Origin of the sequence: Streptomyces sp. NPDC002574 (assembly GCF_042889545.1) — a bacterium.
Taxonomy (GTDB): Bacteria; Actinomycetota; Actinomycetes; order Streptomycetales; family Streptomycetaceae; genus Actinacidiphila.
Map to the genome: position 1 here is coordinate 1 of NZ_JBIARB010000009.1, position 109,717 is coordinate 109,717.

The window sequence follows — 109,717 nt, forward strand, 5'->3', positions numbered from 1 at the left end:
TGGCGTTGACTTTTGGCACGCTGTTGAGTTCTCAAGGAACGGAAGCTTCCTTCGAGACCGTTTCACCGGCCCCTCCGGGCTTTCCCTTCGTTGTCCCCAGCTTAGCAGATCCGATTTCCTTCTCTGCCACCCTCTGGAGGGGGTTTCGCCTTGGCGTTTCCGCCCCGGCGCATTCACTACGTTAGCGGATTCCTTCGCGCTTTGCGAATTCAACCGATTCTCCGATTCGGGCGCACGAAAATGCATCCGAATCTTCGGAGAGGGATCGTCGTAGTGAGTGGCCGCCGATCGAAGGATCCGGACGAACCGGACGCACCGTCTCAAGCGGCTTGGGCTACGTTACGCAGGAGCGGCGGCAGAGTCAAGCTCCACCGCCGCTCAAACGTAGAAAATCAGCCGACGCCTTCGGCGTCAGCCGGCGACCACCTCGACCGCCGCGAGGCTCTTCTTGCCGCGACGCAGGACGAGCCAGCGTCCGTGCAGCAGATCGCCCGCCGCGGGGGCCGCGTCCTCGTCGGTCACCTTGGTGTTGTTCACGTAGGCGCCGCCCTCGCGGATGGTGCGGCGAGCTGCGGACTTGCTGGCGACGAGCTCGACCTCGGCGAAGAGGTCGGCGACCGACGCCAGCTCGGACACCGTGGCACGGGGCAGTTCGCCGAGTGCCGCGGCGAGCGTGCGCTCGTCGAGCTCGCCGAGTTCGCCTTGGCCGAAAAGAGCCTTGGAAGCGGCGACGACCGCGGCGCACTGCTCGGCGCCGTGGACGAGGGTGGTGAGCTCCTCGGCCAAGGCGCGCTGGGCGGCGCGGGCCTGCGGGCGTTCCTCGGTCTGCCGCTCCAGCTCCTCGATCTCCGACTGCGACCTGAAGCTGAAGATCCGCAGGAACTTGGACACGTCGCGGTCGTCCGCGTTGAGCCAGAACTGGTAGAAGGCGTACGGCGTCGTCATGTCGGGGTCGAGCCAGACCGTGCCCGACTCCGTCTTGCCGAACTTGGTGCCGTCGGCCTTGGTGATCAGCGGAGTGGCGAGGGCGTGCACGGAGGTGCCCTCGACGCGGCCGATCAGGTCGATGCCGGCGGTGAGGTTGCCCCACTGGTCGCTGCCGCCGGTCTGCAGGGTGCAGCCGTAGCGGCGGTGCAGCTCCAGGAAGTCCATGCCCTGCAGGATCTGGTAGCTGAACTCGGTGTAGCTGATGCCCGCCTCGGAGTTGAGCCGGCGGGCGACCGCCTCCTTGGCGATCATCTTGTTGACCCGGAAGTACTTGCCCATGTCACGCAGGAACTCGATGGCCGACAGGCCCGAGGTCCAGTCGAGGTTGTTGACCATCACGGCGGCGTTGGGGCCCTCGAAGGAGAGGAAGGGCTCGATCTGGGCGCGGATCCGCTCGACCCACCCGGCGACGACGTCCGCGTCGTTCAGCGTCCGCTCGGCGGTGGGCTTGGGGTCACCGATCAGGCCGGTGGCGCCGCCGACGAGGGCGAGCGGCCGGTTGCCGGCGAGCTGGAGCCGCCGGATGGTGAGGATCTGCACCAGGTTGCCGAGGTGGAGGCTGGGCGCCGTCGGGTCGAAGCCGCAATAGACCGTGACCGGGCCGTCCGTGAACGCCTTGCGCAATGCGTCCTCGTCGGTGGAAACGGCGATCAGCCCTCGCCACCGCAGCTCGTCGACGATGTCCGTCACGGTTCTCGTGTCTCCCTGGAGTCGGTCGGTGCCTCGTACCCGTTGCGTACGGAGTCTCACCGAGACTACGCGTTCGGCTCGACTCCTTTTGCGCCTCCCTGGGTGCGGCGGCGCGGTGTGTGGGCGCGGTAGGGGCTGACCGTGGGGTCCCCGTCGATGTAGTAGCGCCAGGGGTGGGCCGCTCCTTCGCCGCCGACGCCGGTGCGCGGGCCGTTGCGGACGGCCGCGCGGTCGACGGGGGTGCCGGCCAGGACGCGGAAGGGGGAGCCCGCGGGATCGTCCGGGCAGACGTCGGCTCCGTTGAGTGAGCGGTCGACGTCCAGGGCGGTGGCCAGACGGGCGGGCCCCTGGGCGAGGTCGTGGGGACGCCGGGAGCTGACCCGGCGGGTGCGGGCGAGTTCGGCCCCCTCGATGATCTCGCCGCCGCGCAGCAGGATCCCGCTGGGGTTGCCGCCGGGGCCGCAGACGATGTTCAGGCAGTGCCACATGCCGTAGGTGAAGTAGACGTAGGCGTGACCGGGCGGTCCGAACATCACGGCGTTGCGGTCGGTGCGTCCCCGGTAGGCGTGGGAACCGGGGTCTGCGGGGCCCGCGTAGGCCTCGACCTCGGTGAGCCGCAGGGCGATGGGGCCGTCGTCCGTCGTGCGTACCAGGATTCGCCCCAGGAGGTCGGGGGCGACCTCCAGCACCGGGCGGTCGAAGAAGGACCGGTGCAGGGGGATGCTTTCGGGAGCCGCGATCATGCGGTACGAGAGTAATGGAACCGTTCGGGGTGGGGCCGCGTTCGTAATGACCGAGGCAACCGCCAGTAAAGGGAGAGGGACATCGTGGGCTTCAAGAAGCTGCTTGCGAGCTTGGGTGCCGGGGGCGCGTCGGTCGAGACCGTGCTGGGCGAGCCGAATGTGGTGCCGGGCGGTGTGGTCCAGGGCGAGGTGCGCATCCAGGGCGGCTCGGTCCCGCAGCAGATCGAGGGTCTGTCGGTCGGCCTGCAGGCCCGGGTCGAGGTCGAGGGCCAGGACACCGAGTACAAGCAGGACATCGAGTTCCACCGGCAGCGGCTGGGCGGCGCGTTCGAGGTGCAGCCGGGTGCGGTGCACGTGGTGCCGTTCGGGCTGGAGATCCCGTGGGAGACGCCCATCACGACCTTCCTCGGCCGTCACCTGACGGGGATGAACGTCGGTGTGACGACGGAGCTGGCGATCGCCCGGGCGGTGGACTCCGGTGACCTCGACCCGATCAACGTGCACCCGATCCCCGCGCAGCAGGAGCTCCTCGACGCGTTCGGCCGGCTGGGCTTCTCCTTCAAGAACGCGGACCTGGAGCGGGGCCACATCCGCGGCACGCGGCAGCGGCTGCCCTTCTACCAGGAGATCGAGTTCTTCGCGCCGCAGCAGTACCGCGGGCTGAGCCAGGTGGAGCTGAGCTTCGTCGCCGACGGCCACGAGATGGACGTCATCCTGGAGATGGACAAGAAGCCGGGCCTGTTCAGCGAGGGCAGCGACGCGTACCGCTCGTTCACCATGGACCTCGACAACTTCCGCGCCACCGACTGGGCGGCGTACCTCAACCAGTGGCTGGCCGAGGTCGGCGGGAAGCGCAACTGGTTCTAGGATCGGCCGGGGACAGCGTTTTTCGCGATCAGGAGGTAACCGTGGTGACCGAGCAGAAGCGGCGACCGCTCCCCCATGACTTCCACCCGCCCGTGCCGTCGTTCACGGTCGTGAGCGACGACATCGAGCCCGGCGGCACCCTGAAGGACGACCAGGTCCACGCCGAGGGGAACGTCTCGCCGCACCTGCGGTGGGAGGGCTTCCCCGAGGCGACCCGCAGCTTCGCGGTGACCTGTTACGACCCCGACGCGCCCACCGGCAGCGGCTTTTGGCACTGGGTGCTCTTCGACATCCCGGCGTCCGTCACGGAGCTGCCCGCCGGGGCCGGCAGCGACGGCTTCAAGGGGCTGCCGGAGGGTGCGGTGCACGTCCGCAACGACTACGGCACCCGGGACTTCGGCGGGGCGGCCCCGCCGCCCGGGGACGGGTCGCACCGTTACGTGTTCACGGTCTACGCGGTGGACCAGGAGAAGCTGGGCCCGGACGGCGACGTGTCGCCGGCGGTCGTCGGCTTCAACCTGCGCTTCCACGCGCTGGCCCGCGCCCATGTGATCGGCGAGTACGAGAACCCGGGGGCGTAGCCTCCCGCGGCCGGTAATTCCGTTGCGCCCCGGCGCTCCCGCACGCACAGTGGTGTCTGCCTGGTGACCCAACCGTCACCGGGGGTCGGCACCGCAGTGGCGGGGGCGGCGGGGCGTTGCGCTGTGCGGTTCTCGCCGCGCGACAGGCCAGCTGTTCGCCGGAGTCCGGTCATGCGCCCGGGCGTCCGCGCCGACTGCCGCGCCCCGGGCGCCCGCGTTCCCCACGGGGGCGGGCGCCAGGGGTGGGGGCAGGTGTCCGTTGGGTTTCCCGTTTCCTCCTGTTCGCTTTGACGTGCGGAAATTGCGTTGTCCGCACGGGTATGGCCCGGTCACAGTGGAGCCACTTCGCCACACGGCGAGGACGGACCAGAGGGGTGGGCGAAATGCGGGAGACGCTGGTACTGAACGCGACCTTCGAGCCGCTGTCGACGGTGTCGCTGCGGCGTGCGGTGGTGCTCGTGATGCAGGACAAGGCCGTGGTCGAGCAGGCCCACCCCGGGCTGCGCATCCGTGCGGCGGCCGTGGAGGTGCCGGTGCCGCAGGTGATCCGGCTCTGCCGGTACGTGCGGGTGCCCTTCCGACAACGGGCCGCCTGGTCGCGGCGGGGGGTGCTGGTGCGGGACCGTCACCGGTGCGCCTACTGCGGCCGGCGGGCGACGACCGTGGACCACGTCCTGCCGCGTTCGCGCGGGGGCGGGGACACTTGGCTGAACACCGTGGCGTCCTGCGCGGAGGACAACCACCACAAGGCCGACCGTACGCCGGAGCAGGCGGGGATGCGGCTGCTGACGCAGCCGTTCGAGCCGACACCGGCCGACGCGCTGCTGCTGGCGCTGGGCCTGAAGGACCGTGAGAACGTGCCGGAGTGGCTCGCGCTGCCGGCGTGACCGAGCCGCGCGGCGGTCGTCCGGCTACTTGACGAGCAGCTGGACGATCGCCGCGATGCCGACGACGACTATCACGCCGCGCAGTGCGGTCGGCGGCAGCCGGCGCCCGATGCGGGCGCCGATGACACCGCCGACGGCGGCGCCCGCCGCGATGAGGCCGACCGCGGCCCAGTCGAAGTCGGCGACGAAGAGGAAGAAGACGGCGGCGACGCCGTTCACGATCAGCGCGAGGACGTTCTTGACCGCGTTGATGCGCTGCCAGCTCTCGTCGAGCAGGACGCCCATGAGGGACAGGTATATGACGCCCTGGGCGGCGCCGAAGTAGCCCCCGTAGACGCTGGCGACGAGCAGGCCGAGCGGGAGCAGCACACCGCCGTGCTCGGGTGCGTGGGTGCCGTTGCCGGCCCTGCGGGCCTGGAGGGCGCGGGAGAGCCGCGGCTGTACGACGACGAGCACCAGGGCCAGGCCGATGAGGATCGGGACGATGGTGTCGAAGGCCGATGAGGGCAGGGCCAGCAGCAGTACGGCCCCTGCAAGTCCGCCGCACAGGGCGGCGGCGCCGAACCGGAGCAGGCGGGCCCGCTGGCCGCGCAGCTCGCGCCGGTAGCCGATGGCGCCGCTGAGGGATCCGGGGACCAGGCCCAAGGTGTTGGACACGTTGGCGGTGACGGGCGGCAGGCCGACGGCGAGCAGGACGGGGAAGGTGATCAGCGTCCCCGATCCGACGACGGTGTTGATCGTTCCGGCCGCGACGCCTGCCGCGAGGACGGCAAGGGCTTCCCAGAGCGACATGTGCGGCCTCCATGGTCGGTGCGGCTCCTCCCCGCCGTCGAGGTCGAGGGGAGCGCACGGATCATGTCACAGGCGGGGCGGTGCGGCGGACGGCGCTTCAGTCCTTGTCGAGGCGGGGGGTCTCGCGGCGGGGGCCGCCCTCGCCGTTGGTCCCGCCGCCGGCGCCGGGGGCGCCGGGGAGGTTGACGATGCCGCCGAGGCCCTTGAGGGCGTCGTTGAGCTCGCTGGGGATGATCCAGAGCTTGTTGGACTCGCCCTCGGCGATCTTGGGGAGCATCTGCAGGTACTGGTAGGCCAGCAGCTTCTGGTCGGGGTCGCCCTCGTGGATGGACTCGAAGACCGTGCGGATGGCCTGGGCCTCGCCCTCGGCCCGCAGGGCCGCGGCCTTGGACTCGCCCTCCGCGCGCAGGATCGCGGACTGCTTCTCGCCCTCGGCGGTCAGGATCTGGGACTGCCGGATGCCCTCGGCGGTGAGGATCGCGGCGCGCTTGTCGCGGTCGGCGCGCATCTGCTTCTCCATCGAGTCCTGGATGGAGGTGGGCGGCTCGATCGCCTTCAGCTCGACACGGTTGACGCGGATGCCCCACTTGCCGGTGGCCTCGTCCAGGACGCCTCGCAGGGCCGCGTTGATCTCCTCGCGGGAGGTCAGGGTCCGCTCCAGGTCCATGCCGCCGATGATGTTGCGCAGCGTGGTGACGGTGAGCTGCTCGATGGCCTGGATGTAGCTGGCGACCTCGTAGGTGGCGGCCCGCGCGTCGGTCACCTGGTAGTAGATGACCGTGTCGATGTTGACGACCAGGTTGTCCTGGGTGATCACCGGCTGCGGCGGGAAGGGCACGACCTGTTCGCGCAGGTCGATGCGGTTGCGGATGGTGTCGATGAACGGCACCACGATGTTGAGGCCGGCGCTCAGCGTCCGGGTGTAGCGCCCGAAGCGCTCCACGATGGCGGCACTGGCCTGCGGAATGACCTGGACCGTCTTGATGAGCGCGATGAAGACGAGCACCACCAGGATGATCAGGACGATGATGATCGGCTGCACGTCCACTCCCACGCCGTTTGCTGCTGACTGTCAGTACGAAGACATGATCAAGTCTGGCAGACCCCCGCGGGAGGCGGGCCGGGTTCGGCGAATTCCCGTTCCGGATCCGGTGCGGGGCTCGGGCCGGTTCAGATCACGACGGCCGTCGCGCCCTCGATCTCGACGACGTCCACACTCTCGCCCGGATCGAAGTGGCGGCCGGAGTCGAGGGCCCGGGCGGACCAGACTTCGCCGTTGAGCTTGATCCGGCCGCCCTGTCCGTCGACTCTTTCGAGGACGACGGCCTGGCGGCCCTTGAGTGCGTCGATGCCACTGCGCAGTTCCGGTCGTTGCGCCCGGCTGCGGTTGGCCAGCGGACGCACCACGGCGATGCCGGCGACCGAGACGATCACGAAGATCAGCACCTGCGGTGTGATGCCCAGGCCGAGCCCTGCCCCGATGGCGGCGGCGACGGCCCCGACCGCGAACATCGCGAACTCGGGCATCGCGGTCACCACGAGCGGAATGCCCAGCCCCACGGCGGCGATGAGCCACCACAACCAGTCGTCCACAGGTCCATCGTAGGGGCCGGAGTGGATCTGTGACAGGGTGCGACGGCTCTCCCCCGAACCCGGTCCTACTTCAGGGGCAGGCCGTTGGCGCTCCAGCGGTCGCCGCGGCGCTCGACGACGAGCGGCAGGCCGAAGCAGAGGGACAGGTTGCGGGAGTTCAGCTCGGTCTCCATGGGGCCGGCCGCCACGACCCTGCCCTGACGGATCATCAGGACGTGGGTGAATCCGGGGGCGATCTCCTCGACGTGGTGGGTGACCATGATCATGGAGGGGGCGATCGGGTCGCGCGCGAGCCGGCCGAGGCGGCGCACCAGGTCCTCGCGGCCGCCCAGGTCGAGACCGGCGGCCGGCTCGTCGAGGAGCAGCAGCTCGGGGTCGGTCATCATGGCGCGGGCGATCAGGGTGCGCTTGCGCTCGCCCTCCGAAAGGGTGCCGAACTTGCGATCGAGGTACTCGCTCATGCCGAGGCGGTCGAGGAAGGCGCGGGCCCGGTCCTCGTCGACCTGCTCGTAGCTCTCCTGCCAGTGGGCGGTCATGCCGTAGGCGGCGGTGAGCACGGTCTCCAGGACGGTCTGCCGGCGGGGCAGCTTCTCGGCCAGGGCGACGCCCGCGATGCCGATGCGGGGCCGCAGTTCGAAGACGTCGACGCTGCCCATCTTCTCGCCGAGGATCTGGACGGTGCCCGAAGTGGGGAAGAGGTAGCTGGACGCGATGTTCAGCATGGTCGTCTTGCCGGCGCCGTTCGGGCCGAGGATCACCCAGCGCTCGCCCTCGGCGACCGACCAGGAGACCTGGTCCACCAGAGCCCGGCCGTCTCGGACCACGGATACGTCCACCAGCTCCAGAACATCGCTCATGAGCGCGTTGTCTCCCAATTCCCGATCGCGTGTCTGCCGTCGCGGGCGCCTGTAGGCACCGCCCCCAGGGAAATCTACGCCACGGCCGACCTGCCCCAGTCCTTAGGCTGGGGGGATGCTCGATGAACCTCGCTCAGGACGGTTGGCGGCTTGGGGGAATGCCCTGATTGCCGGACTTGCCGCGCCGGACGACGCCGCTCAGGAAGTGATCGCGGGCGATTCGGCCCACCGGATGGCCGGGCTGCCCGGGGAGTCCGCCCCGGTGGGGCTGACTCTCGGCCTCGGCAGGCTGCGCGCCCTGGGGGTGACCGGGCTGCGTGTCGCGCTGCCGGTACCGGGCCACCCGCTGGGGCTGAGCGGGCCCCCGGAGTTCAACGCCCGCGCCATGGCGGCCGGCGAGGCGGTCGTCGCGGTGGGCGGCCCCTCCATCGGTTTCGTGCCGGAGGTCACAGAGGTCGGCCCGCGCGGCGACGTGCACGTGGGGGTGGAGTGGCAGTGCCTGGAGGTGCGGGACGCGCCGCCCGCCGACGTGCCCTCCCTGGGGGAGGCCGAGAGGGAGCTCGCGGAGGCCCTGCGGGACGCCACGGCGGCGCTGGCCCGGCTGGACGTGGCCGGGGCCGGTCCGGCGGCCCAGGCGGCGCTGGAGGCCTACCGGGCGCGCGCCGAGCGGGGGCGTGAGGTGCTGGCACCGGGCTATCCGCCGCGGGCGGTACGGGTGCTGGAGCTGGCACAGCGGGTCGGCGCCCTGGTCGCCATCGCCACCGGCGCGCAGTTGGAGCACGGCGGGGCGGTGAGCGCCTCGGAGATCGCGGCACGGGCGGAGTTGCTCCGGCCGGTGGAACGCACGGCGCGGCGGGCGCAGGTGGCCGCCTACAACGCCTACGTGGAGGAGAGCGAGCGCCGCCGGGGCTGAGGGGCGCCGGGTCGCGGCACGGGCCGCGGACGGGCCGCGGACCCGCCGGGGAACGGAAAGGGCCCCGTGGACGAGGTCGTCCGCGGGGCCCTCGCGGCATCAGTCGTTGAAGCAGACGTTCCCGATCGCCGGGTTCAGGAGCCCGATGACGTCAATGGTGTTGCCGCAGATGTTGACCGGGATGTTCACCGGCACCTGGATCACGTTGCCGGACAGCACGCCGGGCGAGCCGACGGCCGCGCCGCCCGCGTGGGAGCCGGCGAACGCGGTACCGGCGGTGCCGGCGGCGGCCGTACCGGCGGCGGCGATGACGAGGGCGGCCTTCTTGGCGCTGTTCATGAGAGCTGTTCCTCCTGTGATGACGCGGTCCCAGGTCGCGGGGCCGCACTGTGGGAACGCCGTTACCGGGGCGGTGACACGGGCCTGTCGCCGGAAACCTCCGTACGGCGGAACTCATGGGCGGGAACAGTCAGGAACGGGCGTAAATGAACGGAAAATGGGACCGGCCCCGGAGGTCGTCCTCCAGGGCCGGCGGTCACTGCCGGACCGCGGCGGGGCCGCGGTCACATGGTCACTTGTTCAGGCAGAAGTTCCCGATGGCCGGGTTGAGCACGCCGATCACGCTGATGGTGTTGCCGCAGACGTTGACGGGGATGTGCACCGGCACCTGGATCGTGTTGCCCGAAACGACGCCGGGGGAGCCCTTCGCGACACCGTCGGCGTGCGCGCCACCGGTGTGGGCGGAGGCGGCACCGGCGCCGATCAGGGCGATGCTTCCGGCGACCATGGTGACGGCGGCGACCTTGTGCAGGTTCTTCACGTTCTTGACCCTCCTTGCATGTGGTGCCGCGGCAGTCGCCGCAGCACGCCATGAAGAACGGGGCAGACGCACCCAGGTTGCGCCATCCGGGCGACATACACCCGACGGTATGAATCTCAGTCCGGAGCGCGACGATCGGCTTGTCCTACCGATAAGGCGGCGGCCGGCTGCCCGATGGGGGCCGTGCCGCCACCGCGGCCACTCAGGTCCCGATGCCGTGCCGGACGGCCCACAGAGCGGCCTGGGTGCGGTCGGACAGGTCGAGCTTCATCAGGATGTTGGAGACGTGGGTCTTCACCGTCTTCTCCGACAGCACGAGGGCACGGGCGATCTCCCGGTTGGAACGGCCCTCGGCGATCAGCGACAGCACCTCGCGCTCCCGCTCGGTGAGCGTGCCGCCGCGGCCCTGCCCGGAGGCCGGCTCCTCCTGGGAGAGAAGCACGTCGGCGACCTCCGGCTGCAGCAGGACGTGCCCGGCGTGGACGGAGCGGATGGCGCCCGCCAGGGCGTCGGGGTCCACGTCCTTGTAGACGTAGCCGGCCGCGCCCGCGCGCAGGGCAGGGACGACCGTGCGCTGCTCGGTGAAGCTGGTGACCACCAGCACCCGTGCCCTGCTGCCGGCCTCGCGGAGGCGGCGCAGTGCCTCGATCCCGTCGGTGCCGGGCATCCTGATGTCCATCAGGACCACGTCGGGCGCGAGCTCCTCGGCGCGCCGTACGCCCTCGTCGCCGTCCGCCGCCTCGCCGACGACCTCGATGTCCGGCTGCACTTCCAGGAACGTTCGCAGGCCCCGCCTGACGACCTGGTGGTCGTCGACCACCAGGACGCGGATCGCCCGCCCCTCCGCCGCCTCCTGGCCCTCCCCGAGGACCTCCGGGCCGTCGCTCTCCGGGTCACCCACCGGGCACCTCCATCTCGACCACGGTGCCCTTGCCGGGCTCCGACTCCACCGTCAGGGCGCCGCCGACCCCGTCGGCCCGGTCGCGCATCGAGACCAGGCCCAGGTGGCGTCCGGCGCGCCGTACCGCCGAGGGGTCGAAGCCCCGGCCGTCGTCGGTGATCCGGAGCACCGCCCCCCTGCCACGGGCCTCCAGGCGCACGGTCACCGTGCTCGCGTCGGCATGGCGCAGCGCATTGTGCATGGCCTCCTGGGCGACGCGCAGCACCGCCTCCTCCTGGGCGGCGGGCAGGGCCCGCACCTTGCCGTGGCTGAAGGAGACGCGCGCCGTGTGCGCCCGGCCGAGGACCAGGGCCTGGGTGCGCAAGGTGGCCAGCAGCCCGTCCTCGTCCAGGGCGGCAGGGCGCAGCTCGACCACGACCGCGCGCAGTTCGTCGGCGGCCTCGGCGGCGAGCGCGGCGACCTGGCGCAACTCCTCGCGGGCCCGGGCCGGGTCGCGGTCCACCAGAGCGGCGGCGGCCTGGGCGGTGAGCCGCAGCGAGAAGAGCTTCTGCGAGACGGCGTCGTGCAATTCGTGCGCGATGCGGGCGCGTTCGCCGGCGAGGGTCAGCTCGCGGCTGCGCTCGTACAGGCGCGCGTTGGTGAGGGCGATGGCGGCGTGCGCGGCCAGGGTGCGCAGCAGGTCCTCGTCCTCCCCGGTGAAGGCGCACCCGCCACCAGCGGGTCGGGGGCCGCGCTTGTTGGCGAGGAAGAGGGCGCCGAGGACCTCGTCGCCGTCGACCACCGGCATGCCGAGGAAGTCGCTCATCTCGGGGTGGGCGGCGGGCCAGCCGCCGAAGCGCGCGTCAGTGCGCACATCGGCGAGCCGCTGCGGCCCGGCCTCGTGGAGCATCGCGGCGAGGATGCCGTGCTGGCGGGGCAGCGGGCCGATCGCCCGCCACTGCTCGTCGCTGACGCCGTCGACGACGAACTGCGCGAAGCCGCCGTGGTCGTCGGGCACGCCGAGCGCCGCGTACTCGGCGTCGAGCAGTTCACGGGCGGAGGCGACGATGGTCTGCAGGACCTCGCGTACCTCCAGGTGCCTGCTCATGGCGAGTACGGCCGCGCTCACCGCCTCGACACCGCGACGGGATGACCGGCTGTGCATGGCTTCACCGTACTGGGGGGCGTGGCATCCGGGATCGGCCGCGCGACCGGCGGGACCGGTCCCCAGGACCTAGGCCGAAATGCCCTTCCGGCCGCATGCGCGGCGCTCTCGCGCACCCCCGGGGACCGGGACGAGCGGAACGTCCGGGAAACACCGGGAGAACGGCGTACACGCGGTGCCCGACCCGTCGCACAGCGCCACATGCCTGTGAGGCACCGCATAGGACGTACATCACGTACGAAGGAAGATAGTAGATCGCGGGGTGGCGGACCGCCCGGAAGCGGGGGTCGTGCCGTGTCGGGTCGGCCGCCCGTCTACGACTTCGGGTAGTAATGCCGGACTTTGCCCGGGAATTTCCCGCGGGCTAAGAATGCTCAGGTCGCTCCGCGCCGCGTTCGACACGTGGCGCTTCTCTTTGCCTGGGCAGAGCGGAGCGCAGCCGAATGGAAGAGGTAACTCCCCCATGCAGCTCCCGACGATCCCGTCTCTCGACCGTCTGACCAAGGCCCACAAGTACTCCGCCGCCGGTATCGCCGCGGCCGGTGTGGGCGTCCTGGCGATCACCGGCGTGACCGGGAGTGCCGGTACGGCCCAGGCCGAGCAGGCCGCCGCCGGCAAGGCCGCCAGGGCTGCCAGGGCCGCGCACGCCTCCCACGTGGCCCACCTGAACGCCGTGACCCAGATGCACGCCGCCCACGTCGCCCACCAGGCCGTGATGCGCAAGGCGCACGCCCAGCACGTCGCCCAGGTCACTGCCAGGACCAAGGCGCACGCCCGGCACCTCGCCCATGCCGTCGCCCTGCGCAAGGCGCACGCCGAGCACGTCGCCGCGGAGGCCCAGCAGCGCCGCGCGGAGCAGCAGGCCGCCAACCGCAGCCACGAGCGCAGGGCGCTCATACCCCAGCAGAAGCAGGCCGCCCCGCGTGCCGCGCAGGAGAGCACCGCCGGCGCCGCGGCGGTGCCGAGCGGCAGCCCGCAGGAGATGGCGCGGCAGATGGTCGGCGACGCGCAGTTCCAGTGCTTCTCCAACATCGTGACCCGCGAGAGCGGCTGGAACCCGCAGGCGGTCAACCCCTCGTCCGGTGCGTACGGCCTGGTCCAGGCGCTGCCCGGCTCGAAGATGGCCTCCGCCGGTGCCGACTGGCGCACCAATGCGGCCACCCAGATCAAGTGGGGCGTGAACTACATGAACGAGCGCTACGGCAGCCCGTGCGGCGCGTGGTCGTTCTGGCAGGCGCACAACTGGTACTGATCCCGCGGGACAGGAACCGGACAGACAGCACAAGGGCGACGGATTCCCGGTCGGGGAATCCGCCGCCCTTGTGCATGCCGGCGAGGTCAGGAGGACTTCGTGCGCCTCACTTGCGCATGACCTCCGGCTCGTGGCGCCGCAGCAGCCGCAGGACGAGGAAGCCGCAGATCACGCCGATGCCGAACAGGATGCCCATGTCGGTGCCCCATTGCGCGACCGAGTGCTCCCACAGCGGGTCGATGTTGTCGGGCTTGGCCTGGTCCCACGGCGGCATGATGTGGCCCAGGTCGAGCGTGGCGCCCGCGGCGCCGACCGCCCAGCGGGACGGCATCAGCCAGGCGACCTGCTCCAGGCCCACGGTGCCGAAGATCTGGAAGAGCACCCCGGTGAAGACCACCTGGACGATGGCGAACATGACCAGCAGCGGCATGGTCTTCTCCGCGGTCTTCACCAGCGAGGAGATGACCAGGCCGAACATCATCGAGGTGAAGCCCAGTCCGATGATCACCAAGGTGATCTCTGCGGCCGGGAATCCCTTGACGATCAGGCCCTCGTCGGGGAGCTTGCGGACCGACAGGCCGATCGCGCAGATGATGACGCCCTGGAGCGCGCTGATCAGGCCGAGGACGAACACCTTGGAGAACAGGTACGCCGAGCGCGACAGGCCGGTGGCCCGTTCCCGCTCGTAGATGACCCGTTCCTTGATCAGTTCACGCACCGAGTTGGCGGCGCCGGAGAAGCAGGCGCCCACGGCGAGGATCAGCAGGATGGTGCCGGCGTCGGGGTTGAACTTGCCCGGCTGGTCGGCGGCCGTGAGGCCGAAGTCCGCCGGGATGACCACGCTCACCAGGCCGAGGACCGCCGGCAGGATCACCATCAGGCCCATGAAGCCCTTGTCGGAGGCGATCACCGACATGTAGCGCCGCACCAGGGTGACGAACTGCGACCCCCAGCTCTGCGGCTTGGGCGGCTTCGTCTGCTGCGGGGCCACGGGTACGGACTGCGGCGCGACGGCGTCCAGGTCCGCGGCGTACATCTGGTAGTGCTGGGAGCCGCGCCAGCGGCCGGACCAGTCGTAGTCGCGGTAGTTCTCGAAGGCGGAGAAGACGTCGGCCCAGGTGTCGTAGCCGAAGAAGTTCAGCGCCTCCTCGGGCGGCCCGAAGTACGCCACGGCGCCGCCCGGCGCCATCACCAGCAGCTTGTCGCACAGGGCCAGTTCGGCCACGGAGTGGGTGACCACGAGCACCGTGCGGCCGTCGTCGGCCAGGCCGCGCAGCAGCTTCATCACATCGCGGTCCATGCCCGGGTCGAGGCCGGAGGTGGGCTCGTCCAGGAAGATCAGCGAGGGCTTGGTGAGCAGCTCCAGGGCGACGGAGACGCGCTTGCGCTGGCCGCCGGACAGCGATGTGACGCGCTTGTCGGCGTGCACGTCGAGTTTGAGCTCGCGCAGCACCTCGTCGATGCGGGCTTCGCGCTCGGCGGCCTTGGTGTCGCCGGGGAAGCGGAGCTTGGCCGCGTAGCGCAGGGCTTTGCGGATCGTCAGCTCCTTGTGCAGGATGTCGTCCTGCGGGACCAGCCCGATGCGCTGCCGCAGCTCGGCGAACTGCTTGTAGAGGTTGCGGCTGTCGTACAGCACCTCCCCCTCGTCGGCCGGCCGGTAGCCGGTCAGCGCGCGCAGCAGCGTCGACTTGCCGGAGCCGGAGGGGCCGATGACGGCGACCAGCGACTTCTCGGGGACGCCGAAGGAGACGTCGTTGAGGATGTTCTTGGTGCCGTTGCCCTGAGGGACGGTCACGGTGAGCCGGCGCGCCGAGAAGGAGATCTCGCCGGTGTCGACGAACTCCTCCAGCTGGTCGCCGACGAGCCGGAAGGTGGAGTGGCCGACGCCCACGATGTCGTTGGGGCCCAGCAGGTGACGCTGGATCGGCTGGCCGTTGACGTAGGTGCCGTTGTGGCTGCCTAGGTCGACGATCTCGTAGCGGCCGTCCGGGTGGGCCCGGAACTCCGCGTGGAACCGGGAGACCTGGAGGTCGGAGACCACGAGGTCGTTCTCCAGCGCGCGGCCGATCTTCATCACGCGGCCGAGCACCAGGTGGTGGAAGGTGGTCGGGCTGCGGTCGCCGTAGACGGGCGGTGCGGAGCCCATGCCGCCCGAGGGCCCGTGCGGGGCCGGGATGCGCGGCTGCGGCGCCTGCCCGCCGTGACCGGGCTGCGGCACGTGCGGCTGCGAGCCGTTGCCGCCTGCGTTCCAGCCGTTCTGCGACGACGACCCGCCCCGCGCCGGTGCCTTCTGCACGCCGGGACCCGACGGACGGGCCTGCTGCGGCTGGGCGAGCGCGGTCTCGGCGCTGTAGATGTCGCCGCCCGCCGACGGGCTGCCGCTGAAGACCAGTTGCGGGCCGTCGTTGGCATTGCCGAGGTTGACGGTGGCACCGGCGGCGACGTCGTGGGCGTGCACGCGCTGCCCCTGCACATAGGTGCCGTTGGTGCTGCCGAGGTCCTCCAGGACCCAACCCCGGTCCCCGCGCCGGATGGTGGCGTGCCGCCAGGAGACCCTGGCGTCGTCCAGGACCACGTCCGACTGCGGGTCCCGGCCGAGGCTGTACGACCGGGACGGATCCAGCGTCCAGGTGCGACCGTTCAGTTCCAGTACGAGTTCAGGCACCCCAAGCCCCACAAAGTTGTCCCCCGGGTTGTCCCCCTTGGGGGGAGTCTAGGGATTGCGAACACCGGGAGGAACTATTCCAGGCACGACCGTCCGGCAGAACCCGACCGTTCGGCACGATGTGAACGGGCTGCCGGGAATCCGTTGACGGCGCCGAAACACCACCGGAGAGTGGTAACCGCCCGGGATCCGTGCGGATCATGACGGACCGGGGCATGAGCAGCGCAGGCATCACAGGCGGTCCGGACGCGACACCTCGGGGGCGGGCATGACGACGTACACCTCCACACCACCATCCGCCGCGCCCCCGCACCCACCGCGGGCGATCCCCTGGGGCAGCGTGCTGCTGTCCGCGATCGCGGCCGTCAGCTGGGCGTATCTGGCGATGGTGGGCGTGGCGGCGCTCGGGCTCCATCTGCTCGGGGCGGACACCGCGGGCTCCCTCGGGCCGATGACCGCCGCCGTGGTGGCCATGGCGGTGGGCGGCAAGGTGAGCCCGTCCGGGGACGTCGCGGTGTTCGGGCTCGACGGCGCGGGCGCGGCGGGCGCGCTCGACGTGATGCCGCTGGGAGTGGGACTGGTCGGGGCGCTGCTCCTGGCCTGGATCTTCCTGCGCTCGCTGCGCCGGGCGGGCATGACGGTCCCGGCCGGCGAACTGGTCGCGCGCGCCGGGACGGTGACGGTCCTTTTCGTGGCGCTGCTCGGCGTCCTGGGCTGGGCGGGCGAGGACACCATCGCCATCGACGGCGCCGCGCTGGGCGGCGGCAAAAGCGGCGGCGGGGGCGGCCTGATCGACCAGTTGCCGGGGATCGGCGACATCGGCGGCGGACTGGGCGACGGGCTGCAGGACCTGATCGACGCCAAGGCCTCGGTGAGCTTCCACGTGGACACCGGCCGTTCGCTGCTGGGCGGGCTGCTGTGGGTGCTGGCCGTGCTGCTGCTGACGCTGCTCGCCTCGCGGCGCACGCCGCTGCCGCGCGGTCTGGAGGCGGTGCACACGGCTGTCCGCCCGGCCGCCTCGGCGCTGCGCTGGGTGCTGCTGCTGGCCGTGGTCGCGGGGTACGCGGCGGCCGGCTACGCGGCCGCCACCGGGGACGAGCCGAAGCGGATCGCCGGCGCGGCGCTCCTGGGGGCGCCCAACGGTGTCTGGCTGGCGGTGCCACTGGGCCTGTTCGTCTCGTGGAAGGGCACGGCCACCGGCGAGCTCGCCAAGGTGCTGCCCGACCCCCTCGACCGGCTGCTGACGGGGAAGACCCACGAGCCGGTGACCATGGGGCGCCTGGCCGAACTCGACCACAGGGTCTGGCTGCTGACGGTGGCCGTCGCACTGATGATGCTGGCGGCCGGGGCGCTGGCCGCGGCCCGCACGCCGCTGCGCGGCGCCTCGCGGGCCGGGTACGCCGGGCGGTGCGCGCTGAGCCTGGGGGCGGTCACGGCGCTCGCCTTCCTCCTGCTGGTGCAGCTCACCGGTGTCTCCGTGGACGCGGGACTGTCGGTGTTCGGCTTCGACGCCGTGGGCGCCGGGATCGATCTGCACGGCAGCATGCCGCTCGCGCTGCTCCTGGGTGCCGCCTGGGGTGCCGCGGCGGGCGGCGCGGGTGCGCTGCTGGCCCTGGCGACGGGCACGGCCGGGCGCAGGGTGTCGCCGTACGTGCCGGCGGGCACGGGAACGGGCGCTGCCACGCCCCGTCCGCCGCACCCGGTGCGGGCGCCCGTGGCGCCTCCCGGTCCCGTGGGCCCGCAGGACTCCGGGCGCACCTACCCGGGCATCGCGTACGAGCCCGGCCCCTACCTCCCCAGCCCCGACTACCAGCCGCACGAGGAGGAGCCCAACCCGTACAAGCAGTCGCCGCCCTCCGACGCCCCGCACTCGGCGCGGACCGTCACCGGGATGCCGCTGCCGCCCCCGCCCGGACCGCCGCCGGGCCGGCCCCCGGGACCGCCCCCGCAGAATCCGCCGCCACCCGGCGCGCCGGGACGGCGCCGCTGACCACGGGCACTGTCCGGCAGGCGGAACGCGTCTCCGTCCGGGTCCGGGCGCCGGATACGGTGGTCTCACCATGAACGACGCATCGCAGGCGACCACCGCCCCCGCCGTCAACGTGCCGACCCTCCTGGTCAAGATCTTCGGCAAGGACCGGCCGGGCCTCACCGCAGGGCTCTTCGAGACGCTGGCCGGCTTCCAGGTGGACGTCGTCGACATCGAGCAGGTCGTCACCCGTGGCCGCATCGTGCTCTGCGCGCTGGTCACCGCGCCCACCGGTCCAGGCGTGGAGGGCTCGCTGCGGGCGACTGTGCACTCCTGGGCCGAGTCGGTGCGCCTGCAGGCCGAGATCATCTCCGGTATCGGCGACAACCGGCCGCGCGGCGAGGGCCGCTCCCATGTGACCGTGCTCGGGCACCCGCTCACCGCGGAGTCGACGGCGGCCATAGCGAACCGCATCACCGCCGTGGGCGGCAACATCGACCGCATCTTCCGACTCGCGAAGTACCCGGTGACGGCCGTGGAGTTCGCCGTGTCCGGGGTCGCGACGGACGCGCTGCGCCCGGTGCTCGCCCTGGAGGCGCACCAGCGCGGCGTGGACGTGGCCGTGGTGTCGTCGGGGCTGCACCGCAGGGCGCGGCGGCTGGTGGTCATGGACGTGGACTCCACCGTCATCCAGGACGAGGTGATCGAGCTCTTCGCGGCGCACGCCGGCTGTGAGGAGGAGGTCGCCGAGGTGACGGCCCGCGCGATGCGGGGCGAGCTGGACTTCGAGCAGTCGCTGCACGCGCGGGTGGCGCTGCTGGCGGGGCTGGACGCGTCCGTGGTGGACAAGGTGCGCCAGGAGGTCCGGCTGACGGCGGGCGCCCGCACCCTGATCCGCACCCTCAAGCGCCTGGGCTACCAGGTGGGTGTCGTCTCGGGCGGCTTCACGCAGGTCACCGACGACCTCAAGGAGCGGCTGGGGCTGGACTTCGCGGCCGCCAACACCCTGGAGATCGTCGACGGCCGGCTCACCGGCCGGGTGGTCGGGGAGATCGTGGACCGTGCGGGCAAGGCGCGGCTGCTGCGGCGCTTCGCCGCGGAGGCCGGGGTGCCGCTCGACCAGACCGTCGCGATCGGCGACGGGGCGAACGACCTGGACATGCTCAACGCCGCCGGGCTCGGGGTGGCGTTCAACGCCAAGCCGGTGGTGCGGGAGGCCGCCGACGCCGCGGTCAACGTGCCGTTCCTGGACACCGTGCTCTATCTGCTGGGCATCACCCGCGAAGAGGTCGAGGCGGCCGACGCGCTGGACGGCGCGGTCGAGGCGTAGCGGTCCCGAGAGGCCGGCGCCCCGCGGCGGGACCGGGAGCGCGTGCGCGCCGCCCCGGGCCCGTCGCCGGTGTCCGCGGCCAGGTCAGTCGTGCGGGGACCAGAACTCGACCAGGCGCCCCACGCCGTGCTCGACCGTCTTCCAGGGACCGGTGAAGGTGATCACGGCGATCGACGCGGTGGGGAAGCCCGTGCGCTCGATCCGCGCGAGGGCGTCCCCCTCGCTGCTGCCGGCGAGAGCGTCGGCGAGGGCGTGGATCCCCGGGTTGTGGCCCACCAGCAGCAGGTCGTCGACGTCCTCTGGGGTCTCGTTGAGCAGCGCGAGCAGATCTCCGAGGGTGGCGTCGTAGAGCCGCTCCTCGTAGACGGTCCGGGGGCGGTGGGGAAGTTCGTGGGCGACGAGCTTCCAGGTCTCGACGGTGCGGACGGCCGAGGAGCAGAGGGTCAGGTCGAACGGGATGTCCAGCTCCATGAGCCTGCGGCCGGCGACCGGCGCCTCCTTGCGTCCACGGTCGGCCAACGGCCGCTCGTGGTCGGGAACGGCGGGCCAATCGGCCTTGGCGTGCCGGAGCAGGACGATCCGGCGGGGCGATGCAGCTGCGCTCATGACCCTCAGCTTTCCAGAAAACCGCCCGGCAGGCGCGGGAGCGGCCCGGATCGCGGACGGCGTGCGGAGGTTACAGCAGGTGTTGCAGCAACGCCGGGAGCACCTCGGCGAGCCGGGTGAACAGGCGTGCGGCGGGCTCGGCGGCCGAGGCGTTCGCCGTGCCCGGGCCGGCGACGAACGCGAGCAGCGCGGCGAAGGCCAGGGCGGGCAGCGCCAGCGCCCACCACGGCAGGCGCGTCTGCGCGGCGCCGTCGGCCGCGGCACGAACGGTGCGGGGGCGCGGGGCGCGCGAGGGAACAGCCTGCGTGGACACGGGACCGCCTCCGAGGTGCGGGGTGCTGATTGACCTTGCACCACGACGCTACGGAACCGCGGACCGCCGGCCCATCGGGTGGCCCACCCACTTGACCCTGACCCTGACCCCCTAGGGGAGGTGGGGTTGTCCCTACCCCGGCTCGGGGCCGGGTCAGCCGAACTTGGCGCCGATGGTGGCGATCACCGCGACGAGGGCGGGGACGGCGAGCATGAGGCCGAAGATGATCAGGAGCTTCTTCTGCGGCTGCGGGGGGTTGGGCTCGAGCACGGGCATGGCCTCAGTCTGGCACCGGCCCGCGGCCGGCCCGCACCCGGGTCGCCCGGGACGCCGGGTCCGTCAGAGTTCGTCCTCCACCGACCGGTCGCGTCCGGCGACCATGCCCGCGGCGATCTGCGGCAGCAGCAGGGCGAGCATGAAGGCGACGGGCAGGTCCCAGCCGCCGCTGTGCTGGTAGAGGACGCCGACCAGGATCGGGCCCGGGATGGAGATCAGGTAGCCGGTGCACTGTGCGAAGGCCGACAGCCGGACCACTCCCGCGCCGGTGCGCGAGCGCATCCCGATCATGGTGAGGGCGAGCGGGAAGGAGCAGTTGGAGATCCCGAGCAGCACCGCCCACACCCAGGGCGCGGCGGCCGGCGCGAGCCACAGTCCCGCGTACCCGGCGAGCCCGAACAGGCCGAGGCCCACGGCCAGTCCGCCCTGGTGCCGCATCCGCCCGGCCAGCGCGGGCAGCACGAAGGACAGCGGCACGCCCATCACCATGGTGACGGCGAGCAGCACTCCGGCGGTGGAGGCGGAGATCCCCGCGTCACGGAAGATCTGCGGCAGCCAGCCCATGGTGATGTACGCGCCGGTGGCCTGGAGCCCGAAGTACACGGCCAGCGCCCAGGCGGTGCGGCTGCGGGTGATGCGGCCCGCCGCGACGGGGGCGGGCGCCGCGGGGACCGGGACGCTCGCGGTGCCGGCGCCGGCACCACTGCGGTCGCGCACGAGGGCGAGCCAGGGCACGACGGCCACGACCGCGACCACCGCCCAGACACCGAGTCCGGCGCGCCAGTCGCCGCCCAGGGCGCGCGTCACGGGGACGGTGGCCGCGGCGGCCACGGCGGTGCCCAGGGAGAGCGCCATGGAGTACAGGCCGGTCATGGTGCCCACGCGGTCGGGGAAGTAGCGCTTGACGACCACGGGCATCAGGACGTTGCCGACGGCTATGCCGGCCAGTGCCAGGGCGCTGGCGGCGAGGAAGACGACGGTGCCCCCGGCGAACGGGCGCAGGGCGAGTCCGATGGTGATGGCGGCCAGTCCCCCGCAGACCACGGCGCCGGGCCCGCGGCGGCGGGCCAGCCGGGGCGCGGCGACGCCGAAGAGGGCGAAGCACAGGGCCGGCACGGAGGTGAGCAGCCCGGCGACGGTCCCGCTCATGCCCAGCCCGTCGCGGACCTCTTCCAGGAGCGCGCCGAGGCTCGTGATGGCGGGCCGCAGGTTGAGCGCGGCAAGGACCAGCGCGACGGCGACGAAAACCCGGGTGCGGGCGCGGGTGTGCGTCATGCTCTGCGGAGCGGCAGACGTCTGTGCGGGCAAGGAGGGTCCTGCCGTGGCAGGGTCGATCGTTGTGGCTTCGTCGTCACGCATGCGCACCATCATAGAATGATGGGATGAATCCTGAGGAGGGTCCATGCCCTTGACCTCGCCCCGGCGGTCCGTGCTCGCCGACCAGGTGATCACGCAACTGCGCGCCCAGATCACCTCCGGTGAGTGGCCGGTGGGTTCGCGCATCCCCACCGAGGCGCAGCTGGTGGAGCAGCTCGGGGTGGCCCGCAACACCGTCCGTGAGGCCGTCCGCGCCCTGGCGCACAACGGTCTGCTCGACATCCGGCAGGGATCCGGCACCTATGTGCTGGCGACGAGCGAGATGGCCGGCGTCATGCACCGCCGCTTCGCCGACGCCGATCCCCGGCACGTCGCCGAGCTGCGCAGCGCCCTGGAGGCCTCCGCGGCGTCGCTGGCCGCCTCGCGGCGCACGGACCGCGACCTGAGGCAGCTGGACGCGGCTCTGGCGCGGCGTGAACGGGCCTGGCGCGCCGGTCGCGCGGACGTCTTCGTGGACGCGGACGCGGCGCTGCACCTGTCGGTCGTGGCCGCCTCGCACAACGAGGTCATCGCCGAGCTCTACGCCGACCTGGGCGAGGTGCTGCGCGAGTTCCTCCGCGCCGACATCGGCGAGGAGCTGAGCCCCGAGACGTACGTGGACCACTCCCGGCTGGTCGAGGCGATCCGCGAGGGTGACCCGATGGCGGCTTCGGAGGAAGCCGCGGGCCACGCCTTCAGCTGCCGCTTCCGTCCGGCAGACGGGTGACCCAGACGCTCGATATCTCCTCCCAGCAGCGGTCGCTCAGCGTCACCGTCTCCGCCGGGCCCACCGGGACCTGCGGGCCGTCCACGTCCGGGTCCCACCACTGGGCGCACTCGATGTGCAGCTGCACGTGGTCCAGGTCCGGATCCGGGTTGAAGCAGATGGCCACGCCCTCGCTGCCCTGCACAGAGGTGCGGCACTCGGTGTCCTCGACGGCGCCGGAGGCCGCCCTGGCGACCGCCGCGGCCGGGCCCGCGACCACCGAGGCCGCCGCCGCGGCCGCCACCGCGTAGAAGCGCACACGCACGATGCACACCCTCCCTCTGTTGCCCCGCCGGCGTCCCCCGGCTGTCCCACTCGTCCGCTCGCCCCGCACCCCATGGTGGCGGCGCGCACCGGCCCCCACCCGGAATGCTGGGCCGAACGGGGGAACCGGCCCCGAACGCGCGTACGGCCCCGGCCCGCCCGAAGGCGGCGCCGGGGCCGTACGCGGAGACGAACGACGACGGGGAACGGACGCGCAGGCGTCAGGCGCCGATCGCGTGCAGACCGCCGTCGACGTGCACGATCTCGCCCGTGGTCTTGGGGAACCAGTCGCTGAGCAGCGCCACGACACCGCGGCCGGCCGGCTCGGGGTCGGCCACGTCCCACTCCAGGGGGGAGCGGTGGTTCCAGACGTCGGCGAGCTCGCTGAAGCCCGGGATGGACTTCGCGGCCATGGAGCCGATCGGGCCCGCCGAGATCAGGTTGCAGCGGATGTTCTGCTTGCCGAGGTCGCGCGCGATGTAGCGCGACGTGGCCTCCAGGGCGGCCTTGGCCGGGCCCATCCAGTCGTACTGCGGCCAGGCGTACTGCGCGTCGAAGGTGAGGCCGACGACCGAGCCGCCCTCCTGCATCAGCGGCAGGCACGCCATGGTGAGCGCCTTCAGCGAGTACGCGGAGACGTGCATGGCCGTGGCGACGGACTCGAACGGCGTGTTCAGGAAGTTGCCACCGAGCGCGTCCTGCGGCGCGAAGCCGATGGAGTGGACGACGCCGTCCAGGCCGCCGAGCTCCTCGCGCACCACGTCGGCCAGGGAGGCCAGGTGCTCGCCGTTGGTGACGTCCAGCTCGATGACCTTGACGGGCCTGGGCAGCTTCTTGGCGATGCGCTCGGTCAGCGTGGGCCGCGGGAACGCCGTGAGGATGATCTCGGCGCCCTGCTCCTGGGCGAGCCTGGCGGTGTGGAAGGCGATGGAGGACTCCATCAGCACGCCTGTGATGAGGACGCGCTTGCCGGCGAGGATTCCGCTCATGCTCAGTGACCCATGCCCAATCCGCCGTCCACGGGAATGACGGCTCCAGTGATGTATGCGGCCTCGTCGGACGCGAGGAAGCGGACCGAGGCGGCGATCTCCTCGGGCTGCGCGTACCGGCCCAGCGGGACCTGGCCGACGATGCCCTTGCGCTGCTCGTCGGTGAGCACGCGGGTCATGTCGGTGTCGACGAAGCCGGGGGCGACGACGTTGACGGTGATGTTGCGCGAGCCGAGCTCGCGGGCGAGGGAGCGGGCGAAGCCCACCAGGCCGGCCTTGGACGCGGCGTAGTTCGCCTGTCCCGCCTGGCCGGTCAGGCCCACCACGGAGGAGATCAGCACGACGCGGCCCTTGCGGGCCCGCAGCATCTTCCTCGCCGCGGCCTTGACCACCCGGAAGGTGCCCGTGAGGTTGGTGTCGAGGACGGAGGTGAAGTCGTCGTCGGACATCCGGAGCAGCAGCTGGTCGCGGGTGACGCCGGCGTTCGCCACCAGCACCTCGACGGGACCCTGCTTCTCCTCGATCTCCTTGTAGGCCTGCTCGACCTGCTCGGGATCCGTGATGTCGCAGCGGACGGCGAGGAAGCCGGCCGGCGGCTCGCCCGAGCGGTAGGTGATGGCGACCTGGTCACCGGCGTCGGCGAAGGCCCGGGCGATGGCGAGGCCGATGCCCCGGTTTCCTCCGGTGACGAGAACCGAGCGGCTCAACGGATCACCCTTTCCATAGTGGTCTTGTACACCGAAAAACTATCTGCCTACGCGGCGGTACGGAGAATCGACCCCCGACAGGGGCATGTGCGCGTCGCTGTCGAGTCCCTACAGAAAAGGGCAGGCGGGGGCGGTGTCGGAGGGGCATGATTCACTGCGGAGCACATGACGCACACCGACGTTGACGCATCGGGCAGAAGGGGAGGCCGTCGTGCCCCATGAGGTCGATCAGTCATTTCTGGCGCTGCCGCTGAGGGCGCTGGCCGACGCCGCGCTGGCACGCGCCCGCGCACTGGGCGCCGAGCACGCCGACTTCCGCTTCGAGAAGGTGCGCGGGGCCGCCTGGCGGCTGCGCGACGGCAGACCGTCCGGTTCCTCGGACACGACGGACATGGGCTACGCGGTGCGCGTCGTGCACGGCGGGGCCTGGGGTTTCGCCTCCGGGGTGGACCTGACGATGGACGCGGCGGCGCGAGTGGCCGGCCAGGCGGTCGCCATGGCGAAGCTGTCCGCGAAGGTGATCGCCGCGGCGGGCTCGGACGAGCGCGTGCAGCTCGCGCCGGAGCCGGTGCACGCGGACAAGGTCTGGGTCTCGGCGTACGACGTCGACCCCTTCGATGTGCCCGATGCCGACAAGACCGCTCTGCTGGCCGAGTGGAGCGGCCGGCTGCTGGCCGCCCCGGGCGTGTCGCACGTGGACGCCTCGCTCATGACGGTCCACGAGAACAAGTTCTACGCCGACACCTGGGGCACGACCACGACCCAGCAGCGGGTGCGGGTGCACCCGCAGCTGACCGCCGTCGCGGTGGACCCGGCCTCCGGCGAGTTCGACTCCATGCGCACCCTGGCCCCGCCGGCGGGCCGCGGCTGGGAGTACCTGACCGGCACCGGCTGGGACTGGGACACCGAACTCGCGGAGATCCCGGAGCTGCTCGCCGAGAAGATGGCGGCCCCCTCGGTGGAGGCGGGCGCGTACGACGTGGTGGTCGACCCGTCCAATCTCTGGCTGACCATCCACGAGTCGATCGGCCACGCCACCGAGCTGGACCGCGCCCTGGGTTACGAGGCCGCCTACGCCGGCACCTCCTTCGCCACCTTCGACCAGCTGGGCAAGCTCCAGTACGGCTCCGGGCACATGAACGTCACCGGCGACCGCACCGCCGAGCACGGGCTGGCGACCGTCGGCTACGACGACGAGGGCGTCGCCGGCCAGTCCTGGGACCTGATCAAGGACGGCGTCCTGGTCGGCTACCAGCTGGACCGCCGCATCGCGCGGCTGACGGGCTTCGAGCGCTCCAACGGCTGCGCCTACGCCGACTCCCCCGGCCACGTGCCGGTGCAGCGGATGGCGAACGTGTCGCTGCAGCCCGCGCCGGACGGCCCGTCGACGCAGGAGCTGATCGGCGGCGTGGAGCGCGGCATCTACATCGTCGGCGACCGCTCGTGGTCCATCGACATGCAGCGCTACAACTTCCAGTTCACCGGGCAGCGCTTCTTCAGGATCGAGAACGGCCGACTGGCCGGCCAGCTGCGCGACGTCGCCTACCAGGCGACCACCACCGACTTCTGGGGCTCCATGGAGGCCGTCGGCGGCCCGCAGACCTACGTCCTCGGTGGCGCCTTCAACTGCGGCAAGGCCCAGCCCGGTCAGGTCGCCGCCGTCTCGCACGGCTGCCCGTCCGCGCTCTTCCGCGGCGTGAACATCCTCAACACCACGCAGGAGGCCGGTCGATGAGCACCCTCTCCAAGCCCCACGAGATTGTCGAGCGGGCCCTGGAGCTGTCCCGTGCGGACGGCTGCGTGGTCATCGCCGACGAGGACTCCTCGGCCAACCTGCGCTGGGCGGGCAACGCCCTGACCACCAACGGCGTCACCCGCGGCCGCACGCTCACGGTGATCGCGACCGTGAACGGCGCGCAGGGCACCGCCTCCGGCGTGGTGTCGCGGGCCGCGGTCACCGCGGACGACCTGGAGCCGCTGGTGCGGGCCGCCGAGGCGGCGGCACGTGACGCGGGACCCGCCGAGGACGCCCAGCCGCTGGTCGAGGGGGTGCCCGCGAGCGCCTCCTTCACCGAGCCGCCCGCCGAGACTGGCTCCGGCGTCTTCGCGGCCTTCGCGCCGGCGCTCGGCGAGTCCTTCGCCGTGGCCCGGGCCGGCGGCCGGCGGTTGTACGGCTTCGCCCAGCACAGCGTCACCTCGACCTACCTGGGCAGCTCGACGGGCCTGCGGCTGCGCCACGACCAGCCGAGCGGCACGCTCGAACTCAACGCCAAGTCCGAGGACATGTCCCGCTCGGCGTGGGCCGGCGCGGCCACCCGCGACTTCACCGACGTCGACCCGGCGGCGCTCGACGCCGACCTCGCACAGCGACTGGCCTGGGCCGAGCGCCGGATCGACCTGCCCGCCGGACGCTACGAGACGCTGCTGCCGCCGTCGGCGGTGGCGGACCTGGTGATCTATCAGCAGTGGAGCTCCGCGGCCCGGGACGCGGCGGAGGGCCGCACGGTCTTCAGCAAGCCCGGCGGGGGCACCCGGATCGGCGAGCGGCTGTCGGAGCTGCCCCTGACGCTGCGCAGCGACCCGCACGAACCCGGGCTGGAGTCGGCCCCGTTCGTGATCGCGCACGCCTCGGGTGACGACTCGTCGGTCTTCGACAACGGCCTGCCGGTCGAGTCGACCGACTGGCTGCGCGACGGCGTCCTGCGGCGGCTGTTCACCACCCGGCACAGCGCGGGGCTGACCGGCCTTCCGACGGCGCCGGTCGGGGGCAATCTGATCCTCGACGGCGGCGGCAAGCGCTCGCTGGAGGAGATGGTCGCGGACACCGAGCGCGGGCTGCTGCTGACCTGCCTGTGGTACATCCGCGAGGTGGATCCGGCCACCCTGCTGCTGACCGGGCTGACCCGCGACGGGGTCTACCTGGTGGAGGGCGGCGAGGTGACCGGCGTGGTGAACAACTTCCGGTTCAACGAGTCGCCGGTGGACCTGCTGGGCCGGGTCACCGAGGTGGGCCGCACCGAGCGGACGCTGCCGCGCGAGTGGGGCGACTGGTTCACCCGGGCCGCGTTCCCGGCGATGCGGATCCCGGACTTCAACATGAGTTCGGTCAGCCAGGGGGTCTGACCGCCGACAGGGGTGGGGCGATGGACGAGAAGCAGACGGTCAAGGTCTCGAAGTTCCTGGCCCGCGTGCTGCGGCACGACCCGGGTTCGATCGGGATCGCCCTCGACGAGGGGGGCTGGGTGGACGTGGACGTGCTGATGGCCGCGTCCGCCCGGGCGGGCCGGCGCTTCTCGCGTGCCGACCTCGACCATGTCGTGTCGAGCAACAACAAGAAGCGGTACGCGTATTCGGAGGACGGCCGGCGGATCAGGGCCAGCCAGGGCCACTCGGTGGAGGTCGACCTCGGTCTGGCCGCCACCGAGCCGCCGGCCGTCCTCTACCACGGCACCGCGAGCACGACCCTGCCGATCGTGCTGGCCGAGGGCCTGCGCCCGATGACCCGTCAGGACGTGCACCTGTCGGCGGACGTGGAGACGGCCGTGCGCGTGGGCACGCGGCACGGCCGTCCGGTGGTGCTCGAGGTGGACGCCGCGGGACTGGCCGCCACGGGCCATGTCTTCCGGGTGAGCGCCAACGGCGTGTGGCTCACCGACCGGGTGCCGCCTGCCTTCCTGCGGCAGCACCACTCCTGAGGCAGCCGGGCTCAGACGGCCGTGCGCTGCCTTCTGCCGCGGACCGAGGCCCACAGCGGCGTCACCAGGGCCACCACAAGGACGGCGCCGATGATCTGCAGCACGTGCCTGATCCAGTCGATGCCCGCCGTGTGCTTGACGCCGAGCCAGCCCGAGACCGCGTTCCCCAGAAACGCGCCGAGGATGCCGCAGATGATGGTCAGCCACCAGGGGATGTCCTGCCTGCCCGGCAGGAGGAGCTTCGCGAGGAAGCCGAGCACGATGCCGACGATGATCGCCCATACCCAGTTCATGACGTCAGTCTGTGCGGGGCAGTGGTACGTCGCATGCGGGATACCGCCATACGTTGTACGGCGGCCCGACGGTGTCACCCGGAGGCCGCCCCCCGCTCTCGAATGCGGCGCACACGCGGCGTAACGTGGAGTACGTCGGAACCGGGAGCTTCCGGCATTTCGAGCAGGCGGTGGAACGTGATGCGGAAGCACAGTGATCCAGGGGTCTTCCGGATCACCGGGACGGCGGCGGGGCTCACGGACGACGTCCGGGGCCGGCAGCGCCGCTACATCATCTCGATGTCCGTGCGCACCGTTTCGTTCATCCTGGCCGTCGTCCTGTGGCACGTGTGGACCCCGCTGGCATGGGTGGCGCTCGTCGCCGGGCTGGTGCTGCCGTACATCGCCGTGGTGCTCGCCAACGCGGGCCGTGAGAACGCCCGCAACCTGCCGTCCTCGCACCTTCCGCCGGTCGTCCCCCCGGCTCTGGGACCGGGGCGGGAACGGCTTCCCGCGGAGTCCGAGACGGAAGCCGACGGACGCTCTTCCTCCGGTCGCGGCTGAGCTCTTTCCGGGCTTCGGAAGCTCAAGAAAAGCTCAGATCAATCATGGGGATCCACTCCACTGGGGGCCTTTCCCCGTGACATACTGCGTACGCGCTCCGCATCCCCCGTCGGAGCGACGGACCGACGCCGGGCGGCTCCCCCCGTGGCTGCCCGGCGTCGCCATGTTTGGATGGGGTTCGTGACCAACGAATCGCCGATCTGCTCCGCCAAGGGGTGCCGCGCCCCCGCTGTGTGGGTGCTCTCCTGGAACAACCCCAAGCTGCACACTCCGGAACGCCGCAAGACCTGGCTGGCGTGCGAGGAGCACCGCGAGCACCTGTCGTCGTTCCTGGGGGTGCGGGGGTTCCTCAAGGACGTCGTGCGCTTCGAGGAGTGGGAGGAGCCGGCGGGCCGGGACTCAGCCGCCGATCGCTGACATCGGGCGCTCGGGCTGCAGGAACGAGGGGTCGTCGAGGCCGGAGCCGGCCTTCTTGCCCCACATCGCGACCTTCCACGACTCGGCGATCTCCTGGTCGGATCCGCCGGAGCGCAGTGCGCCGCGCAGGTCCGACTCCTCGCGGGCGAACAGGCAGTTGCGTATCTGGCCGTCGGCGGTGAGCCGGGTGCGGTCGCAGGCCCGGCAGAAGGGCCGGGTGACGGAGGCGATCACGCCGACCCGGCCGGGGCCGCCGTCGACCAGCCAGCGTTCCGCCGGGGCGTGCCCACGTGCCTCGTCCGCCTCGGCGGTGAGGACGAAGCGGGTGGCCAGGCTCTCCAGGATCTCCTCGGCGGTGACCATGTCGCTGCGCTGCCAGCCGTGCTGGGCGTCGAGCGGCATCTGCTCGATGAAGCGCAGCTCGTAGCCGTTTCCGAGGGCCCAGGCCAGGAGCTCGGGGGCCTCGTCGTCGTTGACCCCCCGCATCAGCACGCTGTTGACCTTGACGGGGGTGAGCCCCGCGTCCCGGGCGGCCTCCAGGCCGCGCAGGACGTCATGGTGCCGCTTGCGGCGGGTCAGCGCCTGGAAGACCTCGGGGCGCAGGGTGTCCAGGGAGACGTTGACCCGGTCCAGTCCGGCGGCGCGCAGCGCGGCGGCCGTGCGTTCGAGGCCGACGCCGTTGGTGGTGAGGGAGAGCTTCGGGCGGGGCTCCAGGGCGGCGCAGCGCTCGACGATGCCGACGAGCCCGGGCCGCAGCAGGGGCTCGCCGCCGGTGAAGCGGACGTCCTTGACCCCGAGCAGCGTGACGGCGATGCGCACCAGCCGGACGATCTCGTCGTCGGTGAGCAGCTCGGGCTTGCCGAGCCACTGCAGCCCTTCTTCCGGCATGCAGTACGTGCAGCGCAGATTGCACCGGTCGGTCAGCGAGACCCGCAGGTCAGTGGCGATCCGGCCGTAAGTGTCGAGCAGCACGGCGCGCCTCCCTCCTGCGGTCGGGTCGGTGGCACGGCAGTGCCGTCCCGTTACTCCGAAGCCTACGGGACAGCACCGACGTTCAACAGTTCGTTCAGTGTGCTCCGGCTCCGGTGAGGGAGCGGACCTCCAGCTCCGCGTACTTGCGGTCGGCGTCCGGTTCGGGCTTGGACAGGAGCGTGCCCAGGATGCCGAACAGGAAACCGACGGGGATGGACACGATGCCCGGGTTCTCCAGCGGGAACCAGTGGAAGTCCTCGCCGGGGAACATCGAGGTCGCCTTGCCGGACACGACCGGCGAGAAGACCACCAGGACCACGGAGGTGATCAGGCCGCCGTAGATGCTCCACAGTGCGCCGCTGGTGTTGAAGCGCTTCCAGAACAGGCTGTAGAGCAGCGTCGGCAGGTTCGCGGAGGCCGCGACGGCGAAGGCCAGGGCGACCAGGAAGGCGATGTTGAGCTTGCCCGCGAAGATGCCGAGCAGGATGGCGACGGCCCCGATGGCGACGGCCGCGATCTTGGCCGCGGCCACCTCCTCCTTCTCGCTCGCCGTCCCCTTGCGGATGACGTTGGCGTACAGGTCGTGCGCGAAGGAGGACGAGGAGGCGAGCGTGAGCCCGGCGACCACGGCCAGGATGGTGGCGAAGGCGACCGCCGAGATCACCGCGAGGAGGATGGCGCCGCCCGTGGAGCCGGCGCCGCCGCCGATCTCCTGGGCCAGCAGCGGGGCCGCGGTGTTGCCGGCCGCGTTGGAGGTGGTGATCGTCTCCGGGCTGAGCAGCGCGGCGGCGCCGAAGCCCAGCGCGATCGTCATCAGGTAGAAGCAACCGATGATGCCGATCGCCCAGTTGACCGACGTGCGGGCGGCCCTGGCGGTGGGGACGGTGTAGAAGCGGATCAGGATGTGCGGCAGCCCGGCGGTGCCGAGCACGAGGGCCAGGCCCAGCGAGATGAAGTCGATCTTCGAGGTCGAGGTGACGCCGTACTTCAGGCCCGGCTCCAGGAAGGCCGCTCCCTTGCCGCTCTTCTCCGCGGCCGCGCCCAGGAGCGTGGACAGGTTCCAGTGGAACTTGGCGAAGACCAGGATGGTGATGAGCAGGGTGCCGCCGATCAGCAGGACGGCCTTGACCATCTGCACCCAGGTGGTGCCCTTCATGCCGCCGATCGTCACGTACAGCACCATGACGACGCCGACGAGGACGACGATCAGCCGCCGCGGGCCCTCGCCGGTGATGCCGAGCAGCAGGGCCACCAAAGCGCCGGCGCCGACCATCTGCGCCAGCAGGTAGAAGATGCTGACGACGATGGTCGAGATGCCGGCGGCGGTGCGTACCGGGCGCTGGCGGAGGCGGAAGGCCAGGGCGTCGGCCATGGTGAACCGGCCGGAGTTGCGCAGCGGTTCGGCGACCAGCAGCAGCGCCACCAGCCAGGCGACGAGGAAGCCGATCGAGTAGAGGAAGCCGTCGTAGCCGACCAGGGCTATGGAGCCGGCGATGCCGAGGAACGAGGCCGCCGACATGTAGTCGCCGGAGATGGCGAGGCCGTTCTGGAAGCCGCTGAAGGAGCGGCCGCCGGCGTAGAAGTCGGTGGCGTCCTTGGTCTGGCGGCCGGCCCAGACGGTGATGGCGAGGGTCGCCGCGACGAACACCGAGAAGAGGCTGATGATCAGCGTCCGGTGGTCGCTGGCCCCGGCCGCGAGGACCTGGACTCCCATGGTGTGCGGCGCGGTCATGCGGAGGCCTCCGTGCTCTCGGTCTCACCGGTGTTCTGGGTGCCCTCCATGCGCGCCTTGATGGCGTCGGAGTGCGGGTCGAGCTTGGAGTTCGCGTGGCGCGAGTACCACACGGCGATCCCGAAGGTGGTGGCGAACTGGGCGAGCCCGAAGACGAGGGCGACGTTGATGTGGCCCACCACCTTGGTGTCCATGAAGCCGCCCGCATAGTTGGACAGCAGGACGTACAGCAGGTACCAGGTGATGAACGCGACGGTGAGCGGGAAGGCGAACGAGCGGTGGGAGCGGCGCAGTTGGGCGAACTCCGCGCTCGCCTGCACCTCGACGTACGAGGCCGCTGACGGCGGACCGGAGGTAGCCGACTGTCGTGCGGAATCCACGATGCCTCCTGTGGGGGCGGAGCTGGGCGGGCACGAGCACGCGACGCGAGCCGAACGTGAGCTACGTCACGCAAAGATCGGACCCGCGCATGGTAAAGGCGTGACCATGGGCTTCGACAGGGGGCGGTGGTTGAAAATTGTCAGGTCCTTACCAACCGGAATCCGGGCTTTCCCCGCAAACGCATTGAAGCGGTGCTCGGGGCGGCGCTAGGTTCCGTCGTCATGTACCCGTCCGGCGGCAACTCTGCCCCGGTGACGCGTAGTCGGACGATTGGAGATCCCATGGCTCCCCTGCCAGGACGGCGCCGCGCTCTCGCGATACCCATCGGCATGGTGCTGGCGGGTGCTCTCGCGATCCTGCCGAACGCCGCCTCGGCCGCCACGGCCGGCACCGCCGCGGGCGGCGGCACCCCCCACGCCGACGGCCCGTTGCTGTCGTACGTGGTCAACACCACCCGGACCAACAGCGGAACCGTCAGAGACGTCCAGCAGGCGATCGACCGCAACGGCGGGGACATCGTCGCGACGTACAAGAAGATCGGCGTGATCGTCGTCCACTCGGCCAACCCCGCCTTCGCCACCGCCATGCGCGCGGTGCGCGGCGTGGAGTCGGCGGGCGCCACCCGCACCGCGGCGCTCCCCACCGCCTCCACGACCGAACTCGGCGCCCCGGAGCGGATCACGGCGGCCGAGGCCGCCGAGGCCGGGTCCAAGGCCGCCCCGGGTCAGGAGCCGCTGGAGGCGGACCAGTGGGACCTGGCGGCCATCGGCGCCGACAAGGCGGCGCGGATCGACCCCGGGGACCGGCACGTCACCGTCGCCGTCATCGACACCGGCGTCGACGACACCCACCCCGACCTGGCGGCCAACTTCTCCGCCAAGCAGTCCGCCAACTGCGTGGGCGGAGTGGCCGACACCAGCCCCGGCGCCTGGCGCCCGTACAGCGCCGATGCCTACCACGGCACCCATGTGGCGGGCGAGATCGCGGCCGCGCGCAACGGCATCGGCGTCGCGGGCGTGGCCCCGGGCGTGCGGGTCGCCTCCATCAAGGTGGCCGACCCCGTCACGCAGCTGTTCTACCCGGAGAGCGTGGTCTGCGCCTTCGTCTTCGCCGCCGAGAACAGCGTCGATATCACCAACAACAGCTACTACATCGACCCGTGGCTCTACAACTGCCTCGACGGCCCCGACCAGCGGGCCATCGTCGACGCGGTCGACCGGGCCGCCCAGTACTCCCACGACAAGGGCGTGCTGAACATCGCCTCGGCCGGCAACTCCGACCACGACCTCGACTCCGACGCGATCGTCGACACCACCAGCCCCGACGACTCCACCCCGGTCACCCGGACCGTCGACCCGCACGTCTGCTGGGACACCCCGACCCAGCTGCCGGGCGTCGTCACCGTCTCCGCGACCGGCGTGCAGAAGCTGAAGTCGTACTACTCCAGCTACGGCCTCGGCGTCGTCGACGTCGCCGCCCCCGGCGGCGACCGCTTCCAGGTCCCGGGCACCCCGTCCGGGAACGGCCGCATCCTGTCGACGCTGCCGGGCAACACCTACGGCTATCTGCAGGGCACGTCGATGGCCTCACCGCACGTGGCAGGCGTCGCCGCGCTCCTGAAGAGCACCCACCGGCACGCGACGCCCGAGCAACTGCAGTGGATGCTCAAGGCGCAGGCCGACAACCCCGGTTGCCCGACGGGCCTGTACGACCCCGACGGCAACGGCGTGCAGGACGCCACCTGCACGGGCGGGCGTCACGTCAACAGCTTCTACGGCTACGGCATCGTGGACGCCCTGGACGCCGTCACCGGGTGACGACGGCGCCCGGGGCACCGGCGCACCGCTCTCAGGCCTTCACCAGGACCTTGAGGGCGGTGCGTTCGTCCATCGCCTTGTAGCCGCCGGGAACGCCTTCCAGGCCGACCGTCAGGTCGAAGACCGCGGACGGGTCGATCGTGCCGTCCAGCACGTCCGGCAGCAGCTCGGGGATGTAGCTCCGGACGGGGGCGACCCCGCCGCGCAGGGCGATGTTGCGGTCGAACATGTCGCTCAGGTCCAGGCCGGTGCCGCTGCCGTGGGGGACGCCGACGTAGCCGATGGCGCCGCCGTCGCGCGTGACGGCGACCGCGGTGCGCATGGACTGCTCGGTGCCGACGGCCTCGATCACCGCGTGGGCGCCCTGGCCGCCGGTCAGTTCGCGGACCGCGGCGACGGCCGCCTCACCGCGCTCGGCGACGACGTCGGTGGCCCCGAAGGAGCGGGCGATCGCGGTGCGCGCCTCGTGGCGGCCGAGCGCGATGATGCGCTCGGCGCCGAGCCGCCGCGCGGCCAGCACGCCGCACAGGCCCACCGCGCCGTCGCCGACGACCGCGACGGTGGAACCGGGCCGCACCCCCGCGCCGACCGCCGCGTGGTGCCCGGTGCCCAGCACGTCGGAGAGGGTCAGCAGACCGGCCAGCAGGCGCTCGTCGGACAGCGCCTCGGCGGGCAGCCGCACCAGGGTGGCGTCCGCGAACGGCACCCGCACGGCCTCGCCCTGGCCGCCGTCGGAGCCGACCTGGCCCCAGAAGCCGCCCTCGGTGCACGAGGTGGTGAGGCCGTCGGCGCAGTACGCGCAGACCCCGTCGGACCAGACGAACGGGGAGACGACCAGGTCGCCCCGCTTCAGCCCGGACACCTCGGAGCCGGTCTCCTCCACCACACCGAGGAACTCGTGCCCGATGCGCTGCCCCGGCTGCCGCGACGCGACCCCGCGATAGGCCCACAGGTCGCTGCCGCAGATGCAGGCCAGCACCACGCGCACGACGGCGTCCGTGGGCTGCCGGACGACCGGGTCGGCCACCTCCTCCACGCGGATGTCGTGGGGGGCGTGGATCACGGTGGCGCGCATACGGAAGTCGTCCTAGCTGCTCGTACGAGTGGGGACATACCACCGTACAGTCCGGCTGCCAGAAGGAACTGCGCGGCCAGGTACGTGAGCATGATCCAGAATCCGGCGGCGGGCGGCTGCGGGAGCCCTGCCAGCCGGGTCGCGATGAGGGTGTCCGAGAGCAGGAACAGCCCGCCTCCGACCGCCGTCGCCGCGGTGCCGAGCCCCGCGCCGCCGGCCGCGACGGCCGTCAGCAGCAGGCTGTAGAGGGCGACCGGGATCCGCAGGGCGGCCGGCAGACCGGGCCACAGCACGGTGATCGCGGCGAGCCACACCAGGGTGTATCCGGCCGCGGCCCACCGTGTCCGGCCGGGGACGGAGAACGCCCCGCGCCGCGCGAGAAGTGTGAGGTAGCAGACGTGGCCGGCCGCGAAGCAGCCCATCCCGGCGAGGAACGCCGCGTCCCCGCCGAACTGCAGCAGCACGTCGCCGCCCCAGCCCAGCAGCAGCGCCGCGAGCAGCACCCGGGGGCCGCCCCGCAGCGCCGCCCAGGCCGCGAGGGCGGGCATCAGCAGCGCCTTGGTGACGTCCTCCGCGCTGCCCGCGCCCGCGAGCAGCGCCGCCAGGTGGGCGGCGCCGACGGCGGCGAACACCGCGAGGGCCACCTGGGCGGAACGGCGGGTCCTGGGGGCCGCCCGTACGGCCTCCGGGTGCGCCGTCACGCCGCCGGGCCCTCGGGCCGCGGGGACCAGCCGGGGCCGCGCAGCAAGTGGCCGGCCCGGTCGCGCCAGCCGCGGGCGGCGGCGACGTCGCGGGCGATGGCGGCGTACTCGTGGGTGGCCACGCGCAGCGGGTTGAAGGTGGCGATGTTCTTCGTCAGCCCGTACAGCGGGCGCTCGGCCTCGGCGGCGAAGGAGCCGAAGAGCCGGTCCCACACGATCAGGATGCCGCCGAAGTTGCGGTCCAGGTAACCGCCCTGCGAGGCGTGGTGCACCCGGTGGTGGGAGGGGGTGTTGAGGACGTACTCGACGGGGCGCGGCAGTTTCCCGATGCGCTCGGTGTGGATGCCGAACTGGTAGACGAGGTTGAGGGAGGAGCAGAAGGCGAGTGCCGCCGGGTGCACACCGCAGGCGATCAGCGGCAGGTAGAACGGCCACGACGTCAGGCTCGTCCAGGGCTGGCGCAGTGCGGTGGAGAGGTTGAACTTCCGGCTGGAGTGGTGGATCACGTGGCACGCCCACAGGAGGCGGATCACATGGTGCCCGCGGTGCTGCCAGTAGTAGAAGAAGTCCTGTGCCAGCAGCATCAGCGGAATCGTCCACCAGTGCACGGGCACGCGGAGCGGGGTGAGGGCGTACACCCCGGTGTAGATCGCGACGATCGGGAACTTCCACAGGAAGTCGAAGAAGAGGCTGCCGAGTCCCATCGACAGACTGGTCGCGGTGTCCTTGGCGCCGTACCCGGCGGAGTCCTCGTCCGGGTGGATCCGGTAGCTGATCACTTCCAGGACGGTGAGCAGCACGAATGCGGGTATCGACCACATCACGGCATCGGGCAGTTGCGGCATGGCGGAACCATAGGGCCGCCCGGCGCCCGGCGAACAGATGTCGTTACCGATCGGTATTTCCCCGGGGCCGGCCGCGCGGGAGCGGGGTGGTCCGGGGCGGCGCAGGGCCGGTCGGCCCAACACGCCCTCTGGGGAGGGGATTTACCCGGCCCGGCACACCGGACGGCTTCCGCGGGACAGGGGCGGCGGGTGCGGAAACCGGACGGCTGACGGCCCATCCGTCGAGGGCGGAGTCGCGCTCGCGCCGGTGCGGGGGCTCCGGCGGGCACCCTGCGAGGGCCCGCCGCGGGGCCCGCTTCCGGCCCGTCCCACCGGCATTGACCGGGGCGGAGCCGGACGGGGCCGGTCCGGAGTGTCGGTGGCCGCCCGTATTGTGTTCCACCATGCACGCGTCCCAGCTTCCGCAGCCACCGTGGCCCGAGGCCTACCCCGACGGGTACGCCGTCGTGGACGTCGAGACCACCGGGCTCGGCCGCGACGACCGGATAGTCTCCGCCGCCGTCTACCGGCTGGACGCGCGCGGCGAGGTGCAGGACCACTGGTACTCCCCCGTCAACCCCCAGCGGGACCCGGGTCCGGTGTGGATCCACGGCCTCACCTCCGACATGCTGGCCGACGCCCCGTTGTTCGGCGAGATCGCGGAGGAACTGGCCGCGCGGCTGGCGGGGCGCGTCTTCGTCGCCCACAACGCGGTCTTCGACTGGTCGATGCTGTCCAGGGAGTTCGCCCGCGCCCGGACCATCGCGCCGGTGGAGCACCGGCTGTGCACCATTGTGCTGTCCAAGGAGCTGGGCCTGCCGCTGCCCAACCACAAACTGGGGTCGCTCGCCGCCCACTACGGCGTCGTGCAGCAGCGCGCCCACCACGCGCTGGACGACGCCCGCGTCCTGGCGGAGGTCTTCCGCCCCAGCCTCCACCAGGCGGCGGCCGGGGGACTGCGGCTGCCGCTGCACGCCTGCCGACCGCTCACCGAGTGGATCGACACCGCCGCGGAACCGCGGTCGGTGGCCGCCGGTTACCGCTCCACGTACCGGCCCATGAGCTGGCGGCCCAACCGCAAGCGGCCCGCCTGCCCCTACCCCAATCCGGGCCGGCTGGAGCAGGACGGCCCGCTGATCCAGGGAATGCGGGTCGCCTTTTCGGGCGACACGAACGTCGACCGCGAACTCCTGGAGGACCGGGCGACCGAGGCCGGACTGCACGTCTCGTCCGGCGTCAGCCGGCTCACCAGCCTGCTGGTCACCAACGATCCGGGCGCCCTCACCGGCAAGACGGTGCGGGCCCGGCAGATGGGCACCCCCGTCATCGACGAGCGGCGCTTCGCCCAACTGCTCAGGGACGTCGCCCCGGCGCCCGACGTACACGGCTGAGGCGGCCCGCGGCGGCCGTTCGGGTGGTACGAGGGCGACGCACCCGCCCTGCGATTGCCGCTCCCCCGCGCCACCCGCACGCTGGGCCTCATGGCCCGATGTGAAGTCTGCGGCAACGACTACGTCATGAGCTTCGAGGTGCACGCCCAGGGGGCCGTGCACGTCTTCGACTGCTTCGAGTGCGCCATCCACCGGATGGCCCCCATCTGCGAGCACTGCCGTGTCCGGATCGTCGGCAAGGGCGTCGAGGTGGACGGCCACTGGTACTGCGGCGGGCACTGCGCCAAGGCCGAGGGCCGCACCGGCATCGTCGACCGCGTCGGGTCCGTGGCGTCCCGGAACTGACGGGCGGCCGACCGGCGGCCGACCGGGCGGTGACCGGCGACGGCACCGCCGCGTCGGACCCCTGCCGAAAGCGCCCTACGACCGAGTTGTACGGTCGTGGGGTGTACCGCTTCCTGTTGTCCCGCCAGTGGGTGATCCTCACCCTCGTCGGACTGCTGATGATGCCCACCATGGTGCGGCTGGGTTTCTGGCAGTTGCACCGGCACGAGCGCCGGGTGGCGAACAACCACCTGATCTCGGACAACCTCAAGGCGACCCCGTTGCCCGTGGAGTCGCTGACCGGCCCGGGCGCGGTCGTGCCGAAGAAGGACATCTACCGGACGGTCACCGCGACCGGCCGCTACGACACCGCCCACGAGGTCGTCGCCCGCCAGCGCACCGCCGCCGACGGCGACAGCATCGGCTACCACGTCATCACCCCCCTGGTCATGGCCGACGGCCGCGCGGTGCTGGTCAACCGGGGCTGGATCGCGGCCGGCGGCAACCTCACGAAGCTCCCGAGGATCCCGGCCGCGCCCTCCGGTGAGGTCACCGTCACCGGACGGCTGCGCCCCGACGAGACCACCTCCGAGACCGGCATCAGGAACAAGGGCGGACTCCCCGACCGCATGATCATGCTGATCAACAGCGAACTGGTCGCCAAGGACCTGCCCGCCGGGGAGAAGCCGGTCGGCGGCTACATGGAGCTGTCCGCCTCCTCGCCGAAGCCCGCGGGGCACCAGCCGGAACTGATCCCCGAGCCGGACCACAGCAGCATCGGCATGCACATGGGCTACGCCATCCAGTGGTGGCTGTTCACCGCCATGGTGCCGGTCGGCTGGGTCATCCTGGTGCGCCGGGAGCGCAAGGAGCGGCTCGCGGCGCAAGGGGCCGCCCAGCAGACCGCGAGCGGACCCGGGGAGGGCCCGGACGGGGACTCCGGCCCGGATTCCGGCAGCGAGCCCGGCAGCGACTCCGCGGAAGGGGACACGCCCGGCCAGGCGGTCGCTGCGGTCGCGTCCCCGTAGGCCGCGAGGCACCCTCTAAGGGGGGCCGAGCGCGGAGGCGGAACCGTGGCGGGATCCATCGAGAACTACGCGATCATCGGCGATCTGCAGACGGTCGCCCTGGTCGGCACCAACGGCTCCATCGACTGGCTCTGTCTGCCCCGCTTCGACTCCGGCGCCTGCTTCGCCGCGCTCCTCGGCGGCCACGACAACGGCAACTGGCGCGTCGCCCCCACGTCCGCGCCGTCCGACCAGACCTGCGCGCGCCGCGCCTACCAGGGCGACACCTTGGTGCTCGAAAGCGTCTGGGAGACCCCCTCCGGCACCGTCAAGGTGATCGACTTCATGCCGCAGCGGGACCGCGCGCCCGATGTGATCCGCATCGTCGAGGGCGTTTCCGGCAGCGTCCCGATGACCAGTGAGCTGCGACTGCGCTTCGACTACGGGCACGTCGTGCCGTGGATGCGCCGCAGCGAGGGGCACCGGGTCGCCATCGCCGGTCCCGACTCGGTGTGGCTGCGCAGCGAGCCGCTGGTCCGCATGTACGGCAAGGACTTCGCCACCTGCGCGGACTTCACCGTCTCCCAGGGCGAGCAGATCGCCTTCACCCTCACCTGGCACCCCTCGCACGAGCGGCGGCCCCGGGCGATCGACCCCTACGAGGCGCTGCGGCAGAGCGTGCGGGACTGGGAGACCTGGTCGGCCCAGTGCTGCTACGACGGCCCCTGGCGGGACGCCGTGCTGCGCTCGCTGATCACCCTCAAGGCGCTGACGTACGCGCCCAGCGGCGGCATCGTCGCGGCGGCCACGACCTCGCTGCCAGAGGAGATCCGGGGCGTGCGCAACTGGGACTACCGCTTCTGCTGGCTGCGCGACGCGACGCTGACCCTCAACGTGCTGGTCGCCACCGGCTACCTCAAGGAGGCCTACCGCTGGCGCGACTGGCTCCTGCGCGCGGTCGCCGGCGACCCCGCCGACCTGCAGATCATGTACGGGATCGCGGGCGAGCGGCGGCTGCCCGAGCAGGAGCTGGGGTGGCTGGAGGGCTACGAGGCGTCGCTGCCGGTGCGGGTCGGCAACGCCGCCGCGACGCAGTTGCAACTGGACGTCTACGGCGAGGTCCTGGACTCGCTCTATCTCGCCCGCACCCGCGGCATGCGGGACGAGCCGCACGCCTGGGCGGTGCAGCGCTCGCTGATGGACTTCCTGGAGTCGGCGTGGCGCCGGCCCGACGAGGGGCTGTGGGAGGTGCGCGGCGAACGGCAGCACTTCGTGCACTCCAAGGTGATGGCCTGGGTGGCCGCCGACCGTGCGGTCCGCACGCTGGAGGCCCGGCCGCAGCTGTCCGGCGACGTCGCGGCCTGGCGCGCGATGCGCGACGAGGTGCACCGCGAGGTGTGCCGCAAGGGCTTCGACAAGGAGCGCAACACCTTCACGCAGTACTACGGCTCCAGGGAGCTGGACGCGGCGACCCTACTCATCCCCCAGGTGGGCTTCCTGCCGGTCACCGACCGCCGGGTGATCGGCACCGTCGACGCGGTGCGCACGGAGCTGGACCACGGTGGTTTCGTCCGCCGCTACACCCTGGAGGACAGCAGCGTGGACGGGCTGCCCGGCAGTGAGGGCGCCTTCCTGGCCTGCTCGTTCTGGCTCGCCGACGCCCTGCACCGCACGGGACGCCGCGACGAGGCCCGCACCCTCTTCGAGCGGCTGCTGGGCCTGCGCAACGACGTGGGGCTGCTCGCGGAGGAGTGGGACCCGGTGGAGCGGCGTCAACTGGGCAACTTCCCGCAGGCGTTCAGCCACATCGGGCTGGTCAACACGGCACTCGCGCTCTCCGGCGGGGAAGGGGGACGACACCGGTCATGGACCTCGGACTGAGGGATCGGGTGTACATCGTCACCGGCGCCACCCGCGGGCTGGGGTTCGCCGCCGCGCGCGAACTGGTCGCGGACGGCGCGAAGGTGGTCGTCAGCGGCCGCGGCGAGAAGCCGGTGGCCGACGCCGTGGCGCGTCTGGGCGGCTCCGCGGGCGCGACCGGGGTCGTCGCCGACAACGCCGACCTGCGGACCCCGGAGCGGCTGGTCGCGGCGGCGCGGCGCGACTTCGGGCGGCTGGACGGAATGCTGATCAGCGTCGGCGGACCGCCCGCGGGCACCGCGGACGTCGTCGGCGACGACCAGTGGCGCGCGGCCTTCGAGTCGGTCTTCCTGGGCGCGGTGCGGCTGTCGCGCGCGGCGGCGGAGGAGCTGGGCGAGGGCGGGGTGATCGGCTTCGTGCTCTCCGGTTCTGTGTACGAGCCGATCCCGGGCCTGGCGATCTCCAACGGGCTGCGGCCGGGCCTGGCGGGCCACGCCAAGGACCTCGCGGGCCGGCTCGGCCCGCGCGGCATCCGTGTCGTCGGACTGGTCCCCGGAAGCATCGACACCGACCGGGCCCGCGAACTCGACGCCCTCACGGGCGACCCCGGCGCCGCCCGCGCCCGCCTCACCGAACGCATTCCGCTGCGCCGTTACGGCACCCCTGAGGAGTTCGGCCGCGCGGCCGCCTTCCTGCTGTCACCCGCCGCCTCGTACCTCACGGGGCTGATGGTGCCGGTCGACGGGGGCGCCCGCGCGGAGTACTGAGCCGCGGCGCCGGCCCGCCGTCAGGTGACCCGGGTGGCGCGGTGGCTGACGGCGCGCAGCCTGGCCTCGGCGGGGAGGGCGGGCAGTCCGGCCGAGGTGCGGGCCCGGCGCAGCACGGCACCGTCGAGCTCGTCCAGCACGGTGCCGGGGACGGCGTGCGGCGCGAGGGCGAGGAGCAGACGCGCCGTCGGGGCGGTGGGAGTCCCGGCGAGGACGGCGGCGACGTGGTCGACGCCCGGCAGCTCGGCGGCGTCCGCGGCGATGACCTCCTCCAGGGCGCGGCCGCGCAGGACCGCCCCGCCCTCGTCGTCGGCGTCCACGGTGAACCGGCGCAGCCGTCGCTCCCGCGGTTGCGCCAGCAGCCACCACAAGGCGGCGAGCACGATCAGCGCCAGAGCCGTCAGGACGGCCGGCCACCACCAGGAGGTGTCCGTGTACCGGGTACGGTCGCCGGTGGCGAGCAGGACGTCGTGAGGCCCCGTCCAGGGCCGGTCCAGCAGACCGGACCCGGCACCCAGCACGGCCGCTCCCGCAAGGAGCAGGACCAGGCCGACGAGGGCGAGCAGGACGCGGTTGACCGTGGAGCGCACCGCGCTCACCCCGTTTCCATGCGGCGTACGTGCAGCGACAGCGCGAGCGGCCGGTACAGCCCCAGCTCGTCCAGGGCCTCGGCGAGGGCCGTCTCCAGGTCGGCCCGCACCTCGGCGGTCTCCCTGAAGGCGACTTCGGCCCGGACCGCGGCCGTCCTGCGGGTCACGGCGACCTGGGCGAAGCGCACCCCGGGCACCTCCACCGCGCGGTCCCGCAGGGCGAGTTCGGCCGCGTGGCGGTCGAGTCCGGCCCGGACGCGGGCCGTTCCGGGGCGCATCGGCAGGACGTCGCGCATCCCGGGCGTCGCGGCGAGCACGAGCAGCCACAGCCCGAGCAGGACGGCGACGGAGCCCGCCGCGAGGATCCAGGGGTCGTCGACGGGGCGGGCGGCGAGGTCGTCCGCGAGCCACCTGCGCCAGGCCATGGCGGACCGTCCGGCGCGGACCGCGGCGACGTCGTAGAGCAGCAGGCCGGTGAGCGCCAGCACCACGAAGGCGGTGACGGCGGCGGGCACGCGGCGCGGGGACCAGAAGCGCCGTACCTGGGGGGACCCCGCCACGACCGCCTCCGGCTCGCGCGTGCGCGCGGCGTCGCTCATCGCACCCTCCCCTCCTCGGCCGCGTGCGAGGTCTGCGAGTGCAGCCGTTCCACCTCCACGACCACGCCCTGCACCACGATCCCGGTCAACTCCTCGACGCGTTCGGCGACATGACGTCGGACCGCACGGCTCACCTCCGCGATGTCGACCGGGTAGCCGAGTTCGACGGACAGCCGCACGTGCATCCGGTCGCGGTGGACGGAGACACTGGCCCGCGGGAACGCGCCGCGCGGCACGTGCTCCTGGCCGGGCGCGCCGGCGAGCGTCTCACGGGCGGCCTGCGCGGCGATCTTCGCCGGGACGCGGTCGGCGATGCGCAGCGAGCCGCGTTCCGCGGGGGCGAGCAGCGGAACGGAGGACGTCCTGGCCGGCTCCGCGGTCGTCATCGGGCCGCCTCACCGCCGCCGGTCGCGGGTACGGAAGAACTCCCCGGGCTCCAGATCGCCGTCGAAGTAGCGGCCGACCAGGAACCCGACGGCGCCGAGCGCCGCCACCAGCAGGAAGGCGGCGAAGCCGCCGAAGTACCCGGCGAAGCCGAGCGCCATTCCGACGATCAGTCCGATCAGGGCCATGCTCATGGTCCGCTCCCTGTCCTGCTGCCGTTGTCCGGCGCCGATGTCACTGAACCCGCTGCTCCTGGTCGTCGTCGTCCGTGTCGTCGGGCAGTTTCACGTCCCCGACGGCGATGTTGACCTCGACGACCTCCAGGCCGGTCATCCGCTCGACGGCGACGATCACGTTCTCCCGCACGGCGTGGGCGACGGACACGATGGACACGCCGTAGTCGACGACGATGTCGAGGTCGAGCGCGGCCTGCACCTCGCCGACCTCCGCCCGCACGCCGCGGGTACCGGACTTCCCGACCGGCACCCGGTCGCGCACCGCGCCGAAGCCGCGCGGGATGCCGGCGCCGAGGGCGTGCACTCCCTCCACGTCGCGGGCCGCTAGTCCGGCGATCTTCTCCACCACCCCGTCCGCGATCGTGGTCCGGCCGCGGGTCGCGGGGTCGCCGAGCGGGGCCCTGCGGCCGGTCGCCGAAGCGCCCGGGCTGGTGCCCTTCTCCAGTGTCCTGCCCCTGCCCTCGCCCTGCTGCACGGTCTCGGTCATCCCACCTCGTCCCTTCGACCTTCCGATGGCGGGAGCGGTTCGGGCTGCTCCGTGCACCACACTATGTGGGCATGCCCCGTCGCGCCGTGAGGATGCGGCGACCGGGCGAGGACGGCTGCGCACGGGCGCACGCCCTGGGGTGGAGGGAGGCGAGTCGCCGATGACCGCGGACCGGCTGGCGCAGGCGGTGCGCCGGCAACTCGGGCTCGGCCGGGTCCTGCCGCTGGGGGACGCCGGGGACACGCTGTGGGTCACCGAGAGCGCGGCGACGGCGGTGCTGCGGGCGGCCGCCGCGCGGGTACCGGGGGTACGGCTCGGGCGGCTGCGCATCGGTGCCGCGAGGCCGGACCAAGCGGCCGCGCCCGTACCGGAGTCGGCGCCCCCGGGCGCGCTGGCACGGCTGCCGCTGCGGATCGAGGGGGACTTCGAGGCCACGCCGGAACTGCCCCTGCCGGACTCGGCGCTGCGGCTGCGTGACGCGCTGTGGGAGGCCGCGGAGTACGGCGTCGGGCTGGAGCCCGCGGCGGTCGACCTGACCGTCACCGGGCTGCTGGACGCCGACGGGCCCGAACCGCCCCCGCAGGACGACCGGTCGGAACCTCCGGCCGCTTCCACCGCCGACGACAGGGCGCCGGGTTCCACCACGGCGCGGGCGGCGGCCGCCGCGGTGCCGGGGGTCGCCCGGCTCACCGCGCGGCTGGGCGGGCAGGCCCATCCGGCCAGGGTCCAGATCGCCGTCGACGCGGGGCACCGCGCGCGGGACGTCGCGCGCGCGGTCGCCACAGCCGTGACGGCCGTGACGGGGGACGTCACCACCGTCGTGGTCACCGACATCGCCCCCGGCTGAGGACAGCCGGGGGCTGGACGTGACCGGGCCCGGCCGCTACTCCCCGGCGCCCGCGAGGTCGCGCAGCCGGCGGCCCTGCGCGGCCCGTTCGGCGGCGCGCTGCTCGTCGTACGCACGGCCGGAGGCCTCGCGGAGCAGCGCCTTGGTCTCGATCACGGCGTCGCGCGGCGCGGCCAGCAGGGCGGCGGCGAGGTCGTTGACGGTGGCGTCGAGTGCGCCGGCCGGGACGGCGATGTTGGCCAGGCCGGTGCGCACGGCCTCGTCGGCGTGGACGAAGCGGCCGGTGGCGCAGATCTCCATGGCCCGCGCGTAGCCGACCAGTTCGGTCAGCGGCTTGGTGCCGCCCAGGTCGGGGACGAGGCCCAGGCCGGTCTCGCGCATCGCGAACTGCACGTCGTCGGCGACGACGCGCAGATCGCAGGCGAGAGCCAACTGGAAGCCGGCACCGATCGCGTGCCCCTGGACGACGGCGATCGTGACGATGTCATTGCGCCGCCACCAGGTGAACGCCGACTGGTACTCGGCGATCGTGGCATCGAGCTTGCCCTCGGACGCACGGGCGAGATCGATGAACGACGGCTCGCCGTCGAATCCCTCCGGCGTGAAGGCCTGCCGGTCGAGTCCGGCGGAGAAGGACAGTCCCTCCGCGCGGAGCACGACCACCCGCACACTGCCCGGCAGAAGCCGGCCCGCTTCCTCCAGCGCCCGCCACAACGCGGGCGACTGGGCGTTCCGCTTGGCCGGGTTGCACAACGTCACGGTGGCGACACTGTCGTCCGCCGTGAGCCGTACACCGTCACGCTCCAGCAGCACTGTGGGGTCAGACATCGGGCACCTCCGAGCGATCCGCAGACTTGATTACCGAAGAGTAACCACCCGGTCGGCCATTTCCGCGACCGGGTGGCCCTGTCATGTCCTCGGACCACTGCATACCGCTGTGCCAGGCGCCGACCTCTGTCAGGCCGTGGAAACCTTCTTGCCCCGTGTGGCTCCGCCGCGACCACGCAAGGTCACGCCGGACTCACTGAGCATGCGGTGGACGAAGCCATAGGAGCGGCCGGTTTCCTCGGCCAGTGCTCGGATGCTTGCCCCACCGTCGTACTTCTTCTTGAGGTCTGCCGCGAGCTTCTCGCGCGCGGCGCCGGTCACCCGGCTGCCCTTCTTCAGAGTCTCGGCCACCCGTGCCTCCTCTAGGGAAGTGCGCTCTGTGACTCTCATGATCACCCCTAGGAGACTTCCTGGCCACCCATTCGGCAAGGTCCGTGCAACAACATTCGGACCCCTGTTGACGTGGAAGCCGGGCGCCGCGGGAGGCGAAATCGGGCATTCCGCCGCGCGGGCCGCGCGACCCTTCCGAAACCGCCTGAGAAAGGGCAGGTCACCAAGGTCGGTAAGGAGTTTCCCCATGTGACGCGGCTGATCGACTCCGCCGTTCGACGGATCGCACGTCGGCGCGCCGGAGTACGAGCCGGTCTCACACCAATGAAGGATCACCCGTCGGCCGAATGATCCAGGTGATTGATCCACACGGATGATCGGCCGCGCGTCGACGGGCCCCCGGACGGCTCCCCCGGAGCCGCGCCGGAGGGTCAGGCGAGCGACACGAGGTCCACGTAGTCCTTGCCCCACAGGTCCTCGACGCCGTCGGGCAGCAGGATGATCCGCTCGGGCTGGAGCGCCTCCACCGCGCCCTCGTCGTGCGTGACGAGCACGACGGCGCCGGTGAACGTGCGCAGCGCGCCGAGGATCTCCTCGCGGCTGGCCGGGTCGAGGTTGTTGGTCGGCTCGTCGAGCAGCAGCACATTGGCGCTGGAGACGACGAGGGTGGCGAGCGCGAGACGGGTCTTCTCGCCGCCGGACAGGACGCCCGCGGGCTTGTCGGCGTCGTCGCCGGAGAAGAGGAACGAGCCGAGGATCTTGCGGACGGCGACCAGGTCCATGTCGGGGGCGGCGGAGCGCATGTTCTCCAGCACGGTGCGGTCCGGGTCGAGGGTCTCGTGCTCCTGGGCGTAGTAGCCGAGCTTCAGGCCGTGACCGGGGACGACCTCGCCGGTGTCGGGCTGCTCCGCGCCCGCCAGCAGCCGCAGCAGGGTGGTCTTGCCGGCGCCGTTGAGGCCGAGGATGACGACCCGGGAGCCCCGGTCGATGGCCAGGTCGACGTCGGTGAAGATCTCCAGGGAGCCGTACGACTTCGACAGGCCGGTCGCCGTGAGCGGCGTCTTGCCGCAGGGCGCGGGGTCCGGGAAGCGCAGCTTGGCGACCTTGTCGGACTGCCGCACCGCCTCCAGCCCGGACAGCAGCTTGTCGGCGCGGCGGGCCATGTTCTGGGCCGCGACGGTCTTGGTCGCTTTGGCGCGCATCTTGTCGGCCTGGGCGTTGAGGGTCGCGGCCTTCTTCTCGGCGTTGGCGCGCTCGCGCTTGCGGCGCTTCTCGTCCGCCTCGCGCTGGGTGAGGTACTGCTTCCAGCCCATGTTGTAGACGTCGATCTGGGAGCGGTTGGCGTCCAGGTAGAAGACCTTGTTGACGACCGTCTCGACCAGGTTGATGTCGTGGGAGATCACGACGAAGCCGCCGCGGTAGGTCTTCAGGAAGTCCCGCAGCCACAGGATCGAGTCGGCGTCCAAGTGGTTGGTCGGCTCGTCCAGCAACAGGGTGTCGGCGTCGGAGAAGAGGATGCGGGCCAGCTCCACACGGCGCCGCTGACCGCCGGAGAGGGTGTGCAGCGGCTGGGCGAGCACGCGGTCGGGCAGGCTCAGGGCGGCGGCGATGGTCGCGGCCTCGGCCTCGGCCGCGTAGCCGCCCTTGGTGAGGAACTCGGTCTCCAGGCGCGCGTACTTCTTCATCGCGTTCTCGCGGGTGGCGCCCTTGCCGCTGGCCATCCGCTCCTCGTTCTCGCGCATCTTGCGCAGGACCGTGTCCAGGCCGCGGGCGGACAGGATGCGGTCGCGGGCGAGGACGTCCAGGTCGCCGGTGCGCGGGTCCTGCGGCAGGTAGCCGACCTCACCGGCGCGGGTGACGCTGCCGCCGGCGGGCATGCCCTCGCCGGCGAGCACCTTGGTGAGGGTGGTCTTGCCGGCGCCGTTGCGGCCGACCAGGCCGACGCGGTCGCCGCGGGCGATGCGGAAGGAGGCGGACTCGATGAGGACGCGGGCTCCGGCGCGCAGCTCGATGCCAGTGGCAGTGATCACGGGAAGGGCTCCTGGGCGTGGCGGACGGCTATCGGGAAGGCCGCGCCAGCGCGTCGTGGGTGGTGGGTGGCGGGCGACGTGCAGGCGGAGGGGTCGCGGTCTGCGACGGCCGTCTAATGCGCGTGGAGTACTGCCATGCGTCCAGTCTACCGGGGGCGCCGCGGTGGCCCGGCAAACGGTTTCCGGCCGCCGGGGCCGGAAGGCGCGCCTGCGCCGAGCAGGGCCGCGGCAGATAATCGGGGGTATGCAGTTCGACGACGACGCGCCGCTCGACAGCTCCGAGGTCGAGGACCGGCGGGGCGGCTCGTCCGGCGGCGGGCGCGGGCGGATGGTAGGGGGCGGCATCGCGGGGCTGGTCGTGGTCGTCGTGGGGCTGATCTTCGGCATCAGCCCGGACCGGCTGGGGCTCTCCGACGACCCGCCGGCCCGCGCGCCGGGGGCCGGCTCGGGGCCGAACCTCGCGTCGGGCTGCCGGACGGGGGCGGACGCCAGCACCCGAGCACCCGGCAGGACTGCCGCATGGTCGCCGTGATCAACAACGTGCAGGACTACTGGACGGCGGAGTTCCGGCGCCGGGGCGCGGTCTACCGGCCCGCGCCGACGGTCTTCTTCGACCAGCCGGTCCGCACGGGCTGCGGCGTGGCCGACCCCTCGTCGGGGCCCTTCTACTGCCCCGCGGACCGCAAGGTCTACCTGGACCTGGACTTCTTCGCCACGCTCAGCCGCCGGTTCGGGGCCGAGGGAGGCCCGTTCGCGGAGAGCTACGTCGTCGCCCACGAGTACGGGCACCACGTGCAGGACCTGGCGGGCACCCTCGGTTCTGCGCAGGACGGCCGCACGGGGGCGAACAGCGACTCGGTGCGGGTGGAGCTGCAGGCGGACTGCTACGCGGGCGTGTGGGCCCGCCGCGCCACCACCACCCGCGACGAGACCGGCGGCACGTTGATCACGGGGCTGACCGACGCCGACATCCGGCAGGGCCTGGACGCGGCGGCAGCGGTCGGGGACGACGCGATCCAGTCGCGGGTGCAGGGGCGGGTCGACCCGGACTCGTGGACGCACGGCTCGTCCGCCCAGCGGCAGCAGTGGTTCGGCACGGGCCTGCGGACCGGAAACCTGGACGGCTGCGACACCTTCCGCTGAGCCCCGCTCCGGCCCGCCTCCCCGCGGGTTCCGCCAGTGCGAGGGCCGTTGTCGTACCCCCCTGCCAGACTGAGATCCACGTGAGATCCACGTCACATCGGCGGAGACGTTTCCGAAGGGGAGAGTGATCGTCATGGCAGGCAACGGAGCCGCGCCCACGGTCTGTCCGGCGCTGCGGTACAAGGACGCCAGGGCCGCCATCGCCTTCCTCAAGGACGCCTTCGGCTTCACGGAGGTCGCCGTGCACGAGGGCGGCGACGGCACCGTACTGCACGCGGAACTCGCCTACGGCAACGGCCTGGTGATGCTGGGCAGCGAGCGGTCGGGCACCCCGTTCAGCCGGATCGCCGGGGACCTCGGCGCGGTCTCGGTCTACGTGGTGGTCGACGACACCGACGCCCACCACGCGCGGGCGGTCGCGGCGGGCGCGGAGGTCGTGCTGCCGCTCACCGACCAGGACTACGGGTCGCGGGACTACACCGCCCGCGACCCCGAGGGCAACCTCTGGTCCTTCGGCACCTACGCCCCGCGGATACCGGCCCTGGAATGACCGGGCCGGCGCGGCAGGCGTCACTCCCCGCCGGTGTGCACCTGGAAGGCGGCCCGGCGCATCGCCTTGGCGAGCGCGGGGTCCGGGTGGGCGGCGGCGAGGGCGACGAGCACCTGGACGGTGCGCGGGTGCCCGGCGACGCGGAGCTCGTCGAGCAGACGGGACACCGAACCCTGCAGGGCGGCGTCGAGGTGGCCCACCAGCAGATGGCTCTCGCCGTGGTCGGCGACGGCCGCCGCGGTGTCCACCCACAGCCAGGTGGCCTCCTCGCGGGTGAGCAGGGCCGCGACGTCCTCGGGGTCGGCGCCCTCGTGCTCGGCGAGCCACATCAGGGCGTAGGGGCGCAGTCCCGGCTCGTCGACCACGTGCCGCACGGCCGGCTCGGCGGCGCCGCCGACGACGCGCAGCGCCTCGAAGGCGAGCCCGCGCAGCAGGGCGTCGTCGCCGCGGGCCACGTCCAGGAACTCGGCGACGGCCTGGGCCACCGGGCGGGCGGCGAGCCATGCCTTGTACTCGTCGCGGGCCGCGCCCGGTGCCATGCCGATGCACGCCTTGAGCATCTCCTCGGCGGAGTGCTCGAAGTGCCCGGCCGGGCCTTGGGCGGCGACGCAGATCTGCTCCAGCTTGACCCACACCGCCCAGCTGCCGAGCGTGGTGATGGTGACCTCGCCGGGGCGGGCCGGGTCCCGCGGCTGCAGGGCGCCGACGCGGGCCAGCGCGTCCAGCGTCCAGTCCAGGAGCGGGGGCAGGTCGTCACGGCCGCCGCCGGCCGGGGGCTCGTGCCGCTCCGCGCGTAGCTCGTCGACCCGCTGGCGGAGCAGATCGAGCAGGGCCTCCACGGCGACCGGCCCGGAGGACAGGTGCAGGAGGGAGAGCAACTGGGGGGCGGCCTCGACGACTTCGGCGACGAGAGCGGGGTCGGCGCCGGCGCACGCCGGATCGAGCGCCGCGGGGTGCGCCAGCGACCAGGCGTCGAAGAGCGCGACCCAGCCGCGCAGCACGGCGGTGTCGTCGCGGTCCCAGGCGCGCAGCCGCCAACCTGGGCGCGCGGCACCGCCCTTGTGGAGCTCGATGAGGCCGGCCAGCCGGGCCCGGTCCCAGGCGGAGCGGACCTGGTGATCCGTCAGGGTCAGCGCGGCGACGGCCCGTCGGACGTCGGCATCCCGCAGTATCCCGGCCGTGCCGGGGGCGGCACCGACCGCGGGGTCGGCCCAGTGGGCCAGCCGGACCGCGTCGGCGAGTTCGGTACGGGCCTTCCTGGCCAGCTCCGGCAGTGCCGGGATGCCCTCCGGCGGCCTCGGCGGGCGGTTTCGGCGCGTCGCGGCGACACGGCGCGCGGCGGCCAGGGGCCTGCGCGGAACGAGACGCAGCGGAGTGTCTCGCGGGATACGGGACGTCACGGGAGCAGTCTTGCGGGTGAGCACCCGGAAACCCAAACGAGCGTCCCCCTCCGCCACCCGGGGTCGTACGGTTTGCCAGTGGATATACCCATTTATTCACTCTCGCACGAGAGAAAACGGGGAGGCTACAGGAGGGGGGTGAGGAAGCGCCGGACGGCCTCCTCGTAGGATTGTGGGTTTGCGTTCCACATTGCCGCGTGCGAGGCGTCGTCCACCGGGTACAGCATGACCAGATCCGGCCGGAGGCGGGCGAGTTCACGGGACGGACCCCAGGGCGCGAGGGTGTCGCCGGGTCCGTGGAAGATCAGCGTCGGCACGCTGAACCGGCCGGGCGCGGCGGCCTCGGCGATGCGTTCCGCGTGCAGGCCGGTACGGCCCTCGGCGGCGCGTACGCCCAGCGGCAGCAGGGCGCGGGGCGTGCCCCGGGCGGCCGCGGCGGCGCGGACCGTGCACTGCCAGTTCAGCACCGGGGAGTCCAGCACCATGCCGGCGACCAGGGCCCGCAGCGGGGAGTCGCACGCCGCCCGGAGCGCCATGGTGGCGCCGGCGGACCAGCCGTAGAGCACCAGGCGGCGCGCGCCGTGCCGGACCGCGTAGCGCATGGCCGCGTCCAGGTCGCGCCATTCGGAGTCGCCGAGGTGCCCGATGCCGTCCGGGGACCGCGGCGCCCCCTGGTCGTTGCGGTAGGCGAGCAGCAGCGCGGGCAGCCGCAGCGCGTGCAGGGTGGGCAGCACCACCATGGCGTGCTCGCGGGTGGTGCCGAGACCGTGCGCGAGGACCACCCAGGTGTCGCGGGCGCCGTCGACGAGCCACCCGGGCATCCGGCCGAGTTCGCCGGGGATCTCGACGTCCCGGTACGCCAGGCCGAGCGCCGAGGCGGGGTCGCCGTCGTAGACCTGCGGGGTGAGCCGGACCCGCTGCCCCGCGGCCAGGGCGCCCTGCCCCACGCGCAGCAGCCGCCGGGTCACCGAGTCGGGAGCGGTGGACAGGACGTCGCCGACGGTGGCGTGCACGCCGGGGCCGGTGATGCCGTGGATCCCGCGCCGGCCGGCGCCGAGGGTCCGGGTGAGGGTGACCTCGCGGTCGGTCGCCGAGTGCACCGTCAGCGACTCGGGGTCGGGGCCGTCGGTGCGCGGCTTCAGGGCAAGCTCCGACACGTGCCGCCCGGCCGCCACCGCGGCCGCACCGGCACCGAACGCTGTCGTGGCGGCCAGGGCCGCGGCGGTCGTGAGGCGCATCCGTTCCAGTGTCGGGGCGGGTGTTCGGGGCGGCCAGTGCTGGGCGCCGTCCGGGGAGCTACTCCGGGCCGTCCTCGGCGCCGTCCCCGCGGCCGTCCAGGGCGCCGGGCAGGCCGTCCTCGGCGCCGGGCTGCCCGTACTGGCGCAGTTTCTCGGCGACCCTGGCGAGTTCGATCTTCGACAGCAAGGAGGGCGAGAACCCGGCCACGGAGCGGGCGGCGAGCCAGACCTGGCACATCCACTCCAACTGCGCGGTGCGGTCGTAGGCCTGCTCCAGATCGTCGCCGTAGACGATGGTGCCGTGGTTGCGCAGCAGGCAGCCGGTGCGGTCGCGCAACGCGCGCAGCACGTTGGCGGCCAGTTCCTCGCTGCCGTAGGTGGCGTAGTCGGCGACGCGGATCCGCCCGCCGAGCGCGGCGGCCATGTAGTGGATGGCGGGCAGTTCGTACAGCAGCGTGGAGACGGCGGTGGCGTGCACGGCGTGGGTGTGGACGACGGCGCCGGCGTCGGTGTTGCGGTAGATCGCCAGGTGCATGGAGAGTTCGCTGGTCGGCCGGAGCGTGCCGAGCACCTGCCGGCCCGCCAGGTCCACGCCGACCGTGTCGTCGGGGCCGAGCCGGTGGTAGGGCACGCCGCTGGGGGTGACGAGGACGAGGTCGCCGCCCACCCGGGCGGAGACATTGCCGGACGTACCGACCACCAGTCCGTCGGCGACGGAGCGCCGGGCCGTGTCCACGAGTTCCGACCAGGCCTTGCCCACCGTGTCCTGCACCGACATCCGTGCCACCTCCGGGCGCTGATCCTGACAGGTTGGGCGTTGCCGCACACTCCCGGGGCACAGTAGCGTCCCGGCACACCGCAGACCGATCACCCTTACGAATTGCAGGGGCACCATGACCACCGTCAACGGCGGCATCTCCTTCTGGTACGCGAAGTCCGGCCTCCCCGTGCCGCGCGAGCCGCTGCCGGGCGACACGACGGCCGACGTGTGCATCGTCGGTGGCGGCTACACCGGCCTGTGGACCGCCTACTACCTGAAGAAGGCCGTGCCGTTCCTGCGGATCGTCGTCCTGGAGCAGCGTTTCTGCGGCTACGGCGCCTCCGGCCGTAACGGCGGCTGGCTCTACAACGGCATCGCCGGCCGCGACCGCTACGCCGCCCTGCACGGCCGGGACTCCGCGATCGCCCTGCAGCGGGCGATGAACGAGACCGTGGACGAGGTGATCCGGGTCGCGGCGGAGGAGGGCATCGACGCGGACGTCCACAAGGGCGGTGTCCTGGAGGTCGCCCACTCCCCCGCCCAACTCGCCCGTCTGCGGGCCTTCCACGAGGCGGAGGTCGCCTTCGGCGAGAAGGACCGGCTGCTGCTGGGCGCCGCCGAGTCCGCCCGCCGGGTGCGTGTCGCGGGCACGGCGGGCGGCACGTGGACGCCGCACGGCGCCCGCGTCCACCCGGCGAAGCTGGTGCAGGGCCTGGCGCGGGCGGTGGAGGCGCTCGGCGTGGTGATCCACGAGTCGACGCCGGTGACGGAGATCAGGCCCAAGCACGCGCTGACGCCGTACGGCAGCGTGCGCGCCCCCTATGTGCTGCGCTGCACCGAGGGCTTCACGGCGGCGATCAAGGGCCACAAGCGGTCCTGGCTGCCGATGAACTCCTCGATGGTGGTGACCGAGCCGCTGCCCGCCGAGGTGTGGGACACCATCGGCTGGGAGGGCCGCGAGACCCTGGGCGACATGGCGCACGCCTACATGTACGCGCAGCGCACGGCCGACGACCGCATCGCCCTCGGCGGCCGCGGGGTGCCGTACCGCTTCGGCTCGCGCACCGACAACGACGGGCGCACCCGGCCGGAGACGGTCGAGGCGCTGCGGGCGATCCTGGTGCGCTTCTTCCCGGCCGCGGCGCGGGTCGGCATCGAGCACGCGTGGTCGGGCGTGCTGGGCGTGCCGCGCGACTGGTGCGCGACGGTGGAGCTGGACCGCTCGACGGGGCTCGGCTGGGCGGGCGGTTACGTCGGCAGCGGCGTGGCCACGGCGAACCTGGCGGCGCGCACCCTGCGGGACCTGGTGCAGCTCGACTCGGGCCAGGGGCACGGCACGGAGCTGACGGCCCTGCCCTGGGTGCACCACCGGGTCCGCCGCTGGGAGCCCGAACCGTTCCGCTGGATCGGCGTGCACGGCCTCTACGCGGCCTACCGCGCCGCCGACCGCCGCGAACAGTCCGGCCGCAGCGCCGAGACGGACTCCCTGGCCCGGGCGGCCGACCGGATCTCGGGGCGCCACTGACGGCTCCCTCGCCGGGGTCCGGTCGGGCCCCGGCGAGGTGAGAAGCGTCTCCCCTGCGGGGCTCCCGCGGACGCGGGCACGGCCCGCGGAGGCCGTGGCCCCGGGCAGCGCACAGGACCCCCGGAGCCCCAGCACTCCATGGATCCCCACCGTTCACTTTCCGTTCACTCAGACTCCGTACGGTCGCCACCGCCGCTGTCGGATCGAACGAATGCCTGGGTACATGGAACACATCACGCTCCTGATCGGAATCGTGATTATCACCGCGCTCGTGTTCGACTTCACGAACGGTTTCCACGACACCGCCAACGCGATGGCCACCACCATCTCCACCGGCGCACTGGGCCCCCGGACAGCGGTGGCGATGTCCGCCGTGCTGAACCTCGTCGGAGCGTTCCTCTCGGTGGAGGTCGCCAGGACGATCTCCGGGGGGATCCTCGACGAGACCGCCGGGATCAGGCCCGAGGTCATCTTCGCCGGGCTGGTCGGCGCCATCGTCTGGAACCTGCTGACCTGGCTGGCGGGGCTCCCCTCCAGTTCCTCGCACGCCCTGTTCGGCGGGCTGATCGGCGCCTCCGTCGCGTCCGCCGGGTTCGGGGCGGTCAACGGCGACGCGGTCGTCATGAAGGTCCTCGTCCCGGCCGTCTGCGCCCCGGTCGTCGCCGGGGTCGCCTCGCTGCTGGCGACCCGCCTGACCTACCGCATCAGCCGCGGCAGCGACCCGGCCGCGACCGCCAAGGGCTACCGGGCCGGCCAGATCGCCTCGGCGGGCCTGGTCTCCCTCGCGCACGGCACGAACGACGCGCAGAAGACGATGGGCGTCATCACGCTCGCCCTCATCGCCGGCGACGTCGTCGCCCCCGACTCCGACCCGCCGCTGTGGGTCATCGTCTCGGCGGGCCTGGCCATCGCGCTGGGCACGTTCATCGGCGGCTGGCGGATCATCCGCACCATGGGCAAGGGCATCACCGACATCCAGCCGCCGCAGGGCTTCGCCGCCCAGACCGGCGCCGCGGCCGTCATCCTGGCCTCCTCGCACCTCGGCTTCTCGCTGTCCACCACGCAGGTCTGCTCCGGTTCCGTCATGGGCGCCGGTGTGGGCCGCAAGGGCGGTGTCGTCCGCTGGAGCACCGCGGGCCGCATGGCCGCCGCCTGGGCGCTGACCCTGCCCGCCGCCGGCCTGGTCGCGGCGGGCGCCGCGCTCCTGGCCGACCAGGGCGATGCCGGCGTCACCGCGGTCGCCGTGCTGGCGCTCGCCGTGTGCGCCGCGATCTGGGTGGCCGCGCGCCGCAGGCCGGTCGACCACACCAACGTCAACGACGACCGCACGGACGCCGGGGAGCCGGGCATCGTCACCGCGGCCGTCGCCGCCGTGACGCCGCCGCCCGCGGGCCCCCTCGGCCCCGTGACCCCGCCCGCCGACGCCGACCCCGCCAAGGCCACCGCCTGACGGCGGGCACCCGCCCCACCGGTCCCGGAAGGACACAGCAGCATGCACATCGACTGGGCTGCCCTCGGCTCCGTCTTCGGCGTCAGCCTCGCCGCCACCGTCGGCCTCGTGGGCCTCTTCACCCTCGGCATCGTCGGCCTGTCCCGGCCGTCCGCTACCGGCGCCGGCCAGGGCGCCGTGGTGCGCACGGGCGCGTACGCGTGCTTCGCGCTGTGCGCGGCGGCCGTGGCGTACGGGATCTTCCTCATCGTCGCCTGACACCGCGCGACGCGGCGCGAACTCGGCCCCGGCTCCCGGCCCTTCCGGTTGTGAGCTGGGGTTTCCGCGATTCCGGGCCGCTACGGGGTGAGTTGACGGGCCGGATCGGCGCGTGGTGGTATCGGAACCGCCACACGGCGGCAGGAGAGGAAGTCCGGTGCGAATCCGGCGCGGTCCCGCCACTGTCACCGGGGAGCGCGCCTCCACCAGCGGCCACGGCCCGTACCACGGGCTGGAAGGCCGGGGGTGCCGCCGATCCGGGAGCCAGGAGACTCTCACCGCCGGTCACGTCGAGCCAGGGCGCGGACCCTGAGTGAGGACACCAGCGATGGGCGGCAGCCGCCGTACACCCGACGCCGGCCCTGCCGGGCCGTCGGTCTTCGCCGCCGGGGCGGTCCTCGGCTGGCTGGCCGATCTCGCACTCGCCGACCCACGACGCGGACATCCCGTCGCCGGTTTCGGGCGCGCGGCAGGCGCATTGGAGCGCGCGCTGTGGCACGACCACCGCGGACGGGGCGCCCTGTACACCGCGTTGTGCGCCGGGGGCGCCGCAGCGGCCGCAGCGGGGACCGCACGCGCCGTACGCCGTTCACCCGCCGTGTCCGTGGCCCTGACCGCGGCCGCGACGTGGGCGGTGCTCGGCGGTACGTCACTGGCGCGCGAGGCACGGACGATCGGCGCCGCTCTGTCCGCCGGGGACACCGCGGCGGCCAGGGCCCGGCTGCCCCACCTCTGCGGGCGGGACCCGCAGGCCCTGGACGAGCGGCAGTTGGCCCGGGCGGTCGTCGAGTCGGTCGCCGAGAACACCTCCGACGCCGTCGTGGGCGCCCTGGTGTGGGGCGCGCTGGGCGGCGTGCCGGGGCTGGTGGGCTTCCGCGCGATCAACACCCTGGACGCGATGGTCGGTCACAAGTCGCCGCGCTTCCGCCGGTTCGGCTGGGCATCGGCCCGGCTGGACGACGTCGCCGGCTTCCCCGGCGCCCGGCTGACGGCCGCGCTCACCGTGCTGGCGGGCCCCGACCGGCGGGGCGCCTGGCGCGCCTGGCGCGCGGACGGCGGCCGGCACCCCAGCCCGAACGCCGGTCCCGTGGAGGCCTCGTTCGCCGGGGCGCTCGGCGTACGGCTCGGGGGGACGCTTGCGTACGGGGGCCGGATCGAGCACCGGCCGGTGCTCGGCGCCGGCAACCGGGCGGTGGAGGTGGCGGACATCGAGCGCGCGGTGCGGTTGTCGCGGCGCGTGAGCCTGCTGGCCCTGGCGGTAACGGTCGGCTGCCGGCCGGCCTGGCGCCGGCTCGCCCGGAGGGGGAACGCATGAGCGGCGGCGCGCTGTTGGTCGCGGGCACCACCTCGGACGCCGGCAAGAGCGTCGTCACCGCAGGCATCTGCCGCTGGCTGGCCCGGCAGGGTGTGTCCGTCGCCCCGTTCAAGGCGCAGAACATGTCGCTGAACTCCTACGTCACGCGCGAGGGCGCCGAGATCGGCCGCGCGCAGGCCATGCAGGCGCAGGCCGCGCGCGTGGAGCCGTCCGCGCTGATGAACCCCGTGCTGCTCAAACCGGGCGGCGACCGCACGAGCCAGGTCGTCCTGATGGGCCGCCCGGTGGGCGAGATGAGCGCGCGCGGCTACCACAACGGGCGCCGCCCGGAACTGCTGGAGACCGTCACCGCCTGCCTGGAGGAGCTGCGCTCCCGGCACGACGCGGTCATCTGCGAGGGCGCGGGCAGCCCGGCCGAGATCAACCTGCGGCACGGCGACATCGTCAACATGGGCCTGGCCAGGGCCGCGCGACTGCCGGTGGTCGTCGTCGGCGACATCGACCGGGGCGGGGTCTTCGCGTCCTTCTTCGGCACGACCGCGCTGCTGAGCCGCGAGGACCAGGAGCTGGTCTGCGGCTACCTCGTCAACAAGTTCCGCGGCGACGTCTCGTTGCTGGAACCCGGGCTGGAGATGCTGCGCGGGCTGACCGGACGCCGCTTCTACGGTGTCCTGCCGTATCAGCACGGTCTCGGCATCGACGAGGAGGACGGGCTGCGGATGTCGCTGCGCGGCACCGTGCGCGAGTCGAACACCGCGCCGCCGCACGGCGAGGACGTGCTGCGGGTCGCCGTCGCCGCGGTCCCCCTGATGTCCAACTTCACCGATGTCGACGCCCTGGCGGCCGAACCGGGCGTGGTCGTGCGCTTCGCCGACCGGCCCGAGGAACTGGCGGACGCCGACCTCGTCGTCCTGCCCGGCACCCGGGGCACCGTCAAGGCGCTGGAATGGCTGCGCCGTCGCGGGCTGGCCGACGCGATCGTGCGCCGCGCGGCGGAGGGCCGACCGGTCCTCGGGATCTGCGGCGGTTTCCAGATGCTGGCCGAGTCCGTCGACGACCCCGTCGAGTCGCGGGCCGGTCTCGTGCCGGGCCTCGGCCTGCTGCCGGTACGGGTGCGCTTCGCGCCCGGCAAGACCCTGGCCCGGCCGTCCGGCAAGGCCTACGGCGAGACCGTCGAGGGGTACGAGATCCACCACGGCGTCGCCGACGTCCGCGGCGGCGACGAACCGTTTCTCGACGGCTGCCGCACCGGCTCCGTATGGGGCACCCACTGGCACGGCTCCCTGGAGAGCGACGGCTTCCGCCGCGCCTTCCTGCGCCGCGTCGCCGAGGCCTCCGGACGGCGTTTCGTCCCGGCGCCGGACACGGCCTTCGCGGCGCTGCGCGAGGAGCAGCTCGACCGTCTCGGCGATCTCGTCGAGGAGCACGCCGACACCGGCGCCCTGCTCCGCCTCATCGAGTCCGGGCCCCCGCCCGGCCTTCCCTTCGTCCCTCCGGGCGCGCCGTGAACCGCCCGCCCCTGTCGTGCCGTGATGTCCGTACCCTCGAGGAGGCAGCCGCGTGAGCACCCCTTACCCCTTCACCGCGATCGTCGGGATGGAGGACCTGCGGCTGGCGCTGTTGCTGAACGCGGTGAGCCCGGCCGTGGGCGGCGTGCTCGTGCGCGGCGAGAAGGGCACCGCGAAGTCCACGGCGGTGCGGGCGCTGGCCGCGTTGATGCCGCGGGTGGACGTGGTCGCGGGCTGCCGCTTCAGCTGTGACCCGGGGGCGCCGGACCCGGCGTGCCCGGACGGGCCGCACCCCTCCGGGGCGGAGCCGGCGTCGCGGCCGGCGCGGATGGTGGAGCTTCCGGTGGGCGCGTCCGAGGACCGCCTGGTCGGGGCGCTGGACATCGAACGGGCCCTGGCGGAGGGCGTGAAGGCCTTCGAGCCGGGTCTGCTGGCCGACGCGCACCGCGGCGTGCTCTACGTGGACGAGGTCAACCTGCTGCACGACCACCTCGTCGACCTGCTGCTGGACGCCGCCGCGATGGGCGCGTCCTACGTCGAGCGGGAGGGCGTCTCCGTACGCCATGCCGCGCGGTTCCTCCTCGTGGGGACGATGAACCCCGAGGAGGGCGAACTGCGCCCACAGTTGCTGGACCGCTTCGGGCTGACCGTGGAGGTCCGGGCGTCCCGCGAGACCGACGAGCGGGTCGAGGTCGTGCGCCGCAGGCTGGCGTACGACGAGGACCCGGCGGCGTTCGCCGCCAAGTGGGAGGCCGAGGAGGGCTCGCTGCGGGCCCGGATCGCCGCGGCGCGGGCACTGCTCCCCTCGGTCCGGCTCGAGGACGGCTCGCTGCGCCAGATAGCCGCGACGTGCGCGGCCTTCGAGGTGGACGGCATGCGCGCGGACATCGTCATGGCGCGCACGGCGACCGCGCTGGCCGCCTGGGCGGGCCGCACCGAGGTGACCGACGCGGACGTGCGGCAGGCCGCGCTGCTCGCGCTGCCGCACCGCAGGCGCCGCAACCCCTTCGACGCGCCCGGCATGGACGAGGACAAGCTCGACGAGACGCTGGAGCAGCACCGCGGCGGGGACCAGGACCCGGACCCCGACCCCGAGCCGGACCCCGGTCCGGACGGTGACGGCGGTGGCCCCGACGGCGGCGGCAGGCGCCCGCAGGCCGACGACGGGACGCCGCCGGACGCCCCCGCGGACGGCACCGCGAACGACGCCCCGGACAGCACCCCCGGCGCCGGGGCGCCCCGCGAGCAGGCGGCGGTGCCCTCGGCGGAGCCGTTCACGGCGCGCGCCCTGACCGTGCCGGGCCTCGGTGAGGGCGCCGCGGGCCGCCGGTCCCGGGCCCGTACCGCGCACGGCAGGACCACGGGCGCCCGCCGCCCGCAGGGCACGCTGGGCAAGCTGCACCTGGCGGCGACGGTGCAGGCCGCAGCCCCGCACCAGCGGGACCGCGGCCGCGGCGGCCCGGGTCTGGTGATCCGCCGGGACGACCTGCGCGAGGCGGTGCGCGAGGGCCGCGAGGGCAACCTCGTGCTGTTCGTGGTGGACGCGTCCGGCTCGATGGCGGCCCGGCGGCGCATGGGCGCGGTCAAGGGCGCGGTGCTCTCGCTGCTGCTGGACGCGTACCAGCGGCGCGACAAGGTGGGGCTGATCACCTTCCGCGGCGCCGGCGCCGAACTGGCCCTGCCGCCGACCTCGTCGGTGGACGCGGGCGCGGCACGTCTGGAGAAGCTGCCGACCGGCGGCCGGACCCCGCTGGCCGCCGGGCTGCTCAAGGCGCACGAGGTGCTGCGCGTGGAGCGGCTGCGGGACGCCTCGCGCCGCCCGCTGCTGGTGGTCGTCACCGACGGCCGGGCGACCGGCGGCCCCGAGCCGCTGCCGCTGGCGTCGCGGGCTGCCCGCCTGCTGGCGGCCGGCGGTGTCGCGTCGGTGGTCGTCGACTGCGAGACCGGACCGGTACGGCTGGGTCTCGCGGGCGTGCTGGCGCGCGAACTGCGCGGCACCGCGGTGACGTTGGACGAGCTGCGCGCGGACAGCGTCGCGGCACTGGTGCGGGACGTACGGAGGGCCGCGTAATGCCACAGGGACAGCCGAGTGTCGTGCCGGAGGACGGGCTGACCACGCGCCAGCGCCGCAACCGGCCGCTGGTCATGGTGCACACCGGCACCGGCAAGGGGAAGTCGACGGCCGCCTTCGGGCTGGCGCTGCGGGCCTGGAACCAGGGCTGGCCGGTCGGGGTGTTCCAGTTCGTCAAGTCCGCGAAGTGGAAGGTCGGCGAGGAGCGTGCGCTGCGCGTGCTGGGCGCCTCCGGCGAGGGCGGCACCGTCGCCTGGCACAAGATGGGCGAGGGCTGGTCCTGGTTGCAGCGGGACGTCCACGACATCACGGAGAGCGAGGACGCGGCACGCGAGGGCTGGGAGCAGGTCAAGCGGGACCTGGCCGCCGAGACCTACCGGCTGTACGTGCTCGACGAGTTCGCGTACCCGCTGCACTGGGGGTGGATCGACACCGACGAGGTGGTCTCGGTGCTGCGCGAGCGGCCCGGTACCCAGCACGTCGTCGTCACCGGCCGCAACGCCCCGCAGCCGCTGCTGGACTTCGCGGACCTGGTCACCGAGATGGGCAAGGTCAAGCACCCGATGGACGCCGGGCAGAAGGGCCAGAAGGGCATCGAGTGGTAGCCAGGCTCGTCGTCGCGGCCCCGGCGTCGGGCAGCGGCAAGACCACCGTGGCCACGGGCCTGATGGCCGCCTTCGCGGAGGCCGGGCTCGCGGTCTCCCCGCACAAGGTGGGCCCGGACTACATCGACCCCGGCTACCACGCACTGGCCACCGGCCGCCCGGGCCGCAACCTCGACGCCTACATGTGCGGTCCCGAGCGGATCGCGCCGCTGTTCCTGCACGGGGCGCGCGGGGCCGATCTCGCGGTCGTGGAGGGCGTGATGGGGCTCTTCGACGGGGCCTCGGGGATGGGCGAGCTGGCGTCCACCGCGCACGTGGCGAAGCTGCTGCGGGCGCCGGTGGTGCTGGTCGTCGACGCCTCCTCGCAGTCCCGGTCGGTGGCGGCGCTGGTGCACGGCTTCGCCTCGTGGGACCCGGAGGTACGGGTCGCGGGCGTCATACTCAACAAGGTCGGCTCCGACCGCCACGAGGAACTGCTGCGCGACGCGCTGGACGGCGCCGGCGTACCGGTGCTGGGCGCGCTGCGCCGGGACGCCGCGGTCGGCACGCCCTCCCGGCACCTGGGGCTGGTGCCGGTCGCCGAACGGCGCGCGGACGCGGTGGAGGCGGTACGCACCCTGGCGGCGCGGGTGCGGGCGGGCTGCGACATGGACGCGCTGCTGGCACTGGCGCGCAGCGCTCCCCCGCTCGCGGACGAGCCCTGGGACCCGCGGACGGCGATCGGCCCGGCCGGTCCCGCCGGCGCGGGCGGCCGCCCGGTGGTCGCCGTGGCGGGCGGCGCGGCGTTCACCTTCTCCTACGCCGAGCACGTCGAACTGCTCACCGCCGCCGGGGCGGAGGTCGTCACCTTCGACCCGCTGCGCGACGAGCGGCTGCCGCGGGACACCGCGGGGCTGGTCCTCGGCGGCGGCTTCCCCGAGATGTACGCGCCCGAGCTCTCCGCCAACGCGCCGCTGCGCGAAGCCGTCGCGGCCTTCCCGGGCCCGCTGACGGCGGAGTGCGCCGGGCTGCTGTACCTCGCGCGCGAACTCGACGGACGTCCCATGTGCGGGGTCCTGGACGCGGCGGCCCGCATGTCCGAGCGGCTCACCCTGGGCTACCGCGAGGCGGTCGCGGTGGCGGACAACGTCCTGGCGGCGGCCGGAACGCGGGTGCGGGGGCACGAATTCCACCGCACGGTCGTCGAACCCGGCGCGGGCGCCGTCCCGGCGTGGGGCTTCACCCGGCCCGAACGGCGCACGGAGGGCTTCGTGCGGGGCGCCGTCCACGCCTCCTACCTCCACGTGCACTGGGCCGCAGAACCGTCCCTGGCACGGCGGTTCGTGGCGGCCTGCGCGAGCGGGGGCGCGTCCGCGTGAACATGGTCGCCTGCGAACGCCGGGGCGGCCCAGCGGCCGAACGTCCCGTCCCGAAGCCGGAGTCCGTCCACGGCAGCGGAGGCGCGGCCGCGGTGGCGCGCCGTCCCGACCGCGCGGCAGGAAGCCGGCGACGCGCAGGCCGGCACCCGCGTCTGGCGCCTCGCCGTGCACCGCACGGGCAGGCGTGCGTACACGTGATCGCGGTCGTCGGCACGGACTCGCGCCGGAGCGACCCCGCGACCGAAGTGCTGCCGCTCGTCAGGCGAGTCGGGGCCACGGCGGGCCCAAGCCAGCCGATCGTCCCCGCCATGGCGGTGCGTCACGCCTCGCACGGCCGGGAGCGGGACGTCCCGGAGACGGAGTCGGTCCACGACAGCGGGGGCACGGCCGGTGGAGGGCACCGTGCGGGCCGGCATCCGGGCCGGAGCGCCCCGGCCCGGGAGTTCGTCGGGCCCGGGCGGCACGGGGAGGGCGTTGCGCGTCGCACGGCCCGGAGCGCGGCCGCGTGAGCGTGGTCGTCGGCGTCGGCGCGGGGCGGGGCGTCGCGGCGGCGGAAGTGCTGGCGCTCGTGGGGCGGGTGCTGGCCGCGGCGGGCGTGGGGCGCGCGTGCCTGGCCGCGGTGGCCACCCTCGACGCACGGGCGCGCGAGCCGGGGATCGCGGCCGCGGCCGAGGCGCTCGGCGTGCCCCTGCTGGCGTACGACGCCGATACGCTGGCCGCCGTGGATGTGCCGACGCCCTCCGGAGCCGCGCTGGCCGCCGTGGGCACGCCGTCCGTGGCCGAGGCGGCGGCGCTCGCCGCGGCGCCCGGCGGCGAACTGCTCGTCCAAAAGACGAAGTCCGTCCCCGACGGCGGGGGCGCGGCCCGGGCGACGGCCGCGGTGGCGCGCCGCCGTGGCCCCGCGGCAGGCACCAGCGAGGAGACAGGACCGTGAGCATCCCGCCCGAGGACGTACTGGAGCGGCGCGTCGACGCCGCGCTGGGCGGCGGACGTCGGACCCCGCAGGACCTGGCCGGCACCATGGTGCTGCTCGTCGCCGCCGGGTCCCCGGAACCGGTGGACAACGCGGAGGCGGTGCGGGCGGCCCGCCTGCTGTGGGAGGGACGCGGGTACGCGGGCGTGGAGACCGCCTTCGTGTCCGAGGCGGCCCCCGACGTGCCGGCCGGACTGGACCGCTGCCGGCGGCTGGGGGCGCTGCGGATCGTCGTGCTGCCCGCCGTCCCGGTGGACGGGGACACCGCCCGGCGCGCCCGGCAGCAGGCGGAGGGCTGGGCGGAGGCGCACCCCGGGCTCGACGTCCGCTGGGCGGGCGCGCACCCCGCCGAGTCCGCGACGGAACCCGACGACGGCCACGATCTGCGTCACCACGGCGACGCCGAGGTGCGCGACGACGGCGGCACGCTCATCGACCTGGCCGTCAACGTCCGCGCCGGAACGCCCCCCGCCTGGCTGCGCGAACGCCTCACCGCGGCCCTGGACGGCCTGGCCGGCTACCCCGACGGGCGGGCCGCGCGCCGGGCCGTGGCGGCGCGGCACGGCAGGCCGCCGGAGGAGGTGCTGCTCACGGCCGGCGCGGCGGAGGCGTTCGTCCTGCTGGCCCGCGCGCTCGGGGCACGTCACCCCGCCGTGGTGCACCCGCAGTTCACCGAGCCGGAGGCCGCGCTGAGGGACGCCGGGCACACCGTCGACCGTGTGCTGCTGACCGCCGGGAGCGGGTTCCGGCTGGACGCGGACGCCGTGCCGGCGCGGGCCGATCTCGTGGTGCTCGGCAATCCCACGAACCCCACCTCCGTCCTGCACCCCGCCGAGGAGATCGTGCGCCTGGCGCGCCCCGGCCGCACTCTGGTGGTGGACGAGGCGTTCATGGACGCGGTGCCCGGCGAGTACGAGTCACTGGCCGCCCGGCGCGACGTTCCGGGGCTGCTGGTGCTGCGCAGCCTCACCAAGACGTGGGGGCTCGCGGGGCTGCGGGTGGGCTATGTCCTGGGCGACCGGGAGCGGATCGCCGCGCTGGAGCGCGCGCAGCCTCTCTGGCCGGTCTCCTCGCCCGGTCTGGCGGCGATCGAGGCGTGCTGCGGGCCCGCCGCGCGCGCCGAGGCGGAGCGGGCCGCGGGTCTGATCGCCTCCGACCGGGGTCATCTGCTCGCCCGGCTGGCCGAGTTCGAGGGCGTCGAGGTGGCGGGTCCGGCGCTGGGCCCCTTCGTGCTGATGCGCCTGCCGGAGGCGGCGGCGGTGCGCGAGCGGCTGCGGGAACTGGGCTTCGCGGTGCGCCGTGCGGACACCTTCCCCGGGCTGGGTCCGCAGTGGCTGCGGCTCGCGGTGCGCGACCGGGACACGACGGACCGCTTCGCGGTGGCGCTGGCGAAGGCGGTCGCGGTCAGTTCCTGACGCCGAGCGCCTGGATGTCGATGCCGCCCAGGGCCGGCTGGACGTAGGCGTTGGTCAGGCGCGCGGAACGGTAGTTGAGCCGCCGGTCGTAGAGGAACGGCAGCAGGGTGCCGCGGTCCTGGGCGGTGGAGTCGACGGTCCGCCACAGGTTGTCGGCGGCATTGCGGTCGGTCGTCGTGTCGGCCTCGTCCATCAGGGAGTTGATCTCGCGGTCGTCGAGGGCCGCGTAGTTGCTGGGGCTGCCGGGCAGCAGCAGGGGCCGCAGGAAGCCGGCCGGCGACGGCCAGTCGGACTGCCAGGTGATCAGCGCGATGCCCCAGCCCTTGGCCTTGAGCTTCTTCTGGTCGGCGAGCACAGGGTAGTAGTCGGCCGGATCGGGCGTTTCGACCGTGGCCTTGACGCCGATCGTGGCGAGCTGGTCGCGCAGCGACTCGGCGGCCCGGCGGGCGACCGGGTCGCTGCCGGAGGCGGCGATGACGGTGCTGAACCCCTTGGCGTGGCCGCACTCGCCGAGGAAGCGCCGGGCCTGTTCGGGGTAACTGCCGCCGGTCACGGTGCCGTAGGTGTCCAGGTGCCGGTCGTAGCCGCCGACGGTCGGGGGCAGCATGCCGCCCGCGATGTCGCCGGCGTCCTCGCCGCCGAGGGCGTCGCGCAGGACACGCCGGTCGGTGGCGTACTGCACGGCCCAGCGGCAGCGGTAGTCGTCGAAGGGCGCGACGCCGGTCTGCAGCGAGAAGTAGCGCACGCCGCCGGTCGTGACGAGGTCGGCGCGGGACTTCAGGGCGCCGTCGGCGAGGATCCTGGTGCGGGCGGCCTCCTGCACCCCGGTCTGGGCGGCGTCGAGGTCGGCGGTGCCGTCGAGCAGCGCGGCGTCCACGGCCGCGGCGCCGGGGGCGATCGTCAGCTCGACGGTGTCCGGCAGCGCGGTGCGTATGGAGTCGGTCGACGCGTCCCACCGGTCGTTGCGGACGAGCTCGAGTCCCTTGGCGGCGTCGTAGGAGGCGATCCGGTACGGGCCGCTGGCCACCGGCCGCTTCTCGTAACTCATCCTGGTGTCCTTGCCCTTGGGCACGGGCGAGGACATGGGCAGGGCGAGGACGTACGGGAAGTCGGCGAAGGGCGCGTCGAGGTGGAAGACGATCGTGCGGTCGTCGGGGGTGTCGACGCTCTTCAGGCCCAGTCGGTCGGGGTCGGTGTCCTTGTAGGGGCCCGGATAGTTCTGACCCTGGTCGAGCAGGTCGCGCAGATGCGTGGGGCCGCCGGCGGAGAGGTCGGAGGCGAAGCTGCGCTCGATGCCGTACTTGACGTCCTTGGAGGTGATGGGCGTGCCGTCCTCGAAGGCGATGTGCTCCTTGAGGGTGTACGTGTAGGTGCGGCCGCCGTCCGAGATCCGCCCGGTGGTGGTGGCGAGGTCCGGCTCGAGGCGGGTGCCCGCGGCACCGGGCTGCGGGGCGAAGTCGACGAGCTTGCGCAGGTAGAGACGGCCGAGGTTCCACACCAGCGGGGAGTAGGTGCGGGCCGGGTCGAGGGAGTCCGGGGCGTAGGCGGAGATCAGCCGCAAGGTGCCGCCCCCGGCCGCGGAGGGACTGACGGCGCCGGTGAGCGCCCCGTTGTAGCCGCTCGCGGACCTGCGGGCGGCGATCAGGTCCTGGGCGACGGGCGTGACCGGGTCCTTCTTCTTGTCGTCCCCGAAGGGGTTCACGACGACGGCCACGGTGATCAGCACGGCGGCCACGGCGGCGGTCGCCGCGGCGACGACACCCCAGCGGCGGCGCGGCACCCGGGGGCCGGGGACGGGCGGCGTCGGCGCGGAGTCCCAGCCGGGTCGCTGTGCGGGGACGGCCCAGGGGCCGTAGGACGGGGGGTTGTAGGCGGGGTGCTGCGGCACCGGGGCCCGCTGCGGCGGCGGGGGCAGTGCGCGCGGGGCGGTGGGCGGTGTGCGGGAGGCGAGCCAGTCGCCCAGCCGGTCCTTCATCCGGCCGGCGCTCTGCGGGCGCAGTGCCGGGTTCTTGGACAGGGCCGACAGCACGATCGCGTCGAGCGCGGGCGGCACCATCGGGTTGCGCGCGGAGGGCGGCAGCGGCGTCTGGTGGACGTGCGCGTACATCACGCCCAGCGGGGTCGCGCCCGCGAACGGCACGGTGCCGGTGAGGAGTTCGGTGAGCATGCAGGCGACCGCGTACAGGTCGCTGCGGGCGTCGACGGCGTCGCCCGCGCACTGCTCGGGGGCCATGTAGCCGGGGGTGCCGATGGCGGATCCGGTGCCGGTGAGTCCGGTGAGGGAGTGCACGACGCGCGCGATGCCGAAGTCGGCGACCTTGACGGCTCCCCCGGTGGTGACCAGCACATTGGAGGGCTTCACGTCCCGGTGCACCAGGCCGCGGGCATGGGCGTGCGCGAGCGCGTCGAGGATGTCGCAGGTGATGCGGACGGCCCGCTCGATCTCCATCGGGGCCTGGTCGCGGGCGAGTTCGGACAGGGTCCGGCCCTCGATGTGCTCCATGACGAGAAAGGGGACGACCGCGTCCTGCGTGGTGATCTCGTCCTGGTCGTGGACGGTCACGATGCCCGGGTGGTTGAGACCTGCGGCGGCCCTCGCCTCGCGGGCGAAGCGGCGGCGGGCCTCGGGGTCGCGCGCCAGCTCCGGCAGCAGGGTCTTGAGGGCGACGGTGCGGCCCAGGCGCGTGTCGTACGCGAGATGGACCCGGGCCATCCCCCCGGACCCGAGCAGTGCCCGGATCTCGTACCGTCCCCCGAACATGAGACCCCCCGGCCCCGTCCGCGGCGGGCGCGCGGACACTCCTCATCAGGGTAGTCGGAAACACCCGTTTTGAGACGCCGCCTTGCTCGCCTGTGGACAACGGCCGTGGGGGGCGGCCGCGGCCACTCGGCATACGCCGGCCGCCACCGCCCCCCACGGACCTCTCCCCCCTGCCCCCCGAACCGCCCCCGGGGTCACCCGGACCCGTCAGTCCCGGGCGTTCTGGGTCGCCGTCCTGCGGCGGGTCATGCGGATCACGACGAATCCGGCGGCGAAGAGCAGCACCGAACCACCCGCGAGGTAGGGCGTCATGCTGCTGCTGCCGGTCTCGGCGAGGTTCCCGGCCTCGGCCTGGGCGGACGGGGCGGAACCGGCCGATCCGCCGGCGTCCACCGGCTCGGGGGACGCGCTCGGCTCCGCGGACGAACCGGGCTGCTCGGACTCGCCGCCGGTCGGCGTGGGCGTCGCGCTGCCCTCGTCGTCCCCGCCGGGCTTGCCGCCGCCGTGACCGCCGCCGTGACCGCCGTCATGGCCGCCGTCATGGCCGCCGTCGTGACCGCCGTCGTGACCGCCGCCCCCGCCGCGGCCCGGCGTCTCGCAGGTGGCCTGCACCAGCGTGACCGTGCCCTTGACGTCGGCGACGTTCAGCTTGAGCGGATTGATGGAGACGTTGAGCTCCAGGGCGGTGGCCGCGGCCGTGCGCGAGGTGACGACCCTCTTGGCGAGGTCGAGCCGGACCTCGCCGACACCGGGCACCCTCACCTCGGTGGGACCGCCCGCGGTGACCCGGACGCGCTTGCCGAGCACGGTGACCCAGCCGGGCAACTCGGTGTCGGCGACAGGGCGTTCGCCGACCTCGCAGGTGGCGCGCGAGGTGATCGCGTCGGCCTTGATGAGCCCGATGAGCGGCAGTCCGGGGACATGGACGCGCGCGTGCACCAGGTTGGCGTACCCCTCGGCCTTGTGGCGGTCGACGGTGGCCCGGGCGGTGGCGACGTCCGCCTGCAGGACGCTGAACGGGCGGCCGCGGTCGACGCCGTCGAGAGTCGCGGTGAGCGCGGTCTTGTCGGCGCTCGCGGGCGCCTGGACCTCGTTGAGCGTGAGGTCGAGCGGCACGTCGACGGTCTTGTTGAGCAGGGACACGTCCAGGCCGGTGCGCAGGACGACGGCACCGGCCTTGCCGGAACCGCCGTGCGACCCCTCGGTGGCCGCGGCCGGGGACGCCGGCCCGAGCGCGAGGGCGCCCGCCGCCAGCGCGACGGCGGCCCCCAGCGAGGCAGCCGAGCGGCGTGCGGGCATGCTGAAGGGAGAGCTGTACAAGGTGGAAAACCCCCAACTGGTCATGGAGTCGCCACAGCGCCGCTGAAGGGGACAGCGCGCTCGCCGGGCGACCTCGACCCCGTAATGATTTACGTACAGAGAGTGAACCGGCACCGTCCTGACGCCGGTTCACTCCAAAGGGTGGTTTTCGTCCTCGTATTCGAACCTTCAGGCACGTACGTTCCCGTGCGTCACACCTGCGCTCTCGCGTATTCGAGCAGCTTCGCGAAGTCCAACGCCCCGGGATCCCCGTGGGTGTTGTGGCAGAACAGTCCCGCCGCCACATAGGTGCGGGTCGATGTCGACAGGGAGGCGATCGGCTGCTCGCCCACGGGCTCCGCCGCCAGCACCTCGGCCTCGCCGGTCGCACCGGCCACGGCGGCGCCCTCCCAGCCGGGCGGCGCGGCGGCCCCGGCGTGCACGATCCGGTGCTTGCCCGGGGTGAGTTCGCGGCTCGTCGCCCACACGTCGCCGTGCGGCAGCCGGACCAGCCAGGGGTGGTCGGCCGTCGCCACCACCTCCCCGGCGGAGGTGGTGATCCGCCAGCACTCCTTCCTGGCCGGGCTGTTGCGCGTCACCACCCCGCGCCGCAGCAGCCTGCGCTCGCCCTCCTCGTCGAACGAGGCGATCTCGTCGCCCACACGGAGGTCCCCCGCGCGCACCGGGCCGCCGTCGGCACGCAGCACCGGGGTGTCGGGGTGCACGCAGTTCTCCGGGACGTGCTGGTGCCCGCAGATCCCGTTGAAGGCGTTCCACTGCCGCGCCGTCATCCGCTGGCCGCCCGCGCTGCCGTACGACCTGGGGTAGGGCAGCCACACCTTCGGGCCGCTCAGCGGCACGTCGTGCTCGGTGTACATCCAGGCCAGGAAGGCGGCGAGCTCACGCAGCGCCCACTGCGGCGCCTTCGGCCAGTACACATGGCCGGGGGTGCTGCCCCAGTCCTCGTGGGTCTCGGGGTCGCAGGTACCGACCAGCTCCACCTGGCACACGTTGAGGGTGTTGGTCTCCACTCCGCCCGGCCGGTTGACCAGGGCGCGGGAGGAGATGTCGATGTCGAAGTGCTGGTACCAGACCAGCTTCTGGTTCGCGAAGTCCGGAGCGGCGGTCAGATTGGGGGCGCTGGAACCCTCGTCATAGGAGGGCACGGACCTGCCCTCGGTGGTGTGCAGCACGATGGCGTTGACCTCCATCGCGTCCCCGCCGTAGTCGTCCTGGTACCAGTACCTGCGCGATGCCCCCGGGTACTTCTGCGGTCCCTGCCTGGTCATGGTGCTCCCCGTCCCGTCGTGCGGATTCGGCCGGTTCTACCGATCGCAGCACGCCGCGCCGGGCCGGGCGCGCCGATCCGGGCAGAATCACCCGAATCGGGGTGGAGTGTGGTAAACCCCCGTCCGGGAGCGACGGCCGCGCGGGATCAGCCGACGACGCGCCCGCGCAGCACCACGCGCCGGGGCGCGGTCAGGACGCGCACGTCGGCGCGGGGGTCGGCCTCGTAGACGACGAGGTCGGCGGAGGCGCCCTCGGTGAGGCCGTCCCGGCCGAGCCACTCGCGGGCGGACCAGGTCGCGGCCGACAGGGCGTCGAGCACCGGGATCCCCGCGGTGACCAGCTCGGCGACCTCCGCGCCGACGAGGCCGTGCGCGAGGGAACCGCCGGCGTCGGTACCGGCGAAGATCCGGATGCCGGCGTCGTGGGCGGCGCGGACGGTGTCGTGACGACGGGCGTGCAGCCGCCGCATGTGGTCCGCCCAGCGCGGGAACTTGGCCTGGCCGCCGTCCGCGAGCTGCGGGAACGTCGCGATGTTGACGAGCGTGGGGACGATCGCCACACCGTGCTCGGCGAAGAGCGGGATCGTCTCGTCCGTCAGGCCGGTGGCGTGCTCGACGCAGTCGATGCCCGCCTCGACGAGGTCGCGCAGGGAGTCCTCGGCGAAGCAGTGCGCGGTGACGCGGGCGCCCTCCTCGTGGGCGGCCGCGATGGCCTCCTCGACGGCGCCGCGCGGCCAGCAGGCGGACAGGTCGCCGGTCTCGCGGTCGATCCAGTCGCCGACCAGTTTCACCCAGCCGTCGCCGCGCCGCGCCTCCTGGCGGACGTAGGCGACCAGGTCCTCCGGCTCGACCTCCCAGGCGAAGTTGCGGATGTAGCGCCGGGTGCGGGCGATGTGCCGGCCCGCGCGGATGATCCGCGGCAGGTCCTCGCGGTCGTCGATCCAGCGGGTATCGGACGGCGAACCCGCGTCGCGGATCAGCAGGGTGCCGGCGTCGCGGTCGGTGAGGGCCTGCTTCTCCGAGGTGTGCGGTTCGACGGGGCCGTGGTGGTCCAGGCCGACGTGGCAGTGCGCGTCGACCAGCCCGGGCAGCGCCCAGCCCTCCACGGTGGTGACGTCGCGGACCCCGGCCGGGCGGTCGTAGGTCACGCGGCCGTCGATCACCCACAACTCGTCCCGGACGTCCTGCGGCCCGGCAAGGATCCGGCCCTTGATGCGGAGCGCCGGCGCCGGCGCCTGGTGATCAGCCATGTCCGCACTCTACGAGGCCGCGAGTACGCTCGGGCCCGTACACCCCTCGAACAGCACCGACGAAGGAAGCAGCGCCGCCGTGTCCCACCCCCTCCTCGACCTGCCCCCGCTGACCGCCGGGCGCTTCGCCTCGATCGAACGGGAGGTCGCGGCCCTGCTGCGGACCGGGAACGACGTGGTGATCACGCAGGGCGAGGCGCTGCTGCCGCTGGAGGGCTGCATCCGCTCCGGTGCGCGGCCCGGCTCGACGGCGCTCAACGTGGTGACCGGGCCGTACGGTCAGACCTTCGGCAACTGGCTGCGCGACGCGGGCGCCCGGGTCGTCGACCTGGAGGTGCCCTTCCACGCCGCGGCCGGCGCCGAGGACGTGGCGCGGGCGCTGGCCGAGCACCCGGGGATCGACTTCGTCTCCCTGGTGCACGCGGAGGCGGCGACCGGCAACACCAACCCCGTCGCCGAGATCGGCGAGGTCGTGCGGGCGCACGGGGCGCTGTTCATGGTGGACGCGGTGGCCTCGGTGGCCGCCGAGCCGCTGGAGGTCGACGCCTGGGGCGTGGACCTGTGCGTGATCGGTGCCCAGAAGGCGATGGGCGGTCCCGCGGGGGTGTCCGCGGTCTCGGTGAGCGAGCGGGCGTGGCGGCGCTTCGCGGAGAACCCGGCGGCGCCGCGGCGCTCGTACCTGTCGCTGCTGGACTGGAAGCAGCGCTGGATCGACACGGGCCGCAAGGCGCTGCCGCACGCGCCCGCGCAGTTGGAGATGCTCGCGCTGGAGGCGTGCCTGGAGCGCATCGAGGAGACCGGACTCGGCACGGTCCTCGCCCGGCACAAGGCCGCCGCCACGGCGACCCGGGCCGGTGCCGCCGCGCTCGGCTCCGCGCTGGAGCCCTATGTGCACCGCGCCGCCGACGCCGCACCGGTCGCCACGACGCTGCGCACCCTGGACGGTGTCGCCGCCGACGACCTGGTGGCCCGAGCGCTCGCGGCGGACCCTGCGCTGCCTCTGGTGGCGGGTGGCGGCGCGCTCGCCAAGGAGATGGTCCGGGTCAACCACTACGGCCCCGACGCCTCCCTCGACGTGGTCCTGCGCACCCTGCGCGCCCTCGGCGCGGCCCTCGGCGTGACGGACCCGGCCACCGCCCTCGCCGCGGCCGAATCCGCCTGGACGGCCTGACCCGCCGCGCCCGATTTCGCGTGGGGAATTCCCGTGGCGGGAATTCCCCACGCGAAATCCATTCCTATTTCTGCGCTTATTCGCCCATGATCTTCTGCCCAGCGCGTCCGGCCCCAAACACCAAGATTTCATAGACGTTACGTGATGGTTTTCTGGTGTGATCGACACCACAAAGTGATCGTTTTGTACCGGCATATCCGGGTGAACCCGCCGTAACCACCGGGGTTTCGCGCGCCTGATACCAGCGGCCCCGACCGGGCACAAGGCTGCGGGGACATGCGGAATGAAATTCCGGCCGCTACGTTGTTTTCGCATGACCGCCGCAAGTGAATTGCTGCTCGACACCCCGGTGATCGAGGACGGGACCGCCCTTTGGCGTATCGCCCGCGATTCCCGGACGCTGGACCTGAACTCCCCCTACAGCTATCTGCTCTGGTGCCGGGACTTCGCCCGGACCTCGGTGGTGGCCCGCTCCGCTCGCGGAGACCGCGGAACGGCCGTGGGCTTCGTGACCGGCTACGTACGGCCCGACAGCCCGCGCACCCTCGTCGTGTGGCAGGTGGCGGTGGACTCCGCGCACCGTGGCCGCGGACTCGCCGGCGCGATGCTCGACGAGCTCGCACGGCGCGCCGCCGCCGAGGGCATCCGCGAGGTCGAGACCACCATCACGCCGGACAACGACGCCTCGCACCGGCTGTTCACGTCCTTCGGCGCCCGCCACGGGGCGCGCACCGAGCGCGAAGTGCTCTTCGACGGCGGGCTGTTCCCCGACGGCCACCAGCCCGAGGTCCTGTACCGCATCGGCCCCGTCGCCTGACCCGCCCTCCCCCCACTCCCACCCGAAGGAACGCACGGTGACCCTCTCCCCGCCCGCCATGACCGTCTTCGAGACCCTGGAGTCCGAGGTCCGCAGCTACTGCCGCGGCTGGCCCGCCGTCTTCGACCGCGCCCAGGGCAGTTGGATGTTCGACGAGGACGGCCACGCCTACCTCGACTTCTTCTCCGGTGCCGGAGCCCTCAACTACGGCCACAACAACCCCGTCCTCAAACGGGCGCTGCTGGACTACCTCGAACGCGACGGCGTCACCCACAGCCTGGACATGAGCACCACCGCCAAACGCGCCTTCCTGGAGCGCTTCCAGGACGTGGTGCTGCGCCCGCGCGGCATGGACCACAAGGTGATGTTCCCCGGCCCGACCGGCACCAACGCCGTGGAGTCGGCGCTGAAGCTGGCCCGCAAGGTCAAGGGCCGCGAGTCCGTCGTGTCGTTCACCAACGCCTTCCACGGGATGTCCCTGGGTGCGCTCGCCGTCACCGGCAACTCCATGAAGCGCGCCGGCGCCGGCGTCCCTCTGGTTCACGGCACGCCGATGCCGTTCGACAACTACTTCGACGGCCGCGTCCCGGACTTCCTGTGGTTCGAGCGGCTGCTGGAGGACCAGGGCTCCGGCCTGAACCAGCCGGCGGCCGTCATCGTGGAGACGATCCAGGGCGAGGGCGGCATCAACGTCGCCCGCCCCGAGTGGCTGCGCGGTCTCGCCGACCTGTGCAGGCGCCGGGACATGCTGCTGATCGTCGACGACATCCAGATGGGCTGCGGCCGCACCGGACCGTTCTTCTCCTTCGAGGAGGCGGGCATCGTGCCGGACATCATCACCTTGTCCAAGTCGATCGGCGGCTACGGCATGCCGATGTCGCTGACCCTCTTCCGCCCCGAACTGGACATCTGGGAGCCGGGCGAGCACAACGGCACCTTCCGCGGCCACAACCCCGCCTTCGTCACGGCCACCGCCGCCCTCGACACGTACTGGGCGGACGGCGGCAGCATGGAGAAGCAGACACTGAAGCGCGGTGAGCAGGCCGAGGCCGTCCTGCGCGAGATCTGCGCCGAGCATCCCCGCTCCGGCGCCCGGTACCGCGGCCGCGGACTGGCGTGGGGCCTGGAGTTCACCGACCCCGGCCGCGCCTCCCGGGTCTGCGCCCGCGCCTTCGAGCTGGGGATGCTGCTGGAGACCTCCGGCCCCCGCGGCGAGGTCGTCAAGCTGCTGCCCGCCCTGACCATCACCCCGGACGAGCTGGACGAGGGACTGCGCACCCTCGCCCGCGCCGTCCGCGAGACCGCGTGACGAAAGGACCCCCGCAACCGTGATCGTGCGATCCCTTCAGGACATCGAGGGCACCGACCGGGACGTCACCGCCGAGACCGGCACCTGGCGCAGCAAGCGCATCATCCTGGCGGGCGACCGGGTCGGCTTCTCGATGCACGAGACCGTCATGTACGCGGGCACCGAGACCTCCATGTGGTACGCGAACCACGTCGAGGCCGTGCTCTGCGTCGAGGGCGAGGGCGAGCTGACCGACGACGAGACCGGTGAACAGCACTGGATCTCCCCCGGCACGCTCTACCTGCTCGACGGCCACGAACGGCACACCATGCGGCCGAAGACCGACCTGCGCTTCGTGTGCGTGTTCAACCCGCCGGTCACCGGGCGGGAAGTCCACGACGAGAACGGCGTCTACCCCCTGCTCACCGAGGGAGCGTGAAACCCATGACGACCGCGACGAGGAACACCCTCACCGACCTCTACCCCACCCGGGGCACCGCCGAGGTGCTCACCCCGCGTCAGGACCCGGTCGTCTGGGGCGAGCCGGGCACCTCCGGCCCGCTCCGGCCCTCCGAACTGCGCGGGCTCGACCGCGACGGCTTCCTGGCCGTGGACTCCCTCATCGGCCCCGACGAAGTGCCCCGCTACCGCGCCGAACTCGACCGGCTCTGCGCCGATCCGGCGATCCGCGCCGACGAGCGCTCCATCGTCGAGCCGAAGTCCCAGGACATCCGCTCGGTCTTCGAGGTGCACAAGATCAGCCCGGTCTTCGCCGAACTGGTCCGCGACCCGCGCGTCGTGGGCCGCGCCCGGCAGATCCTCGGCTCCGACGTCTACGTCCACCAGAGCCGCATCAACGTCAAGCCGGGCTTCGGCGCCTCCGGCTTCTACTGGCACTCGGACTTCGAGACCTGGCACGCCGAGGACGGGATGCCGCGCATGCGCGCGGTGTCGGTGTCCATCGCGCTCACCGAGAACCACGACACCAACGGCGGCCTGATGATCATGCCGGGCTCGCACCGCACGTTCCTCGGCTGCGCCGGCGCGACCCCGGAGGACAACTACAAGAAGTCCCTCCAGATGCAGGACGCGGGCACGCCCTCCGACGCGGCGCTCACGGAGCTCGCCGGGCGGCACGGCATCCGCCTCTTCACGGGGGCCGCCGGGTCGGCGGTGTGGTTCGACTGCAACTGCATGCACGGGTCGGGGGACAACATCACGCCGTTCCCCCGGAGCAATGTCTTCATCGTGTTCAACAGCGTGGAGAACGCTGCGGTCGAGCCGTTCGCGGCGCCGGTGCGGCGGCCGGAGTTCATCGGGGCGCGTGAGTTTACGCCTGTCGGCTGAGCGTGTGGGGGGCGGGGGGCCGGTCTTTTCCCCGCCCGCCCGCCCGGGTGCCCGGCGAGGTCAGGTGCCCCGGCGCGCGTGTGGGGTGGGCCGGGTTCGGGGCCTCCGGGGCTGCACGTCCTGGACTGGCATATTTACGCGCCTTTCCAGCACCTGCCCATCCCATCCCCGCCCGCACAGTGCGCACAAATATGCCGCACCGTCCAGAACATCCACCCCTACGACCCCGCCCCCTCCGTTTCGTCATGCGCCTGATCCCCGGAGGAGGGTAGAGACGGCACCGTGCTCGGGCCACCCATTGGCGCAGCGCAGTCCAGGTGCCCAGCCGTCACCGCCAACCACCCCCCACCGGGGATCAGGCGCACAACCCACGGAGGGGGCGGAGGTGTTGGGGGCACCCCCGGCCGGAGGCTGGGGGAGGGTGGGCGTTCTGGACTGTGGAGCATATGTGGGTGCGGCACCCCGAGTGATCAACTCAGGGTGCCCGAGGCACCTAAATGTGCTGTCCAGAATGGCCAGCCCCGGAGGCCCCGACCCCGGCACCCCACGAAAACGGGCGCCGGGGTAACTGACCTCGCCGGGCACACGGGAGGGCGGGAGGGAAAAACCCCGCACAGCCAGCGCAGCGTCAGACTTCGCGGCGACCGTTGAAGCGGCGCGGCACGCCCAGCGCGTTCGCATCGCGCAGCTCCGCCGGGAGCAACGCCTCCGGCGCGTCCTGGTAGACGACGGGCCGCAGCCAGCGCTCGATCGCGGTGCCGCCCACGGACGTGGACGTCGACGTGGTGGCGGGGTACGGGCCGCCGTGGTGCATGGCGGGGGCGACGGCGACGCCGGTCGGCCAGCCGTTCACCACGACGCGCCCGGCCAGCGGGGTCAGCCTGCGCAGCAGATCCGCCCCGGCGCCGGACGGCTCCGCGCCGGACGCCTCGGCCTCGCCGAGGTGCGCCGTGGCGGTGAGGTTTCCGGGGAGCCGGCCGAGCACGCCCTCGACCTCCTCCGCGTTCGCGTACCGCGCGATGACCGTCACGGGCCCGAAGTGCTCCTCCAGGAGCACGTCGTGGGCGCCGCCGCCCTCCGCCAGGCGGGCGGCCGGGACGGAGACGAAGCCGGCCCGCACCAGGTGCTCGCCGCCGTCGCCGGGCTCCACGGGCGCCTCCACGTCGGGCAGCGCCGTCAACTCGCCGACGCCCGCGATGAAGTTGTCCCGCATGCGCGCGTCGAGCAGCGTGCCCGGCGTGACGTCGCCGACGGCCGCCGCCAGGGACTTGAGCAGCCGGTCGCCCGCCTCGCCCTGCGGGGCGAGGACAAGGCCCGGCTTGACGCAGAACTGGCCGACGCCGAGCGTCATCGCCCCGGCGAGGCCGGCGCCGATCTGCTCGGCGCGCTCCTCCGCCGCGGCCTCCGTGACGACCACGGGGTTGAGGCTGCCCAGTTCGCCGTGGAACGGGATCGGCACCGGACGCGCGGCGGCGGCGTCGAAGAGGGCGCGCCCGCCCCGTACCGACCCGGTGAAGCCGGCGGCGGACACGAGCGGGTGCCGGACGAGGTCGATGCCGGCCTGGAAGCCGTGCACGACGGAGACCACGTCGGCGGGGAGGCCGACGGCGACCGCGGCGCGGCGCAGCGCGTCCGCGCACAGCTCGCTGGTGGCCGGGTGGTCGGGGTGCGCCTTGACGACGACGGCGCAGCCCGCGGCCAGGGCGCTCGCGGTGTCGCCACCGGGCACGGAGAAGGCGAGCGGGAAGTTGCTGGCTGCGTAGACGGCGACGACGCCCAGCGGGATCTTCCAGCGCCGCAGGTCGGGACGGGGCGGGGCGAGCGTGGCGTCGGCGTGGTCGATGATCACGTCGAGGTACGCGCCCTCGTCCACGATGTCGGCGAAGGCGCGCAGCTGGTAGGCGGTGCGGCCGAGTTCGCCGGTGAGCCGGACCGGCCCGAGGGCGGTCTCGGCGTCGGCGGCCTCCAGGATGCGGGGGCCTGCCTCCTCCAGGAAGTCGGCCGCGGTGCGCAGCAGGCGGGCCCTGACCTCGCGGTCGGCCAGCGCCGGGAAGGCGGCGGACGCGGCGCGCACCACCGCGTCGACCTCCTCGGCCGTGGCCTCGACGGCGACCTGCTCCCGCTGCTTCCCGGTACGGGGATCGACGCTCCACACTGGTACGGCCACCGCGGGTACCTCCAGGCCTTCCGTTCGATATGCTGAACAGCATCCGCAACTGTGAATCTGTTCGGGAGCCTACTTGCGCGGGTCCCGGCCGAACAAGAGGGGTCCCATGGCTGCAGGTGAAGGCGGCGCGCAGGTCAAATCCGCGGTGCGGACGGTGGAACTGCTGGAGTTCTTCGCCGGCAAGCCCGGCATGCACAGTCTCGCCGCCGTGCAGGAGGCCGTCGGCTACCCGAAGTCCAGCCTCTACATGCTGCTGCGCACGCTCGTCGAGCTCGGCTGGATCGAGACCGACGCCACCGGCACCCGCTACGGCATCGGGGTGCGCGCCCTGCTGGTCGGCACCTCGTACATCGACGGCGACGAGGTCGTCGCCGCGGCCCGCCCGACCCTGGACCGGCTCTCGGACGACACCAGCGAGACCATCCACCTGGCGCGCCTCGACGGGACGAGCGTGGTGTACCTGGCGACCCGTCAGTCCTCGCACTACCTGCGGCCGTTCACCCGTGTCGGCCGCCGGCTGCCGGCCCACTCGACCTCGCTCGGCAAGGCGCTGCTGGCCACGTACACCGACGAGCAGGTCCGCAAGCTGCTGCCGGAGACGCTGGAACCGCTGACCGAGCACACCCACACCGACCGCGAGAAGCTGATCGCCGAGCTGCGCCAGATCCGCGAGCAGGGCTACGCGGTGGACCGCGAGGAGAACACCCTCGGCCTGCGCTGCTTCGGTGTCGCGATCCCCTACCGGACGCCCTCCCGCGACGCGATCAGCTGCTCGGTGCCGGTGGCCCGGCTGACCCCGGCGCACGAGCAGCTGATCAAGGACGCCCTCTTCGACGCCCGCGACCGGCTCACCCTGGCCACCCGGCGCCTCTGACGCACGTTCAGCGCACACCACAACATCCCCTAGGATCATGGGAGTTGGGGCGCCGCACGCTGCCGTCCCAGGACTTGGAGGACCGGTGCGTCTCCCCCGCTCCCTTTCCGGCTGGACCATGGCCGTCTTCGGTCTGCTCGCCGCCGCGCTCGGCATCGTCGGGATCGTCTCGCCCGCCGTGCAGCTGTCCCTGCTCGGCTTCCACCGGCCGGACGCCCGGGCGAGCGGGGACTACACGCTGGTCTTCCTCACCGCCTCCTCCATGGCCGCCCTCAACATGGGCGTCTACTACGTGCTGGCCGCGCTCGCCGACTGGCGGGCCTTCTTCCGCTGGACCGTGCCCTTCCGCCTGCTGACCTTCGCGGTCTTCACCACGGCCGTGGTCATCGGCCGGGCGCCCTCCGGTTTCCTCGGCGTGGGCGTGTGGGAGGGCGTCGGCGCCCTCGTGACGGGCACCGCGCTCTGGTACGAGGGCCGGCGGGAGCCGGCCCGTCCCGCGCCGGCGGTCTGATCCCGTCCCGGTCCTGCGGCCCGGATCAGACGGGTCCGGGGCCGGCCGGGCCGCCGGTCCCCCCGGTGAGACGGCGGGCCAGCGCGTCCGCCTCCGCACGGCCGAGCCGCCCGTCGACGACGGCGGTGACGATCCGCCGGGCCACGGTGGCACCCGGCGGGACCGGCAGCCGCTCCGCCCAGGCCAGCGCGGAACCGACGCCCGGGTAGTCCGCGACGCGGACGAACCAGGGGTCGCGCCGGGTCTCCTCGGTCGCCCCGGCCAGGACCAGCGTCCACGGTCCCCCGGTGAGGGCCAGCCAGTCCGCGGTGCGGCCGTGCACCGCCGTCTCGCCCTCGGCGTCCGCGGTGAACACCGCCGCCCGCCCGGGACCGGAGGGCGCCCGCCAGAAGAAGCCCCCGTACCCGGCGCCGGGGCGCCCGTTGGTGGCGGGGCTGCCGAGCGACAGCGTCCGCGGGCCCGGGTTGGTGAGCGCGAAGGCCAGGTCGAGGACCCAGCAGTCCTCGTCCAGCGGGCGGACCGCCACCGTGCGCCGCTCGCGCAGCAGTTCGCCGCCGTCGGCGCGCCAGGACAGCTCCTCGGTGAAGCCGTCCGCGCCGCCCGCCGGGCCGTCCACGACGTCCTGCACCCCGCGGTCGTCCAGCTCGACGTGTCCGCGGTCCCGCACGAAGGTGGGTCCGCCCCAGAAGTTGCGTCCCGCCACGTCCGGCACGGCGACGCTCACCCCGAGGTGGTGGGGGTGGTCGGCGGGCATGAAGTCGGTGACCGGCACCCCGCCGAGGGTGGTCAGCGGATGCAGGTAGGGCCGCGGCGAGAGCCGGCCGGGCAGCCCCGGTCGGTGCACGTACCGGCCGACGACGCGGCCCGCGGCCGTCAGCGACGTGACCGCCGCCCCGTCCGCGCCGGCGGGCACGGGCGGGCGGTCCGGTGACGCGGCGGCGGGGGCCATGACCGGTGCTCCTTCTGACGGGTGCGTGCGGGCCGGGCCGGTCTCAGCCCGCGTACGGCTCCGGTACCTCCCCTGGCCGGGCCAGGAAGCGGAAGTCGCAGCCGGTGTCGGCCTGGGTGATCTGATCCTGGTACAGCGCGCCGTAACCGCGGCCGAAGCGCGGCGGTGGCGCCTGCCACCGGGCCCGGCGGCGTTCCAGCTCGGCGTCGTCGACCTCCAGGCGCAGGGTGCGCGCCCCCACGTCGAGGGTGATCGGGTCCCCGCTGCGGACGAGGGCGAGCGGGCCGCCGACGTGCGACTCGGGCGCGACGTGCAGGACGCACGCGCCGTAACTCGTACCGCTCATCCGGGCGTCGGAGATCCGCACCATGTCCCGCACGCCCTTCTTCAGCAGCCGGCCGGGGATCGGCAGCATCCCGTACTCCGGCATGCCCGGCCCGCCGAGCGGGCCGGAGCCGCGGAGCACCAGGACACTGTCCTCGGTGATGCCGAGGCCGGGGTCGTCGATGGTGCGCTGCAGGGTCCGGTAGTCGTCGAAGACGACGGCCGGGCCGGTGTGCTGCAGCAGACGCGGCTCGGCGGCGATGTGCTTGATGACGGCGCCGTCCGGGCACAGGTTGCCGCGCAGGACGGCGACGCCGCCCTCCGCCGCGAGCGGGTGGTCCAGCGGCCGGATGACGTCCTCGTCGTGCACGCGGGCACCGGCGAGCTGTTCGCGCAGGGTGGCGTGGGCGACGGTCGGCCGGTCCAGGTGGAGCCGTCCGGCGTCCCGCAGCCGGGTCAGGAAGGCGGGCAGGCCGCCCGCGAAGTGGAAGTCCTCCATCAGGTACCGGCCGCCGGGCCGCACGTTCGCCAGCACCGGGACCGTACGGGCGATGCGGTCGAAGTCGTCCAGGGTGAGCCGGACCCCGCTGCGCCCGGCCATCGCGATCAGGTGGATCACGGCGTTGGTGGAGCCGCCGAGGGCCAGCACGGTGGCCACCGCGTCCTCGTACGCCTCGCGCGTCAGGATCGCCGGCAGCCGCAGGTCCCGCCGCACCAGGTCGACGATCCGCATCCCGGAGGCCGCCGCCATCCGGTCGTGCCCGGAGTCCACGGCGGGGATCGACGAGGCGCCGGGCATCGTCACGCCCAGCGCCTCGGCGGCGGCGGTCAGCGTGGAGGCGGTGCCCATGGTCATGCAGTGGCCCGGCGAGCGGGCCAGGCCGCTCTCCAGCTCGGCCATCTCGCAGTCGCCGATGAGGCCCGCCCGCTTGTCGTCCCAGTACTTCCACATGTCGGTGCCCGAGCCCAGCACTTCGCCCCGCCAGTGACCCGGCAGCATCGGCCCCGCGGGCACGAAGACGGCCGGCAGGCCGGCGCTGGCCGCGCCCATGAGCAGCGCGGGGGTCGACTTGTCGCAGCCGCCCATCAGGACGGCGCCGTCCACCGGGTAGGAGCGCAGCAGCTCCTCGGTCTCCATGGCGAGCAGGTTGCGGTACAGCATGGGGGTCGGCTTCTGGTACGTCTCCGAGAGCGTCGCCACGGGGAACTCCAGGGGGAAGCCGCCCGCCTGCCACACCCCCCGCTTGACCGCCTGGGCGCGGTCGCGGAGATGGACGTGGCAGGGGTTGATGTCGCTCCAGGTGTTGAGGATCGCGATCACCGGCTTGCCCAGGTGCTCCTCGGGAAGGTAGCCCAGCTGCCGGGTGCGGGCCCGGTGGCTGAACGAGCGCAGGCCGTCCGTGCCGTACCAGTGGTGGCTGCGCAGCTCTTCGGGCGTCGTCATCGGCCGGTGGTCCTTCCGCGCCGGGCGGGCCGGCTCACAGGTCCCAGCCGGCGACCAGGGTGGCCACCCGCGCGCGCCGGTCCTCGGGGAGCGGGTGGCTGGGCGGCCGCACGTCGCGACGGCACCGCCCCTGCGCCGCCAGCGCCTCCTTGACCACGGACACGTTGTTGGCCGACCGGCCCTCGGCCCGCAGGTCCTCGAACTCCCGGACCTGCTCCCAGACCTTCATGGCCGCGGCGAAGTCGCCGTCGCGCAGCGCGCGCAGCATCTCCAGCGAGACCCGCGGCGCCACGTTGACCAGGCCGGAGGTGAAGCCGGTCGCGCCGACCGCCCAGTGGGCGGGGGCGTACAGCTCGGCCAGACCGGTGACCCAGGTGAAGCGGTCCAGCCCGGCGTCCCGCGCGACCGCGGCGAAGCGGGCCGGGTCCGGCACCGCGTACTTCACGCCGATGACGTTCGGGCACAGCTCCCCGAGCCTGCCGATCGGCCCGCCCTCCAGCGCCGCGTCACGGACGTAGGGGACGACGCCGAGCTCGGGAACGGAGTCGGCGATCGCCCGGTGGTAGTCGACCCAGCCCTCCGGGGAGACGTAGGGGTGGACGGGCTGGTGCACCATCACCGCCCCTGCCCCCGCGTCGCGTGCGTGCCGGGCGGCGGCCACCGCGGTGGGCAGGTCGAGACCCACACCGGCGACGACCTGGGTGCCGGGGTCCGCCTCGGCCATGGTGAGCTCCACGACCAGGCGCCGCTCGGCCGGGTCCAGCGCGTAGAACTCGCCGGTGTTGCCGTTCGGCGTGACCGTACGGACGCCGTGGTCGAGCAGCCGGCGCAGCAGCGCCCGGTACGTGCCGCGCGCCACTCCCCCGTCCGCGTCGTAGGGGGTCACCGGGATCGCGACGACGTCGGCGAGTGCGGCGGACTGCTCTGCGAATGCCATGCGGTTGCCCTTCGGGTCGAGGACCGGCCGGTTCGCTGCGGGGACGTGCCTCAGGGGGCGTCGTCGCCGGGGAAGGCCCGCGCGACGAAGCCCGCCATGTGGTCGTGCAGGAGGCGGGCCGCGCCCTCGGCGTCGCCGGCCTGCGCGCGGGCGAGGATCTCCCGGTGCTCGCGCGCCTCCCGCTCCCAGGAGGGGTTCTCCCGCCAGGCGACGGACGACACCAGCGCCGCCTGGTCGCGGACGTCGTCGAGGATCCGGGCCAGCAGCGGATTGCCGCAGGGGCCGTACAGCGCCCCGTGGAAGTCCCGGTTGGCGAGCGACCGTTCGGCCCGGTCCGCCGCGGCGTCGGCCCGCTCCAGCGCCTCGCGGGCGGCGTCGAGCGGGGCACCGCGGGCGACGGTGCGGCGCACCGCCTGGGGTTCCAGCAGGAGGCGCACGTCGTAGACCTGACGTGCCATCCGCGCGTCGACCGCGCGCACGGTCACGCCCTTGTACTGACTCGTCACGACCAGGCCGGTGCCCGCCAGCGTCTTGAGCGCTTCCCGTACGGGGGTCTTGGACACCCCCAACTGTGCCGCGAGTTCGGCCTCGACCAGGGCCTGGCCCGGTGCCAGCCGCCCGGTCAGGATGCCGCGCCTGATCGTCTCCAGCACCACCTGGGTGCGGGAGGGGATGGGGGGCGGCGCCGCGCCCGCCAGCAGGTCCATGCGAAGTCCCCGGCTCTCGTGTATCGCGTCTCATATATGACGTACGAGCTGTGACCCGACGGTAGAACGGCGCCCGCGCATCGTCAATGGGCCGGTCCGGGACACGGGATGACGGGCCGTTCGGGGGAACGCCGGTGTGGTGGCGCGGGCCGCGCCGGTGGGGCTTCTGCGTTCGGCCGGGATGACGCACGTATCGGCGGATCGCGCCCGCGACCCCGGCCGGCGCGCCGCGCTCACCGCGCTGGCCGGCGGGGCGGGGGCGGTGCTGGCCGCCGGGTGCACGCCGATGGGCGCCACGTCCGCGGCGAGCCCCGCGCCGTCCGGCTCCCCCTCGGCGAGCGGGCCCGCACCCGGCGTGATGACCCTCGTGAAGGACCCGGCGTACAACTTCGACGCGCTCCTCGCGCTGGGCGCCTCGGGGCGGCGCGCCGCCGAGGCCGGCGAGGTGCTGACCGCCGTGCAGGCGATCAATGGGGCGGGTCCGTCCGCGCAGAGCTGGACCAGCACGTTCAAGGAGCTCGGCGACCGGCTGATGAAGGCGCCCCAGGGCCCGGCGCCGGACCGGCGGACCACCCGCTTCCGCGCGCTGCGGGCCGCCCAGTACTACGGCCAGGCGCTGTTCTCCGTCCTCGGCTCCGACGACCCGGGAGGCGAGGAGCGGCTGTACCGGGCCGGGCGGGACGCCTGGGACACCTTCTGCTCGCTGGGCGACCCGGCGCCGGTGAGGGCGCGGGTCGCGTACGGGAGGACGCCGATGCCGGTGTGGTTCTTCCGTCCGGACACCTCCGCCGGGCGGCGGCCCACCGCGATCCTGACCAACGGCAGTGACGGCCAGAATGTCGATATGTGGACCTACGGCGTGGCGGCCGCCCTGGAGCGCGGCTGGAACGCCCTGGTGTACGACGGCCCGGGGCAGGGCCAGTTGCTCTTCGTGGACCGGGTGGTCTTCACGCCGCGCTGGGAGACCGTGGTCACCCCGCTCGTCGACTGGCTGGTCGCCCGGGACGACGTGGACCCCGGCAGGATCGCCCTCACCGGGCTCAGCATGGCGGGCGGTCTCGCGCCCCGCGCCGCCGCGTTCGAGCCCCGGATCGCCGCGCCGGCGGCCATGCCCGGTGTGCTGAGCCCCTGGCTGGGCTTCCCGGCGGAGATCCGGAGGATCCTCACCCCGGACCCGCGGGAGACCAACGCCCTGTGGAACGAGGAGGTCGTCCCCGCCCTCTCCCCCGAGGACGCCGCGACGCTGAGGAAACGCATGGAGCCCTTCTCCGCGCAGGCGATGCTCGACGCGCGCGCGGGGCGGATGTTCACCGACTTCTCCACTCCCGCGCGGCGCGTCCGGGCGCTGGACATCAGCGGGGTGGTGGGCCGCATCACGGCGCCCACCCTGGTCCTCGACCACGACTTCGAGCAGTTCTACCCGGGGCAGCCGCGCGAGCTGTACGACAAGCTGACCGCCCCCAAGGACTACGTGAGGATGACGGCGGCCACCGGGGCACAGCTGCACTGCTCCCCGATGGCGCCGCAGCAGCACTGCGAGGTCGTCTTCGACTGGCTGCGGGACACGCTCAAGGCGCGCTGAGCCGGCTGCTCAACCGCCCGCGGACAGTGCGGCCAGCGCGTCGCGCACCGCGTCGAGGTCCGTGTCCGAGGCGAGCCCGGCGTGGTAGAGCCGCAGCTCGGTCGCGCCGAGCGCGGCGGCCCGGGCGGCGTCCGCGGCCAGGGTGCGCGGGCTGCCGCCCATGCCGGCGACGACAGGGAAGTTGGCGGCCAGGACGGTGCCGGGCCGGGCGTGCGGGGCGCAGACGGCGAGGTGGTCGGTGCCCGGCAGGACCAGGCCGTCGGCCAGGGCCAGGATGTGCGCCGGGTCGACGCCGACGTTGGCGCCGGCGCGGTGCGGATGCGGGTCGGCGTGCAGGAGGATGCGGAATCCTGGCGGGGCCGCCGCCCGTACCGCCTCCACCGCGGCCCGCTGCACGTCACGGGCGACGCCGGTGCGCCAGTCGAGGGTCAGTGCCGCGAGGTCGGTCCCGAGCAGTTTCTCGACGTCGGCCCACTCGTCGGGGCCCGGTGCCCACCCGCCGGTCCACACGGGCTCCAGCGCCGTCCGCACCGCCGCCCGCAGCTCCCGCGGATCGGCGCCCAGGCCCGCGTAGCCCGCCTCGCACACCTCGCAGAAGCACAGGGACATCAGGTACTGCGCGGCGCCGGGCAGGGGCACGCCGCCGATCTTGTCGTGCGCGTGCAGATGGGCCAGGCCGTACCAGCCGCAGCTCTCCAGTTCGGTGCCGTCGGTGCCGGGCCGCACGGCGGCCTCCGCAGCGAGCGCGACCAGGTACGCGCGCACCTCGGGCCGGGCCACGCACGGCGCCCAGGGGTAGCGGTCGCCGAAGGCGTTGCGGACGGTGATGTCCGGGTGCTCGTCCCCCAGGCGGGAGTTGTGGGCCAGCACGACCCAGGAGTGCACGGGCAGCCCGGCCGCCCGCAGGGCCTCGGCGGCCGTCCCGTACGCGTCCGCGCCGCCCGCCCAGTCCTGGGTGTACGGCCGCAGGGCCCGCCCGGCCCAGTGCACCGGGTCGGGCGGGTAGAGGACGGCGGCGTGCCGGGCGGTGACGACGCGCCGGGCGGGATGGCGCGGGGTGAGGGCCCGCGTGGAGTGGTAGGCGGAGGCGAGGGTGACCTGCCGGACGCCGAGGGCGGCCAGGCGCTCGGCGGCGTCCGGGTCACCGACGACGTCCCAGGGGTAGACGAAGGTGGAGGCTCTCAACTCGGCTCCCTTGGCGCGAGGTTGGCTGGAGGGCGGGGCTGCCGTGCGCGGCCGGTCAGTCCTCGCCCAGCAGCGCGAGTCCGCGGTCGATGAGCTCGGCCAGTTCCTTCACGTGCGCCGGGGCCGGCTCCGACAGCGGCGGCCGCACCTCGCCCGCGTCCAGGCCGCGCAGCCGGACGCCCGCCTTGACCAGGGAGACGGCGTAGCCGCGGCCCTGCTGCCGCAGCTCCACCAGGGGCCGGTAGAAGCCGTCGAGGAGCCGGTTCACGGTGACGTCGTCGCCGGTGGTCAAAGCCCGGTGGAAGGCGAGGGCGATCTCGGGGGCGAAGCAGAAGACGGCGGAGGAGTAGAGGGTGATGCCGATGCCCCGGTAGGCGAGTCCGGTGAGCTCGGCGGTGGGCAGGCCGTTGAAGTAGCGGAAGTCGCGGTCCGGCACGGAGCTGCGGACGGCGCTGACGATGCGCTGCATCAGGTCGAGGTCGCCGACGCCGTCCTTGAGGCCGATGATCCGCGGGATGCGGGCGAGTTCGGTGACGGTGGCCGGGGTGAACACCGCGTTGTCGCGCTGGTAGACGATGACGTCCAAGGAGGTGCCGGCGGCCAGGGCGGCGTAGTGCCGCAGCAGTCCGGCCTGGTCGGCGACGACGAGGTAGGGCGGCATGGCGAGCAGTCCGTCGGCGCCCGCCTCCTCGGCGAGCCGGGCGAACTGCAGGGCGAGCGCGGTGCCGTAGCCGGCGCCCGCGACCACGGGCACCCGGCCCGCGCTCTCCTCGACGGCGGCGGCCACGCAGTCCCGGAACTCCTCGGGCGTCAGCGCGTGGAACTCCCCGGTGCCGCAGCAGGCGAACACCGCCCCCGCGCCCGCCTCGATCCCCGCGCGCACATGCGCGCGGAAGGCCTCCAGGTCCACGGCTCCGTCCGGCGCGAAGGGCGTCACGGGAAAGAACAGCAGGCCGTCGAGGCGCGCGGCGAGTGAGACGGCTTCGGTCATCGCGTTCTCCCTGCAAGCTGGCAGCGGCTGTGCGCTCATCTGATCCATGTCCATATTCATGAACGCGTTTACGCTAAAGCAGCACATATGTAGGGGTCAAGGAAGAGAGCCGCTGGTGGTGGTCTCTTGACGCTTCCCCAGGGGCTCTCTAGCGTGTCCATACATATGAATGGTGTCCACGGACGTGGACCATGGCGACCGAGGAGACCCGCGCATGCCCGCTCCCCGCACCATCCTGCTCACCGGCGCCGCGGGCGGCCTGGGCACCCTGATGCGCGAACTGCTCCCCGCCCACGGCTACGACCTGCGCCTCTTCGATGTCGTACCCGTGCAGGGGGCGCCCGACGCCATCATCGCGGACCTCGCCGACCGGACGGCCCTGCGCGAGGCCGTGCGCGGCGTCGACGCGATCGTGCACCTCGCGGCCATCTCCCTGGAGTCCTCCTTCGAGAAGATCCTGCACGCCAACATCGAGGGCACCTACCACCTCTACGAGGCGGCCCGCGAGGAGGGCGTCCGGCGGATCGTCTTTGCCTCCAGCAACCACGCCGTCGGCTTCACCCCCCGCCCGGTCGGGGACGACCCCCTCATCCCGGTCGACACCCCGCGCCGCCCCGACACCTTCTACGGGCTGTCCAAGGGCTTCGGCGAGGACCTCGCCCAGCTCTACTGGGACCTGCACGGGCTGGAGACGGTCTCCGTGCGCATCGGCTCCTGCTTCCGCGAACCCACCTCCGTGCGCATGCTCTCGGTCTGGATGAGCCCGGAGGACGGCGCCCGGCTCTTCCACGCCGCCCTCACCGCCGAGGGCGTCGGCCACACCGTGGTGTACGGCAGCTCCGCCAACACCCGCCTGTGGTGGGACCTGTCCGGCGCCCGCGCCCTGGGCTACGAGCCCCGCGACGACTCCGAGCCGTACGCCGCGAAGCTCATCGCCGAGCAGGGCGAGCTCGACCCCGCCAACCCCGACCACGCCCACCTGGGCGGCCACTTCACCACGCACCCGCCGATGTGGCCGCACTGACCGCCCGGCGGTCCCCGGGCCCGGACGGTCTCACAACCCGGTGGCCCGCTCGTGGCGGGGCTCGTACAGGCCCACCTCACCGCCGCCCGGCAGCCGGAACCCGGTCACCCGTCCCCAGCGCGCGTCGGTGACCGGCCGCGTGAACTCGACGCCCTTGGCGGTCAGGTCCGCCACGGTCGCGTCGACGTCGTCGCACATCAGGTAGAGCTCCTGCGTCCCCGGGCCGTCCGTGGGATGCACCGCGAGCTCGGCCGGCGGAAGCCCGAAGATCAGCCAGCCGCCTCCCGCGTCGACGTGCGGATACTCCAGTACGTCCCGGAAGAAGGCCCGGTCCGCTTCCGCGTCACGGCTGTGGATGACGATGTGCGCACCATTGATCACGCGGCCAGGATAGGCCCCCACCAGGTCAGCGGCCGCGCTCGGCGCCGCCGTTGACCTGGTGGATCTGCGCGGTGATGTGGGCCGCGCCCGGGGAGGCCAGCCAGTGCGCGAGGGAGGCGACGTCCTGCGGGACCCCGACCCGGGCGTTCAGCGTCTGGCCGATCAGGACCGCCCGCCGCTCGTCCGTCATCCGGCCGCCGAAGAACTCGGTGTCGTCGACGAAGCCGGGAGCGATCACGTTGACCGTGACGCCGCGACCGCCCAGTTCCGCCGCGAGGTCGTAGGCGTACGGGTGCAGGGCCGCCTTCGCGGCGCCGTAGGAGCCCGAGCCGCCGCCCCGGATCGCCGCGATGGAGCTGAGCAGCAGCACCCGGCCGTCGTCGGCGATTAGGTCCCGCAGCGCCTCGGTGAGCAGGACGGCGGTCAGGACGTTCGCCTTGAAGTTGCCCGTCCACACCTCGGCGAGGGTCTGCTCGCCCGCGCCCAGGGCGACGTTGCCGCCCGCGTTGTTGACCAGGACGTCCACCCGCCCGAAGCGTTCGGCGAGCACGTCGTGGACCCGCTCCGCCTCCGACTCGTCGGTGAGGTCCGCGGGCAGGGCCAGGGCCGTCCGCACGCCCAGCCGCGCGACCGCGGCATCGAGAACCTCCTTGCGGCGGCCGATCAGCACCAGCTGGTCCCCGTCGCCGGCGAAGGCCTCCGCGACGGCCAGTCCAATGCCCGTTCCGCCCCCGCTGATGACCACAATGCGTGACACCTGAAAACTCCGTTCGGTAATGGAACCGTAAACCCGGAACGATCGTTAAGCGGAACATGACCGCTATGACACCCGGCTCGAATGTGCCGCTCTCCGCACCGCGCGTGGCAGTGGAGGTCTCCGCGCCCGTGCGGCTGGACGTGTCGGGGCTGCTGATCGCCGCCAACGGCAAGGTGCGCTCCGACGACGACTTCGTCTTCTACAACCAGCCCTCCGGCCCGGGTGTCACCCACCGGTCCGGTGGTGGCGCGTCCCCCGACGCGATCACGGTGGACACCGCGGCCGTTCCGGCGGACATCGAGAAGATCGTCGTGACCGCGAGCCCCGACGCCGCGGGCGCGACCTTCGCGGGCACCGAACCCACCGCGACGGTCCGCGACGCGGACACCGGCGCCGTGATCGCCACCTTCACCCCGCCGCAGCTCAGCACCGAGACCGCCGTCGTCGTGGTCGAGATCTACCGCCGCGCCGGGGCCTGGAAGGCCCGCGCGGTCGGCCAGGGGTACGCCAACGGGCTGGCCGGCATCGCGACCGACTTCGGTGTCAGCGTGGACGAGGCACCCGCGGCCGCCGCCACGCCGCAGGCACCGCCGGCCCCCACCATGGCGCCGCCGCCCCCCGTGCCCTCCGTGGCGCCGCAGCCGCCCGCGCCCTCCCTGGCGCCGCAACCGCCCGCGCCCCCGGCGCCCCCCGCCGCCCCGCCCGGCAGTGGCAAGATCAATCTCGACAAGGGCCGGGTCAATCTCCAGAAGAACCAGACCGTCTCCCTGGTCAAGGGCGGCAAGCCGCTCCTGGCCACGGTCCGCATGGGCCTGGGCTGGGAGCCCGCCTACCGCGGCAAGGACATCGATCTGGACGCCTCGGTCATCGCCTACGGGCCGCAGCGCAACCACATCGAGTCCTGCTACTTCGGCCGGCTCACGATCCTGAACGGCGCTATCCAGCACTCGGGCGACAACCTCACCGGCGAGGGCGCGGGCGACGACGAGGCGATCACCGTCCACCTCGGCGGGCTGCCGCCGGAGGTCACCGGACTGGTCTTCACCGTGAACTCCTTCTCCGGCCAGAAGTTCAACCAGGTCGCCAAGGCGTACTGCCGGCTGATGGACGCCACCACCGGCGAGGAACTGGTCCGCTTCGACCTGACCGGCGCCGAGCCGCGCACGGGCGTCATGATGGCGAAGTTCGTCCGCCAGTTCTCCGGCGAGTGGGAGATGACGGCGCTCGGCGAGTTCGTCGACTCCCGGACCGTGAAGGGCATGGTCAAGCCGGCCGCCAAGGCACTGTGAACACACCGGAGCCCGGCGGACCGTGAACGGCACGGGCCGCCGGGCGCTCCGGTGCGGGGTAGGCGGCGTCAGCATGCACCGCCGCGCCCCTGGCGGCGCCAGGGGCCGGTGATCGCCAGCATGATGCCCGGCACCTGGATGTTGGCGAAGAGCGTCCTGCCGTCGGGCGAGAAGGTCACCCCGGTGAACTCGCTGTACTCCGGCTCCTGCGCCGTGCCGATGTTCAGTTCGTTGCGGGCGATCGGGTACGTCCGTCCGTCGCCGAGGGCGCCGAACAGATGCTGGACACCCTCGCCGTCCTCGGCGATGACCAGACCGCCGTAGGGCGAGACCGTGATGTTGTCCGGGCCGTCGAATGCGCCGTCCACCGACGGGTCGGGGTTCACGCCGAGCAGGACCTTCAGGGTCAGGGTGCGGCGCTTGGGGTCGTAGAACCAGACGGCGCCGTCGTGCGCGGTGCCCGGGCTCTCCTCACGGGCGTAGGACGAGACGATGTACACGCCGCCGTCGCCCCACCACATGCCCTCCAGCTTCCGGGCGCGGGTGATCGCACCGGCCGCGAACTGCTTGCGCACCGAGGTGACCTTGGCGTCGCGCTCCGGGACGTCCACCCAGTCCACGCCGTAGACCGTGCCGATCCTGGTGGCGCGGGAGAGGTCGTCGACGAACCGGCCGCCGGAGTCGAAGCACTTGAAGGCCTGCAGCACACCCGCCGTCTCCGACAGGCCGCGCAGCTTGCCGCGGCCGTGGTGGAAACCGGCCGGCGGGGTCCAGCGGTACAGCAGGCCGTTGGGGTTCGAGGCGTCCTCGGTCAGGAAGAGGTGGCCTCGCTTGGGGTCGACGACGACCGCCTCGTGCGCGTAACGGCCCAGCGCCTTGACGGGCTTGGGGTCGCGGTTGGCCCTGCGGTCGTACGGGTCGACCTCGAAGACATAGCCGTGGTCCTTCGAGAACCCGTTCGTGCCGGCCCTGTCCTCGGTCTCCTCGCAGGTCAGCCAGGTGCCCCACGGGGTGCTGCCGCCCGCGCAGTTGGTGGCGGTACCGGCCACGCCCACCCACTCCGCGACGTGGCCGCCGTGCCGGGCGACCTCGACGACGGTCACACCGCCCGCGGCACCGGAGTCGTAGACCAGTCCCTCGGTCAGCGGCACCGGGTGCGGCCAGTCGGCGCGGGCGCCGGCCAGCTCGTGGTTGTTGGCCAGCAGCGTGGCACCGCGCAGACCCTCGAAGGTGGCGGTGCCGTCGTGGTTGGAGGGGGTGGACTCGCCTGTCTCCAGCGTGGTGACGCCGGTGCGGGTGATGATCCGGTACGAGAAGCCCTCGGGCAGCGCCAGAACGCCCTTGGGGTCGGGGATCAGCTCGCCGTAGCCCAACTGGCCGTGGTGCCGGGACTCCCCGGCCGCCCCGGCGGTCTCGGGCGCCCCGGCCGCGAGGGCTCCGGGGGCGGTCGCGAGCACGTCGACGGTCCCGGCCAGCGCGACGCCGGCACCCGTCATGGCAGTGCGCCTGGCGAAGTCTCTGCGAGTGAGCGGCATCGTTACTCTCCTCGGGCCCAAGGTCTCTTCTCTGCCGCACCTCACGCTGGCGCCCCGCGGCCAACGGGAGTTGAACTGCGGGCGACGTTCCGCCGCCCATTCCCCGAGGCGTTCGGGCGCCGGCCCGCCGGGATCAGGAGCCGGCGGTCCCCGACGAGCGCGCCTTGAAGGCCGCCTTGCGCGCGTCCTTGGCCAGGCGCTTGTCCGGGTGCAGCCGGCCCATCGCCTCCAGGACGTCGGCCGTGGCGGGGTGGTCGACGCGCCAGGCCGCGGAGAAGAAGCCGTCGTGCCGGGCGACCAGGTCGGTGACGAGCTCGCGCAGCAGCTCCGGGTCGTCGTCGGCGTCGAGCTGGGCCGCGATGGTGTCGATGGTCAGCCAGAAGATCATGTCCTCGTCGGGCGCGGGCACGTCCGCGGCGTCCCGCTCCGTGAGCCACACCCGTGCCAGGCCGCCGAGTTCGCGGTCCGACAGCACCTCGCGCAGGGCGGGTTCGGCCTCGTTCCCCAGCAGGCTCAGCGTCTGCTGGGCCACCAGCCGCCGGCCGGGCGCGTTGCGGTCCTCGCCGCGCGCGGCGTCCAGCAGCTCGCGGGCCGCCTCGTACGGCTTGCGCTGCGCCAGCCAGTGATCGGCCTCGCGGCGGGCGATGTGGTCCGGGTACTCGAACAGCGCCTCCAGCAGGGCCGACGCCGGCCCCTCCGCCAGGTCGCCCGCGGCGGGGGCGTGCACACCGGCCTCCAGCATGCGGGCGCGCACCCCGAACACACCGAGCGGCGTCAGCCGCACCAGGCCGTACCGGGAAACCTCCTCGGGCCCGATCTCCTGCAGGTCACCGACGCCGACCGGGGCGGCGCCGGACTCCTCCTCGGACTCCGCCTCCTCGATCAGCGCCTCGTCCAGCGGCGTGTAGTCGATCAGCCCGGTGGTGGTCAGCAGCCGGAAGTGGTCGTCGAGGCGCATCATCACCTCGGTGACGTCCTCCAGCAGGTCGTCGCTGGGCTCCTCCACGTCCTCCGGGACGACGAGGGAGGCGGCCAGCACGGGCAGCGGGACGGCGTCCTGCCCCTCACCGCCGCCGTCCTCCATGGCGCCGAAGAGGTAGAGGTTGGCCAGCGCCCCGTCCAGGAACTCGGCCTCCTCCTCCGGGTCCCAGTCCAGCGTCTCCGGGTCGATCTCGCCCTCCGGGCCGAGCTCGTCCATCAGGCTCTCCAGGTCGGGCGTCGCCGCCTCGGACAGCGCCGTCTCCACCGCGGTGAGCCAGAGCTCCAGCACCTCCCGCGGGGTCCCCCCGTCCAGGCCCCGCAGCGCCTCGCCGGGCACCGCGCGACCCGCCGGCTCGTCCAGCGCCGCCGCCCGCTCCGCCGCGGGGGCGCCGTCGTCCGGCTCCTCGATGTCCAGGTCCACCAGGCCCGCGTCGACCGCGACACCCCACGCCTGCGCCGTCTCCGCGGCCCCGTCCGGAATGTCCTCCAGCCCCAGCTCCCGCACCGCCCGCGCGTGGTCCTCCGCGGCCAGCTCTCCCATGGCGTCCACGAGCACGTGCGGCGCGGACCAGCGGGCCAGGCGCACCGCCCGGTCCAGCAGCGGCACGGCGAGCGCGAGCCGCGCCAGCTCGTCCTCGGGCAGCAGCCTCACGGGCGGCAGGTCGAGGCGGTCAGCGGCCATGACGGGGTCTCCAATACAGCGGTGTCCGGGGGGCGCGTTCGCGCGCAGCACCAGCCTAGACGCGTCTGCGCCCCCTGGGCGCGCTTCCCCCGTCCGTCACCCGCCGTTACCGCAACCGTCCCCTGCGGATTGACGCTCCTGACACCGTCTCACCTCGCTGTCCGCCGCGGGAGCAGCGCCAGGGCCGCCTGGAGGTTGCTCTCCGCGACGGCCCTCATGAGGTCCCGGCCGGGGTGGTCGAGGAGACGCAGGGGGCCGGCGAGCAGCGACAGCCGCATCGCCTGGGTGTGGAGGTCGAGGCGCCGCGGGTCCGGGTCCGGCCGGCCGGCCGGAGGAAGACGTGCTCCCACTCGACGTCGAAGTGCATCAGGCCCTCCATGTCGATGAGGACGACGCGGTCGTCGGCGTCCACCAGTACGTGGTCCGGGCCGAGTTCGCCGTGGATCAGCCGGTACTCGGCGCGCGCCGCCGGCTCTCGCGGGCGTTCGTCCAGCCGCCCGCGCGCCCGCCCCCGGACGTCGCGGCCCGCCGCCTCGTCGAGGTCCTGGAGCGCGCGGTCGAGCACCAATTGCTCGCACGGGGTCCCGGCGGCGGTGCCGCCCCGCGCCGGCAGGGTCGCTGATGCCTCCGGCCTGCGCTGCGCGGCGAGGAACGGTTCCGGCCCCGACGCGGGCGCGAACGGGTCCCCGGCGGCGCACGGCGCGGCGCCCGGCCAGAAGTTCTCGTCGTCCGCCCAGCCGTGGACGATCCCCCCCAGGGCCGCACGCTCCACGTCGGACAGCTCCCCCGCTCCCGCGCATCCGCGGAACCTACCGGCCGGTGCGGCGCGATGGCAGGCTGACGAAGTGCACATCGAGGGATACGAGGGCGGGCCGCTGACCGCGGGGGAAGCGCTGGTGGGCCTCCCGGGGTTCTGGTCGAACCACCTGCTGGGCTCGTGCGGTCACGGTGCGGACGGCGAGCGACCGGTCCCGCAGTGGTTCGGCGACGACGGCGCCGACGCCGACGCCCTGGAGGAGGTCCTCATGGCCCCCGACCTCTGGCCGGTCTTCCGCATACCGGTCGCGGGCGGCCACGCGGTCGCCATCGTTCAGCGCAACTGTGCCGACGACTACGGGGTCGACCACCTGGTGACCCACCGGGACCGGCCCGATGCCCACCCCGTCGAGGAAGCCTCCGTGACGTGGGCCGAACTGGTCCGTGTCGCCGACAGCCCCGACCCCGCGGCCGAGGGCATCCAGGACCCTGCCGCCCGCCTCCTGCTGTTGCTCCCCCTGCTCGGGGGCCACGCCCTGCCGGACGACGCGGCGGCCACGGTGGGCGACGCCCTGATCTCGGTGGGCGTCCCCCCGGACAGCGCCCGGACCACGGCACGGCACCTGCTCGCCCACGCCGCGAGGACCCCGTGGCACGACCCCACCTGGGATTCCCCGCTCAGCGGCGGCTCGGACTCCGCCGCCCCTGGGGGACACGGCGTCCTGGTGACCCTCGGCATCATCTGAGGCCGGGGCCGGCCGATCCCGGGCACCGGTGGAGAGCGGCCACGAGATCCTCCAGGATCCCCGTGCACTCCGCGGCCCCGATCTCGGCAGCGAAGACCCTGCCCACGTGGTCAGGGTGCTCGAGCAGGTGCTCGGGGCGCCGGAACTCCATCGTGATCACCATCGCGTCCCCGTCCCGGAAGAGGAACGCCCGCACGTTGTCGGTCGTGGGCCCCCAGGCGTCGAAGAGGACGAACCGCGTGCGCACTTCCCAGTCCGTCTCCTCGTCCCCGGTGCCCGCGACGATCCGTCGATGCGCCTCCGCGGCGGAGACACCCGCGAAGGACAGGTCCGAACCGTGTCCGCCCCGCACGTCGCCAACGGTCTCCTCCACGGACCGCAGGAACTGCGGGACGAAGACCGTGTTGTCGTCGCAGGTCGCCCACTGCCCGGCGACCCACAGATCCACCCGTCGCAGCTCCGGACCGGACCACTCGCCGACCTCCACCGCGAACCTGCGCTTGTCACCCAGCAGCACAGTGCGGGCCCCGTGCCGCAGGCCGTCGCATGCCCATCACACTCGCCCCGATGACGTACGCGGCCCCGCAGATACCCGCCATGTCTTCCACCAGCAGGCCCCCGAACCGGTCGGTCAGCGCCCAGCGCGCCAGGCAGGCGGCATCGAGGCCGACCACGACCGCGAGGAACGCCACCCTCATCCGGCGCGGCACCCGCGCGGTGAGACGCGGCACCGCCAGGACCGCTGCGGCGCACAGCATGACCAGAGCGGTCGGCACGGCCGCGGCGAACAGCCCGTACCCGTACGGCGTGGGCAGGTGTTGCGGGTGCCGGCCGCCTCCCACTCGCACATCACCCGGCCGACGCCGAACGTCGCGATCCACATGATGCCGACGCCTGCGGCGGCTTCGAGCACCACCAGGACGGAGGCCACAACAAGAAGCGCCCGCCGCTGCCCATCGTGTTTCGTGGGTTGATCATGCCGCAGGACCCGGTGCCGACGAAGTCCTCGGACGGCTCTCCTTCGCGTCGTACAGTCGCCGCGGCGGAACACCCCACCAGGCAGAGGCCGCGAAATCTCGCGGCCATGGCACAGGCGCCCTCCCGCCGTCCCACGACGGCGGGAGGGCCCGTGCGACGACGCGCCGCATCGGCGGCAGCAGCCGCCCCGCGGGCGTCAGTTGTGGCTGTGGAGGACCGCGTTCAGGCCGCCCCAGGAGCCGGTGCGCTGGAGGACCTCGACGGTGCCGGTGGTGGAGTTGCGGCGGAAGAGGAGGTTGTCCGCGCCGGAGAGTTCCGCGGCCTTGACGATGGTGGCGTCGGGGAGGGTGACCCGGGTGCCCGCGGTGATGTAGAGGCCCGCCTCGACGACGCAGTCGTCGCCGAGGGAGATGCCGATGCCGGCCTCGGCGCCGAGGAGGCAGCGCTCGCCGATGGAGATGATCTGCTTGCCGCCGCCGGACAGGGTGCCCATGATCGAGGCGCCGCCGCCGATGTCGGAGCCGTCGCCGACGACGACGCCCTGGCTGATGCGCCCCTCGACCATGGAGGTGCCGAGCGTGCCGGCGTTGAAGTTGCAGAAGCCCTCGTGCATCACGGTCGTGCCGGAGGCGAGGTGCGCGCCGAGGCGGACGCGGTCGGCGTCGGCGATGCGGACGCCCGAGGGGATGACGTAGTCGGTCATCCGCGGGAACTTGTCGATGCCGTGCACCGACAGGTGCAGTCCCTCGGCGCGGGCGGCGAGGCGGGCACGCTCGATGTTGCCGGCCGGGACGGGGCCCAGCGACGTCCACACGACGTTGGCGAGCAGCCCGAAGATGCCGTCCAGGTTCTGGTCGTTGGGCGTGACCAGGCGGTGGCTGAGCAGGTGCAGGCGCAGGTACGCGTCGTGCGCGTCCAGCGGCTTGTCGTCGGTCGACGCGATCACCGTGCGGACCGCGACGACCTCGACGCCGCGGCGCGGGTCGGGTCCGAGCGCCTTCGGGGCTGCCTCGCCCAGCAGTTCGGCCGCCCGCTCGGCACTGAGCCGCTCCGTCCCCGCGGGGCCGGGCGCCGTCATGAGCTCGGGCGCGGGGAACCAGGTGTCGAGAACGGTCCCGTCGTCGGCGATCGTGGCGAGGCCTGCGGCAACGGCACCGGTGGCGCGGGAGATGGCGGTCGAGTCAGTCATGTGTCGAACGCTAGTCGCTGGTCCCCCCGCCTGCCCAACCGGCCCGGCATCCGGACCGGCCGGGCCGCCCGCGCCCCGCGCGGTCAGGACTGCGTCGTCGCCGTGACCGCGTCGGGCTCCGCGGTGGCGGCCCGTTCGCCCGGCAGCCGGTGGGCGGCGAAGACGACGAGGCCGGCGGCGATGCCGAGCACGGCGCACAGCGGCCACAGGGCGCCGGGCGCGCTCTCGTACAGGACGCCGCCCAGCGGCGCGGCCAGGACGACGCCGCTGATGGAGGCGCCGGCGTACATGCTCTGGAAGCGGCCCTGCAGGTGGTCGGGGGCGTTGTCGGCGACGTACGCGGTGGAGGGCGACTTGTAGAGGATGTCGCCGACGGTGAGCAGGATCATCATCACGACCCCGATGGCGATGTACCAGCGGCCGGCCGAGAGCACGCCGAATCCGGCGCCCACGAGCACCATGCCGAGGGCGATGATCGGCAGCGGCGCGCGGCGGCGCAGCGCAACGGTCACGGGCAGCTCGAAGAGGATGACCAGACCGCCGTTGATGGCGATGAGCGCGCCGTAGACCCCGGTGCCGATGCCGTGGTCGGACAGGAACACCGGCAGGGTGGAGTACTGCTGGCGGTAGATGGTGTCGGCGACCAGGATCGCGACGAGCAGCAGCAGCACCGCGGGCTTGGCGCGCAGCGCCGCCCACAGGCCGGGGGCGTCGGCCGGGGGCCGGGTCTTCGCCCGGTGGTTGCCGTTGGCGGGCAGGATGAAATGCGCGTAGACACCGAATGCCAGCATGCCGAGGCCGTCGGCGACGAACAGCCAGCCGTACGAGGTGGTGGTGGCGATCAGCGCGCCGAGCGGGGGGCCGATGGTGACGCCGAGGTTGGCCATGAAGCGCAGCAGGGCGAAGCCCTGCCTGCGGGAGCCCTCGGGGACCGAGAAGGCGATGAGCGCCGAGTTGGAGGCGCGGGTGACGCCGGTGCCGTACTGGGCGAGCGGGAAGACGATCGCGAGGGCGCCGGTCGGGATCACGGGCAGGGCGGCGAGGCCGAGACCGGACACGACCATGCCGGTGATCAGCGTGCGCCGGTGGCCGAAGCGGTCGCCGAACCAGCCGCCGCTGAAGTTGCCCGCCACCATGCCGATACCTCCGGCGCCGGCGATCAGGCCGGCCTGGGAGGTGCTGAGTCCGCGGGGGCCCGTCAGGTAGACGAAGAGGTAGACGAAGGTGAAACTCACCGCCGCGACGAAGAACATTCCGGTCGCGAGGAGCCACACCACCTTCGGTATGTCCTTCATCGCCTGCTTCATACTGTCCTCCGATCGACGCTCTACAAGAATCGATCACGTGAAGACATGAATGCCGCGGGGGGCGGTGCCGGATCAGGTCGCGTCCGGTATAGGTCAGCGGGTCGGGCCCGATGTGCCGATGACCCGTGCGAAGATCGCGCGCGCCTCCTCGCGGTCGATGTCCCGGCCGGTGAGCAGGGCCTGGAGGCACATCCCGTCGACGAGCGCGGCCAGCGCACGGGCGGTGACGGGGTCGGTCCTGCGGGCCAGGAGGCCGGACATGCGGTCCACCCAGTCCGCGGCGACCGGGCGCACGGCCTCGTGGCGGAGGGCGGCGAGATAGAGCTCGTACTCCAACTGCGCACGGGGGCGGTCCCGGGCGACCGCCTCCTCGGCGAACCGGGCCAGTTCCGCGGCCAGGTCGCCATCGGGCCCGGAGAACAGGGCGCGCTCCTCGGCCTCCCGGAAGTACGCCTCGTTGCACTGGGCCAGCGCGGCGACCAGCAGGTCGTCGAGGGTGGCGAAGTGGTAGGTGGTCGAGCCGAGCGGCACGTCGGCCTCGGCGGCCACCGCGCGGTGGCCGAGCCCCGCGATGCCGCGCTCGCCGACCACCCGGATCGCGGCGTCGATGATGCGCTGACGGCGGTCGGGGTCGTACCGGCGGGCCATCAGTGGCCGCCGCCGAGGTTGAGCACCACGACGCCGGCGATGACCAGGACGACCCCGATCAGCTTGGTCGCGGTCGCCGCCTCCCCGAGGAAGACCATGCCGATGCCGGCGATGGCCGCGGTGCCGACCCCGGACCAGATGGCGTAGGCGGTGCCGACGGAGAGCGTCTTGAGGGTCTGCGCGAGGAACGCGAAGGCGATGAGGTAGCCGACGGCGGTGCCCAGCGACGGCCACAGCCTGGTGAAGCCGTCGCTGTACTTCATCGAGGTGGTCCCCAGCACTTCGGCGAGTATCGCCCCGCCCAGCAACGCGTATGCCATGTGTACGAGCGTACACATCGATGCGTACGCCCGTACACACGACGGCGGGGCGCCACTCCGAGGAGTGGCGCCCCGTCGTCGCGGTCCCGCGCGGGTCAGACGTTGAAGCCGAGCGCGCGCAGCTGCTCGCGGCCGTCGTCGGTGATCTTGTCGGGGCCCCACGGCGGCATCCAGACCCAGTTGATCTTGAGGTCGTTGACGATGCCCTCGGTGGCCGACTTGGCCTGGTCCTCGATGACGTCGGTCAGCGGGCAGGCCGCCGACGTGAGCGTCATGTCGAGGGTGACGACATTGGTGTCGTCGATGTGAATGCCGTAGATCAGCCCGAGGTTGACCACGTCGATGCCCAGCTCGGGGTCGACGACGTCGTAGAGGGCCTCGCGGACCTCCTCCTCGCTCGCCGGCTTCGTGGTCATGACTTCTGCGTTGTCGCTCATGCGGACTCCCTCGCCGCGCCATCGCCCAGAGCCTGGGCGGTGGCGTCCTTCCACGCCATCCAGCTCAACAGGGCGCACTTCACGCGCGCCGGGTACTTGGAGACACCGGCGAACGCGACCGCGTCCTCCAGAACGTCCTCCATCGCGTCGTCGGGCTCCAGCTTGCCCTTGGACTGCATCAGCTCCAGGAAGACCTCCTGGACCTTCACCGCCTCGTCGACCTGCCGGCCGACCAGCAACTCGTTGAGCACGGAGGCGCTGGCCTGGCTGATGGAGCAGCCCTGGCCCTCGTAGCTGATGTCCTGGATGGACGTGCCGTCCAGCCGCACGCGCAGCGTGATCTCGTCACCGCACGTCGGATTGACGTGGTGCACCTCGACATCGCCGTCGCGCAGGCCCCGTCCGTGCGGGTTCTTGTAGTGGTCCAGGATGACTTCCTGGTACATCGAATCCAGCTTCACAGGCTCGCCGTCCGTCCTCAGCCGAAGAAGTTCCGTACGTGCTCCAGGCCCTCGACCAGCGCGTCGACCTCGGCCGGGGTGGAGTACAGATAGAACGACGCTCGCGTGGTCGCGGGAATTCCGTACCGCAGGCAGACCGGCCGCGCGCAGTGGTGGCCGACGCGCACGGCGATGCCGTGCTCGTCCAGGACCTGGCCCACGTCGTGCGGGTGGATGTCGCCCAGGGTGAAGGAGATCGCGGAGCCTCGGCCCTCGGGGGTGTCCGGGCCGATGATCCTCAGCTCGGGCACCTCCTTCAGCCGGCCCAGCGCGTACGCGGTGAGGGCGTGCTCGTGCGCCTCGACCTTGTCCATGCCCAGGGCCGACAGGTAGTCCACGGCCGCGCCGAGACCGATCGCCTGGGCGATCGGGGGCGTGCCCGCCTCGAACTTGTGCGGCGCGGGCGCGTAGGTCGACGAGTGCATCGAGACGGTCTCGATCATCTCGCCGCCGCCCAGGAACGGCGGAAGGTCCTCCAGCAGCTCCTGGCGGCCCCACAGCACGCCGATGCCGGTCGGGCCGAGCATCTTGTGACCGGTGAAGGCCACGAAGTCGGCCTGGAGCGCCTGCACGTCCAGCACCATGTGCGGCGCGGCCTGCGAGGCGTCGATCAGCACCAGGGCGCCGACCTCCTGGGCGCGGCGCACGATCGCCTCGACCGGGTTGATCGTGCCCAGGATGTTGGAGACCAGCACGAAGGAGACGATCTTCGTCTTCTCGGTGATGACCTGTTCGATGTTGCTCAGGTCGAGCCGGCCGTCGTCGGTCAGGCCGAACCACTTCAGCTGCGCGCCGGTGCGCTGCGAGAGCAGCTGCCACGGGACGATGTTGGAGTGGTGCTCCATCTCCGTGATGACGATCTCGGTGTCGCGGTCCACGCGGTAGGGCTCGTCGGCCCAGCCCAGCATGTTGGCGACCAGGTTCAGCGACTCCGAGGCGTTCTTGGTGAATATGACCTCGTCGCGGCTGGGAGCGTTGATGAAGGCGGCGATCTTGTCGCGGGCACCCTCGTACAGCGCCGTGGCCTCCTCGGCGAGCGTGTGCACGCCACGGTGGACGTTGGCGTTGTGGCGCTCGTAGTACTCGCTCAGGACGTCCAGGACCTGGCGCGGCTTCTGGGAGGTCGCCGCGTTGTCCAGGTAGACCAGCTTCTCACCGTCGTGGACGAGCCGGTCGAGCGTCGGGAAGTCCTTGCGGATGGCCTCGGTGTCGAGCAGGCCCGACAGCTGCGGTGTCACGCGGATACGCCTCCCTTCGTGTAAGCCTCGTAGCCCTCGGCCTCCAGCTTGTCCGCCAGCTCGGGACCGCCGGACTCGGCGATCCGGCCCGCGGCGAAGACGTGGACGTGGTCGGGCTTGATGTAGCGCAGGATGCGCGTGTAGTGGGTGATCAGCAGGGTGCCGACCTCACCGCTCTCCCGCACGCGGTTGACGCCCTCGGAGACCACGCGCAGGGCGTCGACGTCCAGGCCGGAGTCGGTCTCGTCCAGGATCGCGATCTTCGGCTTGAGCAACTCGAGCTGGAGGATCTCGTGGCGCTTCTTCTCACCGCCGGAGAAGCCCTCGTTGACGTTGCGCTCGGCGAAGGCGGGGTCCATGTGCAGGCGCTCCATGGCCTCCTTGACCTCCTTCACCCAGGTACGCAGCTTGGGGGCCTCGCCGCGGATCGCGGTGGCCGAGGTGCGCAGGAAGTTGGAGACCGAGACGCCGGGCACCTCGACCGGGTACTGCATGGCGAGGAAGACGCCCGCGCGGGCCCGCTGGTCGACGGACATGGCCAGCACGTCCTCGCCGTCGAGGGTGACGGTGCCACCGGTGACGGTGTACTTCGGGTGCCCGGCCAGCGAGTAGGCGAGGGTCGACTTGCCGGAGCCGTTGGGGCCCATGATGGCGTGCGTCTCGCCCTGCTTCACGGTCAGGTCGACACCGCGGAGGATCTCGCGCGGACCGCCCTCGGCGTCGACGGAGACGTGCAGGTCGTGGATCTCAAGCGTTGCCATGGGTGCCTCAGGACTCCTGGGTGACGGAGACGAGCACATCGTCCCCTTGGATCTGTACGGGGTATACGGGGACGGGCCGCGTGGCGGGCAGCCCGGACGGCTTGCCGGTGCGCAGATCGAAGGACGAGCCGTGCAGCCAGCACTCGATCTGGCAGTCCTCCACCTCGCCCTCCGACAGCGAGACGTTCGCGTGCGAGCAGATGTCGTTGATCGCGAACACCTCGCCCGCGGTGCGGACGACCGACACCGGCACACCGTCGAGCTCGACACGCCTGGGCGTGTCCTCCTCCAGCTCGCTCAGCGCGCAGACGCGGACGAAGCCTCCAGCGGTGGTCATACGACGGACGCCTCCAGCTCCGCGTCGATCTTCTCCAGCAGGCGCTCCTCCAGGTCCGCCACGCCGATCTGCTGGATGAGCCCGGCGAAGAAGCCGCGCACGACCAGCCGGCGGGCCTCGTCGGCCGGAATGCCGCGGGCCATCAGGTAGAACAGCTGCTCGTCCTCGAAGCGGCCGGTCGCCGAGGCGTGGCCGGCGCCGACGATCTCGCCGGTCTCGATCTCCAGGTTCGGCACCGAGTCGACCCGGGCACCGTCGGTGAGCACCAGGTTGCGGTTGAGCTCGTAGGTGTCGGTGCCCTCGGCCTCGGCGCGGATGAGCACGTCGCCGATCCACACCGCGTGCGCGTCCTGGCCCTGCAGCGCGCCCTTGTAGGCCACGTTGGAGCGGCAGTGCGGGGTGTCGTGGTCGATGAAGAGGCGGTGCTCCTGGTGCTGGCCGCGGTCGGTGAAGTACACGCCGTACAGCTCCGCCTCGCCGCCGGGGGCGCCGTAGACGACCCGCGGGTGCAGCCGCACCAGGTCGCCGCCGAAGGTGACCACGACGGACTTGAAGGTCGCGTCACGGCCGATCAGCGCGGTGTGCTGGGCGACGTGCACCGCGGTGTCGTCCCAGTCCTGGATGGAGACCACGGTGAGCTTCGCACCGTCGCCGATCAGGTACTCGACGTTGGCGGCGACGGTGGCGTCACCGGTGTGGTCCAGGACCACGACCGCCTCGGCGAAGGCGCCGACCTCGACGACCTGGTGGCCGAAGGCCACCCCGCCCTCGCCGTGCACCGCGATCCGCACCGGCTCGGTGAGCACCGCGTCCTTGGGGATGGAGACGATGCCGGCCTTCTCGAAGGAGCTGTACGCCTGCGCGGCGACCCGGTCCACCGGCTTGCCCGACTTGCCGACGCGGGCGTCGTCCCGGCCGACGGTCTCGACGGTGACGCCCTCGGGGGCGCTCACCTCGACCCTGACGCCGCCACCGGTCGCCACGGCGGTGCCGTCGTGCAGACCGTGCAGCCGCTCCAGCGGGGTGAAGCGCCAATCCTCCTCACGGCCGTTGGGCACGGGGAAGTCGGCCACGTCGTAGGACGCGGGCGCGCTGACCCGGGCGTCCCGGGGCTGGCCGACCTGGATGGCCCCTTCGGTGGTGGCCCCGGCGGCCGGGATGGTTTCAGCCATGGCTGTGTTACTGCCTCTTTCTGCCTTATTGTGTTCGCTCGCCTCCGGGCGCTCTGGTCCGGTGCCGACGCTCCTCGACTCTGCGCTCGATCCTCGCTCGGTCTCGTCGCTTTCGGCACCGGCGCGCCCTTCGGCTCGCTCACGGCCCCGCAGGGGCACCGATTCGTGGGTACCGGAGTTGGCGGAGGTGCGGGTGCGGCGTCAGCCGACCGAGCCCTCCATCTGCAGCTCGATGAGCCGGTTGAGCTCCAGCGCGTACTCCATCGGCAGCTCACGCGCGATCGGCTCCACGAAACCGCGGACGATCGTGGCCATCGCCTCGTTCTCCTCCAGACCGCGGCTCATCAGGTAGAAGAGCTGGTCCTCGCTGACCTTGGAGACCGTCGCCTCGTGGCCCATGGACACGTCGTCCTCGCGGACGTCCACGTAGGGGTAGGTGTCCGAGCGGGAGATGGTGTCCACCAGCAGCGCGTCGCACAGCACGTTGGACTTGGAGCCGTGGGCACCCTCGCCGATCTCGATCAGACCGCGGTACGAGGTGCGGCCGCCGCCGCGCGCCACGGACTTGGAGACGATCGACGACGAGGTGTTCGGCGCCATGTGCACCATCTTGGCGCCGGCGTCCTGGTGCTGGCCCTCGCCCGCGAAGGCGATGGACAGGGTCTCGCCCTTGGCGTGCTCGCCCATCAGGTAGACGGCCGGGTACTTCATGGTCACCTTGGAGCCGATGTTGCCGTCGACCCACTCCATGGTCGCGCCCTCGTAGGCGACGGCGCGCTTGGTGACCAGGTTGTAGACGTTGTTCGACCAGTTCTGGATGGTCGTGTAGCGGCAGCGGCCGCCCTTCTTCACGATGATCTCGACGACGGCGCTGTGCAGCGAGTCCGACTTGTAGATCGGCGCGGTGCAGCCCTCGACGTAGTGGACGTAGGCGTCCTCGTCGACGATGATCAGCGTCCGCTCGAACTGGCCCATGTTCTCGGTGTTGATCCGGAAGTAGGCCTGCAGCGGGATCTCGACGTGCACGCCCTTCGGCACGTAGATGAAGGAACCGCCGGACCACACGGCCGTGTTCAGCGAGGCGAACTTGTTGTCACCCGCGGGGATGACGGTGCCGAAGTACTCCTGGAAGAGCTCCGGGTGCTCCTTGAGCGCGGTGTCGGTGTCCAGGAAGATGACGCCCTGCTCCTCCAGGTCCTCGCGGATCTGGTGGTAGACGACCTCGGACTCGTACTGCGCGGCGACACCGGCGACCAGGCGCTGCTTCTCCGCCTCGGGGATGCCCAGCCGGTCGTAGGTGTTCTTGATGTCCTCGGGCAGGTCCTCCCAGGACTCCGCCTGCTTCTCGGTGGACCGCACGAAGTACTTGATGTTGTCGAAGTCGATGTCCGAGAGGTCGGAGCCCCAGGTCGGCATCGGCTTCTTCCCGAAGAGCTTCAGACCCTTCAGCCGCAGCTTGAGCATCCACTCGGGCTCGTTCTTCTTCGCCGAGATGTCGCGGACGACGTCTTCGCTCAGGCCGCGGCGCGCGGAGGCACCGGCCACGTCGGAATCGGCCCAGCCGTACTCGTAGGTGCCCAGACCCTCGAGTTCAGGGTGAGCCGTCTCCAGGGGGGCAGTCATGCGGGGTTCCTCCCGGCGTTGCTTGCGTTGTGGGATTGCGGGCCGGCCTTCGGCACGAAGGTGGTGCACACGCCGTCGCCGTGGGCGATCGTGGCCAGCCGTTGTACATGGGTTCCGAGCAGGCGGGAGAAGACCTCGGCCTCCGCCTCGCACAGTTGCGGGAACTGCTCGGCGATGTGGGCCACCGGGCAGTGGTGCTGACAGAGCTGCTCCCCGGCGGAGGCGGGCGCGCGGCGCGTCGTGGCAGCGTACCCGTCCTTGCTCAGCGCCTCGGCGAGCGCCTGTGTGCGCTCCTCGGGGTCGGCCGCCTCGACGACCGTCCGGTAGCGCTCGGCCTGTGCGGCGAGCCGGGCGCGGGCGAAGGCCGACACCGCGGCCTCCCCCTGCGGTCCGCCACCGGCGGACTCGGCGATCCAGCGCATCGCGTCCGCGGCGAGCTGGTCGTACGCCTGGTCGAAGGTGTCGCGTCCGCAGTCGGTGAGTGCGAAGACCTTCGCGGGGCGGCCCCGGCCGCGGGTACCGTAGACCCGCTTCTCGCGCGGCTCCACCATGCCCTCGGCGACGAGCGCGTCCAGATGGCGCCGTACCGCGGCCTGCGTCAGGCCCAGTCGTTCCGCCACGTCCGCGGCGGTCGACGGCCCGTGGAGCAGGACGGACCTGGCGACCCGGTTGCGGGTGCTCCGCTCCCCGGTCGTCTGCTCCTCCTGAGCCTCGGACGCGTTTTTCACAAGTCCAGTGTTGCGTAATTCATCCGGCAGAGGCAAGCGGCGTCCGGTGGGTGATCGGTGGGCTGTATCACTTAGGGAAACCTAACCTGACCTGCGGGAACGATCTTCCTGCGCGCGGCGGGCCGGCCCCCCGCGCGAGGCTCCCACCAGGGCGGCGGGCGTCCCCCGGCCCGCGGACGGGCCCCGCCGGCCCGCGCGGCACCGCCCGGATCCCGCACCCGCGACAGCCCTCCCGGCCGGAGCGGCCCGCCGGGTTCGTAGACTGCGCGTCATGCAAATGGACCCCGCGGTCGAGGTGACCGGACTGGTCAAGCGGTACGGCGCGAAGACCGCGGTGGACGGGCTCGACCTGTCCGTCGCCCGGGGCACCGTGACGGCCGTGCTCGGCCCGAACGGCGCCGGGAAGACCACCACCGTCGAAACCTGCGAGGGATACCGCCGTCCGGACGGCGGCCGCGTGTGCGTGCTGGGCATGGACCCCGTACGGGACGCCGCCGCCCTGCGGCCGCGGATCGGCGTGATGCTCCAGTCCGGCGGCGTGTACGCCGGCGCCCGCGCCGAGGAGATGCTGCGACACACGGCGAAACTGCACGCCGACCCCGTCGACCCGGCCCTGCTCATCGAGCGGCTGGGCCTGGAGTCCTGCGGGCGCACCACGTACCGCCGGCTCTCCGGCGGCCAGCAGCAGCGCCTCGCGCTGGCCATGGCGGTCGTGGGCCGCCCCGAGCTGGTCTTCCTCGACGAGCCGACCGCGGGCCTGGACCCGCAGGCCCGGCGCGTCACCTGGGACCTGATCAGGGAGCTGCGCGCCGACGGCGTCACCGTCGTCCTGACCACGCACTTCATGGACGAGGCGGAACAGCTCGCCGACGACGTGGCGATCATCGACCAGGGCCGGGTGATAGCGAACGGCACCCCCGAGCAGCTGTGCCGCGGCGGCGCCGAGAACACGCTCCGCTTCAACGGCCGCCCCGGCCTGGACCTCGCCTCGCTTCTCAAGGCGCTGCCCGCCGACTCGGCCGCGGCCGAGCTCACCCCGGGCAGCTACCGCATCGAGGGCAAGGTCGACCCGCAGATGCTGGCCACCGTCACCTCCTGGTGCGCCCAGCACGGCGTGATGCCCGACCGGCTCGCGGTCGAGCGGCGCACCCTGGAGGACGTCTTCCTGGAGCTGACCGGCAAGGAGCTGCGTTCGTGACCGCCACCGGGACCTTCACCCCCGCCCCCGGCTCCGCGCCACTGGGCCGCATGATCGGCGCGCAGACCGCCCTGGAGACGCGGATGCTGCTGCGCAACGGCGAGCAGCTGCTGCTCACCGTCGTCATCCCCACCCTGCTGCTGGTGCTGTTCTCCACCGTCGACGTCGTCGACACCGGCGCCGGCAAGGCCGTCGACTTCCTGGCCCCGGGCATCCTGGCCCTGGCCGTGATGTCCACCGCCTTCACCGGACAGGCGATCGCGACCGGCT

Annotated in this window: 110 protein-coding genes, 1 pseudogene and 1 riboswitch (1 of these 112 cut by a window edge); of the genes and pseudogenes, 45 read left to right on the forward strand and 66 right to left on the reverse strand. The window is 72.9% G+C overall.

Annotated features, from left to right (window positions below):
• Window positions 1–411: 411 nt before the first annotated feature.
• Together tyrS and ACFYXS_RS22490 are read right to left on the reverse strand one after the other, a co-directional pair.
• Entirely contained in the window at window positions 412–1,677 is a 1,266-nt protein-coding gene (gene tyrS, locus ACFYXS_RS22485; protein ID WP_389250872.1) for a tyrosine--tRNA ligase, read from the reverse strand.
• A 65-nt stretch (window positions 1,678–1,742) separates the two neighbouring features.
• The gene (locus ACFYXS_RS22490; RefSeq protein WP_389250874.1) at window positions 1,743–2,420 is read right to left on the reverse strand and encodes a DNA-3-methyladenine glycosylase; all 678 of its coding nucleotides are present in this window, start codon (window positions 2,418–2,420) and stop codon (window positions 1,743–1,745) included.
• Between the two features lie 84 nt (window positions 2,421–2,504).
• Between ACFYXS_RS22490 and ACFYXS_RS22495 the strand changes: the two genes are divergently transcribed.
• The 3 genes from ACFYXS_RS22495 (at window position 2,505) to ACFYXS_RS22505 (ending at window position 4,755) form a co-directional block, all read left to right on the forward strand.
• Window positions 2,505–3,287, forward strand: a complete 783-nt coding sequence (locus ACFYXS_RS22495) for a sporulation protein (protein WP_389250876.1) — start codon at window positions 2,505–2,507, stop codon at window positions 3,285–3,287.
• 44 nt (window positions 3,288–3,331) lie between these two features.
• Window positions 3,332–3,868, forward strand: coding sequence for a YbhB/YbcL family Raf kinase inhibitor-like protein (locus ACFYXS_RS22500; RefSeq protein WP_389251658.1), 537 nt, complete (start codon window positions 3,332–3,334; stop codon window positions 3,866–3,868).
• A gap of 383 nt (window positions 3,869–4,251) precedes the next feature.
• The gene (locus tag ACFYXS_RS22505) at window positions 4,252–4,755 is read left to right on the forward strand and encodes an HNH endonuclease (RefSeq protein ID WP_389250878.1); all 504 of its coding nucleotides are present in this window, start codon (window positions 4,252–4,254) and stop codon (window positions 4,753–4,755) included.
• Window positions 4,756–4,779: 24 nt separating this feature from the next.
• On the opposite strand, the gene ACFYXS_RS22510 is transcribed toward ACFYXS_RS22505, so the two are convergent.
• From ACFYXS_RS22510 to ACFYXS_RS22525, 4 genes are all read right to left on the reverse strand, one after another.
• Window positions 4,780–5,547: a sulfite exporter TauE/SafE family protein gene (locus ACFYXS_RS22510; RefSeq protein ID WP_389250880.1), complete on the reverse strand. Its 768-nt coding sequence runs from the start codon at window positions 5,545–5,547 to the stop codon at window positions 4,780–4,782.
• 97 nt (window positions 5,548–5,644) lie between these two features.
• The gene (locus tag ACFYXS_RS22515; RefSeq protein WP_319661299.1) at window positions 5,645–6,589 is read right to left on the reverse strand and encodes an SPFH domain-containing protein; all 945 of its coding nucleotides are present in this window, start codon (window positions 6,587–6,589) and stop codon (window positions 5,645–5,647) included.
• Window positions 6,590–6,717: 128 nt separating this feature from the next.
• Complete coding sequence (locus tag ACFYXS_RS22520) at window positions 6,718–7,128, reverse strand: NfeD family protein (protein ID WP_389251660.1); 411 nt, start codon at window positions 7,126–7,128, stop codon at window positions 6,718–6,720.
• Window positions 7,129–7,205: 77 nt separating this feature from the next.
• A complete protein-coding gene (locus ACFYXS_RS22525; RefSeq protein ID WP_389250883.1) occupies window positions 7,206–7,997 on the reverse strand; it encodes an ABC transporter ATP-binding protein in 792 nt (263 codons plus the stop codon).
• 115 nt (window positions 7,998–8,112) lie between these two features.
• Between ACFYXS_RS22525 and ACFYXS_RS22530 the strand changes: the two genes are divergently transcribed.
• The gene (locus ACFYXS_RS22530; RefSeq protein ID WP_384284427.1) at window positions 8,113–8,910 is read left to right on the forward strand and encodes a hypothetical protein; all 798 of its coding nucleotides are present in this window, start codon (window positions 8,113–8,115) and stop codon (window positions 8,908–8,910) included.
• 99 nt (window positions 8,911–9,009) lie between these two features.
• Here the strand turns inward: ACFYXS_RS22530 and ACFYXS_RS22535 are convergent, their stop codons facing one another.
• From ACFYXS_RS22535 to ACFYXS_RS22550, 4 genes are all read right to left on the reverse strand, one after another.
• On the reverse strand, window positions 9,010–9,249 hold the full coding sequence (locus ACFYXS_RS22535; RefSeq protein WP_319661295.1) for a chaplin: 240 nt from the start codon (window positions 9,247–9,249) through the stop codon (window positions 9,010–9,012).
• 232 nt (window positions 9,250–9,481) lie between these two features.
• Window positions 9,482–9,730, reverse strand: a complete 249-nt coding sequence (locus tag ACFYXS_RS22540) for a chaplin (protein ID WP_389250886.1) — start codon at window positions 9,728–9,730, stop codon at window positions 9,482–9,484.
• 202 nt (window positions 9,731–9,932) lie between these two features.
• Entirely contained in the window at window positions 9,933–10,562 is a 630-nt protein-coding gene (locus ACFYXS_RS22545) for a response regulator (RefSeq protein ID WP_389251662.1), read from the reverse strand.
• Window positions 10,563–10,623: 61 nt separating this feature from the next.
• Window positions 10,624–11,775 carry a GAF domain-containing sensor histidine kinase gene (locus tag ACFYXS_RS22550; protein WP_389250888.1) on the reverse strand — a complete coding sequence of 384 codons (1,152 nt, stop codon included), beginning with the start codon at window positions 11,773–11,775 and terminating at the stop codon, window positions 10,624–10,626.
• A 463-nt stretch (window positions 11,776–12,238) separates the two neighbouring features.
• Between ACFYXS_RS22550 and ACFYXS_RS22555 the strand changes: the two genes are divergently transcribed.
• Window positions 12,239–13,027 carry a transglycosylase SLT domain-containing protein gene (locus ACFYXS_RS22555; RefSeq protein WP_389250890.1) on the forward strand — a complete coding sequence of 263 codons (789 nt, stop codon included), beginning with the start codon at window positions 12,239–12,241 and terminating at the stop codon, window positions 13,025–13,027.
• A gap of 106 nt (window positions 13,028–13,133) precedes the next feature.
• Here the strand turns inward: ACFYXS_RS22555 and ACFYXS_RS22560 are convergent, their stop codons facing one another.
• Entirely contained in the window at window positions 13,134–15,692 is a 2,559-nt protein-coding gene (locus tag ACFYXS_RS22560; protein ID WP_389250892.1) for an FHA domain-containing protein, read from the reverse strand.
• Window positions 15,693–15,960: 268 nt separating this feature from the next.
• Here ACFYXS_RS22560 and ACFYXS_RS22565 point away from each other — a divergent pair, with 268 nt between their 5' ends.
• A complete protein-coding gene (locus tag ACFYXS_RS22565) occupies window positions 15,961–17,682 on the forward strand; it encodes a streptophobe family protein (protein ID WP_389250894.1) in 1,722 nt (573 codons plus the stop codon).
• A gap of 70 nt (window positions 17,683–17,752) precedes the next feature.
• Window positions 17,753–18,991: a phosphoserine phosphatase SerB gene (serB, locus tag ACFYXS_RS22570; RefSeq protein ID WP_389250896.1), complete on the forward strand. Its 1,239-nt coding sequence runs from the start codon at window positions 17,753–17,755 to the stop codon at window positions 18,989–18,991.
• An 84-nt stretch (window positions 18,992–19,075) separates the two neighbouring features.
• Here the strand turns inward: serB and ACFYXS_RS22575 are convergent, their stop codons facing one another.
• The 4 genes from ACFYXS_RS22575 to ACFYXS_RS22590 all read right to left on the reverse strand — a co-directional run bounded on the left by ACFYXS_RS22575 (window position 19,076) and on the right by ACFYXS_RS22590 (window position 21,545).
• Entirely contained in the window at window positions 19,076–19,597 is a 522-nt protein-coding gene (locus ACFYXS_RS22575) for a histidine phosphatase family protein (protein ID WP_319661288.1), read from the reverse strand.
• A gap of 70 nt (window positions 19,598–19,667) precedes the next feature.
• The gene (locus tag ACFYXS_RS22580; RefSeq protein WP_319661287.1) at window positions 19,668–19,910 is read right to left on the reverse strand and encodes a hypothetical protein; all 243 of its coding nucleotides are present in this window, start codon (window positions 19,908–19,910) and stop codon (window positions 19,668–19,670) included.
• Between the two features lie 153 nt (window positions 19,911–20,063).
• Window positions 20,064–20,186 carry an SGM_5486 family transporter-associated protein gene (locus ACFYXS_RS22585; RefSeq protein ID WP_319661286.1) on the reverse strand — a complete coding sequence of 41 codons (123 nt, stop codon included), beginning with the start codon at window positions 20,184–20,186 and terminating at the stop codon, window positions 20,064–20,066.
• 63 nt (window positions 20,187–20,249) lie between these two features.
• Window positions 20,250–21,545 carry a CynX/NimT family MFS transporter gene (locus ACFYXS_RS22590; RefSeq protein ID WP_389250899.1) on the reverse strand — a complete coding sequence of 432 codons (1,296 nt, stop codon included), beginning with the start codon at window positions 21,543–21,545 and terminating at the stop codon, window positions 20,250–20,252.
• Between the two features lie 43 nt (window positions 21,546–21,588).
• On the opposite strand from ACFYXS_RS22590, the gene ACFYXS_RS22595 reads away from it, so the two are divergent.
• The gene (locus tag ACFYXS_RS22595; RefSeq protein ID WP_389250901.1) at window positions 21,589–22,269 is read left to right on the forward strand and encodes a FadR/GntR family transcriptional regulator; all 681 of its coding nucleotides are present in this window, start codon (window positions 21,589–21,591) and stop codon (window positions 22,267–22,269) included.
• Here the strand turns inward: ACFYXS_RS22595 and ACFYXS_RS22600 are convergent.
• The 3 genes from ACFYXS_RS22600 to fabG all read right to left on the reverse strand — a co-directional run bounded on the left by ACFYXS_RS22600 (window position 22,238) and on the right by fabG (window position 24,268).
• Window positions 22,238–22,573 (reverse strand): hypothetical protein, encoded by a 336-nt coding sequence (locus ACFYXS_RS22600; protein WP_389250903.1) that lies wholly within the window; start codon window positions 22,571–22,573, stop codon window positions 22,238–22,240. The genes ACFYXS_RS22595 and ACFYXS_RS22600 overlap by 32 nt on opposite strands.
• A 220-nt stretch (window positions 22,574–22,793) precedes the next feature.
• Complete coding sequence (gene fabI / locus ACFYXS_RS22605; RefSeq protein WP_319661281.1) at window positions 22,794–23,561, reverse strand: enoyl-ACP reductase FabI; 768 nt, start codon at window positions 23,559–23,561, stop codon at window positions 22,794–22,796.
• A gap of 2 nt (window positions 23,562–23,563) precedes the next feature.
• Window positions 23,564–24,268, reverse strand: coding sequence for a 3-oxoacyl-[acyl-carrier-protein] reductase (fabG, locus tag ACFYXS_RS22610; protein WP_389250906.1), 705 nt, complete (start codon window positions 24,266–24,268; stop codon window positions 23,564–23,566).
• 211 nt (window positions 24,269–24,479) lie between these two features.
• Between fabG and ACFYXS_RS22615 the strand changes: the two genes are divergently transcribed.
• Genes ACFYXS_RS22615 through ACFYXS_RS22625 form a run of 3 tightly spaced genes read left to right on the forward strand, consistent with a single transcriptional unit; the run spans window position 24,480 to window position 27,963 of the window.
• Window positions 24,480–26,003: a TldD/PmbA family protein gene (locus tag ACFYXS_RS22615; protein WP_389250908.1), complete on the forward strand. Its 1,524-nt coding sequence runs from the start codon at window positions 24,480–24,482 to the stop codon at window positions 26,001–26,003.
• Window positions 26,000–27,391 (forward strand): metallopeptidase TldD-related protein, encoded by a 1,392-nt coding sequence (locus tag ACFYXS_RS22620; RefSeq protein WP_389250910.1) that lies wholly within the window; start codon window positions 26,000–26,002, stop codon window positions 27,389–27,391. Before ACFYXS_RS22615 ends, ACFYXS_RS22620 begins: the two co-directional genes overlap by 4 nt.
• A gap of 20 nt (window positions 27,392–27,411) precedes the next feature.
• Window positions 27,412–27,963 (forward strand): RNA 2'-phosphotransferase, encoded by a 552-nt coding sequence (locus tag ACFYXS_RS22625; protein WP_389250913.1) that lies wholly within the window; start codon window positions 27,412–27,414, stop codon window positions 27,961–27,963.
• Window positions 27,964–27,974: 11 nt separating this feature from the next.
• Here ACFYXS_RS22625 and ACFYXS_RS22630 read toward each other — a convergent pair whose 3' ends face one another.
• Window positions 27,975–28,256, reverse strand: coding sequence for a GlsB/YeaQ/YmgE family stress response membrane protein (locus ACFYXS_RS22630; protein ID WP_389250915.1), 282 nt, complete (start codon window positions 28,254–28,256; stop codon window positions 27,975–27,977).
• Window positions 28,257–28,436: 180 nt separating this feature from the next.
• Between ACFYXS_RS22630 and ACFYXS_RS22635 the strand changes: the two genes are divergently transcribed.
• Both ACFYXS_RS22635 and ACFYXS_RS22640 read left to right on the forward strand, forming a co-directional pair.
• On the forward strand, window positions 28,437–28,799 hold the full coding sequence (locus ACFYXS_RS22635) for a DUF3099 domain-containing protein (RefSeq protein ID WP_389250918.1): 363 nt from the start codon (window positions 28,437–28,439) through the stop codon (window positions 28,797–28,799).
• 171 nt (window positions 28,800–28,970) lie between these two features.
• Window positions 28,971–29,216, forward strand: coding sequence for a hypothetical protein (locus tag ACFYXS_RS22640; RefSeq protein WP_319661274.1), 246 nt, complete (start codon window positions 28,971–28,973; stop codon window positions 29,214–29,216).
• On the opposite strand, the gene moaA is transcribed toward ACFYXS_RS22640, so the two are convergent.
• The 3 genes from moaA to ACFYXS_RS22655 form a co-directional block, all read right to left on the reverse strand.
• Entirely contained in the window at window positions 29,199–30,188 is a 990-nt protein-coding gene (gene moaA, locus ACFYXS_RS22645) for a GTP 3',8-cyclase MoaA (RefSeq protein ID WP_389250921.1), read from the reverse strand. The two genes, ACFYXS_RS22640 and moaA, sit on opposite strands and share 18 nt — an antisense overlap.
• A gap of 94 nt (window positions 30,189–30,282) precedes the next feature.
• Window positions 30,283–31,920: a cation acetate symporter gene (locus ACFYXS_RS22650; protein ID WP_389250923.1), complete on the reverse strand. Its 1,638-nt coding sequence runs from the start codon at window positions 31,918–31,920 to the stop codon at window positions 30,283–30,285.
• On the reverse strand, window positions 31,917–32,300 hold the full coding sequence (locus ACFYXS_RS22655) for a DUF485 domain-containing protein (RefSeq protein WP_389250925.1): 384 nt from the start codon (window positions 32,298–32,300) through the stop codon (window positions 31,917–31,919). The genes ACFYXS_RS22650 and ACFYXS_RS22655 overlap by 4 nt, the downstream gene beginning before the upstream one ends.
• 282 nt (window positions 32,301–32,582) lie before the next feature.
• On the opposite strand from ACFYXS_RS22655, the gene ACFYXS_RS22660 reads away from it, so the two are divergent.
• Entirely contained in the window at window positions 32,583–34,118 is a 1,536-nt protein-coding gene (locus tag ACFYXS_RS22660) for a S8 family serine peptidase (protein ID WP_389250927.1), read from the forward strand.
• A 31-nt stretch (window positions 34,119–34,149) separates the two neighbouring features.
• On the opposite strand, the gene ACFYXS_RS22665 is transcribed toward ACFYXS_RS22660, so the two are convergent.
• The 3 genes from ACFYXS_RS22665 to ACFYXS_RS22675 are packed head-to-tail and all read right to left on the reverse strand — an operon-like array spanning window position 34,150 to window position 36,739.
• On the reverse strand, window positions 34,150–35,193 hold the full coding sequence (locus ACFYXS_RS22665) for a zinc-dependent alcohol dehydrogenase family protein (protein WP_389250929.1): 1,044 nt from the start codon (window positions 35,191–35,193) through the stop codon (window positions 34,150–34,152).
• A complete protein-coding gene (locus ACFYXS_RS22670; protein WP_389250931.1) occupies window positions 35,178–35,894 on the reverse strand; it encodes a lysoplasmalogenase in 717 nt (238 codons plus the stop codon). Before ACFYXS_RS22670 ends, ACFYXS_RS22665 begins: the two co-directional genes overlap by 16 nt.
• Entirely contained in the window at window positions 35,891–36,739 is an 849-nt protein-coding gene (locus tag ACFYXS_RS22675) for a sterol desaturase family protein (protein ID WP_389250933.1), read from the reverse strand. Before ACFYXS_RS22675 ends, ACFYXS_RS22670 begins: the two co-directional genes overlap by 4 nt.
• 383 nt (window positions 36,740–37,122) lie before the next feature.
• On the opposite strand from ACFYXS_RS22675, the gene ACFYXS_RS22680 reads away from it, so the two are divergent.
• From ACFYXS_RS22680 to ACFYXS_RS22700, 5 genes are all read left to right on the forward strand, one after another.
• Complete coding sequence (locus ACFYXS_RS22680) at window positions 37,123–38,109, forward strand: DEDDh family exonuclease (protein WP_389250936.1); 987 nt, start codon at window positions 37,123–37,125, stop codon at window positions 38,107–38,109.
• A gap of 90 nt (window positions 38,110–38,199) precedes the next feature.
• Window positions 38,200–38,454, forward strand: coding sequence for a hypothetical protein (locus ACFYXS_RS22685; protein ID WP_319661264.1), 255 nt, complete (start codon window positions 38,200–38,202; stop codon window positions 38,452–38,454).
• A gap of 101 nt (window positions 38,455–38,555) precedes the next feature.
• Window positions 38,556–39,461: an SURF1 family protein gene (locus ACFYXS_RS22690; protein ID WP_389250938.1), complete on the forward strand. Its 906-nt coding sequence runs from the start codon at window positions 38,556–38,558 to the stop codon at window positions 39,459–39,461.
• Between the two features lie 45 nt (window positions 39,462–39,506).
• The gene (locus ACFYXS_RS22695) at window positions 39,507–41,321 is read left to right on the forward strand and encodes a glycoside hydrolase family 15 protein (protein ID WP_389250940.1); all 1,815 of its coding nucleotides are present in this window, start codon (window positions 39,507–39,509) and stop codon (window positions 41,319–41,321) included.
• Window positions 41,306–42,067, forward strand: coding sequence for an SDR family oxidoreductase (locus tag ACFYXS_RS22700; protein WP_389250942.1), 762 nt, complete (start codon window positions 41,306–41,308; stop codon window positions 42,065–42,067). The genes ACFYXS_RS22695 and ACFYXS_RS22700 overlap by 16 nt, the downstream gene beginning before the upstream one ends.
• Before the next feature lie 20 nt (window positions 42,068–42,087).
• Here the strand turns inward: ACFYXS_RS22700 and ACFYXS_RS22705 are convergent, their stop codons facing one another.
• The 5 genes from ACFYXS_RS22705 to ACFYXS_RS22725 are packed head-to-tail and all read right to left on the reverse strand — an operon-like array spanning window position 42,088 to window position 44,363.
• Window positions 42,088–42,666 (reverse strand): alkaline shock response membrane anchor protein AmaP, encoded by a 579-nt coding sequence (locus ACFYXS_RS22705; RefSeq protein WP_389250944.1) that lies wholly within the window; start codon window positions 42,664–42,666, stop codon window positions 42,088–42,090.
• Complete coding sequence (locus tag ACFYXS_RS22710; protein WP_389250946.1) at window positions 42,663–43,256, reverse strand: DUF6286 domain-containing protein; 594 nt, start codon at window positions 43,254–43,256, stop codon at window positions 42,663–42,665. Before ACFYXS_RS22710 ends, ACFYXS_RS22705 begins: the two co-directional genes overlap by 4 nt.
• Window positions 43,253–43,642 carry an Asp23/Gls24 family envelope stress response protein gene (locus ACFYXS_RS22715; protein ID WP_389250948.1) on the reverse strand — a complete coding sequence of 130 codons (390 nt, stop codon included), beginning with the start codon at window positions 43,640–43,642 and terminating at the stop codon, window positions 43,253–43,255. Before ACFYXS_RS22715 ends, ACFYXS_RS22710 begins: the two co-directional genes overlap by 4 nt.
• Window positions 43,643–43,651: 9 nt before the next feature.
• Window positions 43,652–43,834 (reverse strand): hypothetical protein, encoded by a 183-nt coding sequence (locus ACFYXS_RS22720; RefSeq protein WP_319661257.1) that lies wholly within the window; start codon window positions 43,832–43,834, stop codon window positions 43,652–43,654.
• 40 nt (window positions 43,835–43,874) lie between these two features.
• Window positions 43,875–44,363 carry an Asp23/Gls24 family envelope stress response protein gene (locus ACFYXS_RS22725; RefSeq protein ID WP_360912352.1) on the reverse strand — a complete coding sequence of 163 codons (489 nt, stop codon included), beginning with the start codon at window positions 44,361–44,363 and terminating at the stop codon, window positions 43,875–43,877.
• 160 nt (window positions 44,364–44,523) lie between these two features.
• Between ACFYXS_RS22725 and ACFYXS_RS22730 the strand changes: the two genes are divergently transcribed.
• Window positions 44,524–45,210 carry a nucleopolyhedrovirus P10 family protein gene (locus ACFYXS_RS22730; RefSeq protein ID WP_389250951.1) on the forward strand — a complete coding sequence of 229 codons (687 nt, stop codon included), beginning with the start codon at window positions 44,524–44,526 and terminating at the stop codon, window positions 45,208–45,210.
• A 36-nt stretch (window positions 45,211–45,246) separates the two neighbouring features.
• Here the strand turns inward: ACFYXS_RS22730 and ACFYXS_RS22735 are convergent, their stop codons facing one another.
• From ACFYXS_RS22735 to ACFYXS_RS22745, 3 genes are all read right to left on the reverse strand, one after another.
• On the reverse strand, window positions 45,247–46,038 hold the full coding sequence (locus tag ACFYXS_RS22735; protein ID WP_389250953.1) for an enoyl-CoA hydratase/isomerase family protein: 792 nt from the start codon (window positions 46,036–46,038) through the stop codon (window positions 45,247–45,249).
• Between the two features lie 129 nt (window positions 46,039–46,167).
• Window positions 46,168–46,389 (reverse strand): helix-turn-helix domain-containing protein, encoded by a 222-nt coding sequence (locus tag ACFYXS_RS22740; RefSeq protein ID WP_018560612.1) that lies wholly within the window; start codon window positions 46,387–46,389, stop codon window positions 46,168–46,170.
• Window positions 46,390–46,799: 410 nt separating this feature from the next.
• Window positions 46,800–48,398: an ABC-F family ATP-binding cassette domain-containing protein gene (locus ACFYXS_RS22745; RefSeq protein WP_389250956.1), complete on the reverse strand. Its 1,599-nt coding sequence runs from the start codon at window positions 48,396–48,398 to the stop codon at window positions 46,800–46,802.
• A 244-nt stretch (window positions 48,399–48,642) separates the two neighbouring features.
• Between ACFYXS_RS22745 and ACFYXS_RS22750 the strand changes: the two are divergent.
• Window positions 48,643–49,541: pseudogene (locus ACFYXS_RS22750) on the forward strand (neutral zinc metallopeptidase).
• Window positions 49,542–49,674: 133 nt separating this feature from the next.
• On the forward strand, window positions 49,675–50,091 hold the full coding sequence (locus ACFYXS_RS22755; RefSeq protein ID WP_389250958.1) for a VOC family protein: 417 nt from the start codon (window positions 49,675–49,677) through the stop codon (window positions 50,089–50,091).
• Between the two features lie 20 nt (window positions 50,092–50,111).
• On the opposite strand, the gene ACFYXS_RS22760 is transcribed toward ACFYXS_RS22755, so the two are convergent.
• The 3 genes from ACFYXS_RS22760 to ACFYXS_RS22770 form a co-directional block, all read right to left on the reverse strand.
• Window positions 50,112–51,491 carry a hypothetical protein gene (locus tag ACFYXS_RS22760; RefSeq protein WP_389250960.1) on the reverse strand — a complete coding sequence of 460 codons (1,380 nt, stop codon included), beginning with the start codon at window positions 51,489–51,491 and terminating at the stop codon, window positions 50,112–50,114.
• A 125-nt stretch (window positions 51,492–51,616) separates the two neighbouring features.
• The gene (locus ACFYXS_RS22765; protein ID WP_389250963.1) at window positions 51,617–52,729 is read right to left on the reverse strand and encodes an alpha/beta hydrolase family protein; all 1,113 of its coding nucleotides are present in this window, start codon (window positions 52,727–52,729) and stop codon (window positions 51,617–51,619) included.
• 58 nt (window positions 52,730–52,787) lie between these two features.
• Entirely contained in the window at window positions 52,788–53,507 is a 720-nt protein-coding gene (locus ACFYXS_RS22770; RefSeq protein ID WP_389250965.1) for a class II aldolase/adducin family protein, read from the reverse strand.
• Between the two features lie 115 nt (window positions 53,508–53,622).
• Between ACFYXS_RS22770 and ACFYXS_RS22775 the strand changes: the two genes are divergently transcribed.
• The 10 genes from ACFYXS_RS22775 to cobC all read left to right on the forward strand — a co-directional run bounded on the left by ACFYXS_RS22775 (window position 53,623) and on the right by cobC (window position 65,967).
• On the forward strand, window positions 53,623–55,014 hold the full coding sequence (locus ACFYXS_RS22775; protein WP_389250967.1) for an NAD(P)/FAD-dependent oxidoreductase: 1,392 nt from the start codon (window positions 53,623–53,625) through the stop codon (window positions 55,012–55,014).
• 223 nt (window positions 55,015–55,237) lie between these two features.
• Window positions 55,238–56,464 (forward strand): anion permease, encoded by a 1,227-nt coding sequence (locus ACFYXS_RS22780; RefSeq protein WP_389250969.1) that lies wholly within the window; start codon window positions 55,238–55,240, stop codon window positions 56,462–56,464.
• Window positions 56,465–56,506: 42 nt separating this feature from the next.
• Window positions 56,507–56,722, forward strand: coding sequence for a hypothetical protein (locus ACFYXS_RS22785; protein WP_389250971.1), 216 nt, complete (start codon window positions 56,507–56,509; stop codon window positions 56,720–56,722).
• 145 nt (window positions 56,723–56,867) lie between these two features.
• Window positions 56,868–56,997, forward strand: a riboswitch (cobalamin riboswitch).
• Window positions 56,998–57,050: 53 nt separating this feature from the next.
• Window positions 57,051–58,037, forward strand: coding sequence for a cobalamin biosynthesis protein (locus ACFYXS_RS22790; protein WP_389250973.1), 987 nt, complete (start codon window positions 57,051–57,053; stop codon window positions 58,035–58,037).
• Entirely contained in the window at window positions 58,034–59,545 is a 1,512-nt protein-coding gene (locus tag ACFYXS_RS22795; protein ID WP_389250975.1) for a cobyric acid synthase, read from the forward strand. Before ACFYXS_RS22790 ends, ACFYXS_RS22795 begins: the two co-directional genes overlap by 4 nt.
• Window positions 59,546–59,597: 52 nt before the next feature.
• Complete coding sequence (locus tag ACFYXS_RS22800) at window positions 59,598–61,616, forward strand: putative cobaltochelatase (protein ID WP_389250977.1); 2,019 nt, start codon at window positions 59,598–59,600, stop codon at window positions 61,614–61,616.
• Window positions 61,616–62,221, forward strand: coding sequence for a cob(I)yrinic acid a,c-diamide adenosyltransferase (cobO, locus tag ACFYXS_RS22805; protein ID WP_389250979.1), 606 nt, complete (start codon window positions 61,616–61,618; stop codon window positions 62,219–62,221). The genes ACFYXS_RS22800 and cobO overlap by 1 nt, the downstream gene beginning before the upstream one ends.
• On the forward strand, window positions 62,215–63,579 hold the full coding sequence (locus ACFYXS_RS22810) for a cobyrinate a,c-diamide synthase (protein WP_389250981.1): 1,365 nt from the start codon (window positions 62,215–62,217) through the stop codon (window positions 63,577–63,579). The genes cobO and ACFYXS_RS22810 overlap by 7 nt, the downstream gene beginning before the upstream one ends.
• 505 nt (window positions 63,580–64,084) lie before the next feature.
• Window positions 64,085–64,513 (forward strand): cobalamin biosynthesis protein, encoded by a 429-nt coding sequence (locus ACFYXS_RS22815; RefSeq protein ID WP_389250984.1) that lies wholly within the window; start codon window positions 64,085–64,087, stop codon window positions 64,511–64,513.
• 86 nt (window positions 64,514–64,599) lie between these two features.
• Window positions 64,600–65,967 (forward strand): Rv2231c family pyridoxal phosphate-dependent protein CobC, encoded by a 1,368-nt coding sequence (gene cobC / locus ACFYXS_RS22820; RefSeq protein ID WP_389251664.1) that lies wholly within the window; start codon window positions 64,600–64,602, stop codon window positions 65,965–65,967.
• On the opposite strand, the gene ACFYXS_RS22825 is transcribed toward cobC, so the two are convergent.
• The 4 genes from ACFYXS_RS22825 to ACFYXS_RS22840 form a co-directional block, all read right to left on the reverse strand.
• Entirely contained in the window at window positions 65,957–68,728 is a 2,772-nt protein-coding gene (locus ACFYXS_RS22825; protein ID WP_389250986.1) for an ABC transporter substrate-binding protein, read from the reverse strand. The two genes, cobC and ACFYXS_RS22825, sit on opposite strands and share 11 nt — an antisense overlap.
• Window positions 68,729–68,935: 207 nt before the next feature.
• Complete coding sequence (locus ACFYXS_RS22830) at window positions 68,936–70,027, reverse strand: SCO1860 family LAETG-anchored protein (protein WP_389250988.1); 1,092 nt, start codon at window positions 70,025–70,027, stop codon at window positions 68,936–68,938.
• A 212-nt stretch (window positions 70,028–70,239) separates the two neighbouring features.
• Window positions 70,240–71,316 (reverse strand): Hint domain-containing protein, encoded by a 1,077-nt coding sequence (locus ACFYXS_RS22835; protein WP_389250990.1) that lies wholly within the window; start codon window positions 71,314–71,316, stop codon window positions 70,240–70,242.
• Window positions 71,317–71,462: 146 nt separating this feature from the next.
• Complete coding sequence (locus ACFYXS_RS22840) at window positions 71,463–72,566, reverse strand: amidohydrolase family protein (RefSeq protein ID WP_389250992.1); 1,104 nt, start codon at window positions 72,564–72,566, stop codon at window positions 71,463–71,465.
• A 79-nt stretch (window positions 72,567–72,645) separates the two neighbouring features.
• Here ACFYXS_RS22840 and ACFYXS_RS22845 point away from each other — a divergent pair, with 79 nt between their 5' ends.
• The 5 genes from ACFYXS_RS22845 (at window position 72,646) to thpD (ending at window position 77,189) form a co-directional block, all read left to right on the forward strand.
• Window positions 72,646–73,737: a pyridoxal-phosphate-dependent aminotransferase family protein gene (locus tag ACFYXS_RS22845; protein ID WP_389250994.1), complete on the forward strand. Its 1,092-nt coding sequence runs from the start codon at window positions 72,646–72,648 to the stop codon at window positions 73,735–73,737.
• 313 nt (window positions 73,738–74,050) lie between these two features.
• Window positions 74,051–74,554: a diaminobutyrate acetyltransferase gene (gene ectA, locus ACFYXS_RS22850; protein WP_389250997.1), complete on the forward strand. Its 504-nt coding sequence runs from the start codon at window positions 74,051–74,053 to the stop codon at window positions 74,552–74,554.
• Window positions 74,555–74,591: 37 nt separating this feature from the next.
• Entirely contained in the window at window positions 74,592–75,863 is a 1,272-nt protein-coding gene (gene ectB / locus ACFYXS_RS22855) for a diaminobutyrate--2-oxoglutarate transaminase (RefSeq protein WP_389251000.1), read from the forward strand.
• Window positions 75,864–75,882: 19 nt separating this feature from the next.
• On the forward strand, window positions 75,883–76,281 hold the full coding sequence (locus ACFYXS_RS22860) for an ectoine synthase (protein ID WP_389251002.1): 399 nt from the start codon (window positions 75,883–75,885) through the stop codon (window positions 76,279–76,281).
• 5 nt (window positions 76,282–76,286) lie between these two features.
• Window positions 76,287–77,189 carry an ectoine hydroxylase gene (thpD, locus tag ACFYXS_RS22865; protein ID WP_389251004.1) on the forward strand — a complete coding sequence of 301 codons (903 nt, stop codon included), beginning with the start codon at window positions 76,287–76,289 and terminating at the stop codon, window positions 77,187–77,189.
• 628 nt (window positions 77,190–77,817) lie between these two features.
• Here thpD and ACFYXS_RS22870 read toward each other — a convergent pair.
• On the reverse strand, window positions 77,818–79,356 hold the full coding sequence (locus ACFYXS_RS22870; RefSeq protein WP_389251006.1) for an aldehyde dehydrogenase (NADP(+)): 1,539 nt from the start codon (window positions 79,354–79,356) through the stop codon (window positions 77,818–77,820).
• 106 nt (window positions 79,357–79,462) lie between these two features.
• Between ACFYXS_RS22870 and ACFYXS_RS22875 the strand changes: the two genes are divergently transcribed.
• Together ACFYXS_RS22875 and ACFYXS_RS22880 are read left to right on the forward strand one after the other, a co-directional pair.
• Window positions 79,463–80,230: an IclR family transcriptional regulator gene (locus ACFYXS_RS22875; RefSeq protein WP_319661231.1), complete on the forward strand. Its 768-nt coding sequence runs from the start codon at window positions 79,463–79,465 to the stop codon at window positions 80,228–80,230.
• A gap of 118 nt (window positions 80,231–80,348) precedes the next feature.
• Entirely contained in the window at window positions 80,349–80,741 is a 393-nt protein-coding gene (locus tag ACFYXS_RS22880) for a hypothetical protein (protein ID WP_389251666.1), read from the forward strand.
• Window positions 80,742–80,766: 25 nt separating this feature from the next.
• Here ACFYXS_RS22880 and ACFYXS_RS22885 read toward each other — a convergent pair whose 3' ends face one another.
• The 4 genes from ACFYXS_RS22885 to ACFYXS_RS22900 are packed head-to-tail and all read right to left on the reverse strand — an operon-like array spanning window position 80,767 to window position 85,102.
• Window positions 80,767–81,690 carry a PmoA family protein gene (locus tag ACFYXS_RS22885; RefSeq protein ID WP_389251009.1) on the reverse strand — a complete coding sequence of 308 codons (924 nt, stop codon included), beginning with the start codon at window positions 81,688–81,690 and terminating at the stop codon, window positions 80,767–80,769.
• 43 nt (window positions 81,691–81,733) lie between these two features.
• Entirely contained in the window at window positions 81,734–83,458 is a 1,725-nt protein-coding gene (gene araD, locus ACFYXS_RS22890) for an L-arabinonate dehydratase (RefSeq protein ID WP_389251011.1), read from the reverse strand.
• Between the two features lie 34 nt (window positions 83,459–83,492).
• Entirely contained in the window at window positions 83,493–84,395 is a 903-nt protein-coding gene (locus ACFYXS_RS22895) for a dihydrodipicolinate synthase family protein (RefSeq protein ID WP_389251013.1), read from the reverse strand.
• Between the two features lie 50 nt (window positions 84,396–84,445).
• Window positions 84,446–85,102, reverse strand: coding sequence for a GntR family transcriptional regulator (locus ACFYXS_RS22900; RefSeq protein WP_389251016.1), 657 nt, complete (start codon window positions 85,100–85,102; stop codon window positions 84,446–84,448).
• 181 nt (window positions 85,103–85,283) lie between these two features.
• Here ACFYXS_RS22900 and ACFYXS_RS22905 point away from each other — a divergent pair, with 181 nt between their 5' ends.
• A complete protein-coding gene (locus ACFYXS_RS22905) occupies window positions 85,284–86,684 on the forward strand; it encodes an alpha/beta hydrolase family protein (protein WP_389251018.1) in 1,401 nt (466 codons plus the stop codon).
• Between the two features lie 9 nt (window positions 86,685–86,693).
• Here the strand turns inward: ACFYXS_RS22905 and ACFYXS_RS22910 are convergent, their stop codons facing one another.
• Window positions 86,694–87,869, reverse strand: coding sequence for a hypothetical protein (locus tag ACFYXS_RS22910; RefSeq protein WP_389251020.1), 1,176 nt, complete (start codon window positions 87,867–87,869; stop codon window positions 86,694–86,696).
• 55 nt (window positions 87,870–87,924) lie between these two features.
• Window positions 87,925–88,860: a 5-dehydro-4-deoxyglucarate dehydratase gene (locus ACFYXS_RS22915; protein WP_389251022.1), complete on the reverse strand. Its 936-nt coding sequence runs from the start codon at window positions 88,858–88,860 to the stop codon at window positions 87,925–87,927.
• 214 nt (window positions 88,861–89,074) lie between these two features.
• Between ACFYXS_RS22915 and ACFYXS_RS22920 the strand changes: the two genes are divergently transcribed.
• Complete coding sequence (locus ACFYXS_RS22920; protein WP_389251024.1) at window positions 89,075–89,884, forward strand: NAD-dependent epimerase/dehydratase family protein; 810 nt, start codon at window positions 89,075–89,077, stop codon at window positions 89,882–89,884.
• A 30-nt stretch (window positions 89,885–89,914) separates the two neighbouring features.
• On the opposite strand, the gene ACFYXS_RS22925 is transcribed toward ACFYXS_RS22920, so the two are convergent.
• Together ACFYXS_RS22925 and ACFYXS_RS22930 are read right to left on the reverse strand one after the other, a co-directional pair.
• Complete coding sequence (locus ACFYXS_RS22925) at window positions 89,915–90,265, reverse strand: VOC family protein (RefSeq protein ID WP_389251026.1); 351 nt, start codon at window positions 90,263–90,265, stop codon at window positions 89,915–89,917.
• Window positions 90,266–90,290: 25 nt separating this feature from the next.
• Window positions 90,291–91,022: an SDR family NAD(P)-dependent oxidoreductase gene (locus ACFYXS_RS22930; RefSeq protein WP_389251028.1), complete on the reverse strand. Its 732-nt coding sequence runs from the start codon at window positions 91,020–91,022 to the stop codon at window positions 90,291–90,293.
• A gap of 56 nt (window positions 91,023–91,078) precedes the next feature.
• On the opposite strand from ACFYXS_RS22930, the gene ACFYXS_RS22935 reads away from it, so the two are divergent.
• A complete protein-coding gene (locus tag ACFYXS_RS22935; RefSeq protein WP_389251031.1) occupies window positions 91,079–92,311 on the forward strand; it encodes a TerD family protein in 1,233 nt (410 codons plus the stop codon).
• Window positions 92,312–92,379: 68 nt separating this feature from the next.
• Here ACFYXS_RS22935 and ACFYXS_RS22940 read toward each other — a convergent pair whose 3' ends face one another.
• The 3 genes from ACFYXS_RS22940 to ACFYXS_RS22950 form a co-directional block, all read right to left on the reverse strand.
• Window positions 92,380–93,846 (reverse strand): alkaline phosphatase PhoX, encoded by a 1,467-nt coding sequence (locus ACFYXS_RS22940; RefSeq protein ID WP_389251033.1) that lies wholly within the window; start codon window positions 93,844–93,846, stop codon window positions 92,380–92,382.
• Window positions 93,847–93,979: 133 nt separating this feature from the next.
• A complete protein-coding gene (locus ACFYXS_RS22945) occupies window positions 93,980–95,509 on the reverse strand; it encodes a hypothetical protein (protein ID WP_389251035.1) in 1,530 nt (509 codons plus the stop codon).
• 214 nt (window positions 95,510–95,723) lie between these two features.
• The gene (locus ACFYXS_RS22950; RefSeq protein WP_389251037.1) at window positions 95,724–96,281 is read right to left on the reverse strand and encodes a hypothetical protein; all 558 of its coding nucleotides are present in this window, start codon (window positions 96,279–96,281) and stop codon (window positions 95,724–95,726) included.
• Window positions 96,282–96,354: 73 nt separating this feature from the next.
• Between ACFYXS_RS22950 and ACFYXS_RS22955 the strand changes: the two genes are divergently transcribed.
• Window positions 96,355–97,011 carry a hypothetical protein gene (locus ACFYXS_RS22955; RefSeq protein WP_389251039.1) on the forward strand — a complete coding sequence of 219 codons (657 nt, stop codon included), beginning with the start codon at window positions 96,355–96,357 and terminating at the stop codon, window positions 97,009–97,011.
• Here ACFYXS_RS22955 and ACFYXS_RS22960 read toward each other — a convergent pair.
• The 14 genes from ACFYXS_RS22960 to ACFYXS_RS23025 form a co-directional block, all read right to left on the reverse strand.
• On the reverse strand, window positions 97,004–97,528 hold the full coding sequence (locus ACFYXS_RS22960) for a hypothetical protein (RefSeq protein WP_389251041.1): 525 nt from the start codon (window positions 97,526–97,528) through the stop codon (window positions 97,004–97,006). The two genes, ACFYXS_RS22955 and ACFYXS_RS22960, sit on opposite strands and share 8 nt — an antisense overlap.
• Window positions 97,515–97,853, reverse strand: coding sequence for a hypothetical protein (locus ACFYXS_RS22965; protein WP_389251042.1), 339 nt, complete (start codon window positions 97,851–97,853; stop codon window positions 97,515–97,517). The genes ACFYXS_RS22960 and ACFYXS_RS22965 overlap by 14 nt, the downstream gene beginning before the upstream one ends.
• A 332-nt stretch (window positions 97,854–98,185) precedes the next feature.
• Entirely contained in the window at window positions 98,186–99,178 is a 993-nt protein-coding gene (dapD, locus tag ACFYXS_RS22970; protein ID WP_389251044.1) for a 2,3,4,5-tetrahydropyridine-2,6-dicarboxylate N-succinyltransferase, read from the reverse strand.
• An 83-nt stretch (window positions 99,179–99,261) separates the two neighbouring features.
• A complete protein-coding gene (locus ACFYXS_RS22975; RefSeq protein WP_389251046.1) occupies window positions 99,262–100,473 on the reverse strand; it encodes an MFS transporter in 1,212 nt (403 codons plus the stop codon).
• A 105-nt stretch (window positions 100,474–100,578) separates the two neighbouring features.
• Window positions 100,579–101,133, reverse strand: a complete 555-nt coding sequence (locus ACFYXS_RS22980; protein ID WP_389251048.1) for a TetR/AcrR family transcriptional regulator — start codon at window positions 101,131–101,133, stop codon at window positions 100,579–100,581.
• The gene (locus tag ACFYXS_RS22985) at window positions 101,133–101,453 is read right to left on the reverse strand and encodes a DMT family transporter (protein ID WP_389251050.1); all 321 of its coding nucleotides are present in this window, start codon (window positions 101,451–101,453) and stop codon (window positions 101,133–101,135) included. Before ACFYXS_RS22985 ends, ACFYXS_RS22980 begins: the two co-directional genes overlap by 1 nt.
• Before the next feature lie 95 nt (window positions 101,454–101,548).
• Window positions 101,549–101,890: a metal-sulfur cluster assembly factor gene (locus ACFYXS_RS22990; protein ID WP_384284662.1), complete on the reverse strand. Its 342-nt coding sequence runs from the start codon at window positions 101,888–101,890 to the stop codon at window positions 101,549–101,551.
• Window positions 101,887–102,351, reverse strand: coding sequence for a Fe-S cluster assembly sulfur transfer protein SufU (sufU, locus tag ACFYXS_RS22995; RefSeq protein WP_319661209.1), 465 nt, complete (start codon window positions 102,349–102,351; stop codon window positions 101,887–101,889). The genes ACFYXS_RS22990 and sufU overlap by 4 nt, the downstream gene beginning before the upstream one ends.
• Window positions 102,352–102,368: 17 nt before the next feature.
• A complete protein-coding gene (locus tag ACFYXS_RS23000) occupies window positions 102,369–103,628 on the reverse strand; it encodes a cysteine desulfurase (protein WP_389251053.1) in 1,260 nt (419 codons plus the stop codon).
• Window positions 103,625–104,389 (reverse strand): Fe-S cluster assembly ATPase SufC, encoded by a 765-nt coding sequence (gene sufC / locus ACFYXS_RS23005; RefSeq protein WP_389251055.1) that lies wholly within the window; start codon window positions 104,387–104,389, stop codon window positions 103,625–103,627. Before sufC ends, ACFYXS_RS23000 begins: the two co-directional genes overlap by 4 nt.
• A 7-nt stretch (window positions 104,390–104,396) precedes the next feature.
• On the reverse strand, window positions 104,397–104,726 hold the full coding sequence (locus ACFYXS_RS23010; RefSeq protein WP_389251057.1) for a bifunctional 3-phenylpropionate/cinnamic acid dioxygenase ferredoxin subunit: 330 nt from the start codon (window positions 104,724–104,726) through the stop codon (window positions 104,397–104,399).
• On the reverse strand, window positions 104,723–105,898 hold the full coding sequence (gene sufD, locus ACFYXS_RS23015) for a Fe-S cluster assembly protein SufD (RefSeq protein WP_389251059.1): 1,176 nt from the start codon (window positions 105,896–105,898) through the stop codon (window positions 104,723–104,725). The genes ACFYXS_RS23010 and sufD overlap by 4 nt, the downstream gene beginning before the upstream one ends.
• A gap of 201 nt (window positions 105,899–106,099) precedes the next feature.
• On the reverse strand, window positions 106,100–107,521 hold the full coding sequence (gene sufB, locus ACFYXS_RS23020; protein WP_389251061.1) for a Fe-S cluster assembly protein SufB: 1,422 nt from the start codon (window positions 107,519–107,521) through the stop codon (window positions 106,100–106,102).
• The gene (locus ACFYXS_RS23025; protein WP_389251063.1) at window positions 107,518–108,249 is read right to left on the reverse strand and encodes a helix-turn-helix transcriptional regulator; all 732 of its coding nucleotides are present in this window, start codon (window positions 108,247–108,249) and stop codon (window positions 107,518–107,520) included. Before ACFYXS_RS23025 ends, sufB begins: the two co-directional genes overlap by 4 nt.
• A gap of 271 nt (window positions 108,250–108,520) precedes the next feature.
• Here ACFYXS_RS23025 and ACFYXS_RS23030 point away from each other — a divergent pair, with 271 nt between their 5' ends.
• Window positions 108,521–109,447 carry an ABC transporter ATP-binding protein gene (locus ACFYXS_RS23030; RefSeq protein WP_389251066.1) on the forward strand — a complete coding sequence of 309 codons (927 nt, stop codon included), beginning with the start codon at window positions 108,521–108,523 and terminating at the stop codon, window positions 109,445–109,447.
• Window positions 109,444–109,717 carry the 5' end (the start) of an ABC transporter permease gene (locus ACFYXS_RS23035; RefSeq protein ID WP_389251068.1) on the forward strand. Its footprint extends 497 nt past the window's final position, so the window shows 274 of its 771 coding nt (coding positions 1–274); it begins with the start codon at window positions 109,444–109,446; its stop codon lies off the right edge, out of view. Before ACFYXS_RS23030 ends, ACFYXS_RS23035 begins: the two co-directional genes overlap by 4 nt.

What these genes read in the sequence shown, in the direction of transcription:
- ACFYXS_RS22490 (WP_389250874.1), bottom strand. Translation starts at nt 2,420, where the DNA reads ATGATCGCGGCTCCCGAAAGCATCCCCCTGCACCGGTCCTTCTTCGAC.
- ACFYXS_RS22505 (WP_389250878.1), top strand. Translation starts at nt 4,252, where the DNA reads ATGCGGGAGACGCTGGTACTGAACGCGACCTTCGAGCCGCTGTCGACG.
- ACFYXS_RS22510 (WP_389250880.1), bottom strand. Translation starts at nt 5,547, where the DNA reads ATGTCGCTCTGGGAAGCCCTTGCCGTCCTCGCGGCAGGCGTCGCGGCC.
- ACFYXS_RS22525 (WP_389250883.1), bottom strand. Translation starts at nt 7,997, where the DNA reads ATGAGCGATGTTCTGGAGCTGGTGGACGTATCCGTGGTCCGAGACGGC.
- ACFYXS_RS22530 (WP_384284427.1), top strand. Translation starts at nt 8,113, where the DNA reads ATGCTCGATGAACCTCGCTCAGGACGGTTGGCGGCTTGGGGGAATGCC.
- ACFYXS_RS22535 (WP_319661295.1), bottom strand. Translation starts at nt 9,249, where the DNA reads ATGAACAGCGCCAAGAAGGCCGCCCTCGTCATCGCCGCCGCCGGTACG.
- ACFYXS_RS22550 (WP_389250888.1), bottom strand. Translation starts at nt 11,775, where the DNA reads ATGCACAGCCGGTCATCCCGTCGCGGTGTCGAGGCGGTGAGCGCGGCC.
- ACFYXS_RS22555 (WP_389250890.1), top strand. Translation starts at nt 12,239, where the DNA reads ATGCAGCTCCCGACGATCCCGTCTCTCGACCGTCTGACCAAGGCCCAC.
- ACFYXS_RS22565 (WP_389250894.1), top strand. Translation starts at nt 15,961, where the DNA reads ATGACGACGTACACCTCCACACCACCATCCGCCGCGCCCCCGCACCCA.
- serB (WP_389250896.1), top strand. Translation starts at nt 17,753, where the DNA reads ATGAACGACGCATCGCAGGCGACCACCGCCCCCGCCGTCAACGTGCCG.
- ACFYXS_RS22575 (WP_319661288.1), bottom strand. Translation starts at nt 19,597, where the DNA reads ATGAGCGCAGCTGCATCGCCCCGCCGGATCGTCCTGCTCCGGCACGCC.
- ACFYXS_RS22585 (WP_319661286.1), bottom strand. Translation starts at nt 20,186, where the DNA reads ATGCCCGTGCTCGAGCCCAACCCCCCGCAGCCGCAGAAGAAGCTCCTG.
- ACFYXS_RS22590 (WP_389250899.1), bottom strand. Translation starts at nt 21,545, where the DNA reads ATGCGTGACGACGAAGCCACAACGATCGACCCTGCCACGGCAGGACCC.
- ACFYXS_RS22595 (WP_389250901.1), top strand. Translation starts at nt 21,589, where the DNA reads ATGCCCTTGACCTCGCCCCGGCGGTCCGTGCTCGCCGACCAGGTGATC.
- fabI (WP_319661281.1), bottom strand. Translation starts at nt 23,561, where the DNA reads ATGAGCGGAATCCTCGCCGGCAAGCGCGTCCTCATCACAGGCGTGCTG.
- ACFYXS_RS22620 (WP_389250910.1), top strand. Translation starts at nt 26,000, where the DNA reads ATGAGCACCCTCTCCAAGCCCCACGAGATTGTCGAGCGGGCCCTGGAG.
- ACFYXS_RS22625 (WP_389250913.1), top strand. Translation starts at nt 27,412, where the DNA reads ATGGACGAGAAGCAGACGGTCAAGGTCTCGAAGTTCCTGGCCCGCGTG.
- ACFYXS_RS22630 (WP_389250915.1), bottom strand. Translation starts at nt 28,256, where the DNA reads ATGAACTGGGTATGGGCGATCATCGTCGGCATCGTGCTCGGCTTCCTC.
- ACFYXS_RS22635 (WP_389250918.1), top strand. Translation starts at nt 28,437, where the DNA reads ATGCGGAAGCACAGTGATCCAGGGGTCTTCCGGATCACCGGGACGGCG.
- ACFYXS_RS22640 (WP_319661274.1), top strand. Translation starts at nt 28,971, where the DNA reads ATGGGGTTCGTGACCAACGAATCGCCGATCTGCTCCGCCAAGGGGTGC.
- ACFYXS_RS22650 (WP_389250923.1), bottom strand. Translation starts at nt 31,920, where the DNA reads ATGACCGCGCCGCACACCATGGGAGTCCAGGTCCTCGCGGCCGGGGCC.
- ACFYXS_RS22660 (WP_389250927.1), top strand. Translation starts at nt 32,583, where the DNA reads ATGGCTCCCCTGCCAGGACGGCGCCGCGCTCTCGCGATACCCATCGGC.
- ACFYXS_RS22665 (WP_389250929.1), bottom strand. Translation starts at nt 35,193, where the DNA reads ATGCGCGCCACCGTGATCCACGCCCCCCACGACATCCGCGTGGAGGAG.
- ACFYXS_RS22675 (WP_389250933.1), bottom strand. Translation starts at nt 36,739, where the DNA reads ATGCCGCAACTGCCCGATGCCGTGATGTGGTCGATACCCGCATTCGTG.
- ACFYXS_RS22680 (WP_389250936.1), top strand. Translation starts at nt 37,123, where the DNA reads ATGCACGCGTCCCAGCTTCCGCAGCCACCGTGGCCCGAGGCCTACCCC.
- ACFYXS_RS22685 (WP_319661264.1), top strand. Translation starts at nt 38,200, where the DNA reads ATGGCCCGATGTGAAGTCTGCGGCAACGACTACGTCATGAGCTTCGAG.
- ACFYXS_RS22700 (WP_389250942.1), top strand. Translation starts at nt 41,306, where the DNA reads ATGGACCTCGGACTGAGGGATCGGGTGTACATCGTCACCGGCGCCACC.
- ACFYXS_RS22710 (WP_389250946.1), bottom strand. Translation starts at nt 43,256, where the DNA reads ATGAGCGACGCCGCGCGCACGCGCGAGCCGGAGGCGGTCGTGGCGGGG.
- ACFYXS_RS22715 (WP_389250948.1), bottom strand. Translation starts at nt 43,642, where the DNA reads ATGACGACCGCGGAGCCGGCCAGGACGTCCTCCGTTCCGCTGCTCGCC.
- ACFYXS_RS22720 (WP_319661257.1), bottom strand. Translation starts at nt 43,834, where the DNA reads ATGAGCATGGCCCTGATCGGACTGATCGTCGGAATGGCGCTCGGCTTC.
- ACFYXS_RS22725 (WP_360912352.1), bottom strand. Translation starts at nt 44,363, where the DNA reads ATGACCGAGACCGTGCAGCAGGGCGAGGGCAGGGGCAGGACACTGGAG.
- ACFYXS_RS22730 (WP_389250951.1), top strand. Translation starts at nt 44,524, where the DNA reads ATGACCGCGGACCGGCTGGCGCAGGCGGTGCGCCGGCAACTCGGGCTC.
- ACFYXS_RS22735 (WP_389250953.1), bottom strand. Translation starts at nt 46,038, where the DNA reads ATGTCTGACCCCACAGTGCTGCTGGAGCGTGACGGTGTACGGCTCACG.
- ACFYXS_RS22755 (WP_389250958.1), top strand. Translation starts at nt 49,675, where the DNA reads ATGGCAGGCAACGGAGCCGCGCCCACGGTCTGTCCGGCGCTGCGGTAC.
- ACFYXS_RS22765 (WP_389250963.1), bottom strand. Translation starts at nt 52,729, where the DNA reads ATGCGCCTCACGACCGCCGCGGCCCTGGCCGCCACGACAGCGTTCGGT.
- ACFYXS_RS22770 (WP_389250965.1), bottom strand. Translation starts at nt 53,507, where the DNA reads ATGTCGGTGCAGGACACGGTGGGCAAGGCCTGGTCGGAACTCGTGGAC.
- ACFYXS_RS22775 (WP_389250967.1), top strand. Translation starts at nt 53,623, where the DNA reads ATGACCACCGTCAACGGCGGCATCTCCTTCTGGTACGCGAAGTCCGGC.
- ACFYXS_RS22780 (WP_389250969.1), top strand. Translation starts at nt 55,238, where the DNA reads ATGGAACACATCACGCTCCTGATCGGAATCGTGATTATCACCGCGCTC.
- ACFYXS_RS22785 (WP_389250971.1), top strand. Translation starts at nt 56,507, where the DNA reads ATGCACATCGACTGGGCTGCCCTCGGCTCCGTCTTCGGCGTCAGCCTC.
- ACFYXS_RS22790 (WP_389250973.1), top strand. Translation starts at nt 57,051, where the DNA reads ATGGGCGGCAGCCGCCGTACACCCGACGCCGGCCCTGCCGGGCCGTCG.
- ACFYXS_RS22795 (WP_389250975.1), top strand. Translation starts at nt 58,034, where the DNA reads ATGAGCGGCGGCGCGCTGTTGGTCGCGGGCACCACCTCGGACGCCGGC.
- cobO (WP_389250979.1), top strand. Translation starts at nt 61,616, where the DNA reads ATGCCACAGGGACAGCCGAGTGTCGTGCCGGAGGACGGGCTGACCACG.
- cobC (WP_389251664.1), top strand. Translation starts at nt 64,600, where the DNA reads ATGGTGCTGCTCGTCGCCGCCGGGTCCCCGGAACCGGTGGACAACGCG.
- ACFYXS_RS22825 (WP_389250986.1), bottom strand. Translation starts at nt 68,728, where the DNA reads ATGTTCGGGGGACGGTACGAGATCCGGGCACTGCTCGGGTCCGGGGGG.
- ACFYXS_RS22830 (WP_389250988.1), bottom strand. Translation starts at nt 70,027, where the DNA reads ATGCCCGCACGCCGCTCGGCTGCCTCGCTGGGGGCCGCCGTCGCGCTG.
- ACFYXS_RS22835 (WP_389250990.1), bottom strand. Translation starts at nt 71,316, where the DNA reads ATGACCAGGCAGGGACCGCAGAAGTACCCGGGGGCATCGCGCAGGTAC.
- ACFYXS_RS22840 (WP_389250992.1), bottom strand. Translation starts at nt 72,566, where the DNA reads ATGGCTGATCACCAGGCGCCGGCGCCGGCGCTCCGCATCAAGGGCCGG.
- ectA (WP_389250997.1), top strand. Translation starts at nt 74,051, where the DNA reads ATGACCGCCGCAAGTGAATTGCTGCTCGACACCCCGGTGATCGAGGAC.
- thpD (WP_389251004.1), top strand. Translation starts at nt 76,287, where the DNA reads ATGACGACCGCGACGAGGAACACCCTCACCGACCTCTACCCCACCCGG.
- ACFYXS_RS22875 (WP_319661231.1), top strand. Translation starts at nt 79,463, where the DNA reads ATGGCTGCAGGTGAAGGCGGCGCGCAGGTCAAATCCGCGGTGCGGACG.
- ACFYXS_RS22880 (WP_389251666.1), top strand. Translation starts at nt 80,349, where the DNA reads ATGGCCGTCTTCGGTCTGCTCGCCGCCGCGCTCGGCATCGTCGGGATC.
- ACFYXS_RS22885 (WP_389251009.1), bottom strand. Translation starts at nt 81,690, where the DNA reads ATGGCCCCCGCCGCCGCGTCACCGGACCGCCCGCCCGTGCCCGCCGGC.
- araD (WP_389251011.1), bottom strand. Translation starts at nt 83,458, where the DNA reads ATGACGACGCCCGAAGAGCTGCGCAGCCACCACTGGTACGGCACGGAC.
- ACFYXS_RS22895 (WP_389251013.1), bottom strand. Translation starts at nt 84,395, where the DNA reads ATGGCATTCGCAGAGCAGTCCGCCGCACTCGCCGACGTCGTCGCGATC.
- ACFYXS_RS22900 (WP_389251016.1), bottom strand. Translation starts at nt 85,102, where the DNA reads ATGGACCTGCTGGCGGGCGCGGCGCCGCCCCCCATCCCCTCCCGCACC.
- ACFYXS_RS22905 (WP_389251018.1), top strand. Translation starts at nt 85,284, where the DNA reads ATGACGCACGTATCGGCGGATCGCGCCCGCGACCCCGGCCGGCGCGCC.
- ACFYXS_RS22915 (WP_389251022.1), bottom strand. Translation starts at nt 88,860, where the DNA reads ATGACCGAAGCCGTCTCACTCGCCGCGCGCCTCGACGGCCTGCTGTTC.
- ACFYXS_RS22920 (WP_389251024.1), top strand. Translation starts at nt 89,075, where the DNA reads ATGCCCGCTCCCCGCACCATCCTGCTCACCGGCGCCGCGGGCGGCCTG.
- ACFYXS_RS22935 (WP_389251031.1), top strand. Translation starts at nt 91,079, where the DNA reads ATGACCGCTATGACACCCGGCTCGAATGTGCCGCTCTCCGCACCGCGC.
- ACFYXS_RS22940 (WP_389251033.1), bottom strand. Translation starts at nt 93,846, where the DNA reads ATGCCGCTCACTCGCAGAGACTTCGCCAGGCGCACTGCCATGACGGGT.
- ACFYXS_RS22945 (WP_389251035.1), bottom strand. Translation starts at nt 95,509, where the DNA reads ATGGCCGCTGACCGCCTCGACCTGCCGCCCGTGAGGCTGCTGCCCGAG.
- dapD (WP_389251044.1), bottom strand. Translation starts at nt 99,178, where the DNA reads ATGACTGACTCGACCGCCATCTCCCGCGCCACCGGTGCCGTTGCCGCA.
- ACFYXS_RS22975 (WP_389251046.1), bottom strand. Translation starts at nt 100,473, where the DNA reads ATGAAGGACATACCGAAGGTGGTGTGGCTCCTCGCGACCGGAATGTTC.
- ACFYXS_RS22980 (WP_389251048.1), bottom strand. Translation starts at nt 101,133, where the DNA reads ATGGCCCGCCGGTACGACCCCGACCGCCGTCAGCGCATCATCGACGCC.
- ACFYXS_RS22985 (WP_389251050.1), bottom strand. Translation starts at nt 101,453, where the DNA reads ATGGCATACGCGTTGCTGGGCGGGGCGATACTCGCCGAAGTGCTGGGG.
- ACFYXS_RS22990 (WP_384284662.1), bottom strand. Translation starts at nt 101,890, where the DNA reads ATGAGCGACAACGCAGAAGTCATGACCACGAAGCCGGCGAGCGAGGAG.
- sufC (WP_389251055.1), bottom strand. Translation starts at nt 104,389, where the DNA reads ATGGCAACGCTTGAGATCCACGACCTGCACGTCTCCGTCGACGCCGAG.
- ACFYXS_RS23010 (WP_389251057.1), bottom strand. Translation starts at nt 104,726, where the DNA reads ATGACCACCGCTGGAGGCTTCGTCCGCGTCTGCGCGCTGAGCGAGCTG.
- sufD (WP_389251059.1), bottom strand. Translation starts at nt 105,898, where the DNA reads ATGGCTGAAACCATCCCGGCCGCCGGGGCCACCACCGAAGGGGCCATC.
- sufB (WP_389251061.1), bottom strand. Translation starts at nt 107,521, where the DNA reads ATGACTGCCCCCCTGGAGACGGCTCACCCTGAACTCGAGGGTCTGGGC.
- ACFYXS_RS23030 (WP_389251066.1), top strand. Translation starts at nt 108,521, where the DNA reads ATGCAAATGGACCCCGCGGTCGAGGTGACCGGACTGGTCAAGCGGTAC.